71 protein-coding genes and 1 pseudogene (1 of these 72 only partly in view) are annotated in these 109,845 nt (G+C 63.2%); 21 read left to right on the top strand and 51 right to left on the bottom strand.

Features of this window, described 5'->3' with window-relative positions:
* Nucleotides 1-77 precede the first annotated feature (77 nt).
* Genes JQ558_RS03580 through JQ558_RS03565 form a run of 4 tightly spaced genes read right to left on the bottom strand, consistent with a single transcriptional unit; the run spans nucleotide 78 to nucleotide 3,514 of the window.
* Nucleotides 78-1,259, bottom strand: a complete 1,182-nt coding sequence (locus JQ558_RS03580; RefSeq protein ID WP_212276319.1) for an acyl-CoA dehydrogenase family protein — start codon at nucleotides 1,257-1,259, stop codon at nucleotides 78-80.
* On the bottom strand, nucleotides 1,256-2,131 hold the full coding sequence (locus tag JQ558_RS03575; RefSeq protein WP_212292857.1) for a CoA ester lyase: 876 nt from the start codon (nucleotides 2,129-2,131) through the stop codon (nucleotides 1,256-1,258). Before JQ558_RS03575 ends, JQ558_RS03580 begins: the two co-directional genes overlap by 4 nt.
* Nucleotides 2,128-2,604 (bottom strand): MaoC family dehydratase, encoded by a 477-nt coding sequence (locus JQ558_RS03570; protein WP_409363394.1) that lies wholly within the window; start codon nucleotides 2,602-2,604, stop codon nucleotides 2,128-2,130. Before JQ558_RS03570 ends, JQ558_RS03575 begins: the two co-directional genes overlap by 4 nt.
* A 40-nt stretch (nucleotides 2,605-2,644) precedes the next feature.
* Entirely contained in the window at nucleotides 2,645-3,514 is an 870-nt protein-coding gene (locus JQ558_RS03565) for an SDR family oxidoreductase (protein ID WP_212208291.1), read from the bottom strand.
* Nucleotides 3,515-3,727: 213 nt separating this feature from the next.
* Here JQ558_RS03565 and JQ558_RS03560 point away from each other — a divergent pair, with 213 nt between their 5' ends.
* Nucleotides 3,728-4,531: an enoyl-CoA hydratase/isomerase family protein gene (locus JQ558_RS03560; protein ID WP_212292856.1), complete on the top strand. Its 804-nt coding sequence runs from the start codon at nucleotides 3,728-3,730 to the stop codon at nucleotides 4,529-4,531.
* Between the two features lie 2 nt (nucleotides 4,532-4,533).
* Here the strand turns inward: JQ558_RS03560 and JQ558_RS03555 are convergent, their stop codons facing one another.
* The gene (locus JQ558_RS03555) at nucleotides 4,534-5,334 is read right to left on the bottom strand and encodes an enoyl-CoA hydratase/isomerase family protein (RefSeq protein WP_212292855.1); all 801 of its coding nucleotides are present in this window, start codon (nucleotides 5,332-5,334) and stop codon (nucleotides 4,534-4,536) included.
* A gap of 70 nt (nucleotides 5,335-5,404) precedes the next feature.
* Nucleotides 5,405-6,286, bottom strand: a complete 882-nt coding sequence (locus JQ558_RS03550; protein ID WP_212268836.1) for an SDR family oxidoreductase — start codon at nucleotides 6,284-6,286, stop codon at nucleotides 5,405-5,407.
* Nucleotides 6,287-6,588: 302 nt separating this feature from the next.
* Here JQ558_RS03550 and JQ558_RS03545 point away from each other — a divergent pair, with 302 nt between their 5' ends.
* Complete coding sequence (locus JQ558_RS03545; protein WP_212292854.1) at nucleotides 6,589-7,107, top strand: MarR family winged helix-turn-helix transcriptional regulator; 519 nt, start codon at nucleotides 6,589-6,591, stop codon at nucleotides 7,105-7,107.
* 60 nt (nucleotides 7,108-7,167) lie between these two features.
* Here JQ558_RS03545 and JQ558_RS03540 read toward each other — a convergent pair whose 3' ends face one another.
* The 3 genes from JQ558_RS03540 to JQ558_RS03530 all read right to left on the bottom strand — a co-directional run bounded on the left by JQ558_RS03540 (nucleotide 7,168) and on the right by JQ558_RS03530 (nucleotide 9,105).
* Nucleotides 7,168-7,836, bottom strand: coding sequence for an SDR family NAD(P)-dependent oxidoreductase (locus JQ558_RS03540; protein WP_212292853.1), 669 nt, complete (start codon nucleotides 7,834-7,836; stop codon nucleotides 7,168-7,170).
* Nucleotides 7,724-8,029 (bottom strand): SDR family NAD(P)-dependent oxidoreductase, encoded by a 306-nt coding sequence (locus tag JQ558_RS38290; protein WP_212292852.1) that lies wholly within the window; start codon nucleotides 8,027-8,029, stop codon nucleotides 7,724-7,726. The genes JQ558_RS03540 and JQ558_RS38290 overlap by 113 nt, the downstream gene beginning before the upstream one ends.
* Before the next feature lie 104 nt (nucleotides 8,030-8,133).
* Nucleotides 8,134-9,105, bottom strand: coding sequence for a tripartite tricarboxylate transporter substrate binding protein (locus JQ558_RS03530; RefSeq protein ID WP_212292851.1), 972 nt, complete (start codon nucleotides 9,103-9,105; stop codon nucleotides 8,134-8,136).
* A 181-nt stretch (nucleotides 9,106-9,286) separates the two neighbouring features.
* On the opposite strand from JQ558_RS03530, the gene JQ558_RS03525 reads away from it, so the two are divergent.
* Entirely contained in the window at nucleotides 9,287-10,297 is a 1,011-nt protein-coding gene (locus JQ558_RS03525) for an NADP-dependent oxidoreductase (RefSeq protein ID WP_212292850.1), read from the top strand.
* Between the two features lie 737 nt (nucleotides 10,298-11,034).
* Here the strand turns inward: JQ558_RS03525 and JQ558_RS03520 are convergent.
* The 8 genes from JQ558_RS03520 to JQ558_RS03485 all read right to left on the bottom strand — a co-directional run bounded on the left by JQ558_RS03520 (nucleotide 11,035) and on the right by JQ558_RS03485 (nucleotide 18,670).
* On the bottom strand, nucleotides 11,035-11,241 hold the full coding sequence (locus tag JQ558_RS03520) for a hypothetical protein (RefSeq protein ID WP_212292849.1): 207 nt from the start codon (nucleotides 11,239-11,241) through the stop codon (nucleotides 11,035-11,037).
* Nucleotides 11,242-11,280: 39 nt separating this feature from the next.
* Entirely contained in the window at nucleotides 11,281-12,234 is a 954-nt protein-coding gene (locus JQ558_RS03515; RefSeq protein ID WP_210337138.1) for a sugar-binding transcriptional regulator, read from the bottom strand.
* The gene (locus tag JQ558_RS03510) at nucleotides 12,231-13,037 is read right to left on the bottom strand and encodes an inositol monophosphatase (protein WP_212292848.1); all 807 of its coding nucleotides are present in this window, start codon (nucleotides 13,035-13,037) and stop codon (nucleotides 12,231-12,233) included. Before JQ558_RS03510 ends, JQ558_RS03515 begins: the two co-directional genes overlap by 4 nt.
* Complete coding sequence (locus JQ558_RS03505; protein ID WP_212292847.1) at nucleotides 13,037-14,578, bottom strand: alkaline phosphatase; 1,542 nt, start codon at nucleotides 14,576-14,578, stop codon at nucleotides 13,037-13,039. Before JQ558_RS03505 ends, JQ558_RS03510 begins: the two co-directional genes overlap by 1 nt.
* On the bottom strand, nucleotides 14,575-15,336 hold the full coding sequence (locus JQ558_RS03500; protein WP_212276329.1) for a glycerophosphodiester phosphodiesterase family protein: 762 nt from the start codon (nucleotides 15,334-15,336) through the stop codon (nucleotides 14,575-14,577). The genes JQ558_RS03505 and JQ558_RS03500 overlap by 4 nt, the downstream gene beginning before the upstream one ends.
* A 10-nt stretch (nucleotides 15,337-15,346) precedes the next feature.
* Nucleotides 15,347-16,267 (bottom strand): ABC transporter permease subunit, encoded by a 921-nt coding sequence (locus tag JQ558_RS03495; RefSeq protein WP_212276330.1) that lies wholly within the window; start codon nucleotides 16,265-16,267, stop codon nucleotides 15,347-15,349.
* A 4-nt stretch (nucleotides 16,268-16,271) separates the two neighbouring features.
* Nucleotides 16,272-17,222: an ABC transporter permease subunit gene (locus JQ558_RS03490; protein WP_312014912.1), complete on the bottom strand. Its 951-nt coding sequence runs from the start codon at nucleotides 17,220-17,222 to the stop codon at nucleotides 16,272-16,274.
* A 119-nt stretch (nucleotides 17,223-17,341) separates the two neighbouring features.
* Nucleotides 17,342-18,670 (bottom strand): extracellular solute-binding protein, encoded by a 1,329-nt coding sequence (locus tag JQ558_RS03485; RefSeq protein ID WP_212208420.1) that lies wholly within the window; start codon nucleotides 18,668-18,670, stop codon nucleotides 17,342-17,344.
* 263 nt (nucleotides 18,671-18,933) lie between these two features.
* Here JQ558_RS03485 and JQ558_RS03480 point away from each other — a divergent pair, with 263 nt between their 5' ends.
* From JQ558_RS03480 to JQ558_RS03465, 4 genes are all read left to right on the top strand, one after another.
* On the top strand, nucleotides 18,934-20,490 hold the full coding sequence (locus JQ558_RS03480; protein ID WP_212292846.1) for an aldehyde dehydrogenase family protein: 1,557 nt from the start codon (nucleotides 18,934-18,936) through the stop codon (nucleotides 20,488-20,490).
* Between the two features lie 282 nt (nucleotides 20,491-20,772).
* Nucleotides 20,773-21,795: a zinc-binding dehydrogenase gene (locus JQ558_RS03475; RefSeq protein WP_212292845.1), complete on the top strand. Its 1,023-nt coding sequence runs from the start codon at nucleotides 20,773-20,775 to the stop codon at nucleotides 21,793-21,795.
* A gap of 80 nt (nucleotides 21,796-21,875) precedes the next feature.
* On the top strand, nucleotides 21,876-22,853 hold the full coding sequence (locus JQ558_RS03470) for a sugar-binding transcriptional regulator (RefSeq protein ID WP_312014951.1): 978 nt from the start codon (nucleotides 21,876-21,878) through the stop codon (nucleotides 22,851-22,853).
* Nucleotides 22,850-24,451 (top strand): FGGY-family carbohydrate kinase, encoded by a 1,602-nt coding sequence (locus JQ558_RS03465; RefSeq protein ID WP_212292844.1) that lies wholly within the window; start codon nucleotides 22,850-22,852, stop codon nucleotides 24,449-24,451. The genes JQ558_RS03470 and JQ558_RS03465 overlap by 4 nt, the downstream gene beginning before the upstream one ends.
* An 18-nt stretch (nucleotides 24,452-24,469) precedes the next feature.
* Here the strand turns inward: JQ558_RS03465 and JQ558_RS03460 are convergent, their stop codons facing one another.
* From JQ558_RS03460 to JQ558_RS03450, 3 genes and pseudogenes are all read right to left on the bottom strand, one after another.
* Complete coding sequence (locus tag JQ558_RS03460) at nucleotides 24,470-25,324, bottom strand: amidohydrolase (RefSeq protein WP_249119005.1); 855 nt, start codon at nucleotides 25,322-25,324, stop codon at nucleotides 24,470-24,472.
* Nucleotides 25,324-26,360 (bottom strand): annotated as a pseudogene (locus tag JQ558_RS03455) (aldo/keto reductase). The gene JQ558_RS03460 and the pseudogene JQ558_RS03455 overlap by 1 nt, the downstream one beginning before the upstream one ends.
* A 185-nt stretch (nucleotides 26,361-26,545) precedes the next feature.
* Nucleotides 26,546-27,283, bottom strand: a complete 738-nt coding sequence (locus JQ558_RS03450; protein ID WP_249128566.1) for a helix-turn-helix domain-containing protein — start codon at nucleotides 27,281-27,283, stop codon at nucleotides 26,546-26,548.
* A gap of 289 nt (nucleotides 27,284-27,572) precedes the next feature.
* Between JQ558_RS03450 and JQ558_RS03445 the strand changes: the two genes are divergently transcribed.
* The 7 genes from JQ558_RS03445 (at nucleotide 27,573) to JQ558_RS03415 (ending at nucleotide 36,414) form a co-directional block, all read left to right on the top strand.
* Nucleotides 27,573-29,150, top strand: a complete 1,578-nt coding sequence (locus tag JQ558_RS03445; RefSeq protein ID WP_212292843.1) for an ABC transporter substrate-binding protein — start codon at nucleotides 27,573-27,575, stop codon at nucleotides 29,148-29,150.
* Nucleotides 29,147-30,148 carry an ABC transporter permease gene (locus JQ558_RS03440; RefSeq protein WP_409410483.1) on the top strand — a complete coding sequence of 334 codons (1,002 nt, stop codon included), beginning with the start codon at nucleotides 29,147-29,149 and terminating at the stop codon, nucleotides 30,146-30,148. Before JQ558_RS03445 ends, JQ558_RS03440 begins: the two co-directional genes overlap by 4 nt.
* Nucleotides 30,148-30,981 (top strand): ABC transporter permease, encoded by an 834-nt coding sequence (locus JQ558_RS03435; RefSeq protein WP_212276336.1) that lies wholly within the window; start codon nucleotides 30,148-30,150, stop codon nucleotides 30,979-30,981. Before JQ558_RS03440 ends, JQ558_RS03435 begins: the two co-directional genes overlap by 1 nt.
* Nucleotides 30,978-32,648 carry an ABC transporter ATP-binding protein gene (locus JQ558_RS03430; RefSeq protein ID WP_212292842.1) on the top strand — a complete coding sequence of 557 codons (1,671 nt, stop codon included), beginning with the start codon at nucleotides 30,978-30,980 and terminating at the stop codon, nucleotides 32,646-32,648. The genes JQ558_RS03435 and JQ558_RS03430 overlap by 4 nt, the downstream gene beginning before the upstream one ends.
* 61 nt (nucleotides 32,649-32,709) lie before the next feature.
* Nucleotides 32,710-34,011, top strand: a complete 1,302-nt coding sequence (locus tag JQ558_RS03425; protein ID WP_212208269.1) for an ArgE/DapE family deacylase — start codon at nucleotides 32,710-32,712, stop codon at nucleotides 34,009-34,011.
* Between the two features lie 29 nt (nucleotides 34,012-34,040).
* Complete coding sequence (locus JQ558_RS03420) at nucleotides 34,041-34,676, top strand: pyridoxamine 5'-phosphate oxidase family protein (protein WP_212208268.1); 636 nt, start codon at nucleotides 34,041-34,043, stop codon at nucleotides 34,674-34,676.
* A 232-nt stretch (nucleotides 34,677-34,908) separates the two neighbouring features.
* Nucleotides 34,909-36,414, top strand: a complete 1,506-nt coding sequence (locus tag JQ558_RS03415) for an ATP-binding protein (RefSeq protein ID WP_212292841.1) — start codon at nucleotides 34,909-34,911, stop codon at nucleotides 36,412-36,414.
* 48 nt (nucleotides 36,415-36,462) lie between these two features.
* Here the strand turns inward: JQ558_RS03415 and JQ558_RS03410 are convergent, their stop codons facing one another.
* Nucleotides 36,463-37,653 (bottom strand): CaiB/BaiF CoA-transferase family protein, encoded by a 1,191-nt coding sequence (locus JQ558_RS03410; RefSeq protein WP_212292840.1) that lies wholly within the window; start codon nucleotides 37,651-37,653, stop codon nucleotides 36,463-36,465.
* A gap of 117 nt (nucleotides 37,654-37,770) precedes the next feature.
* On the opposite strand from JQ558_RS03410, the gene JQ558_RS03405 reads away from it, so the two are divergent.
* Nucleotides 37,771-38,592 (top strand): 4'-phosphopantetheinyl transferase superfamily protein, encoded by an 822-nt coding sequence (locus JQ558_RS03405; protein ID WP_212292839.1) that lies wholly within the window; start codon nucleotides 37,771-37,773, stop codon nucleotides 38,590-38,592.
* Here JQ558_RS03405 and JQ558_RS03400 read toward each other — a convergent pair.
* The 3 genes from JQ558_RS03400 to JQ558_RS03390 all read right to left on the bottom strand — a co-directional run bounded on the left by JQ558_RS03400 (nucleotide 38,589) and on the right by JQ558_RS03390 (nucleotide 42,892).
* Nucleotides 38,589-39,959: a lysine N(6)-hydroxylase/L-ornithine N(5)-oxygenase family protein gene (locus JQ558_RS03400; protein WP_312014950.1), complete on the bottom strand. Its 1,371-nt coding sequence runs from the start codon at nucleotides 39,957-39,959 to the stop codon at nucleotides 38,589-38,591. The genes JQ558_RS03405 and JQ558_RS03400 overlap by 4 nt on opposite strands.
* Nucleotides 39,910-40,968 (bottom strand): GNAT family N-acetyltransferase, encoded by a 1,059-nt coding sequence (locus JQ558_RS03395; RefSeq protein WP_212292838.1) that lies wholly within the window; start codon nucleotides 40,966-40,968, stop codon nucleotides 39,910-39,912. Before JQ558_RS03395 ends, JQ558_RS03400 begins: the two co-directional genes overlap by 50 nt.
* Nucleotides 40,969-41,191: 223 nt before the next feature.
* Nucleotides 41,192-42,892, bottom strand: a complete 1,701-nt coding sequence (locus tag JQ558_RS03390; protein WP_409410488.1) for a cyclic peptide export ABC transporter — start codon at nucleotides 42,890-42,892, stop codon at nucleotides 41,192-41,194.
* Between the two features lie 307 nt (nucleotides 42,893-43,199).
* Between JQ558_RS03390 and JQ558_RS03385 the strand changes: the two genes are divergently transcribed.
* Nucleotides 43,200-44,261: a siderophore-interacting protein gene (locus tag JQ558_RS03385; protein WP_212292836.1), complete on the top strand. Its 1,062-nt coding sequence runs from the start codon at nucleotides 43,200-43,202 to the stop codon at nucleotides 44,259-44,261.
* Nucleotides 44,262-44,335: 74 nt separating this feature from the next.
* Nucleotides 44,336-45,160, top strand: a complete 825-nt coding sequence (locus JQ558_RS03380) for an ATP-binding cassette domain-containing protein (protein WP_212292835.1) — start codon at nucleotides 44,336-44,338, stop codon at nucleotides 45,158-45,160.
* A 32-nt stretch (nucleotides 45,161-45,192) separates the two neighbouring features.
* On the opposite strand, the gene fhuB is transcribed toward JQ558_RS03380, so the two are convergent.
* From fhuB to JQ558_RS03325, 11 genes are all read right to left on the bottom strand, one after another.
* On the bottom strand, nucleotides 45,193-47,199 hold the full coding sequence (fhuB, locus tag JQ558_RS03375; protein ID WP_212292834.1) for a Fe(3+)-hydroxamate ABC transporter permease FhuB: 2,007 nt from the start codon (nucleotides 47,197-47,199) through the stop codon (nucleotides 45,193-45,195).
* The gene (locus JQ558_RS03370; RefSeq protein WP_212292833.1) at nucleotides 47,186-48,196 is read right to left on the bottom strand and encodes an ABC transporter substrate-binding protein; all 1,011 of its coding nucleotides are present in this window, start codon (nucleotides 48,194-48,196) and stop codon (nucleotides 47,186-47,188) included. Before JQ558_RS03370 ends, fhuB begins: the two co-directional genes overlap by 14 nt.
* The gene (locus JQ558_RS03365; RefSeq protein WP_212292832.1) at nucleotides 48,180-49,187 is read right to left on the bottom strand and encodes an alpha/beta hydrolase; all 1,008 of its coding nucleotides are present in this window, start codon (nucleotides 49,185-49,187) and stop codon (nucleotides 48,180-48,182) included. Before JQ558_RS03365 ends, JQ558_RS03370 begins: the two co-directional genes overlap by 17 nt.
* A gap of 8 nt (nucleotides 49,188-49,195) precedes the next feature.
* Complete coding sequence (locus tag JQ558_RS03360) at nucleotides 49,196-65,623, bottom strand: non-ribosomal peptide synthase/polyketide synthase (protein WP_212292831.1); 16,428 nt, start codon at nucleotides 65,621-65,623, stop codon at nucleotides 49,196-49,198.
* Nucleotides 65,616-72,182 carry a non-ribosomal peptide synthetase gene (locus tag JQ558_RS03355; RefSeq protein ID WP_212292830.1) on the bottom strand — a complete coding sequence of 2,189 codons (6,567 nt, stop codon included), beginning with the start codon at nucleotides 72,180-72,182 and terminating at the stop codon, nucleotides 65,616-65,618. Before JQ558_RS03355 ends, JQ558_RS03360 begins: the two co-directional genes overlap by 8 nt.
* Before the next feature lie 2 nt (nucleotides 72,183-72,184).
* Nucleotides 72,185-81,955 (bottom strand): non-ribosomal peptide synthetase, encoded by a 9,771-nt coding sequence (locus JQ558_RS03350; protein ID WP_212292829.1) that lies wholly within the window; start codon nucleotides 81,953-81,955, stop codon nucleotides 72,185-72,187.
* A 51-nt stretch (nucleotides 81,956-82,006) separates the two neighbouring features.
* Nucleotides 82,007-82,975 (bottom strand): TauD/TfdA family dioxygenase, encoded by a 969-nt coding sequence (locus tag JQ558_RS03345; protein ID WP_212292828.1) that lies wholly within the window; start codon nucleotides 82,973-82,975, stop codon nucleotides 82,007-82,009.
* A complete protein-coding gene (locus tag JQ558_RS03340; protein ID WP_212292827.1) occupies nucleotides 82,944-83,699 on the bottom strand; it encodes a thioesterase II family protein in 756 nt (251 codons plus the stop codon). The genes JQ558_RS03345 and JQ558_RS03340 overlap by 32 nt, the downstream gene beginning before the upstream one ends.
* A 21-nt stretch (nucleotides 83,700-83,720) precedes the next feature.
* On the bottom strand, nucleotides 83,721-83,951 hold the full coding sequence (locus JQ558_RS03335) for an MbtH family protein (RefSeq protein ID WP_212292826.1): 231 nt from the start codon (nucleotides 83,949-83,951) through the stop codon (nucleotides 83,721-83,723).
* Between the two features lie 375 nt (nucleotides 83,952-84,326).
* Complete coding sequence (locus JQ558_RS03330; protein ID WP_212292825.1) at nucleotides 84,327-86,726, bottom strand: TonB-dependent siderophore receptor; 2,400 nt, start codon at nucleotides 86,724-86,726, stop codon at nucleotides 84,327-84,329.
* A gap of 241 nt (nucleotides 86,727-86,967) precedes the next feature.
* The gene (locus tag JQ558_RS03325) at nucleotides 86,968-88,116 is read right to left on the bottom strand and encodes an amidohydrolase (RefSeq protein ID WP_212292900.1); all 1,149 of its coding nucleotides are present in this window, start codon (nucleotides 88,114-88,116) and stop codon (nucleotides 86,968-86,970) included.
* A gap of 417 nt (nucleotides 88,117-88,533) precedes the next feature.
* Between JQ558_RS03325 and JQ558_RS03320 the strand changes: the two genes are divergently transcribed.
* Nucleotides 88,534-88,893, top strand: coding sequence for a hypothetical protein (locus JQ558_RS03320; RefSeq protein WP_212292824.1), 360 nt, complete (start codon nucleotides 88,534-88,536; stop codon nucleotides 88,891-88,893).
* A 26-nt stretch (nucleotides 88,894-88,919) separates the two neighbouring features.
* Here JQ558_RS03320 and JQ558_RS03315 read toward each other — a convergent pair whose 3' ends face one another.
* The 3 genes from JQ558_RS03315 to hydA all read right to left on the bottom strand — a co-directional run bounded on the left by JQ558_RS03315 (nucleotide 88,920) and on the right by hydA (nucleotide 91,680).
* The gene (locus JQ558_RS03315; protein WP_212292823.1) at nucleotides 88,920-89,219 is read right to left on the bottom strand and encodes a hypothetical protein; all 300 of its coding nucleotides are present in this window, start codon (nucleotides 89,217-89,219) and stop codon (nucleotides 88,920-88,922) included.
* A gap of 136 nt (nucleotides 89,220-89,355) precedes the next feature.
* Nucleotides 89,356-89,544 carry a hypothetical protein gene (locus JQ558_RS37080; protein ID WP_249142292.1) on the bottom strand — a complete coding sequence of 63 codons (189 nt, stop codon included), beginning with the start codon at nucleotides 89,542-89,544 and terminating at the stop codon, nucleotides 89,356-89,358.
* A gap of 666 nt (nucleotides 89,545-90,210) precedes the next feature.
* Entirely contained in the window at nucleotides 90,211-91,680 is a 1,470-nt protein-coding gene (gene hydA, locus JQ558_RS03305) for a dihydropyrimidinase (protein WP_212292821.1), read from the bottom strand.
* A gap of 207 nt (nucleotides 91,681-91,887) precedes the next feature.
* Here hydA and JQ558_RS03300 point away from each other — a divergent pair, with 207 nt between their 5' ends.
* A complete protein-coding gene (locus tag JQ558_RS03300) occupies nucleotides 91,888-92,550 on the top strand; it encodes an aspartate/glutamate racemase family protein (protein WP_212205885.1) in 663 nt (220 codons plus the stop codon).
* Nucleotides 92,551-92,606: 56 nt separating this feature from the next.
* On the opposite strand, the gene JQ558_RS03295 is transcribed toward JQ558_RS03300, so the two are convergent.
* Together JQ558_RS03295 and JQ558_RS03290 are read right to left on the bottom strand one after the other, a co-directional pair.
* Nucleotides 92,607-93,539, bottom strand: a complete 933-nt coding sequence (locus JQ558_RS03295; protein WP_212292820.1) for an N-carbamoyl-D-amino-acid hydrolase — start codon at nucleotides 93,537-93,539, stop codon at nucleotides 92,607-92,609.
* Between the two features lie 237 nt (nucleotides 93,540-93,776).
* Entirely contained in the window at nucleotides 93,777-95,702 is a 1,926-nt protein-coding gene (locus JQ558_RS03290; protein WP_212292819.1) for an FAD-binding monooxygenase, read from the bottom strand.
* A gap of 125 nt (nucleotides 95,703-95,827) precedes the next feature.
* Between JQ558_RS03290 and JQ558_RS03285 the strand changes: the two genes are divergently transcribed.
* A complete protein-coding gene (locus JQ558_RS03285; protein ID WP_212276042.1) occupies nucleotides 95,828-96,310 on the top strand; it encodes a MarR family winged helix-turn-helix transcriptional regulator in 483 nt (160 codons plus the stop codon).
* A 267-nt stretch (nucleotides 96,311-96,577) separates the two neighbouring features.
* Here the strand turns inward: JQ558_RS03285 and JQ558_RS03280 are convergent, their stop codons facing one another.
* From JQ558_RS03280 to JQ558_RS03235, 10 genes are all read right to left on the bottom strand, one after another.
* Nucleotides 96,578-97,744 (bottom strand): M20 family metallopeptidase, encoded by a 1,167-nt coding sequence (locus JQ558_RS03280; RefSeq protein ID WP_249142291.1) that lies wholly within the window; start codon nucleotides 97,742-97,744, stop codon nucleotides 96,578-96,580.
* A gap of 28 nt (nucleotides 97,745-97,772) precedes the next feature.
* Nucleotides 97,773-99,356 (bottom strand): GMC family oxidoreductase, encoded by a 1,584-nt coding sequence (locus tag JQ558_RS03275; protein WP_212292818.1) that lies wholly within the window; start codon nucleotides 99,354-99,356, stop codon nucleotides 97,773-97,775.
* Nucleotides 99,357-99,448: 92 nt separating this feature from the next.
* The gene (gene mmsB, locus JQ558_RS03270) at nucleotides 99,449-100,639 is read right to left on the bottom strand and encodes a multiple monosaccharide ABC transporter permease (RefSeq protein ID WP_212205846.1); all 1,191 of its coding nucleotides are present in this window, start codon (nucleotides 100,637-100,639) and stop codon (nucleotides 99,449-99,451) included.
* On the bottom strand, nucleotides 100,636-102,225 hold the full coding sequence (gene mmsA, locus JQ558_RS03265; RefSeq protein ID WP_212276040.1) for a multiple monosaccharide ABC transporter ATP-binding protein: 1,590 nt from the start codon (nucleotides 102,223-102,225) through the stop codon (nucleotides 100,636-100,638). The genes mmsB and mmsA overlap by 4 nt, the downstream gene beginning before the upstream one ends.
* Nucleotides 102,226-102,329: 104 nt before the next feature.
* Complete coding sequence (gene chvE / locus JQ558_RS03260) at nucleotides 102,330-103,394, bottom strand: multiple monosaccharide ABC transporter substrate-binding protein (RefSeq protein ID WP_212276039.1); 1,065 nt, start codon at nucleotides 103,392-103,394, stop codon at nucleotides 102,330-102,332.
* Between the two features lie 183 nt (nucleotides 103,395-103,577).
* A complete protein-coding gene (locus JQ558_RS03255; protein WP_212292817.1) occupies nucleotides 103,578-104,465 on the bottom strand; it encodes an SMP-30/gluconolactonase/LRE family protein in 888 nt (295 codons plus the stop codon).
* Nucleotides 104,466-104,475: 10 nt separating this feature from the next.
* Complete coding sequence (locus tag JQ558_RS03250) at nucleotides 104,476-105,582, bottom strand: aldose epimerase family protein (RefSeq protein WP_312014949.1); 1,107 nt, start codon at nucleotides 105,580-105,582, stop codon at nucleotides 104,476-104,478.
* 1 nt (nucleotide 105,583) lies between these two features.
* The gene (locus tag JQ558_RS03245) at nucleotides 105,584-106,513 is read right to left on the bottom strand and encodes a Gfo/Idh/MocA family protein (protein ID WP_212292815.1); all 930 of its coding nucleotides are present in this window, start codon (nucleotides 106,511-106,513) and stop codon (nucleotides 105,584-105,586) included.
* 39 nt (nucleotides 106,514-106,552) lie between these two features.
* Complete coding sequence (locus tag JQ558_RS03240) at nucleotides 106,553-107,491, bottom strand: dihydrodipicolinate synthase family protein (RefSeq protein ID WP_409410482.1); 939 nt, start codon at nucleotides 107,489-107,491, stop codon at nucleotides 106,553-106,555.
* Between the two features lie 14 nt (nucleotides 107,492-107,505).
* Nucleotides 107,506-108,228 (bottom strand): FadR/GntR family transcriptional regulator, encoded by a 723-nt coding sequence (locus JQ558_RS03235; RefSeq protein ID WP_212292813.1) that lies wholly within the window; start codon nucleotides 108,226-108,228, stop codon nucleotides 107,506-107,508.
* A 480-nt stretch (nucleotides 108,229-108,708) separates the two neighbouring features.
* Here JQ558_RS03235 and JQ558_RS03230 point away from each other — a divergent pair, with 480 nt between their 5' ends.
* Complete coding sequence (locus JQ558_RS03230; RefSeq protein ID WP_212276035.1) at nucleotides 108,709-109,665, top strand: tripartite tricarboxylate transporter substrate binding protein; 957 nt, start codon at nucleotides 108,709-108,711, stop codon at nucleotides 109,663-109,665.
* A 15-nt stretch (nucleotides 109,666-109,680) separates the two neighbouring features.
* Here JQ558_RS03230 and hutU read toward each other — a convergent pair whose 3' ends face one another.
* A protein-coding gene (gene hutU, locus JQ558_RS03225; protein WP_212292812.1) for a urocanate hydratase crosses the window boundary here: on the bottom strand, nucleotides 109,681-109,845 show its 3' portion. Its footprint extends 1,506 nt past the window's final position; the window shows 165 of its 1,671 coding nt (coding positions 1,507-1,671); its start codon lies off the right edge, out of view; the stop codon is at nucleotides 109,681-109,683.

Below are 109,845 nucleotides of genomic sequence, written 5' to 3'. Positions count from 1 at the left end.
CCGTCCAGCCAGCATGGTGAATCAGAAACCTACTGATTTGGGAATCCCAAATCGATTCAACCTAACTCCATCCCGCTCTAATAACTCTTCGGCAGCTCCAGCACTTTTTCGGCAATAAAGCTGAGGATCAACTGCTCGGTGATCGGTGCCAGCCGCGTGATCGAGACTTCGCGGAACAGCCGCTCGACGTGATACTCCTTGGCGTATCCAAAGCCGCCATGGGTCATGATCGCCTGCCACGCCGCGTCGTGGCCGGCGCGGGCGCCGAGGAACTTGGCGGCGTTGGCTTCGGCGCCACAGGGTTTGTCGTGATCGTAGAGCCAGGCGGCGCGCATCGCCATCTGCCAGGCTGACTCCAGATACATCCAGTTCTCCGCGAGCGGATGCTGGATGCCCTGGTTCTGGCCGATCGGCCGGTCGAACACCACACGCTCGCGCGCGTATTTTGCTGCCCGGCGCAGCGCGTCCTGGCCGATCCCGATCGCTTCGACCGCAATGAGGATGCGCTCGGGGTTGAGGCTGTGCAGGATGTATGAAAAGCCCTTGCCCTCTTCGCCGATCCGGTCGGCTTCCGGAATGAACAGCCCGTCGATAAAGATGGCGTTGGAATCGACAGACTTGCGGCCCATCTTGGGAATGCGATGAACGTCGATCTTGGACCGGTCGAGATCGGTGTAGAAGATCGTGATGCCGTCGGTCGGGCGCTTGCAATCCTCGTATTTGGTGGTCCGGGTCAGCAGCATGATCTTGTTGGCGACCTGCGCGGTCGAGGTCCAGACCTTCTGGCCATGCACGAGATAGCCGCCGGGGACCTTCTGCGCAAAAGTCTTGATCCGGGTCGTGTTCAGCCCGGCATCCGGCTCGGTAAAGCCGAAGCAGCACTGATCTTCGCCGGCGACCAGCCGCGGAACCCAGCGCGCCTTCTGCTCCGGCGTACCCTTCACGACGATCGGATGCGGTCCGAACAGATTGATATGCACCGCCGAGGTCGCGGACATGCCGCCGCCATGGCTGGCAACTTCATGCATCATGATCGCGGCCTCGGTCACCCCGAGGCCGGAGCCGCCATATTCTTCCGGCATGGTGATGCCGAGCCAGCCGGCGTCGGCCATCGCGCGATGAAATTCCAACGGGAACTTGCCGTCGTCATCGCGCGCCAGCCAGTAGTCGTCGCCAAAGCGCGCGACGACTGCGCGCACGCCTTCGCGAATGGCCGCCTGATCGTCTCCCGGCTCGAACTCGTTGGCCAATGCACTCATGTGACGTCCTCCCCGGCCGAGGCGAGCGCGCGTTTTGCCGCGATCAGATGCGGCATGTCATACATCTTGCCGTCGATGCCGAGCGTTCCCGCATCGGGCTGCGCCGCGAACGCCGCCACCACGCGGCGCGCATGCGCCAGGTCGGCCTCCGACGGCGTGAAGCATTCGTTGATCGTCGCGACCTGAGCGGGGTGAATGGCGATCTTGCCGACAAAGCCGTCGCGGCGCGCGATCCGGCAGCTTTCCGCCAGTCCCTTCTCATCCCTAAAATCCCCATACAGCGTGTCCAGTGCCATGGCACCCGCAGCCCCCGCGGCGAACAGACACTGCGCCCGCGCGACCTGATACGGGAACGTCCAGCTTCCGTCGGCTTCCTTGTTCGAGAGTGCGCCGAGCGCCGCGCCGAGATCTTCGGCGCCCCACGTCATGGCGACGAGGCGCCGGTTTGGCGTTGCATAACCCGCAAAGCCGATCATGGCGGCCGGCGTCTCGGTTGCGACCACCAGCAGCTTGACGTGACCCGGCGTGACGCCGGTGGCGACCTCCAGCACGTCGACGTAATTCGAAATCAGTTCGATGTCCTGCATGCCGTTGACCTTGGGGATCAGGACGCCGTCGAGGCCGGGTCGGACAATCGCCGCGACGTCGTCAAGCGTCAGGCCGCTGCCGAGCGGGTTGATGCGCACCAGGAACACCCAGTCGCGCGCCGGACCGCCCAGCAGATTTTTCACCATCTCACGCGCCAACGCCTTGCGCGGCGGCGCCACGGCATCTTCAAGATCAAGGATCAGCGCGTCGGCGCCGATGCCGGATGCCTTGGCGAATTTGTGTTCGCTGTCGCCAGGCACAAACAGAAGGGAGCGCAATCTCATGCGGGGCGCCTCATCATCAGACCTATGCGGCGGCAATAGGCGACTTCCTCATTGTGCTGATTGAAGCCGCGATGCTCGAACGTCACGATACCCTGGGTCGGGCGGGACTTGCTCTCGCGCACCGCCAGGATCTTCGTTTCCGCCCTGATCGTATCACCGGCAAAGACCGGGCGCGGAAATTTCGTGTCTTCCATCCCGAGATTTCCGACCGTCGTGCCCAGCGTGGTGTCCTGCACCGACAGACCGATAACCAGGCCGAGGGTGAAGATCGAATTCATCAGCGGTTTGCCGAATTCGGTCGATTTGGCGTATTCGTGATCGATGTGCACCGCTGCCGGATTATAGGTCAGCGACGAGAACAGGATGTTGTCCATGTCGGTGACCGTCCGCCGGATTTCATGGACGAAAGTTTGTCCGACCGAAAACTGCTCGAAATAGAGTCCCGCCATCTGGTTTCCTCGCCTTTCTTGTATTCGTACATACGCGTACGAAATATTCGCTGCCCGACGGGAGTCAGGGCGCTTTCTTCAACGCCTCCGGAAGCCTGGAGCGATGAAAGCCTTCAAAGGGCGCGCTACGACTATGCGGCTCGAGCCTCCACGTCGTTCGCGCATTCGGCGTCCCCCCGTCCACCCGGATGCAGGAACCGGTGACGTAGGCTGCAGCCGGCGACAACAGATACACGATCGCCGCCGAGATTTCGGCCTCGGTGCCGAACCGCTGCAGCGGCACACCGGCGGTGAAGTCATGCAGCTTCTTCTGCATTTCGGGCGTGTAGGTATCGAACCCGCTTGACACGATACCACCGGGGGCGACCGCGTTGACGCGCACGCCCGAGGAAGACCATTCGCACGCCGCGGTTTCGGTCAGCGTCAGCATGCCGCCGCGCGCAGCTCCCGAGTGCGCGAATTCGGGCCAGCCATGCCAGATGTCGGCGATGATGTTGACGATGGCCCCGCCATTGGCCTCCATCCAGCGATTGTAGACCTCGCGCATGAAAATGAACCCGCCGGTCAAATTGCTGCGCACCACCGCCTCAAAACCCTTGGTCGAGATGGTTTTCATTGGCGCGCGGTATTGACCGCCGGCGTTGTTGACGAGCCCGTCGATGCGGCCGTAAGTGCCGAGCACGGCGTCGATCGCCGCGATTACCATCGTCTCGTCGCGGATATCGCAAACCTGGGTGAGAACCCGTCCGCCGTCGTCCTCGATCTCCGACCTCACCTCCGCCAGCTTTTCGGCGGTGCGACCGAGGATCGCGACATTGGCGCCGAGGGCCACCAGTTCGTGCGCGGTGCAACGACCGATCCCGCTGCCACCGCCGGTGACGATGATCGTCTTGCCCTTGAACAGATCCGGCCTGAAGACCGATTGATACGGCATCGTGCTCTCCGAAGGGATGGGCGCGATCGGCAGTTGACCGCCCCGCGCAACAAAAATTAGTACACTATATTATGATATGGTGTATTCTGTTTCGCAAGCGCTTTGCTGAGCGCCTCGACAGGTCGAAGACGACTTGGAACAATCGGCCGCTTATGGCCATCCACACCGCACCGTGACATCCTGCTGTCCTGGCGCGAATGGGAAACGCACGACATGGACAAATTCACCACCATTACCGTCGAGCAACGTGACACCATCGAGATTCTTTCCCTCAATCGGCCGGATGCCCTCAATGCGGTGACACCCGTGATGGCCGACGAGCTGATCGCATACTTTTCGGGGCTCCACGATCGCCTGAGCACGCGCATCGTCATCTTCCGGGGCAATGGGCGGGCGTTTTGCGCCGGGGCCGAGCTCGGGTCCGATGCGTTCGCAGCGCCCGGCGCGGGACGTCCGCAGCGGCAGCTCGACATGCAGCAGCGTTACTCGCGGATCATCCGCCTGATGCGGAGCTGCCCGCAGCCGATCGTGGCACTTGTTCAGGGCGCGGCATGCGGCGCCGGGTTTTCCTTGCTGCTGGCCTCCGATGTCAGATTTGCGACGCCGGCGGCGCGGATGAACGCCGCCTACATACGCGTCGGCGTCGGCGGCTGCGACATGGGGTCCGGCTATCTGTTGCCGCGGCTGGTCGGTCTTTCGGTGGCGTCGGAACTGTTGCTGACCGGACGGTTTCTGGGTGCGGACCGGGCCAAGGCCGTGGGCCTCGTCAGCGACGTTGTTGACGACGACAAATTGCTCAAGACCGGCCTTGCCTTCGCCGCCGAAATGGCCCGCGCCTCGCCGATGGGTTTGCGTCTGACCAAGCAAACGCTGAACGCGCTGATTGACGCGCCCGGCATCGATGCCGCATTGATGATCGAAGACCGTCAGCAGGTGATGCTGCTCGAAACCAGCGATCACCAGGAGGCTGTCGCGGCATTTCGCGAGAAGCGCGACCCGACCTACCGGGATCAATAGAACTACCGTCCCGCAAATGTCGGTTTGCGCTTCTCCCTGAAGGCTTTTACGCCCTCCTGGGCGTCCGCCGTTCGCGAGATCGCGGCCAGCGTTTGCGCCTCGTCTTCCAACTGGCTTTCAATGGAACGGTTGAGCGTCTGCAGGAACAGGCGCTTGATCCCGCCATAGGCTTCGGTGGGGCCGGAAGCCAGTTCGCGCGCGATCTTCTCGGCCTCGGCAACGACCGCATCGTCATTCACGACATAGTCGACCAGTCCAGCCGAAAGCGCGGCGTCGGCGTCCATCGTTTCCGCCAGCAGGAAGAACCGCCGGGCACGGGCGACCCCGATGCGCCGCGTCACGGTTGTCGTCGAGCCGCTGTCCGGCGTGAAGCCGATCTTGGCGAATGCGGATGAAATACGCGCCGATTTGCCGATCACCACCAGATCGCCTGCGGCCATCAGCGAAACACTGCCGCCCGCGACATTGCCTTGCACCGCTACCACCACCGGTGCACGCATGCGGACCATCCGCACGATGGCCGCATGCAAATCCGCCGTCCACGACTTGATGGTCACGGGCAGCGCGGCGCCACGGGAGGCGAGCGCTGCGAGATCGCCGCCGACACTGAACAGCCTTCCGCGCGCGGAAATCAGCACCGATCGTACATCGTCACGCTCGCTCAATTCTGCCATGCAAAGGCCGAACTGGCAGCAGAAGTCGCCGTCGATCGGGTTGCCGCGTTCGGGCTGATTGAGAACGATATGCGCGAGGCCACCGTCGATCGTGCATTCGAAGCTGGTGGTAGCGTTTGCCAGACCCATTGCGTCTCTCCCGGTCGTTCGGACTTGTTGGAAATGCGTTCGAGGCCGGCTCTTCGCCACCGGCCTGGTGTCAGGCTGACCGGCCTTCCTTTTCCTTGCGCGTCGAAGCCTGAATGGCCTCGCGCGCCCGCTGCCAATCGTCAGGCGAAAGTTTTGAAAGCCCGGCAAACGTGCTTGGCGCCGCCAGATGATGCCCGCCGTCAATGCTGATGGTGTCGCCGGTGATGTAGCTGCAGCCATCCGACATCAGGAAGATCATGAGATTGCGCAGCTCATCCATCTTGCCGAACCGCCGCAGCGGAACTTCATCCGCCTGGGTCGCCCCCACGCCGGTCTCCGCCAGCGGATTGAGCTTGTCCCAGGCATTTTCGGTCGGAAACGGCCCGGGCGCCACCGCGTTGACGCGGATGCCCTTCGGTCCCCATTCGACCGCAAGCGACATCGTCATCGCATGGACGGCGGCCTTGGCCATCGCGGCCGGCACCACATAGGCCGATCCGGTCCAGACCCAGGTGACGAGATTGCTGATGATCACGCCGGGAAGGCCTGCTGCGATCCAGCGCCTTCCGCAGCCCTGCGCCGCGTAGAACGAACCGTCCATGATGGTCGACCTGATCGCCTCGTAGCCGCGAGGCGACAACGTCTCGGTCGGCGCCAGGAAATTGGCGCCGGCGTTGTTCACGAGGCCCGTGAGAGGTCCGGTGGCCCAGATTTCCGCCATCATCTTTTCAATGCTGTCGGGATCGCGAACGTTGGCGACCAGCGCCTCGGCCTGCCCGCCCGATCGCGCGCGGATTTCGCCAGCCGCCTGCTCGAGAATTTCCGGCCGGCGGCCGCAGATGAAGACATGCGCGCCGTGCGCGGCGAAGCCTAAGGAAATCTCCTTGCCGAGTCCCGTGCCGCCGCCGGTCACGAGGATGCGCTTGCCCTTGAGGACGTCACGGCTGAACATGAACGGCAAATCCCGCTATTCGAAGCTTACATGACAGCCGAGTCAGGCCGCCAAGTCAAATTAATACACTAATGTACTTCATCTGTAAATCGCGATCGTCCCGGCTCAAAGATCTCCCCGGGAGCTCGATCCGGCTCAACTCCCAGCAAATAGAGCCGATTCCTGGGGATAAGCCCCGCCGGGAATCGCCACGGCCGGGTTCGCCGCGGTGCGTTCCTTTTAAAATACGCTTGTGTATGATATCAGTTGAATCGCCAGGATCGACACGCATCGGTATCAGGCTTCTGACGAGGAAAAACGACATGGTCGACCGGCCCGACTGGGATCTCCGACTAGGCTACCTCATCCACGACGTTTCCCGGCTGCGCCGGATGATGTTCGATCGCGCCCTTGCGCCGCTCGGCATCACGCGGTCGCAATGGTGGGTGCTCGCCTTCATCTCGCGCAAAGACGGGCTGCCGCAGACGCAGCTCGCCAATGAGCTCGACGTCGGCAAGGTCGGCGTGGGAGCTCTGATCGACCGTCTGGAGTCTTCCGGCTTCGTGCTTCGGCAGGCGGACCCGGTCGACCGCCGCGTCAAGCGCGTCTTTGTCACCAAGCAGGCGCGCGGCTTCCTGGAAAAACTTCGCAAGGAGACCGACAAGTTCAATGCCCAGCTGACCCAGGGGATTGACCGCAAGGCACTGGAAGCGGCGTCGGACGCGTTGCTGGCGATGAAGCACAATCTGCTGGCGATGTCCGATGGAAACGCCCTGCCGAGCGAAAGCGAAGAGGACGTCGGCAAGAAGACTAAACCGCGAAAGAGCAGGAAAGCGGCGTAGCCGCTCATCTTCCCTGCTTGCCGGGCGGACCGCGTCGATCGTTGGCGATGCGGTGGCGCTCTATGACACGATGTCTCGCCCCCAAATATCGGCATTGGGGCGAGCCTGCTTGATCAACTCGGCAATTTTTGCGCCCAGCTCGTTGGGATCCTCGACCGGCTCTATCCCCGGCCCCGCGTGCCAGCCTTCCGCAATTTTGAGAATGCCATCGCCCGCTTCGAACACGCGGCCTGTCACATCGCCGGATTCCTCGCTGGCCAGCCAGACGACGATCGGCGCGACCCAGCGCGGATTGCGCCGCTTGATCTCTTCCTCGGTGCGCTCCCTCAATCCCTCCGTCATCCGGGTCTGCGCGCGCGGCGCAATGGCGTTGACGGTTATTCCGTATTGCCGGAGTTCGGTCGCGCTGATGATGGTGAAGGCGGCGATGCCCGCCTTTGCCGCGCCGTAATTGCTCTGACCGACATTGCCGAACAGGCCCGACGCAGAAGACGTATTGATCAGGCGCGCGCTCACCGGGGAACCGCGCCGCTTGGCCTCCTGCCGCCAATATTGCGCCGCATGGTGCGAGGGCGCGAATGTCCCCTTCAAGTGCACCTTGATGACGCTGTCCCATTCATGCTCCGTCATGTTGACCATCATGCGGTCCCGCAGAATACCGGCATTGTTGATCAGGACGTCGAGGCGCCCAAAAGTCCCGACCGCCTCGTCGATCAGCGATCGCTTCACCACCGGCGTTCCTGATCGCTTCGACAACCGACTGCGCCGGCGTCAGGTCGGCGCCCTCGCCGGCCGCGGTGGCGCCGAGATCGTTGACGACGACCTTCGCGCCCTGCTCGGCCAGCATCAGCGCGTATTCGCGCCCGAGGCCGCGGCCCGCACCCGTCACGATCGCAACACGTCCCGCACACAGATTTCCCATTTTCAACATTCCTGGATCGTTTCGTTTCACTGACACATACACTCAGGGGAACTCGCCATCGCCGCAGCGCCATTCGCGCATTTCGACGAACACCAGAGCGTCGCTCATTTCTTCTCGATCTTCGCGGTCGCGACGATCTCGGCCCAGCGCCTTGTATCCACTTCCTGAAAGGCCGCGAGCTCCTGCGGCGTCGAGGGAAATGGCGCAGCACCGATCGTGGTCAGGTACTTTTTCGCCTCAGCGCTGTTGACGAAGCCGGTGACCAGAGCGTTGAGCCTTGCGATGATTTCGGTGGGCGTCTTTGCCCGGACGAAGACGCCGACCCAGGCCGTCAATTCGTAACCCGGCAATCCGCTTTCCGCGATGGTGGGTAGCTCCGGCATCGTCTCCAGACGCTTCGCGCTGGTCACGGCCAGCGCCCGCAGCTTGCCGTCCTGTACCAGCCCTTGCGCGCTCGCGGGATCAGCGAAGACACAATCGATCTGCCCGCCCATCACGTCGGTCAAAGCCTGCGGCATGCCGCGATACGGCACGTGCTGCATTTCGATGGCCTGACGATATCTGAATAGTTCGGCCGCGCCCCTGCTCGATGTATTGCCGCTGCCAAAGGACAAGGGCTTCTCGCGTTGCTTCGCCAGAGCGACGAACTCGGCAACGGTCCTGGCCGGAAAATCAGCCTTTACCGTCAGCATCATCGGTATCGTCATGATACCGGCGACCGGCGCGAAGTCCGTTTTGGGATCGTAAGGCAATGAATGGAACAGGCTGATGTTCGCCGCCTGCGTCGAATTCGTCGTGACGAATGCCGTATAGCCGTCGGGCTCCGCTTTCAGGACCGCGAGCGCGGCAAGATTGCCGTCGGCGCCCGGCTTGTTCTCGACCACAACGGTGGCGTTGGTCGTTGCACGAATGCTTTCCGCCAAATGGCGCGTTACGCTGTCGGTCGCGCTGCCGGGCGGGAACGGAACGATCAGGGTGATACGCTGCGAGGGATAGGGTTCCGCAGCAGCCGCCGGGAAGCAAGCGGCCAGGAGAAGTACGACGGCAGCGACAGCCCGCGTTAAATTGGCCCTCAAGCTGATCTCTCCCCTGTTGGCGTACGGGCGGCATCGCCTTCCGGATCGACCTCGACATAAAGGCCTTGTCCGATATAGTACACATACGTACTATCTTTGCGGACTAATGCAAGAGGATCGGTGGGACCAATCCGCTCGTCGCGTTCGCGCACCGCATACCCTCCAACAGGAACCGTTGGCCATGAAGAACAATCGCAATCGTCAGGTCATCCTGAAATCCCGGCCGACCGATATTCCTCAGGCCGATAATTTCGAAATCATCGAGTCCGATGTTCCCGATCTGCGGGACGGTCAAATCCTGGTGCAGAACCTTTATCTTTCGGTCGAACCTGCCATGCGCGGCTGGGTCAGCAATGTCGCCAATTATTCGGAGCCGGTGCGCATCGGCGAAGTGATGCGCTCATTCGCCGCCGGCGAGGTGCTGCAATCGACACATCCCGACTTCAAACCGGGCGACAGGGTGATGGGCATGTTCGGATGGCAGGAATTCGCCGTCGTCGGACCTGCCGCGATCACGCGAAAGATCGGGGAAGACGGACTGCCGCTTTCGCTCTCGCTCGGCGTCACCGGTCTCAACGGCATCACTGCCTATTTCGGGCTGCTGGACGTTGGCCAGCCGCGCCCCGGCGACACCGTCGTAGTGTCGACCGCGGCCGGCGCGGTGGGGTCGGCGGTCGGGCAGATCGCGAAACTCTCGGGCTGCCGGACGGTCGGGATTGCCGGCGGGCCGGCGAAGGTCGCCCAATGCCGCGAGCTGTTCGGCTACGACGCGGCGATCGATTACAAGAGCGACAATCTGGAGACCGCGCTTGCCGCGGCCTGCCCAGGGGGTGTCGACCTCTATTTCGACAACACCGGCGGCGCTATCAGCGACATTGTCCTACGCCATCTCGCCGTCGGCGCCCGTGTGGTGATCTGCGGTACCGCGTCGGTGTCAAGCTGGAATCCCTGGCCCAACGGTCCGCGCGCCGAGCGTCATTTGCTGGTCAAACGTGCCCGCATGCAGGGATTCGTCATCTTCGACTACGCGTCCCGGTTCGAAGAGGCCGTCACCCGTCTGGCCCAGTGGATCCGCGATGGACGATTGCGCTATTCCGAAGACATCCTGAACGGCATCGAACACGCGCCGGGAGCGATCGCCGGTCTTTATCGCGGCGAGAATACCGGCAAGCGGCTGATCAGGATTTGCTGACGGCGGGTAACAGGCTTCATAGGCGTAACTCCGAAGAAGGCATTTCGCGAGCTGCCTCGCCCTACGCGCAAGCGCAATCTTGCGCGCCGCCTGCGATAAATCAACCCGACGGGCAAATCACTTCTGATATACGGAAATCGTGTCAAGCCCTGAAATCAAAAATATTTCTGTTTACCAGTAACTAAAATCAGGAGCATACATCTGCCCATCCCGTCCCACTCAGAGGGCGTCGGCCGTCGTCACGGACGTTGGACGGGTTGCGGTGGACGCCGATGTTGCGGAGACGTAACGCGACAGAGGCGTACGGCGAAGACGCGTGGTCCTGGCGCCCGTTGCCGGCGTCAAGTTCCTGAGAGGCCAAAAGCTGATCAGGGGCGACGGAGTCAATCGAGAACTCGTCTCCGGGGAGAGCGCGTTATACGCTGTAAAGCCATTGCGCAGGGAATGTCGGATGTTCTCCGCTGCCCTGTATGCTCGTGTGCAGCCTACTTAGCACAATCCGCACACGAGACCGCGGGTGCAGCGCGCATCCGGCATTCCCTGCGCCCTCTATTTGCAGAGGGCGGGAAGGTTCTGGCAAAGCTCGGGCACAATGCGTCGCGAGAATGCGAAGTTACGTTCTGAATGATTGCGCATCTACAATCACCGCCGTCGTCCCGGGCTTGAGCTCAGATGCGCAATTGCGCATCTGAGCTCAAGGCCGGGACGACGTGAGGGATAGTCACGCCATCACCCCCTCACCGCTCCCTGCCCGCCAAGGCCTGCATGATCGGCGAGAGCAGATATTGGATGACCCGCCGTTGGCCGGTCTTGATCTCGGCCTGCACCGAGAGCCCGGGGCCGAGCGCCTGCTTGCGGTCGCGGACGCGGTTGAGGACATGGGCCTCGACCTCGATCTCGGCGCCGTCGGGGACGATGATCATCAGGGCCTGCGCCGGCTGCATGACACCGCCGATGGTGGTGACGGCGAGCTGCTGTACCGTTCAGCCCATCCGCCGCTTGCCGATCAGCTTGAGCGCGCCGGCGGCGGCCTTCTCATCCGTCACCAGCACCTTGCCGATCCGCCCCTGCAGCGCCGCCGCGATGACCGGCACCTTGTTGGTGCCGCCCGCGATCAGCATCACGGTCGGCGCCCGCGCCAGCTTCTCGATCGGCAAGGCGATGGCGCGCGAATTGATGCCGTGGTTGATCTGCCGGCCGGACTGCTCGAGATATTGGCCGAGCACGTCACCGACCGCGCCGGCGGCGCGCAGATCCTCGATGCCGACATCGGGCGGCAGCCCGTGCCGAACCAGGAGCGAACGCGGCGAGAGGTCGCCCATGCTGAGCAGCGCAAGATCAATCCGTTCGACGCGGTCCAACACCTCCGCATAGACCTCCTGCGCCATGAAGGTGTCGCGCGAGCGCCGGCTGCTGGCATAGATCGGGGCCGCCAGATAGCTGCACTTGGCGTGCAGCCGGCGCGCCAACTCGCCTGCGATCTCGAAAGTATTGAGTTCGAGCCCGCGCGAGAGCCCGCCCATCATCGAGACGATCCACAGATCCGGATACTCCGCAGGCGTCACATGGCGGATGGTTTCGCGCAAGGTCGCCCCCCAGCCGATGCCGATGGTGCGTGGCTTCTTCTCTTCCAGGAATTTCGACAAATAGGCTCCCGCGGCCATTCCGATCAGGCTTGCCACCAGTTCGGGATTTTCCGGACTCGGGATCACCACCGCGTCGTCGAGCCCGCATTGCTGCCGCAACTGATGTTCGAGTTCGGTGCAGCTTGCGAAGGCCGAGTTCAGCCGGATACTCACGATGCCGCTGTGCCGCGCCTCCGAAAGCATGCGGTTGACGCGTGCCCGCGTCAATCCGAGCCGCTCGCCGATCTCGGCCTGGGTCAAGTTCTCCATGTAATAGAGCCAGGCGACCCGCAGGATGGTCTGGTCACTCAAAGCGCAACCTCCTCGAGCAACCGCAAAAGCTCGTCATGGATGTGACCATTTGAAGCGATCTTTTGCAGATCGTCAAACTGCGAAGCCTCGCCCGCAATCGTGGTCACGCATCCGCCCGCTGCGCGCACCAGCGGCATCGCGGCGGCGTGCGAGACGAGATCGGCCTTGATCGACACGAAGGCGTCGAGTCGGCCGGCCGCGATCCATGTCATCTCGAGCGCGCCCGAGACCACGATGCGGACGCCGCGAACTGCCGAGCCGAGCCGCTCGATGATGGCAGCGGCCGTCCGCACCTCGTCGGGTTGATAATGCGATGTCAGGATCACCGATACCACCGCATCGGAAAGCGACCGCGTGCTCGACACCCGCACGGGTTCATCGTTCACGGTGGCAAGCGCGCCCTGCGCGTAGCGGGCGCAGACATCGGCCAGCGGCGATTCAACCAGGCCGACCAGCGCCTCACCTTCATCATGGTAAGCTGCGCTGACCGAATACCACGGCAGCCCGGAGGCGTAGTTCACGGTGCCGTCCAGCGGATCGACGATCCAGCGCGGTCCGCTTGTGTTGCCGCTAAAACCCCGCTCCTCCGACAGGATCGCCGCGCCTGGTGTCAGCGTCCTCAGTCCATCGATCACGATCCTTTCCGCGGCAAGGTCGGCGTCGGTGACGATGTCACGTAGTTCCTTGCGTGCGGTCGCAAGCGGTGCGCGCTGCATCGCGACCAGCGTCGCGGCCGCCTCGGCCACCACCGGCTCGGCGCCGCGCATCAGCGCCATCAGATCTGTCCTGGCGGATATCGGCATCAGGCCGCCTTCACGCCGGGCGCACCATCCTCGACCACGAAGGTCGCGAGCCGGCGCACACTGCTGTTCACATCCTTGACGTCGTCGAGCGCCTCGAAACCGACCGTGCAGGATCGCGCATCGAGCTCGACGGTCGCATAGCCACGCTTGTCGCCCCGCGCATAGGTCAGACCCGGATTGTCGGCGAGCGCCCTGGCCACACTGCTTCCGCTCGGCCCCTCGGAAGAGATCGAGGTGCCGACGAATTCGGTCGCGATGGTCGCTTCATGCGGCTGCGAATAATCGCGCTTGAGGTCGGCTGCAAAGTAAGCGTGGCGATCGCCGCCGATGACGACCGGGTTGCGCAATTTGTGCGACACGATCGAATCGAGCAGCCGGCGGCGGGCATTGGGGTAGCCATCCCAACCATCCATCCAGAAGCGGTTGCCGTCGTCCGCCTTGCGTTTGCTTTCGGCCATCAGAGTCTGCTGCGCCACGACAATCCAGCGCCCGCGGCTGTCGCGCAATCGTGCGTCGAGCCACCGTTCCTGCGGCCGCCCGAGCATGGAGCGTTCCTCCTCGGTTCGCTCCGGACAGTCCGGCACCGTGGTCGGGCGCCCTCCCTTCACGCAGGCGGGCGCGGAGCGATACTGCCGGTCGTCGAGCAGCATGATGTCCAGCATGTCGCCGAAACGATAATGCTCGTAGATGGTGGCATTCGGTCCAAGCGGGCGGGCGGATGGCGGCAACGGCATATGCTCGTAATAGGCCTGATAGGCAGCGGTGCGCATCTTCAGGAACTGCTCCGGATCGTGCGTCGTGTAGGAGCGGTCATTGGCGTAATCATCCGCCACCTCATGGTCGTCCCAGATCGACAGCCACGCAAACGCGGCGTGCGCCGCCTGCAGGTCGGCGTCGGATTTGTACAGCGCGTAGCGATTGCGGAACTCGGCAAGCGTGGTTGGAATCCCGACGCCGTGCTGACGGACGTGACGCGAGCCCCAGGACTTTTCGTAGATGTAATCGCCGAGATGCACGACCAGATCGAGATCGCGCGCCGCCATGTCGCGATACGCGGCGAAATAGCCCTGCTCATATTGCTGGCAGGAGGCAAAGGCGAAGCGAAAGCGGATGTTGCCGACGGCCGGCGCGGTGCGGGTACGCCCGACCGGGCTCACCGCCGCACCGGCGCGAAACCGGTACCAGTAGACGCGGCCCGGCCGCAGGCCTGTTGCCTCGGCATGCACCGAATGCGCGAGCTCCGCCGTCGCCTGCACGACGCCCTTCGCGGCGACGCGCGCAAATCCTTCATCCTCCGCGACCTGCCACTCGACGTCGACCGGCGCAGGCGGCATGCCGCCCTCTTCGAGCGGTCGGGGCGCAAGCCGTGTCCACAGAATGATGCGGTCCTCGCGCGGGCAGCCGGAGGCTACGCCGAGCGTATATGGGTCCGCGTTGAACGCCACCGGCGCACCGCGCACGATCCCGAATGGCGCGGCCATCGCGGCACTGGCCAATGAGCCTGCCAGGAATCGCCGGCGCGGGATCGTGATGCCGCTCATGACGGCACAGATGCCGACGTCAGGTCGCGCCTGATCTTCACGGCGAGATCGGGCCGGTCGGTGGTGATCTGCCGCACCGGCTGGGCGAGCCAGTGGGCGATATCCTGCGGCTCGTTCGTCACCCAGGCACCGAGCCGTTCGCGACCGAAGACTTTCAGTGCCAGCGGCAGTGTCAGCGTCAGCAGCGACTTCTCGACCGCAACGATGCAATCGGGTATCGCGGCGAGACGGTCGAACGCCGGCGAGATGCCGCCCATCATTTCCGCCGACCTGCGGTCCAGCGAGGCCAGCACCCGCGCCTGCGGCGACAGCCTCCGCAACGTCGCGAGCACGTCAGGGACAAAGCAGGTGAGCACCGCGCGCCGCTCCAGCCCGCGCCGCTTGACCGCCTCGATGAGGCGCCCTTCGATTCCCGGATAGGGATTGCCGAAGGCGTCGGTCTTGATTTCGATGTGAAGCTCGAGCGGTAAATCGCTGTACACGTCGAGCACGGCATCGAGCGTTGGGATGCATTCATCGCCGGCCTCGCGCAGACGGATGGCGGTCAATTGTTTCAGCGTCCGAACGCCGACCGGCCCGGTGTCGTGCGCGGTGCGATCGAGCAGCGAATCGTGGATGACGACCAGCGAACCATCGACGCTTTGATGAATATCGAACTCGACCGCGTCAACGCCTAGTCCGCGCAGATTGCGAAAGCCGAGCAGGCTGTTCTCCGGCCAAAGGTCGCGGGCGCCGCGGTGTCCGGCGATAAAAACCATGATGGGTCCCCTATTTACTGCTGTCAACGAGCCCTTTGAGGAACCAGCGCTGCAACAGCAAGATCACCAGCGTCGGCGGCAGCATCGCGAGCAGCGCGCCGCTCATGGCGATGTTCCAGGCCGGCTCGCTGTCGGCGCGCGGGATCAGATTCTTCAGCGCGATCACGGCGGTCGCCATGTCCTTGTCGGTGGTGAACAGCAGCGGCCACAGATACTGGTTCCAGCCGAACAAGAACAGGATGATCGCGAGCGCGACGATGTTCGAGACCGACAGCGGCAGCAGGATGCTCCAGAAGAATCGCAGCGGCGACGCGCCATCGAGCCTTGCCGCCTCACACAACTCATCCGGCACGGTGAGGAAGAACTGTCGGAACAGGAAGGTCGCAGTGGCGGATGCGATCAATGGCAGGATCAGCCCCGGATAGGTGTTGACCATGTTCCATTCCAGCGCGATCGTCACGTCGTGGCCGCTGATCCACTTCCAGAGATCGGCAACATGCAGCATATCGGCGAGCCACTGCAGGGGCAGCGCGGCGTTGGCCACCGCCTCGAACGTCGGCACGATCCGCACCTCGATCGGCAGCATCAGCGACATGAAGATCAACCAGAACGCCAGCATGCGGTAACGGAAGCGGAAATAGGTGATGGCGAAGGCGGAGAGCAACGATACCACGATCTTTCCGGCAGTGATTCCGAGCGCCACCACAATGGAATTGAGAAAGCTGCGGCTGAAGTCGGCCTTGACCCAGGCCGTCTGCAGATTGGCAAGAAACTGGTCGCCCGGCAGCCACGGCAGCGGCACCTTCTGCACCTCGGCGATCGTCAGCGAGCCCGCGACGAACGCGAAGTAGAGCGGCACGCACACCAACATCGCGCCGGCGATCAGGATCGCGTGGCAGATCATATCGAGGATGGGTGCGCGCTCCACCATGTGGTCAGACCCCGTAATTGACCTTGTGGTCGAAATAGCGGAATTGCAGCAGCGTGCAAACCAGCGCGAAGGTCATCAACAGCACCGACTGCGCCGCCGAGGAGCCGAGGTCGAGGTTGATGAAACCATCGACGAAGACCTTGTAGACCAGGATGTTGGTCGCGCCGGCCGGCCCGCCATGGGTGACGGCATCGATGATCGCGAAGGTTTCGAAGAAGCCGTAGATAAAATTCATCACGGCGAGAAAGAAGATGGTCGGCCCGAGCATCGGCAGCGCGATGAGAAAGAACCGCCGGATCGGCCCGGCACCGTCGACGGCGGCGGCTTCCATCAGCGAGACCGGCACCGCCAACAGGCCGACCACCAGGAAGATGTAGTCGTAGCAGATGTGCTTCCATGACGCCGCCATGATCACGAGCCACAGCGCGTCGTTCGGGTTGCGATTGGGATCCCAGGAGATCCCGAGCGCGTGCAACATGTGTGCGAGCGGCCCAACGACCGGATTGAAAAGGAACGCCCACAGGATGCCGGCGATCGCGGGCGCGATCGCATAGGGCAGCAGGATGAGAGTCCGGTAGACCGATCGCGCGCGCACCACCCGGTCGGTGGCGAATGCCAGCACGACGGCAATCGCCAGCGTAATGACGTTCTGCGCCACCGTGAACCAGACCGTCGTCACGAGCGATTGGCGATACTCGCCGTTGGCAAACAGCGCCTTGAAGTTGTCGAACCAAACGAAATGGACGGTGGTGCCGAACGGATCGCTCAACAATACGGACTGCGTGAGCGCCCGCAGCGACGGGATGAAGAAGAAGAACACCAGGATCAACACCTGCGGCAGCAGCAATAGCGTCGGCAGGCCGACGCCGCGGCCGAAATTCGCTCGCTTCAGTCCGGGCTCCCGATCAGGCTGGCCACGCTTGGGCGTCCGCGCCTTACTGGCCCGTTCCGTCACAGCCCTACGCCCGGCGGCAGTTTCGCCGGGCGACTTGTGCTGCGATCTGGCCAGGCCGGAAGGCGAGTCTGCCGGGGCCTCCGGCCAGATCGACGAAGGTGCGATCGGCGCGCTTGCCTTCATTTCGCCTCGGGGGACCACTCGGTGCCTTTTCCGGCGTTGAGCTTCTCGAACTGGCGCAGGATCTCATTGCCGCGCTTGACGGCATCATCCATCGCCTGTTGCGGCTGCTTCTGGCCGGTGAACACCGCTTCCACCTCGCTGCGCTGCGCCAGCATTGTCTGCACGAAATTGCCAAAGCGGAAGCCGCGCGAATTGTCATTGGGCGTGCCGCGCGAGAGTTGCAGCACCGCAATCTCGCGTGTCGGATGGTCCTTGTAATAGCCGCGCTCGCGCGCCATCGCATAGGCTTTGTTGGTCGCCGGGACATATCCGGTCACGCCATGCCACCACACCTGCGTCTCCGCCTGGGCAACGAAATCGAGGAAGGCGGCGACCGCGTCGTAGCGTTCCGGCGTGTGCCCCTTCATCACCCAGATGGCACCACCGCCAATGGTGCTGTTGAGCGGAGGATTGATATCGCTCTCGTGCGGCAGGAAGGTGGCGCTCCAGTTGATCTTGGCGTTGCGTTCGATATTGCCGTGCGACGCGGTCGAGTTGACGAAGGTCGAGCAGCGTCCGGAGGTGAACAACTGTTCCGGGCTAAAGCCCTGACCGGCGATCTGCATGACGCCATCATCGAGCCATTTTTTCAGGCGCGCGACTTGCGAGACCACCTTGGTCTTGTTGTAGACGAATTCGGTGCCAAGTCCGTCGAAGCCGTTGGCGAGCGTACCGTAGGGCTGGTTGTTGATGGCGCTGTAGTTTTCCAGCAGGCTCCAGAAGAAGTCGCCCGGCAGCACCGTGCCACATTCACTGACGCCCTTGGCCTTGATGGCGTAGAGTTGTTTCTCCAACTCCTGCCAGGTTGCGGCCGGCTTGTCGAAGCCGGCTTTCTGGAAGTGGTCCTTGTTGTACCAGAAGATCGGCGTCGAGGAGTTGAAGGGCATCGCCGACATCCGCCCCTTGTAGCTCCAGAAGCTCGCCACCGGCTTGACGAAGTCGGAGAAGTCGACCTTGTAGCCCTTCTGGTCCAGAAGTTCCTGCACCGGCACCACGGCGCCCGACAGCAGCATGGTCATGTAGCCGCGTTCGGCGATCTGCACCATTTCCGGCGGCCGCTTGGCACGATAGGCCGCGATCACTCCATTGGTCACTTCGTCGTAATTGCCCTTGGCGACCGCCACGACGGTGTATTTATCCTGCGATGCGTTGAACTTCTCGACCAGCTCGTTGAGCCGTTCGCCCAGTACGCCGCTCATGGCGTGCCACCATTGCACCTCGACACGCGCCGCCTGAGCGGGCGCGGCCAACGCCAAAACCCCGAACAATGCCGCAATGAATGCCATCTTCTTCACGGGTGATCCTCCCTCAGCGGTCCAGCGAGCCGGCGCTTCAAACCCGGCTTCGATCATTTGTATTTCTACAATGACATATGTGTCGCTTTGATGAAAGGGGGCCCGATACACGGATTTTGTTGCGGGGAGCACGCGTGCTCAGGCCCGGCTGGTCAGTGTATGGTGGTGTATGGCGCAATCGACCGGGAGCGCGGCGCCAATCGCCGACAGCCGCCCTCTCTGAAATCAACGCGAGCCCTCGGAAAGAGCCCCTCATGTCAGATAAAAAATCCGCTCATGCCAAAGACCTCTCGCTCAAGGCCGAGGTCGACGCGCTTCTGATTGAACTCGGTGTCGAACCTGTCAGCTATACCGGTGGCACGCTGGTCGCGAGAACCCCGATCAGCGGTGAAACCGTGGCGCATGTCAGGGAGGTCGACGCCGCCGGCGCGACCGCGGCGATCGAAAAAGCCCATGCGGCTTTCCTGCAATGGCGTCTGGTCCCTGCTCCCAAGCGCGGTGAACTGGTGCGGCTGCTCGGCGAAGAGTTGCGCGCCAGCAAGCGTGCGCTTGGCCGGCTGGTTTCCATCGAGGCGGGCAAGATCGAGTCCGAAGGTCTCGGCGAAGTGCAGGAGATGATCGACATTTGCGACTATGCCGTGGGGCTTTCCCGGCAGCTCTACGGCTTGACGATCGCGACCGAGCGCCACGAGCACCGGATGGCAGAGGCCTGGCATCCACTCGGTGTCACCGGCATCATCTCCACATTCAATTTTCCGGTCGCGGTCTGGTCATGGAATGCAGCGCTGGCGCTGGTCTGCGGCAACAGCATCGTCTGGAAGCCGTCGGAAAAGACGCCCCTCACCGCCTTGGCGACCGACGCGCTGTTCGCCCGCGCCCTGAAGCGCTTCAAGGCCGATGGCGGCGCAGCGCCCGACGGGTTGGCTGCCGTGCTGGTCGGAGGGCGCGAGATCGGCGAGGCCCTCGTCAACAACACCAGGGTTCCCTTGGTCTCGGCAACCGGTTCGACCGCGATGGGACGCGCCGTCGCGCCGAAGCTCGCGCAGCGCTTCGCCCGCGCCATTCTGGAGCTCGGCGGCAACAATGCGGCGGTAGTCACGCCGACCGCCGATCTCGACCTGACGCTGCGCGGCGTCGCCTTCGCGGCCATGGGCACGGCCGGTCAGCGCTGCACCACGCTGCGCCGCCTGTTCGTTCACGAGAGCGTCTATGACAGCTTCGTGCCGCGCCTCAAGAAGGTCTATCAGTCCGTTTCCGTCGGCAATCCCCTCACCGGCAATCTGGTCGGCCCTCTGATCGACGGCCTCGCCTATGAATCGATGCAGCGCGCCCTCGGCGAGGCCAAGGCCGCCGGTGCTGCCATCGTCGGCGGCGACCGCGTCGCCGTGGCAGGCGCCGACGCGGCTTTCTATGTCCGGCCGGCGCTGGTCGAGATCGGTGGACAGACCGGAACGGTCGAGCGCGAGACTTTTGCGCCGATCCTCTATGTCATCAAATACAGCGACTTCGATGCGGTGATCGAATTGCACAATGCCGTTCCGCAGGGGCTGTCGTCTTCGATCTTCACCAACGATCTGCGCGAGGCCGAAGCCTTCTTGTGCGCGCGCGGCTCCGATTGCGGAATCGCCAACGTGAACATCGGCCCCTCGGGCGCCGAGATCGGCGGTGCATTCGGCGGCGAGAAGGAAACCGGCGGCGGACGTGAGTCCGGGTCGGATGCCTGGAAGGCCTACATGCGCCGCGCCACCAACACGATCAACTATGGCCGCACGCTGCCGCTCGCCCAGGGCGTCAAGTTCGACGTGGATTGAATGGAATCGTCATGAACGCGCCGCTTCCGACATCATCGCATTTCCGCCCGGCCTCCCGGCTTTCGTCGATCGGGGTGTCGGAGATCCTGAAGATTTACCGGCCTCGCCACCGATCTGAAGCGCCAGGGGGTGTCATCATCCTCGGGACCGGAGAGCCCGGCCTCGAGCGATTAACAGATGTTTTTTGTATTTCTCATATGTTGCATCATATGAAATACGAATGTATTAGAGCACGATAGGAATGTCCCACGAGGGAACGGGTACAAGCCGGGTGCAGGGTTTATGAGCCGAGCTCTCTTCATCGACGGGGCCAACAAAGCACGGGTCGCGCAGTTCAATCTGCGCGAGGGGCGCGAGGACGAAGTCTTGATGGATGTCGCCTCGGTCGGCGTCTGCGGCAGCGATCTGCACTATTTCAAGGACGGCGGTATCGGCAGCGCGCTTATCAACGAACCCTTTGTCCCCGGGCATGAGTTCGGCGGCTATCTCTGTCAGGACGTCGAGGAACTCGGACTTACGCGCGGCCAGCTCGTTGCCGTCGATCCGAACAAGGCATGCGGTCGGTGCGACTGGTGCCATGAGGGCCATCCCAACCTCTGCCCTAACGTTGAGTTCATTGGAGCTCCTCCCTTCGACGGCGCGATGACGGAGCGCATCTGGGCACCAAGGTCGCAGCTCGTCGCGTTGCCGAATGGCTTCGACGCGCTGGACGCCGTCATGCTCGAGCCGCTCGGCGTCGCCATCCACGCCGTCGGGCTCGCCAAGCCGCGCATGCTCGAACGCGTGGCCGTGCTGGGCTGTGGCCCGATCGGCCTGCTCATTGTCCAGGTGTTGAAAGCTGCCGGCGCCGGGGAAGTCCTCGCCTGCGATCCGCTGCCGCATCGCCGCGCAATGGCCGAAAGGATCGGCGCCGATCGCGTCGGTGAAAGCGCCGCCGACATTGCCGAATGGTCCAAGGGCGGCTGCCCCCTTGTGCTGGAAGCGACGAATTCGCCGTTCGGCTTCCGCGACGCCGTAACCGCGGCGCGCATCGGCGGGCGGATCGTGCTGGTCGGCATTCCCGACGGCGACATTTACACCTTGCCGGCCGCGGACGCGCGCCGCCGCGGCCTCAATATCAAGTTCGCGCGGCGGATGGGCGACGTCTATCCGCGCGCGATTGAGTTCCTCGCAGCGGGGAAGATCGACGTACGCTCGATCGTCACTCACCGCGTCGCGCTGGAGGAAGCGCCCGGCATATTCACGGCACTTGCCGAGAATGCGCCCGGCTACATCAAGGTCCTCGTCGATCTGAAAGGGAGTTGAACCGACGCCGGAATGACACCTGGCCGCCACTAGCAAATGGGAGGATCACGATGAAGCCGGTGTATGCGTGAGGTGAAATTGTGAGCGACACACCCGACAGCGAAACGACGACAATGCGTATCAACGCCGAGGACCTGGCCGAAGCGCAAGTCCAGGCTCGAGCGTGCTGGTATTATTATGTCGGCGCGATGACGCAGCAGGAGATTGCCGATCGGCTCGGGTTGACGCGGCTCAAGGTCAACAAGCTGCTCGGGCAGGCACGGCAGGACGGGCTCGTCAGCGTCGAGATCAAGCTGCCGCTCGCCAACTGCGTTGCGCTGGAAGAGAAGCTGAAGGCGCGCTTCGCGCTCGACGATGTTTCGGTTGTTCCCAGCCTGCCCGATCCCGATGCGCTGCAACAGGTGATCGGCGAAGCGGCGAGCACGATGCTTCATCCCCTGCTGAAGGATGGCATCGGCCTCGGCGTCGGCTGGGGTCGCACGCTCAGAGCCGCCGCGCGCACGCTCAAGCAGCGACGATTCGCCCGCAGCTGGGTGACTTCCCTGATGGGCGGCATGACGCGCGGCGCCGGCACCAACACGTTCGAGGTCGCGACCGAGTTTGCGCGCCTGATCGGCGCCGAATGCTACTACGTCGCGGCACCGATCTATTGCCCGTCGGTCGAGAGCCGTTCCACACTCCTGACGCACTACGGACTTGCGGACGTGATGCGCCGGGCTCGCGAAGGCCAGATCGCGCTGGTATCCTGCGGCGACTTGACACCACGTTCGCTGCTCGCGGCGACCCATATTGTGAATGAAGCGCTGGACGGACTGCGCAAGGCGGGCGCGGTCGGCGACCTGCTCGGAACGTATCTGGACGAATACGGCCGCCCGGTCGACCACCCTCTCAATTCCCGAGTCATGGCGCTGAGCCCGCAGGAGCTGAAGGCGTATCCGATCTCCATCCTGGCCTCGGGCGGGTTACCCAAGGCGCCGGTGATCCGCGGCATTCTGAACGCGCGCTATGTACGCTGTCTCGTCACAGACGAGTCTGCGGCAGAGGCGCTGCTGCAATGAGCCTGCTGCTCGCCATCGATGTCGGTACGATGTCGGCGCGCGCCGGGCTGTTCGACGCGTCGGGCCGGCTGGTGTCCGCGCGCAGTCATCCGTTCGAACTGCTGCGGCCCGCGGAAAACCACGCTGTCTATCGGATGGACGAAATCTGGGCGGCGGTATGTGCCGCCATCCGCGCCGCCATTGCCGATACGCCGGGTGCGGCAGCAGCGATCGCGGGCGTCGCCGTCGACGCAACATCCTCCATTTATTTCGAGGCGAACGGCGGAGCGCCGCTGCAAGGTGATGCGGACGTGGTCTGCTGGATGGACCATCGCGGCGAACGCGAGGCAGAGGAGATTGGCGCATCCGGCGACCACTATCTGGATCATGTCGGCGGCACGGTCTCGCCGGAGATGTATCTGCCCAAGATCCTCTGGGTAAAGCGGCACACGCCGGAGGCGTGGGCGCGCGTCACCGCCGTGCGCGACCTCACGGACGAAGTCGCTCGCCGGATGACCGGCATCGATCGGCACTCCGTCTGCGGGCTTGCCTGCAAGTTTCCCTATTTGCCCGCCGACCCTGATCCGTGGCGCCGCGACCTGCTCGCTACGCTTGGTCTCTCCGATCTGCTGCGGCGCGGCAAGCTCGCCGAACCGCCGGGCCTAGTCGGCCAGGTGCACGGAACGGTCTCCGCGGATGCGGCGAAGGCGCTCGGCATCGCGCCGGGTGCGCCGGTCGCGATCGGATTGATCGACGCGGAAGCAGGCGCTCTCGGCGTCGCGGGCCACGGATTTCGCGACAAGATGAACCGCACGCTGGCGCTGATCGGCGGCACCTCGAGCTGCTACATGTGCTGGGCCGAGGATAAGCGGTACATCTCCGGAGTCTGGGGTCCTTTCAAGGACGCGGTATTTCCCGGCTACTGGATGCACGAGGCCGGGATGAGCATTTCGGGCGCGGCGCTCGACGCCGTGCTGGATCAGCATCCCGCCAGCCCCGGCAAGGCGTCGGCGGCCCAGCACGCGGAAACCGCGTGCGATATTCTCGCGCTGCTCGATCTCGAAGGCCCCGCCTTCGGCGCGCGGCGGCATATCGTCCCCGACTGGCTCGGCAACCGCGCGCCCCATGGCGACGGTGCGGTGCGCGCGCTCGTCAGCGGCCTTGGCCTTGAGACGAGCCCACGCTCCTTCCTCGAACATTACTACGCGACGGCCCGCGCGCTCGCGCTGCAAAGCCGTCATATCCTTGAGCATCTCAACACGCGTGGTTATGCGATCGACCGCGCCTGTCTCTCCGGCGGGCACACTAGGAATCCGCTGATGGTGCGCCTTTATCGTGATGCGCTTGGCGCCGACCTCGTCATCTCCCACTCGCCCGAACCGGTGCTACTCGGCACCGCGATGGTCGCCGCCGTCGCGGCCGGGCTTTACCCGGATCTGTTTGCGGCGCTCGACGCGATGGCGCCGGAGCAGACGGTCCACCGGGCCGACCCGATATGGGCGGCGGCGAACGATGCCGCCTATTCGACCTATCTCAAGCTGTTCGCCGTCCGCAACGAAATCGAGGCGGAAGGTCGGCGACCGGCCAGCCGCCCCTCCTCGTCCGCTGGCGCATTCTGAACGCGAAGTCTTTTCTCGTCAGCAATTGACTTCAACATTCCGTCCCCGGCTTGCGAGGTAGATGCGAGCCGCATTACCGCCGAAGATAGCCGCCTTTTCATCCGGTGACAGACCGGCGAGCAGGGTTTCGGCGGCGGCAATCCATTTTTCATAGCCGCCCGCCAGATTGACCACCGGCCAGTCGCTTCCCCAAAGCAGGCGATGTGGTCCGAAACACGCAACGACATGATCCACCGCTTTCCGCAGATCCGCAACTTGCCAATCCGGTAAGGCCTCTGTCACCAATCCCGATAGCTTGCAGACGATGTTGGGGCGTTCGGCAAGCAGCGCGACGTCGCGATACCAATCTGCTGTCTCGCCGGTCGCAAGCCGGGGCTTGGCGCAATGGTCAAGCACGAACTGCAGATCGGGATGATCATCGACCAGGCTCAGCAGTCGCGGCAAATGGCGCGGCAGCACCAGCGCGTCGAACACCAGGTTGTTTCGGGCCATCACTGCCAATAGCCGCGCCAAGCCAGGGCGGAGCAGCCAATCGTCATCGGGCATGTCCTGCACCATCGGCCGCAGTCCAACCAGGAGGCTGTGCACGGCGAGTGCATCAATGCGCGCCCCGCCGTCGGCTACATCGAAGTCCGTCCAGCCGACCACACCCCGCACCACCTGTGCCTTCGCCGCGATGTCGAGCAGAAACATGGTCTCCGCCTCGGTCGGTGCAGCCTGCACCAGGATCGTCCCCCTGATGTTCGCGGCAGCGAGGTGTGGCGCCAGATCCGAAAGGGAAAAGTCGCGGTGGATCGGCGCGAGCGCGGGAGTGAGCCAGCCATAATCGCCACGTGCGAGAGTCCACAGATGATGATGCGCATCGATCCGCATCAGCCGGCTATCGGCAGCGGAACGGGCGCTTCCGCAGCCAGCAGGCGCTCGGCCTTCAGATCGGCCCAAAGCGCCGCCGGCACGTCGCAGGACAGCGCGGCTACGTTGCGTTCGACCTCTTGCGGACTCTGGCCCCCAGCACAACGCTCGCCACCGCCGGATGGCCCAGGGCAAAATGCAACGCCGCGGTTGGCAGGGCAACGCCATGCGCATCACAGATGCTTTCGATCCGAGCCACCCTTGCCAGGATCTCAGGTGGCGCATCCCGATAATCGTATTTGGCACCGCTCACCGCGCCGGTTGCCAGAATACCTGAATTGAATACGCCGCCGAGTAACACGCCGATTCCCTGTTGTTGCGCAAGCGGCAGAAACTCCGCCAGCGCCGGTTGCTCCAGCAGGGAATAGCGCCCCGCGAGCAGCATGGTATCGAATGATCCGGCTTGCGCGAAACGCACGCACATCTCGGCCTCGTTTACGCCGATCCCGATGCCCGCAACAACGCCCTCTCCGCGAAGCCGGTCCAGCGCCACGTACGCGCCAGCCATCGCTTCGCGAAACCGCTCCTCGATCGCGTCGGGGCCATGAGTCCAAATGTCGACGTCGTGGATCAGCAACAGGTCCAGCCGGTCGACCCCTAGCCGCAATAGCGACTGTTCCACCGAACGCATCGTGCCGTCATAGGAATAATCAACCACCGCCCGGTGCGGCAACCCTCCTGCAAAACCGGCACGGTCGCCTCGACCGCGAAACGGATCCGTCCAGCGACCGACTTTGGTGCAAACGACGATGTCCTGGCGCGGCACGCGCCTGATGGCGGCGCCGCAACGATGTTCGGCAAGGCCGTTGCCATAGAGCGGAGAAGTGTCGAGGAGATTAATGCCCAGTTCGAATGCACGTTTCACCGTATCAATGGCCGTGCCGTCATCCAGTTGCACATAGAGATCACCAAGCGGCGCGGTTCCGAATCCCACAACCGAAACCTGAAGCCGCATCCCACCAAGAGCACGACGCGGCACCGCAAATACTGGTTTCATATTGACCGGCTCTTTTCGGCCCATCGCCCAGTCGCGGGGATGCGCCTTTACCTTGCTTGCCATTGGACATGTCCGCTGGCTGTGAACCTGGCGATATTGCCAGCCGCGGCCGCCCGTTCAATGGGACCACCTTGGCTGGCGTCTGGAAACATTCAAACTGCGCAACGCGGCCGGATCCTGCCCAGCTATCTCAACACGATCTCCTGGTCGGCCCACCGCAAGTAGCTGCGCGGCGCAGCACCAAGTTCGCGCCTGAACATCGCCGTGAAGGCGCTCGGGCTGTCGTAGCCGACATCGAGTGCGACGTTGGTTACGGATTCGCCGGCGCCAAGGCGCGCGAGCGCTTCCAGCAACCGGACGCGCTGGCGCCAGGCCGCAAAGCTCTGGCCGGTCTCACGACGGAACATCCGCGTCAGCGTACGCCGGCTGAGGCCGCTGCGGTCGGCCCAATCGTCGAGGGTGAGGTCGGAACTGGTATCGGCGAGCACAGCTTCGCAGATCCGGGCGAGACGCGGATCCAGCGGGATCGGCACGTGCAGCAACACTTCCGGCATCCGGCCGATCTCGCCTAGCAGGAGATCAACCAGCTGCCCGTCGCGCCCGTCCTCGTCGTAATCCACCGGCATGCGGACAGCTTCATCCATCAGCGCCTCGAGCAGCGGCGAGACGCGGATCAGGCGGCACGTCGCCGGGTAGCTCGGCACCTGATCCGGCTCGACATAGATGGTCTGGGCCTCGATATCGCCCCAGGCGCGCGATTGATGCACGATTCCTGCGGGAATCCACAGGCCATGCCCCGGCGGGATGACGAAATTGCCGCGTTCCGTCATCATCGAGGTGACGCCGATGGTCTGGAGGATGAACTGCCCTCGCCGGTGCGCGTGACGCGTGCTGGTGCTCTCGGACGGATACGTCGCTGCCATAGAGACGACCGGCCGCTTCTGCGTCTGCAGGTGACCGGCATAGTTCGCTGCGGCTATCGGTCCGCATCGCTTGTGGCATGGGCGCTCAAGGCTGTCGCCGCCGGTCGGTGCTGTGCCGACTCTTACATTTATGTTCATCTGGGCTCTTGATGTGAGATGCCTGCTCTCCCCACAGCCATGCATCTTCCGGGCCAGATGGCCCGATCGCGACGATCGCTGTCCCATGCCGTGTAGCACAGAATGCGGCGCTCCGTCACGATGGCGCAATCCGCAACGAAGGGGTTGGTCCATGAACAGGCGCGAATTCACTGCTGCAATGCTGGCCGCCAGCGCGGCCATCCCGCTCGGCATCACCAGAGCGGCTGGTCAGCCAAAGGGCGGCACGCTCAACACGATCATCCAACCCGAACCGCCGATCCTCGTCACGGCGTTCAACCAGCAACAGCCGACGCTGACGCTGGGCGGCAAGATCTACGAGAGCCTGCTGAAATACGGCGCCGATTTGAAGCCGTTGCCGGGTATGGCGCAATCGTGGGAGGTCTCGCCTGATGGCCTCACCTATACGTTCAAGCTGTTCCCGGGCATCACTTTTCACGACGGCAAGCCGATGACATCGGAGGACGTGGTCTTCAGCTGCATGAAGGTGCTGACGGAGACCCATCCCCGCGCGCGGCAGAATTTCGCGCGCGTCGCGTCCGCCGAGGCGCCTGATCCGCTGACTGTCGTATTCAAGCTGAAGCAGCCTTTCGCGCCTTTCCTCGGCTGCTTCGACTGCACCTCGGCCCCAATTGTGCCGAAGCACATCTACGAGGGAACCGAGTTCCGCAAGAACCCGATGAACGACAAGGCGATCGGCACCGGCCCCTTCAAGCTGAAGGAATGGGTGCGCGGCTCGCACGTCCATCTCGTTCGGCACGATGGCTACTACCGCAAGGACCAACCCTATCTCGACGAAATCATCTACCGCATCATCCCGGACAGCGCCTCGCGGGCGCTGGCGCTCGAGAATGGCACGGTCCAACTCGTGCAATGGTCCGACGTCGAGTTCTTTGACGTGCAGCGCTTCAAGTCGCAGAAGAACCTCGAATACACCACCAAGGGCTACGAGTATTTCGCTCCGCACCAGTGGCTCGAGATGAACAATCGCGTCGCGCCGATGAACGACAAGCGGTTCCGGCAGGCGGTGATGCACCTGATCGACCGCGACGCGATGAACAAGCGCGTCTATTTCGGCAACGCCAAGGTCGCAACCGGTCCGATCTCGTCGAAAACCAAATTCTACGACCCCAAGGTAAAGCGCTACGATTTCTCGGTCGAAAAGGCCATTGCGCTGCTCGACGAGATGGGCCTGAAGCCCGGCGCCAACGGCAAGCGGGCCGAGATCAAATACCTCGTGCCGCCCTATGGCGAGGTCTATCAGCGCGCCGGCGAGTTCTTCCGCCAGAGCTTCTCCAAGGCCGGCATCGATCTCGTTCTGGTCGGCACCGACATGGCGGGCTGGGCCGACAAGGTCGGCAACTGGGATTACGAGATGACCCAGAATCTGCTCTATCAGCTCGGCGATCCCGCACTCGGCGTCGCCCGCACCTACATCTCCTCAAACATCAAGAAGGGCATCCTGTTCTCGAACACCCAAGGCTATTCAAACCCCGAGGTCGACAGGTTGTTTGAGGAAGCCGCCGTCGCGCTCGACGAGGCCAAGCGGCAGGAGCTCTATTCCAAGGTGCAGCAGATCCTGGTCGAGGAAGTGCCCGTCGCCTGGACCCTGGAGCTCGAATACCCGATCATCTACGACAAGGCTTTCAAGGAAATCGTGACGACCGGGATCGGCTCCCACGAGACCTTCGGCTCGGTCTACAAATCGTGACCGGCACCAGGAGCGCCGCAAGAATTGGACTCTTGGTCGCCGCCTGGATTGTGCGGCTGGTCGCCATCATTCTGGTGATCGCGACCTTCAACTTCGTGCTGGTCCGCGCAGCACCGGGCGATCCGGCCATGGTCATGGCCGGGCAATCGGGCGCGGCCGACCCCAAGATCCTCGACGATCTGCGCAAGGAGTATGGGCTGGACAAGCCCTATCTCGTGCAGCTCGGCACACATCTCGCGCGCGTGCTCACTTTGGATCTCGGATATTCCTATCGCCAGCGGCGGCCGGTCCTTGATCTCGTCCTCGAGCGCCTGCCGGCAACGCTGCTGCTGACGCTCACCGCCTTCTGCCTCGCGCTCCTGATCGGCACGACGCTCGGCGCGCTCGCGGGTCTGGTCGCCGGAAGCATTGCGGACACGGTTTTTACCGTGCTCTCGCTGTTGCTCTACGCCACGCCGGTGTTCTGGCTCGGGCTGATGCTGGTGCTCGTCTTCTCGGTGACGCTCGGCTGGCTGCCGCCGTTCGGCTATGAGACGATCAACGCGAAGCACACGGCGATCGAGCGCATCTTTGACATCATGAAGCACATGATCATGCCTGTCATTTCACTCGCCGCGATCTATCTGGCGATCTACGCCCGTCTGATGCGCTCCTCGATCATCGAGGTCTCGCACCAGGATTTCATCAAGACGGCGCGGGCCAAGGGCTTGGCCCGCCCGCGCATCGTCGTCAGCCATATGCTGCGCAACGCGCTGGTGCCGGTCGTGACGGTTGCGGGCATGCAGGCCGGCGCGCTCGTCGGCGGCGCGGTCGTGATCGAGACCGTGTTCGCCTGGCCCGGCCTTGGCCGGCTCACCTTCGAGGCCGTGCTGCAGCGTGACTATCCGGTGCTGCTCGGCATCTTCCTGATCCTGTCCGTCATCGTGATTGCTCTCAACCTCGTGACCGACCTGATCTACCGCCTGATCGATCCGCGCATGACGACGGAAGCCGCCTGATGGATGCGGTCAAGGCTTTCGTGCGGCATCCGAGCGGAATGGCGGGGTTCGTCCTGCTCATCATCGTCCTGATCGTCGCGATCACGGCGCCTGTCGTATTCCCGGTCTCGCCGTGGGAGATGAGCGGCACGCCCTTCACGCCGCCCGGCGAGGACGGGATGTGGCTCGGCGGCGATACGCTTGGCCGCGACGTCGCGGCGGGCGTGGCGCACGGAGCGCGGGTCTCGCTGCTGATCGGCATCGCATCCGCGCTGGCCGCCATGACGATCGGCGTCATGATCGGCGCTATCTCAGGTTATTTCGGCGGAAAAGTCGATCTCGTGCTGATGCGGGTGACGGAGTTGTTCCAGACGGTCCCGGCGTTCATTTTGGCGATCCTGCTGGTTGCGACCTTCAGCCCTTCGCTGCTCACCATCATCCTCACCATCGGCGCGGTGAGCTGGCCGCCGCTCGCGCGGCTGACGCGCGCCGAATTCCTGCGCCTGCGCGGGCGCGAATTTGTCGAGGCCGCATTATGCCAGGGCGAGAGCACGGCCCGCATCGTGCTCGGACACATCCTGCCGAACGCGATCTCGCCGATCCTCGTCGTCGTCTCGCTGACGGTCGCGACTGCGATCCTGCTGGAGAGCGCACTCTCCTTCATGGGGCTCGGCGACCCGAACCTGATGTCCTGGGGTTTCATGATCGGCGCCGGGCGCACCGTCATCCGGCAGGCCTGGTGGATGAGCGTCTTTCCTGGGCTCGCGATCCTGATCACCGTGCTTGCCATCAACCTGTTCGGCGAGGGCCTGTCCGACGTACTCAATCCGCGCGTCTCGAGGCGCCGCGCATGACAAACCCAAGCGTGCAGGACAAGGCATCCGTGCTCTCGGTCGAGAAGCTCTCGATTGCATTGCCCGAAGGCGGCGACCGGCCGTTCGCGGTCGAGGACGTGTCGTTTGCGATCGGGCGCAACGAGGTGGTCTGCCTGGTTGGCGAATCCGGTTCCGGCAAATCGATGATCGCGCATGCGATCCTCTCGCTGCTGCCGAAAGGCGTCGATATCGTGTCCGGCGCCGTGAAGGTGGTCGGGCAGGATACCGCCGCCCTCGATCGCCGTGCCCTGCGCCGGCTGCGCGGTGGCAAAGCCGCCATGATCTTCCAGGAGCCCTTGTCGTCGCTTAATCCGCTGAAGCGCGTCGGCGAACAGATCGAGGAGACGATCCTCACGCACCAGCAACCGGTGCCGCCGGCAGCCGCGATCAAGGCCAGGGTGCAGGAGTTGCTGACCCAGGTCGGCCTGCCCAACCCGTCGCTGCTTGCCAACAGCTATCCGTTCGAACTCTCAGGAGGCCAGCGCCAGCGCGTCATGATCGCGATGGCCACCGCGAACCAGCCTGAGCTACTGATCGCAGACGAGCCGACGACCGCACTCGATGTCACCACCCAGCGCCAGATCCTCCGCCTGATCGACGATCTCAGGCGCGAGCGCGGCATGGGCGTGCTGCTCATCACCCATGATTTCGGCGTGGTGGCCGACGTCGCCGATCGCGTCGTCGTGCTGCGCCACGGCAAGGTGGTCGAGCACGGCTCGGTCGAGCAAGTGTTGCGCAATCCGCGCGATCCCTACACCCGCGAACTGATCGACGCAGTACCGAAGGCGCATGTGAAGAGCCGCGAGAGCGCTTCGCACGCCACACCGCTGCTCGACGTCGTGGAGCTGCGCAAGACGTTTCGCGTTAAACGCGGCTGGCTGCAGCCGCCGCGGGAAGTGGTCGCGGCCGACGGCATCTCGCTCACGTTGCACCAAGGCGAGACGCTGGCTGTTGTCGGCGAGTCCGGCTCCGGCAAGTCGACCCTCGGCCGCATGATCATGCGGTTGACGGAGCCCGATTCCGGCGCCATCCGGCTCGGCGACCAGGACCTGCGGCTGCTCCGCGGCGAGGCGTTGCGCCAGGCGCGCCGCGGCCTTCAGATCATCTTCCAGGATCCCTTCTCCAGCCTCGATCCGCGCCAGAAGGTCGGCGACGCTGTCGCGCGCGGCCCGATGGCCTATGGCACCGCACGCGACGAGGCGATGGCGCAGGCCCGGCAATTGCTCGCGCGCGTCGGGTTGACGCCCTCGGCCGCCGATCGCTATCCGCACGAATTCTCGGGCGGCCAGCGCCAGCGCATCTGCATCGCGCGCGCCCTCGCGCTGAGGCCGAAGGTGCTGATCGCCGACGAGGCCGTATCCGCGCTTGACGTTTCGGTTCAGGCGCAGGTGCTGGCGCTGCTCGCCGAACTGCGGCGCGAAATGCAGCTGGCGATGATCTTCATCACGCATGATCTGCGCATCGCAGCCGAGATCGCCGATCGCGTGATCGTTCTCCAACATGGCCGCATCGTCGAGGAAGGGCCGACCGCCGCCGTGTTCACCAACCCACGCGAGGCCTATACGCGCGACCTGCTCGACGCGATCCCGGGGCGCCGCTTCTTCGACCAGCCGAATTTCGCGCGACAACGCGAGGCGCTCGCATGATGGACAGTGCTATCCTTAGACACACTGCCGATCTGTTGTGAAACCCTGCAAGGACTGACCCGTGTCGCAAAGCAACGTCATTCCCCTTCCCGCCGGCGTCCGCGAGCGCATTGAAGCCGCGGTCGAGGCCGCCTTCGAGGCGCAGATCGCAACCACGATCGCCTTTTCGGCGATACCGAGCACGCGCGGCCAGGAGGGGCCGTGCCAGGACATGATCGCGCGTCTGCTGCGCCAGCGCGGCTACGAGGTCGACGACTGGATCATCAACCAGGACGATCTGAAAGCGCTGCCCGGCTACGGACCGGTCGAGACCGATTTCTCGCGCGCCCGTACCGTCGTCGGAACCTATCGGCCCGCCGAAGAATCCGGGCGCTCGCTGATCCTGCAGGGTCATTGCGACGTCGTGCCGACCGGCCCGCTCGACATGTGGAAACGTCCGCCCTTCCGGCCCGTCGTCGAGGATGGCTGGCTTTATGGCCGCGGCGCCGGCGACATGAAGTCCGGCACCATCGCTGCGCTCTACGCGCTCGATGCATTGCGAGCTGCGGGACTGGCGCCGAAGGGCCGCATCCATCTGCAGTCGGTGATCGAGGAGGAAAGCACCGGGCTCGGCGCGCTCTCCACGCTCCAGCGCGGCTATCGCGCCGATGCCTGCCTGATCCCCGAACCCACCGACGGCAAGCTGATGCGCGCCCAGGTCGGCGTGATCTGGTTCCGCCTCAAGGTTCGCGGATTGCCGGTCCACGTTTCGCACGCCGGCACCGGCTCGAATGCCATCAAGGCCGCCTACCATTTGATCCAGGCCCTCGAAGGACTGGAGGCCGAGTGGAACGAGCGCGCCAAGAGCCATCGCTTTTTCGGCAAGATCAACCATCCGCTGAATTTCAATCCCGGCATCATCAAGGGTGGTGACTGGGCCTCGAGCGTGCCGGCCTGGTGCGACGTCGATTGCCGTATCGGCATCCTGCCCGGCTGGACGATCGCCGATTGCCAGGCCGAGATCGTCGCCTGCGTCGCGAAGGCCGCCAAGACCCATCCGTTCCTGGCCGACAACGCGCCGGAGGTCGTATGGTCCGGCTTTCTGTCGCCGGGCTACGAGGTGACCGGCGCGCAGGACAGCGAGGCGGTGCTCGCTGCTGCGTATGAGGCCGTGTTCGGCGGCCCACTCGAGGATGCCAGCTTCACCGGCCTCACCGACACACGCTTCTACGGGCTCGACTACGATGTCCCCGCATTCTGCTTCGGCGCCAGGATGGAAAACGCGCACGGTTTCGACGAGCGGGTAGAACTCGAATCCGTGAAGAAGGTCACTAAGACGCTGGCGCTGTTCATCGCGGGTTGGTGCGGTGTCGAGGTTGCGTAAAAACGCAACAAGACAGGAGGAGGTCTGCCATGGAGAGCAACGGCGCGGGCGGCAAGCCCCTGGTCCGAACGCCAGAAGATCTGCGTGCGCATTTCGGGCAGCTGAGCCCGCTCGCCGAGAAGAAGGTCCTGTACCATCTCGACAAGTTCTGTCGCGACTTCATCGCGCTCTCCCCGTTCCTGGTCCTCGCATCGAGCGATGGCAAGGGCAACGCCGACGCGAGCCCGCGCGGTGACGCGCCGGGCTTCGTCGCGGTGCTCGACGACAAATCGCTGCTGATCCCGGACCGCCGCGGCAACAACCGGGTCGACACGTTCGGCAACATCCTGGCCTCGCCAGGCATCGGCCTGATTTTCCTGGTGCCCGGCATCAATGAAACGCTGCGCATCAACGGCAAGGCGGAGATTACCCAGGATCCGGCCCTGCTGACGCCGCTGGCGGTGCAAAACGTCGTACCGATCATCGGGCTCAAGGTTCATGTCGACGAATGCTATTTCCATTGCGGCAAGGCGCTGATGCGCTCGAAATTGTGGGACCCCAAGGCCCAGGTCGAACGCCACAGTTTCCCGACGCTGGGCCGCATCATCGCCGAGCAGACGGCGGCCATATCGGTTGAAGTGGCCGAGCAGACCATGGAAGAAGGCTACCGGACGAGGCTCTATTGATGAATTAGCTGTCCGACCCGGGGCGGCTCTGCCAGCAATATTGGGTTTCGCGTTGTCCAGAGCGACATCGAATCGCCTGGACCATGATGACGGTCATCACTTTTTCCAAAAATAGGCGACCATGCGAGCGTTCGACCAGCCGTGGAGAACGTGAGTAACCGTCCAATGGGCGCTCGACTGGCTGCGGTCGGGTTGTTAAGCCCGCCTCCGCAGGGAGACTTTGAGTCGAGACATGACCGTTGCGATCGAGATGGGCCACACAACGGCAGGCGCCCCGGCTAACCTGGACCTTGAGGAACTGCTGGCGACGCGCCTGCTGGTGCAGGGCAATTCGGGCTCCGGCAAATCCCATCTGCTGCGCCGGCTGCTGGAACAGAGTGCCCCCTGGGTGCAGCAGACCATCATCGACCCCGAAGGCGACTTTGTTGCGCTTGCCGACCGTTTCGGCCACCTCCTGATCGATGCTGAGGACCATACCGAGCGGGGCCTGCAGGTCGCCGGCGAGCGAGCGCGCATACATCGCGTCTCCACGGTGCTCAATCTCGAGGGGCTCGACGCCGAGAACCAGATGCGGCGCGCCGCCGCCTTCCTCGGCGGGCTTTTCGAGGCCGCCCGCGACCACTGGTATCCGATGCTGGTGGTGGTGGATGAGGCACAGCTGTTCGCGCCGGCCGTCGCCGGCGAGGTTTCGGACGAAGCGCGCAAACTCTCGCTCGGCGCCATGACGAACCTGATGTGCCGCGGCCGCAAACGCGGGCTTGCGGGAATCATCGCCACCCAGCGACTGGCAAAACTCGCCAAGAACGTCGCGGCCGAGGCGTCCAATTTCCTCATGGGGCGAACGTTTCTGGATATCGACATGGCGCGCGCCGCCGACCTGCTGGGCATGGAACGGCGACAGGCAGAGGCCTTCCGGGATCTGGAGCGCGGCCAATTCATCGCGCTGGGGCCGGCCCTGTCCCGCCGTCCGCTGGGGCTGCGCATTGGTCCGACGGATACAAAGCCGCGCAACGCGACCCCGCGCCTGATGCCTCTGCCGGAATCGACGTCGGACGCACACGCCATCATCCTGGCAGCACCGCCGCCCGAGCATAATCGGCCCCAGCGCCGGTCGCCACCCGACCTCCTCGGCCAGCTCATGGCGGCGAAGTCGGCGGCGCTGGAGATCCGTCCCGAATCGTTGGAGCAGCCGCTTAGCGCCGAGGCACTGGCGGAGCGGAATGAGCGCGTGGACCGCATTCTGCGCGCCGTCATGGCCGAACCCGACGCTGGGTTCCGTGCCATCGGCGTCCTCTATCAGGAGTTCGTTGTCCGCTGCCGAATAGAGGGCCTCGGTTCGGCTGTGCCGGACCTGGGTGACTTCCGTCGCATGCTGACGCGCGCCCGCGCCGGGCTCGGCTCCGATATGGCTGACGATGACGGCTGGCAGGATGTCTCGGTCCGCGCCTCCCTTCTGCCGGAGGATATGCAGGGCGTCTTCATGATGATCGCCCGCGCCGCGAAGGAAGGTTGGCCCTGCCCGGGCGATGCAGCGATTGCCCGCGCCTATGGCTCACATTCGTTGCGCCGTGCGCGGCGTCTGCTGACCTACATCGAGGAGCAGGGCCTCATCGTTTGCCAGCTCGATGGTGCAGGTCGGCGGATTGTAACGCTCGTCGAACTGGCCTGGGCGACGGCACCGGGCGACCCCAATGCCGAGGAACTGCCGGCGGAGCAAGGCTGCAGCCCGGCGCTATGATTTGACGCTCAAGCGCGCACTTAGAAGATACCAAGCCGTGGCGATCTCTTAAATCACACCGGCGATCCGTAAATCTTCGATCTCTGCGCTGCTTAATTCGAGCAGACCTTTGTAGATATCCTCGTTTTGGGCACCCAGCCCTGCGCCAAGCCAGCGGATCTCGCCGGGCGTTTCCGACAGCCGTGGTACGACGCCCGGAACCGCGATCTCGCCGGCTCGCGACTCCGTCATTTGGATGTTACCCCGAGCGCGGTATTGGGGGTCTTCGAAAATATCCGCGATGCTGAAGATCAGACTGGCCGGCACGCCTCCCCTCGAACAAAGCGCAAGGACGCTATCGAGGTCGAGTGAGGCGACCCATTCGGCGACGATGCGGTTGACCTCGTCACGGGCCGCCAGCCGCAGCGTCTGCGGACCATATCGTTCCGCCGAGGCCAGTTCCGGTTGCCCCATCGCTTCCGCCAGCCGCGCGAACATCTGGTCACTGGTGCAGGCGATCGCGATCCATTTGCCGTCCCTGGTCTGGTAGTGGCTGTGCGGGCAGACATTGACCGCGTCCGCGCCCATTCGCTCGCGCACATAGCCGAACTTCTGATAGGCAGGCGCAATCTCGTCGAGCACGCGAAACATCGATTCGTACAGTGCGAGATCAACGCATTGCCCCTCGCCGGTCGTTTTACGGGCTTGCAGCGCGACCAGTGCGCCGATGGCGCCGTACATGCCCGACATGTAATCGGCCAGCGAGGTCGAACCTGGAACAACGGGAATACCGCCGGGCTGACCGGCAAGGTAGGTCAGGCCGGAAAACGCGTGCGCGATGCGGGCAAAGCCCGGCTGCGTCCGCATCGGTCCATCCTGCCCATAGGCCGAGATGCGCACCAGGATCGCACCGGGATTGATCTTCTTGAGCTCCTCATAGCCGAGCCCCCATTTTTCCAACGTGCCGGGCCGAAAATTCTCGACGATGATGTCGCATTTCGCGGCGAGGCGCTTCAGCAGCTCCCGCCCGCGCTCGGTCCCGAGATCCAGCGTCACGCATTTTTTGTTGCGGGCTTCGGATAGCCAAACCAGCGTATCGCCGCATTCGGTATTGGTTCCAAGACGCCGAAGCGAGTCGCCGGTCTTTGGCGGCTCGATCTTGATAACCTCCGCGCCGAATTCACCGAGAATGGTGGCGCAATGCGGCCCCGCGATGAACGTGCCGAGGTCGAGGACCCGGATCCCTTCAAGTGCTCTCACGGCTTTCCCCCGACGCTGGCTGCCCGGTCGAGCAGTTTCCTCGCCAACCTTCGGAGAAGGGATAATTTTGATTTCTCGACAGCTTACATTACTCTTCAAAATTTCTCCAAATGGCCGATGGACATGGCGCTATCCGACGACGCTGGAAAGGACAAACTCGCAATATCGCTAACGTCGGCCAATGCACGAGATACCGTCGCCTGGTCTATCGCAACCAAACGCAGAATTCCGCAAGAAGAACTGTGTTTGCGATGGCTGACCAGTCCGGGCATCTCAGGCCTGACCGAGCAGTTAAGACCGGAGGACGTCGCCTTCTGGCTCGCGGCAGTACATCCCCCTCATGACCAATGCACCGATGGATTGGGCACACTCAGCTTCGAGCAAGCTGCCGCGGTGCTCGACGGCGAGGAAGCCAGCCGCATGGTGCGCTTCGTGCACATTGAGGATCGAAACAGCTATCTCGCCGCACATGCCGGCGTCCGCCTTTTGCTGGGGAGCATTGTCGGGCAGGCCGCCGACGCCTTGCGGTTTCGACCGTCCGAGCACGGCAAGCCGATGCTCGTCAATGACGCGCCGAACATCGACTTCAGCCTCAGTCACGCAAGAGGTGTGATCGCTGTCGCTGCTGCGCGTTCGCCGGTCGGTGTCGATGTCGAGCCCTTGCGAGAAATTCCCGATCTGGATTCCGTGAGTGAAATCGTCCTGGCTCGCGAAGAGCGTGAGGTCCTGTGGAGCACCCCTGCCGCATTGCGGTCCCAGCTGTTTCTTCGCTACTGGACCCTCAAGGAGGCCATACTTAAGGCAGCCGCGCTTGGATTCATCATTCCACCGCACTCGGTGATCATCGACGCAGGCCCATCACCCGCCGTTCTTTCGCTGCCAGCAGCGCTCGGGCCTGTCTCGCAATGGCGGCTGATAGCTCCCGTCGCCGAAGGTTAAGCTATGAGCTCGCGGCGCGAGATCGTCAAAAGCAGCGACTCGGCGATTTCCTGCGAACGGCTGGCCAGGACGGAGAGCAACGTGTCGCTCAGGCCGTGAGAGGCCTCGGAATACCCCTGGAGATGGATTTGCGGCCGAAACGCCGGGCTCGTGGCGAGCCTGTAATTGCGGTCGACAACGTCGTCCTGGATATAGCGCCGTATCGGCTCCAGAAACGCGTGTGGCGTTTCCCTGTCATAGCCGGTCGCGAGGATAACGGCATCGTAGCAGGAGCGACGGTCCCGACCGTCGAATTTATCGACCGTTCGGATTTCAATGCCTTCAACGGCCGCCAGCACTTTGGTGATCTCGCTGCGCGGATACAATTCGATGCCCGTCGTGCCGCTGACGCGTTGCTGGTAGAGCAATCGATACAGCTGATCGAGCAGATCGGAATCGACCACGGCATAGTTGGTATTTCGAAAATTGCGAACGATCGCATCTCGGCGCTCGTCCGGCTGGGCATAGATAAAATCCGTGTAATCCGGATTGAAGATCTCGTTGACGAACGGGCTGCTGTCGGACGGCTTCAACGCATGGCCGCGAAAGATCAGGTCAATGTTCGCGTGCGGAAAACGGTTTCGAAGATCGACCGTCACCTCGACCGCGCTCTGCCCTCCACCGATTACGGCCACGCATGCCGCCTTGCCGCCGAGGCCGGCGGACTCGACCGTATCAAGGTAGCGGCTTGAGTGAAATAATCTGGAATCATCGGCGATTTTCGCGAAGACCTGCGGGATATTGGGCTTACCTCCCGCCGCCACGACCAGGTTCTTCGCAAGCCGCACCGTTTCACCGCCGGCGAAGTTGCGTGAATAGACCCGCAATGATGTCACCGACTGCCCCGCAGTTACGGGTTCGATGGCAACGACGGCTTCGCCGTAAGCCGCTTGTGATTTGAACTGCGCTGCCACCCACCGCAGGTAATCGTTGAATTCCACCCTGCTCGGATAGAACGTCCGGCAGTTGATGAAATCCTGCAAGCGGCCGTGCTTGTGCAGATAGTTCACAAAGGTGAATGGACTGGTCGGATCACGCAAAGAAACCAGATCCTTGAGAAACGATATCTGCATATCGCTGCCCGGCAAAAGCATGCCGCCATGCCAGGTAAATTGGCGCTGCCTCTCGACAAAAAGAGGAGCGCATTTCAGGCGTGATCTTCTGGCGCACTCGTCCAGCGCGATCGCAAGCGCGAGATTGGACGGACCGAATCCGACGCCAATGACGTCGTGCTCGATGGCAAGCTGGTGAGACATAAAGCTGCGCTCCGTTCGCGCGTTAGGCTGTGGGTGCCGGACCGGCCGTAGCCGGTAGCCACAGCCGGTCACCAAAGAAGCGCTCGCGCAGCAGCATGACCAGGGAGGCCCGCTTGTGCGGAAAATCGAAATTCTTGATCTTCGCAAATCCCGAGAGTTCGAGGTTGCGGAGTTGCTGCGAATGCGCCGCCGCCGGCTCGCCGACGATCCGCTGCGTTCGGCAATCATCCAGAAACATGTAGTGCATCAGCGAGGGCAGCCACGCACTGATGTAGCGGCGTCCACGATATGCGTCCTCTCCGACGACAACGTGCCATCCGCGATCGTAATCGTCGGCATCGTAAAACGGCGCGATACGGTTTTCCTTGGCCCAATAGACCTCGAAATAGCCGAACGGAGCGTCCCCGAAGCAGCCGATCAGCGGCAGCATGTGCGGATCGGCCAGAATAGTGGACAGATACTTGCGATGCTTTTCGAGATCGCCCGCTTCGTCCCAGAAGGCGTCGACGCGAGGGTCGTTCATCCAGCGGTGCAGCAAATGAAGATCATCATTCAGATCCGCAACACGGAACGAGATGACCTCGGCGAGCCAGGGAATGAAGCGGGCATACACCATCCCCACCGGTTTTTGCGGACGTCGCGGATGCCGTTTGCCGTCCGTCATGACGTGCAGTTGCGGCATTGGCGGCCGCTCGGCATCGACCAGCCAGTTGTCACGACGCTGCATGACCAAATCCGGAAGCAGCACGAGGTTGCTTCCGGTCACGACAGCGAGGCCATGGTCCAGCAATTCGCGCGCAATCGGTTCCGGGACCGAATCCAGAAAAATCCGGTCGAGGCCCGGACGCCATCCGAACATTGCCTCTGCCGCCGCTGAAACCGCCCGCACCGCAAGTCGCGGATCGTCGGGAGCATCGAGCATCTTCAGATGATCCAGCTGCTCATCGAGACGCAGACGCATCATCGTGGCGCCACCAGCGACGACCTGCAGGTCCGCACCGTCTTGAAGGACTGTCGCGGCGGCGCGTGGCCCGACCGGAAACGCATGAGGATCTTTCGCGGAGCTCGACGCTTTGTTCATCCGGCACTCGTATTGACGTGATTGCTTTAAACAAGACGCGATCTTCGCTCACGCACGCGATGTAAATCACTCCCGTGCGGGATGACAAGGAATGCCAACGCACCCAGTTTAGATTCCTTACAAAACCAATGAATGACCCGGCCGGGACGTGGCATGCCTTGTTCAAGGCCAGCGCCGGTGGCGCCGAACTTAGATTCAAATTTTCCGAGAGAATAAAATAGGTCTAAAGAGGCGCACCGGTTGGAACGGATGACGGCTCCATGACGTTATGCGCCCTCGCCTCGCCAGCGACAATCTTGCCATGCCGGAGCCGCACAAGGTGGTCCGCCGCGCCAAAATAGCGGTCGTCATGAGAGATCACGATGATCGTCTTGCCCAGGCGCTTCAGGTCGGGCAGCAATTCGGTGTAGAAGATATGCCGGAACGCCGGATCCTGATCCGCCGCCCACTCATCGAACACCAGGACTGGCCGCTCCTCGAGCCAGGCATTCATCAGAGCTAGCCGCTTGCGCTGGCCGGTGGACAGATCCGTCGTCGTGAATACGCCATTTTCAACCGAAACCTTGTGGGCGACCTCCAATCGCTCAAGGTACCGTTCCGCGATATCGGGCACCATTCCCGCTCCCTGCAGAAGATCTTCAAACAGGTAGTAGTCGGAAAAGATTGTCGTGAAGAGCTGCCGATAGTCATCGCGGGTTTCCGTTACGACCGACACGCCATCGCGAAGCACCGCGCCGCTCTGCGGAGCATAAAGGCCCAGCAGCAGCTTGATGAGCGTGGTCTTTCCGCTGCCATTTTCGCCGACAATGAAAACGATCTCCCCCTGGCGGATATGCAGGTCAATCGGCCCAAGCACGAAGGGATTGCTGCCGGGCACGGTGCGGAAGGCGTACGACACCCCGCGGAGTTCGATCGATTTGATCCTGGCCGATGCCTCCGGCGCGGTCGAAGGCGCAGCCAGCAAATCCTGTTCAGGCGTTGAGAACTGTTCCGAGAGCTCGGCGATGCGGCGCATCGCTACCTGTGCGCGGCCGAGTGCGGGCAGAATGCCTATCACCTGGTCGATAGGACCTCGCATATAGAGCAGCACCAGCACAAAGCCGCTGGAGACCGAGGCCGGACTGTCCGGCCAAAGGAATGGCCGCAGGGTCAGCGCTACGCCGATCACCACGAAGAACAGCATCGTACCGAAGGCACGTGCGGTGACGAAAAGATTGATCGACTTGATCTGTACCGCGCTGATCTGGTCGACGGTACGCTGTAGCTTGTCGACGTACACGCGCTGCCGGCGTATGCGGTTCAGGCGCAATTCCTTCGCGCCCTCCGCGATCGCCCGGTAGTGCTTCTGCAACTCATCTTCCGAGTCGCGGGCGGCATTGAAGCCCCGAACCCCTCGCGTTCGCGCAAAGGCATGCGCCAGCGAACCCAGGATGATGACCAATCCCGTGATCAGAAACAGCGGCCACGACAATACCGCCAGGTAGACCATGCAGCCGAAAGTGATGACGACAGACACGAAGAAGGACGAAAAGAAGAACGCGAAATCGCTGATCGTGTCGACGTCCTGGGTGAGAACCGGGATCAGGCGATGGGTGCGGTAAACCTCGAGTTGGTCGATCGGGGCCGCCAGAATCTTGCCCGCAAGCGACTTCCGAAGCTCGGCAATGATCCGCTGTCCGACATAATTGGCGCTTATATCGGAACCGATCGAGCCGATCAGGATCAGCGAGCACAGGCCGGCGAAGGCAAAAAGCAGCGTCGCGACATCGCTCTGCGACGCATAGAGACCGCGATTGACGACCGCAAGCAACCCCGCGACGCTGGCGCCGCCGACAATACCGAGGACGACTCCGCCGAGCACGATCGGCCAATACGGCCGCAGGAGATGCAGTGTCTGCGCGGTCAGGCCGCTTGGTGGGATCATCATGAGTGCCGCGCTGGATTAATGCTGGAGCGAACCTACACGGCCCGTGGTGGCACGGACAGCCGTGCCCGAGTGATGCGAATACATGATGGCAGCACCGCTATTCCAGTGCTTATTTTCCGGCCTTTTTCGATTGATTCTAATTTGTCATCGGTCACTCATTTAATAAAATGCGCGGGTAGTACTCCCTTTGCATCGCAGCCGAAGAGCGCGTAGGACATAGATCCGGCCGCCGTATCGGACCGCGATACCCGGAAAATCGAGCGCTCGCAGGCCAGCATCGGGCAGGCCCGACTGGAGAATGACTTTGGATTCGCTTGTCTCCGAAACCCGCATCCAGCTTGCCGATGCCGCCGGTCTCGCTGCCCGAATGATCGATCATTTGGCCGAGCATGACATCGCTTTCGAGGATAAGGGCGGCCTGATGGTGGCAAAACTGCCGTTTGGAACCAGCTCGCTCGCCGTCGAGGCCGAGGCACTGAGGATTCGCGTCGAGGCCAATGACAAGGGTCACCTCGAAATGCTGCGTTCGGTCGTAGCATCCCACCTCATCGAGTTCGCAGGCGATGAGGCACCGACGATCGTCTGGTCCGGCCATGAATCCGATGGCGGCACGTTGGCCAATTTCCGCGAGGTACGGCTCAAGTCGGCGATCGATCTCACGCCCCGCATGCGCCGGCTAACGTTCACCGGGGACGACATCGCACGTTTCCGTGACGACGATGACCTCCACGTCCGGCTGTATTTTCCACCGGAAGGCCTCGCCAAGCCTGAATGGCCGTGGCCTGCCGCGGACGGACGTATCATGTGGCCCGAACCGGACCGCAGGCCTCTCACCCGCTACTACACGATCCGTCGCATCGATCTGCAGACCCGCGAGATCGACATCGATTTTGTGGTTCACGACCATGCCGGACCTGGCTCCGCATTCGGGCTCAATGCGCAAGCCGGCGCCATTTGCGGCATGGCCGGTCCTCTCGGGCGAGGTATTCGTCCGGCGCGCTGGTTTATGCTGGCGGGCGACGAAACCGCCCTGCCCGCCATCGCGCGCATTCTCGAAACGCTGCCGGAGACGGCAATGGGTGAGGTCTTCATCGAAGTCGCCGACCAGTTTGAGGAGGTTCCGCTGATCGCGCCAGCCGGCATGTCGGTCCGCTGGCTGCATCGCGGCGACCGTCCGGCCGGGACAACGCAATTGCTGGTCGATGCCGTCAAGGCCCTGCGATGGTCCGATCATCGCGAGGTCTTTGCATGGGTCGCCTGCGAAGCGCAGGCGCTGAAAGCGCTGCGAAACCACTTACGCGATGAGCGAAAGCTTTCCCGCGAGCAGCACCTTGCGGTCGCGTATTGGAGCCTGCGTCAGCCATGACGTCCCGGCGTCCGATACGTGGACCGGCCGGGCTGCGTTCTCCTTGCATCACATAGTTTCCACCGGGCGCTTCCATGCACGCAGTTCTGCCAACCGAAACCGCCCCGGCGACGCGCGACGCGGCCATGCCCTTGTTCGAACTGGACCAGGTCAGCTTCGCGGTGGCGGGCCGCGCATTGCTCGAACCGCTGACTCTGACCCTTCCCGCCCGCAGTGTCGTCGGCCTGATCGGACACAATGGCTCCGGCAAATCGACCTTGCTGAAGACGCTGGCGCGGCAGCAGCCAAATTCCTCCGGTACGATCCGCTTTGAAGGGCGTCCATTGCGGGAATGGAGCGATCGCGAATACGCGCGAAAGGTAGCGTACCTGCCCCAGCAGACCCCGCCTGCCGCCGGCATGCTGGTCAAGGAGCTGGTCGCGCTGGGCCGTTATCCCTGGCATGGCGCGCTCGGCCGATTTGGCGAGACCGACCGCAACAAGGTCGCGGAAGCCATGGCGCTCACCCACATCGAGGCGTTTGCGGACCGGCTCGTCGACACACTGTCAGGCGGCGAGCGCCAGCGGGTCTGGATCGCCATGCTGGTGGCGCAGGACGCCGAGTGCCTGCTGCTCGACGAGCCGATTTCAGCGCTCGACATAGCCCATCAGATCGAGGTTCTGTCGCTGGTGCAGAAGCTTGCCCGCGAGCGCAACCTCGGAATTGTCGTCGTTCTCCACGACGTCAACATGGCGGCCCGCTTCTGCGACGAGATCATCGCGCTGCATTCCGGCAAGTTGATAACCCGGGGCACGCCTGACAAGATCATGACGCCGGCCGAACTCGAAACCATCTACGGCATCCCCATGGGGGTGATGCCGTCTCCGGATCAAAGCCACCTCATCAGCTTCGCGCGATGAAGGCCAGATCATCCGCCTTTCCACGCAGCAGATCACGCGCGCCGCGGGCGCAATAGCCACACCAGATAAGGACCAGCGAGCATCATCGCGAAGATGCCGGCCGGCATCTGGAACGGGAATATCACCATCCGCCCTGCCCAGTCCGCGAACACCATCAGGGTGGCGCCAATCAGCGCAGCCAGCGCCACCTGATGCAGCGCGCGTTGCGCCCCCATCATCCGCGCCATATGCGGCGCGATGAAGCCGACCAGGCTTAGGAGCCCGACCATCAGGGTTGCGGTCGCGGCCAACAGCGCGGTCAGCAGCATGATGATGATTCGGCTCCGCGCCATGGATACGCCCACCGAACGCGAGGCCGCCTGACCGAGCGGCAGGATATCGAGCCAGCGCGACAACATCGGCACCATCGCCAGCAGGATGATCGCGGCGACGGCCAGTATCGCAGCCTCGGTCGGACCGATCTGATAGAGCGATCCCGCCAGCAACGACAGAAGCATGCCGATGCGGGGGTCGCCGGTCGCAAGCACCATGGCCATGATCGCGCCGAACGCCGCGCTCATGGCGACGCCGGCCAGCAGCACACGCTCCGGACTGAATTCGGACCGCCGGCTGAACAGCAGAACCAGCCCGAGCACGATGAAGGCGCCGATCGCGGCGGCTGCAATCTGCTCCACCCGCGTGTGAGAGGGCAACGCGTACAGCAGCACGAGCACACCCATCGCAGCGCCATAGCTGATCCCCATCACCTCTGGCGCCGCCATCGGATTTCCGGTCATGCGTTGCAACAGCGTGCCAGCTACCGCCAGCGTGGCCCCCGCAGCCAAGGCCGACACCACACGTGGCCAGCGCCACGGCAGAAATTCCTGGATGCCGGCAAGGCCGCTCCAGCTCCAGCCCTCTGAACCGACCCCGACGGCAAGCGCGATCCAGACCACGAGCAACAGCAAGGCCAGACCGAACAGGATCACCCGCCACGGATGTTCAAGCCGTGGTGGAACGGAGGGCGTCAGATTCCCGACCGGCGCGGTGGCCCGAAGCCGCGGCAGCAACAACAGCAACATCGGCGCGCCGATCAGGGCCGTGGCGGCGCCGGCCGGCATTTCGCGATAGCCGGGCGGGATCAACAGCACGAGTTCATCGGTCAGCCACAACAGCAGCGCGCCGCAAAGCGGCGCCCAGATCAGCCGGTCGCGAAAACGGCGCGCGCCCGACAGCATGACGATGGCCGGCGCGGACAGGCCCACAAACCCCATCACGCCGACCACGCTGACAACCGAGGCGCTGAGCGCGATCGCGATGCCCAGCGCGCAGACCCGCGCGCCGGTCAAGCCGAGGCCGAGATTGCGCGCGGTCTCGTCATCGAAGCCAAGCAAGGTCAGCGGGCGCACCATCGCCGCGATCATGGCGAAGGAAATGATGAAACGCGGCGCCAAGAACAGGACGTTGTTCCAGTCCTGCTGATTGAGGAAACCCGCGCCCCAGATGAACAGGCCGATTAAATATTCGTGGTTGAGCAATATCAGGGCCTGGGTCGTCACCGCGCAATAATAAGCAACGATCAGCCCGGCAAGCACCAGCACGACCGGTGATAGCGCACGGCGCCAGGTGAGACCGAACACGCACAGAAACGCAGCGAACCCGCCCAGCAACGCAATCCATTCGCGGCCGAAGGTGAGCAGCGACGGCGCCCACAGGGTTGTCACGGACAGCGCGAGATAGGCTCCGTTCAGGACACCGAGGGTGCTCGGTTCGGCCAGCGGATTGCGCAGCACCTGCTGACACACCGTTCCTGCCAGACCCAGCGCTGCGCCAGCCAGCAGCGCCACCGCTATGCGCGGAAACACGGTATAATGCACCAGCATCTGCTGCGGATCGTTGATTTCGGGACGCCACAGCACCGGCAACCAAGCGCCCGCCGGCAGAAACCCCGATAGATGCCGCCATGTCAGCGCAGCCGCTGCCGCAAACAGCAATCCGATCAGCACCGCCGGATGCATCGCGATCCCGGAGCGGGCGGGCAGCGCCTCAACCTTGCTCATTTTTTTCCTGCGGCAGACGTTCGGCGAGAAGGCGGGCGAAGCGCTCAGCTGCCGGCACGCCGCCATAGAAAAATTGATTTCCCAGCACCGTCAACCGACCCGACCGGAGGAACGGCAGGGTTCGCAACACCGGACTCGACGTGAGCAGAGCTTCGATATCTGCGACCCGTGAACTCATCAGGATGAGCCGCGCGTCCGGAACCGCCGCGAGCACCTCAAGGCCGACGCTGGTATGTCCCCACGGACCGCTCTGCCCGGTCCAAGCGTTCTTCAATCCGAACTGGTTCAGCACCTCCTGATAGAGGCTGTTCGGACCGAACACGAGCGCACGGTTGCGCGCGATCTCGCTCACGAGATACAGCGGTTTTCCGCCGCGATCGCGAAGCTGCTCACGATACGCAGTCATCGCCGCATCGAAACGCGCCAGATAGGCTTCGCATGCGGCCTGCATGCCGACCCGCTGTGCGAGCTCCATCGTTGAACTGCGCGCTATTTCCAGAGGATGCCGGCCGGGCTTGAAAATCGTGAAGATCTCGACCGGTGCGATCAGCTTAAGCCGGGGTATTGCGGCAGTGATACTGGGATCGATGATGATGATGTCAGGCGCGAAACTCTGCAGCAGTTCGAGATTTGGCTCCGAGCGCAGGCCGATTTCCTGAACGCTGGACGGGACAGCCGGCTCGACGACGAGCCTGCCGTAGCGCTCGATCTCCGGAACCACCAATGGCACGACCCCAAGCGCGAGCAGCGTCTGTGCACAGGCCCAACCGAGCGCCGCAACGCGTTGCGCGGCCTGTGATGTGGCGGCTTGCGTTGCGCAAAGCGGCCAGTTGCCGAGCAGCACGCCCGTGGCAAGGCTCGCGCCGGCGGTGAGGACGGCGCGGCGTGACGGCCGGCGATCGGGGACATCTACAAACTTTTTGCTCATGGAAATTGGCTCAAAGAGCTCTTGCGGCCAAGGCCCAGGGGACAGAAGACCATTATGACATACCTTCAACCGTCATGTCCGTCCAAGCCCTGCCGCTGGGGGCACGAAACGCGTTTGCCAAGGCCTGCCCGATCGCAGCCTGCGCCTGCAAGGCATCGGCGACGACATTCCCCATCCGCAGAAATTCATGGATCATGCCCGGATAGATCTGGAGATCGACGGCAACGCCAGCGGCGCGAAGCCGTGCCGCATAGTCGCGCCCCTCATCGACCAGCGGATCATACTCGGCAAGCACGAAAAGCGCCGGCGCCAGCCCAGAGAGATCATGCGCGGCCAGCGGCGCAAAGCGCCAATCGTCGCGGTCGGAATCGTCACGGAGATATTGCCGGAAGAACCAATCGACGGTGTCCCGGTCGAGCAGAAAGCCCGAGCCGTACCGGTTATAGGAATCCGAGGTCTGCCGTGCGCTCAGGCCTGGGTAGGCGAGAACCTGCAGAACGGGCTGCGGCAAACTTGGCTCGCCCTTGGCTGCGATTGCAAGTGCTGCGGCAAGCGTTCCACCGGCGCTATCGCCGCCAACAGCAACGCGGCCCGCGTCCAGCCCGGCCGCATCCCCCTCGCGACCGAGCCAGGCCAGCGCATCGACCGCATCCTCGAACGCCGTCGGGAATTTATGCTCCGGGGCAAGCCGATAACCAATCGACAGCACCGCCGCACCGCTAGCGACGGCGAGGCCGCGGCACAAGGGTTGGTGCGAATCGAGACTTCCGACGACAAAGCCGCCGCCGTGCATGTAAAGCAGAACGGCCGTGGGATTTTTCGCGTCCGGCTCCCGCGGGGCGTAGAGCCGCGCGGCGATGGCATCCCCATCGCGCGTCGGCAGGGAGAGCTGGCGTTCGAACGCCAGCGCCGGAGGGTCGACGTCGAGCAACGGCGAAGAAGCGTCGAAATCCGCGCGTGCCTGTATGGCGGTCAGTTGCGGAAACGGAACGCGTGCACCGCTTTCGGTCCCAAGCTGGACCATCTCGAGGAGCGCTGCGATATCGGGATCAAGGCTCATGCGATCGTTCACTCCGCCGGTTCCGGCACCTGGTCCTGCGACGTTGTCGATGTCGCCTCCGGAGCCAGCAGCGCGCAGATCTCATCGAGAAAATCGGCATCCCTGAGGATCGTAAAATGGTCGTCCCCAACAATGCCGCGGTCAACGGCGTTCGGAAGCTGCGCCTCCAGCCGATCACGCTGCGTAAGACGGCCTGACGTCCACCAGCACAATGGCGCGGCCGCGAGACGGCGCGGCGGCGCGGCGTTTTGGGTCAGGGTTTTCAGATGCCGCCCGACAGCGAAGGCGCTGGACAGGTCGTCGACGCCGAGCAGTGTGTCGTCCGGCAATGGTCCCTGCAGCGCTTCCAGTACCTGTGCGGCCAGACGCCGGACGTTTTCGGACGTCTCCGGCATGCCGGCGCGTTTCGCCGCTTCCACATGCGGACGGATGCGGCCCGATGCAGCGTTCGGAACAACGGCCGACAGTAATCCCGCGAGATCATCGGCCCAGTGGTCAACGGTATCCTGCCGATCCGATCCGCCGTGTGTCCGCAGCACGAAGCTGTCGACCAAGGCAAGACGAACCACACGCTCACCGCCTCGTTCGAGTTCGGCCGCAACGAGCGTGACGAGAAGTCCTCCCAGCGACCAACCGATCAGGCTGTACGGACCGCGGGGCTGCACCTGCCTGATCTCGCGCGCATAATCCGCCGCCATCGCCTCGAGCGACCAGTCGCTCCACGAACTGTCGACAAGCATCCGCGATTGCAGCCCGATCACCTGCCGGCGTCCCTGGAGGCGCCGCGCCAGCGGTCCATAATCGAAGACGGTACCGAAACCGCCATGCACGCAGAACACCGGCTGCGTTCCAGAAACCGCAACGTTCAGTGGCAGCAACGCCGACGGCGCCGCTGCAGCGGCGGCACTGGTATCAGCCAGCAGCGCATGGATCGTCGGTTTTTGCAGGAGATCGCGAAGCTTGATCTCGATGCCAAAACTCTTGTCCTGACGGAGCCGGGCAACGACCTTGAGACTAAGGATCGAGTTGCCGCCAAGTTCGAAGAAATTGTCGGTGACGCCGACTTGCGGCAGCTTGAGTATATCGGCCCACAGACGGGCCATCGCGGTTTCCACCGCCCCCTGCGGGGCAACGAAGCTTCGCGCCGCGGTGTCGGGCGCCGGCAGCGCGCGCCGGTCGATCTTTCCGCTCGACATGACCGGCAGGCGGTCCAGCACCATGATCCGTGCCGGCACCATGTAGACCGGCAATGTCCGCCTCAGGAATTCGGTCAATCTGTCGACCAGCGCTTCGGCAGGCGCTCCCGACGCGTCCTTTGCCGCCTTCGGCGCGACATAGGCAACGAGCTGGCTTCCGGCAGCGCCCGGCAGCGCCACCACCGCCGCCTGCTCGATCTCCTCGTGACGAAGAAGCGAGGTCTGGATCTCGCCAAGCTCGATCCGGAAGCCGTTGATCTTGACCTGGTCGTCGCTGCGGCCGAGATACTCGATGGTGCCGTCCTCACACCATCGCGCCAGGTCGCCGGTGCGATACAGCCGGGCGCCGGGCGCGGCTGCGAACGGGTCGGGCACGAAACGCTCGGCCGTCATGCCCGCTTTTCCGTGATAGCCGCGCGCCAGCCCAAACCCTCCAAGATAGAGTTCACCGGCGACGCCGGCGGGAATGATATCGAGTGAGCTATCGAGAATGTAGGCGCTGCGATCACCGACCGGCAGACCGATCGGCGCGTAGGGCGTATCGCATTCGGCGTCGCCATCAACCTTCCAGACCAGCGGCGTGACCACGGTTTCGGTCGGACCGTAACCGTTGATCAGGATGCGCGGTTTCAGGACGCGCTTGACCTTGTCGAAACCCGCCTTCGGCATCGCCTCGCCGCCGAAGGAATACAGTTTGACCGGCGGCGGATTGCCTTCCTGCTCGACCCATTCCGCGACCTGCTGAAGATAGGCGGGCGGCAGGCCGATATGGCTGACACGATGCGCATGCAACGCTTCGACCGTTTGCTCCGGCGTCCACAATTCCGCGTCACGCATCAGGAGCCGCGCGCCGTGCGACAGCACCGTCAACCAGCGCTCATGCGCGCCGTCGAAAGCCAGCGACAGGAAATGCAATTCGCACGAGTCCTCGTCGATCTCGTAGAGGCTTCCCGTGACGTGACAGTGCATCGCGAGCGGCCCGTGGGCAACCGCCACACCTTTTGGTGTTCCGGTCGAACCGGAGGTGTAGATCAGATAAGCGAGGTTTTCGGAGCTCAAATCCGGTTGCGGCGCATGGTCCGGACCCGCACCGAAATCGAATGTGGAAAGAGAAATCCTTTCGACATCGTCCAGGTCCTCTTCGAGCTGCCCCGTCAGCAGGAACGAAATCCCGGCATCGCGCATGACAAACCTGCGGCGCTCGGGCGGGAGCTCCGGATCGAGCGGAACGTACGCGCCGCCCGCCTTGAGGACGGCGAGCAGCGCGACCATCGTGGCTTCGGTTCGTTCGACCACGACGCCGACGCGCTGCTCGGGCTTGAGGCCACGGTTGATCAGGTGATGGGCAAGCCGATTGGCTTTGGCATCGAGCGCGCCGAACGAGAGCACCTTATCGCCGATCGTGAGAGCCGTCCGCTCCGGATTCCGCTTCGCATGTGCGCTGATCGCCTCATGCACCAGCGGCAATGCGATGGCGGGCACCGCATGGCGGTTGCAGTTGTCGGCCAAACCGGCATCGACCGTCGTGACCGGATCGATGCCGCCAAGCAACACGGACGCGTCCCGCGTCAACGCCGCCAGCAGATGCTCGAACTGCAGCTTGATCTGCTCAGCCTGCGCTGCCGTAAAATGGCTCGGCATATAGGTGTATTCGACCTGAAGCGTTTCCTCGACGAGCACCGACAGGTCCATCGGATAGTTCGTCACGTCGACATTCTTCAGGCCACCGAACTGCAGCGAGCCATCCCCCTTCTGCAGCATGCCGCGTTCAATCGGATAGTTCTCGAATACGATGATGCTGTCGAACATCGACTGACCGGCGCGGCCGGCCCAGCTCTGAATGTCATAGAGCGGCGTGTGCTCGAAATCCCTGATCGCGAGGTTACGATCCTGAAGCGCCCGCAACCATTCTCCGACCGTGCTTGCGTGCGACGGCGATTCGATCACGGGCAACGTGTTGATGAAGAGACCGAGCATCTGCTGCGATCCATCGAGGCCGGCCGGGCGACCGGCGACGGTGACGCCGAAAGTCACGGTCTGCTGACCCGTATAACGCTGCAGCAACAAGGCCCACACACCCTGGACAATGGTATTGAGCGTGATCCGCTCACGGCGAGCAAACGCCTTCAACTGCGCGGTCGCCGTCGCGCCGAGCCGCGTGTAACAGCGCGCGTGGCCGGAAGCCGGATGACGGCGAGAACCGAAGGCATCGGCGAGTTGCGTCGGCTCGTCAAAGGACTTGAGTTGTTCGCGCCAGAAGCCTTCGGCCGCTTGCGCGTCCTGCGCCACCAGCCACGCGATATAGTCGCGGTAATGCGTCGGGTTCGCCGCGGGCGACCCGCCGTAATAGCGCTCCAGCACCTCGCCGACAAAGCGCGCCGAGCTCCAGCCGTCCATCAGGATGTGATGATAGGTCCAGATCAAGCGATAGAAGTCGTCCTCGAGGCGCAGCAGCCGGACCCTTTGCAGGGGCGGCGCCGAGAGGTCAAATTCGGCAGCACGCTCGCCGGCCAGAGCCGCCGCAATGCGTTCGTCGGTAACGATTTGCCCGCGCCAGTCTTCCTGTTCGAACGGCGCGGCGGCGTCGCGATAGACGGCTTGCAGGGGCGATCCGGATAGCTCGCGCCACAGGAATCCGGTCCGAAGCATCGGATGACGCGCGGTCACCTCGCGCCATGCAGACCGGAAGCGTTCGGAGTCGAGCCCACGGATTTCAACACTGACCTGATTGACGTAAACGCCACTGCCGGCGTCGCGCAGGCTGTGGAACAGCATGCCCTGCTGCATCGGCGACAACGGGTAGATGTCCTCGATCCGGCTCCAGTCGAGACCGAGCTTTTCGAGCTGTTCGCTGGTCAGGCCCGAGAGTGAGTCCCGCACCGGCGCCGGCGCTTCCATTGGTGGCCGGACTTGCCGGGAGACCGCTGCAAGCGTTTCGATCGTTTGATGCTGAAAGCAGTCCCGCGGCTCAATCAAGACGCCTTCGCGGCGTGCGCGGCTGACCATTTGCAGGGCAATGATCGAGTCCCCGCCGAGCTCAAAGAAGTTGTCTGTCACACCGATGTTGGGTTGGCGCAGCAGATCGGCCCAGATCGCGGCCAGCGTCGCCTCGGTTGGCGTGCGCGGCGCCACATGCTCGGCAGTGGCGAGCTGATCCGGCGCCGGCAGCGCCTTGCGGTCGATCTTGCCGTTCGGCGTCAGCGGCAATCGATCCAGTACCACAATCCGCGCCGGGACCATGTAATCCGGCAGCACCGATGACAGCGCGGTCTTGAGCGTCGATCCGTCCAGCGACGCCCCGCCGCTGACATAGCCTACGAGCTGGCGACCCGCGCCAGCCTCACGCGCCGCCACCACGGCTGAGCGCACGGCGGCCTGCTCCATCAGCCGCGCCTCGATCTCGCCGAGCTCGACCCGGAAACCGCGGATTTTTACCTGGTGATCGGAGCGGCCGATATATTCAATCACGCCGTCGGCGCGCCACCGCGCCACGTCGCCGGTGCGGTACAGCCGTGCACCGGGTGGGCCGAACGGATCGGGAATAAAACGTTCCGCCGTCAGCGCGCCGCGCTGCCAGTAGCCCCGCGCAAGGCCCTCGCCGCCGATATAGAGTTCGCCGGCAACCCCGACCGGCGCAAGGTAGAGATCGTTGTCCAGGATGTGCAGCGTGGTGTTGCCGATCGGACCGCCCAGCATCGGGCGGTCGTCTTGCGCGTCGAGGCGATGGCGAGCCGACCACACCGTGGTTTCGGTCGGGCCGTACAGGTTCCAGAGCTCGCCGGCCTGCGCCACCAGCCGCCGCGAAAGGTCCGGCGGCAGCGCCTCGCCGCCGCACAGCACGCGGCAGCTTTGCGGAAGCTGTGGCCCATCGTGATCGTGCAGCATCCGCCAGGTCGACGGCGTCGCCTGGATCATCGTCACGCCTTGCGCGACCACCATCGTCTTGAGCTGGCCCGGATCATGCGCGGCGGCGCGATCCGCCAGCACCACGCGCGCCCCCAGCGTGAGCGGCAGCCATAGTTCCAGCACCGCTATGTCGAACGACAGCGAGGTCAGGCCGAGCACGCGGTCCTGCGGCGTCATTCCCGGCTGTTCCGCCATCGTCGCCAGAAAGTTCGTCACCGCATCGTGGCGGACCATCACGCCCTTGGGCAGGCCGGTCGAGCCTGAGGTGTAGATCACATAGGCCAGGCTCTCAGGGTGGACAGCGATATCGAGATTGCCGGCATCAGCGCCCTCACCACCAGCCGCCTCGTCGAGCAGCCACGACTCGGCGCCGGTCTCCTTGAGCACCGGCGCAAACTGCTCCAGCAACGACATCTGCGTCAGCACCAGTCCCGCGCCGCTGTCGCCCAGCATGTGCGAAAGCCGCTCCGGCGGGTAATCCGGATCGAGCGGCAGATACGTCCCGCCGGCCTTCAGCACCGCCAGCAGCGCCACCATCATCGCGACGCCGCGCTCCAGCGCCAGGCCGACCACCACGTCCGTGCCGACACCGTAATCCCGCAACCCCCGCGCCAGCCTGTTGGCCCGCTGGTTCAGCTCGCCATAGCTAAGCTCCGCATCGCCAAACACCAGCGCGATCGCATCCGAGGACCGGCGAACCTGCTCTTCGAACTGCGCGACAATTCCCTCGCGCGGCTCGTCGCGATGGGTATTGTTCATGCGCTGGAGAAGCACCTCGTCCGCCGGATGGTTCGCTGCGATCATGCCGACCGGCCGATCCGCGTCGGCGCTCATCACTTCCAGCGACCGCACGAAGGCGGCCTGCAGCCGCGCCACCTGCGCCTTGTCAAAATGCTTCCGCTGATAGTTGAGCACCAGCCGCAGCCGGTCATCGAGACCGACGCTCGCGAACAGCGGATAGTTGCTGGTCTCAGTGATCCTTGTCTCGCCGACACGGACGCGCTGGTTCTTCTCCTTCAGCGCGCTGTCGACCGGATAATTCTCGAACACCAGGATGCTGTCGAACAGCGACCGTCCGGGACGTCCCGCCAGCCGCTGGATTTCATAGAGCGGCGTCCAGCCGAATTCGCGCATGGTCAGATTGCGATCCTGCAGCTCACGCAACCATGCGCCGACTTTCTGCTGCGGAGCGACGCTGTCGACGACCGGCAAGGTGTTGATGAACAGGCCCACCATGTCCTCGGAGCCTGCCAGTTCCGACGGCCGGCCCGACACGGTGACGCCGAAGCAGACCGTGCCCTGCCCGGTATGCTGGCGCAGCAATTGCGCCCATGCCGCCTGCACCAAAGTGTTCAGCGTCACGCGCTCGCGCGCCGCGAATTGCTGCAGCCGCCCGGTCAGCGCGAGGTCCATTTCCAGCGCCAGCGCACCGTGACCCGTTGCTTCTCCGCTCGACCGCTCCGCCGAGCCATCCGAGAGGAAGCCCGCCTCGCCCCGCTCCGCCATCGCCGTGCGCCAGAAGATGGCTGCGGCGTCACGATCCCTGCTCTGCAGCCAGCCGATGTAATCCCGATAGCGGCGCTGCAAGGCAGGCAACCGGCCGTCGCCGCTATACTTCAACACTTCGGCGATCAGTCGCGCCGAACTCCATCCGTCGAGCAGGATGTGATGATGGGTCCAGATCAGCCAGTGACGGTCTTCGCCAAGACGGATCAGCCGGACCCGCTGCAACGGCGGCCGCGACAGGTCAAAGCCTTCGAGGCGTTCCTGGCACGAGACGTCCGTCAGGGCTGCATCCAGTGCGGATGGCTCCAGCACCGCAAGGCGCGCGCGCCAATCCTCCTCGATGAACGGCACCTCGGCGTGGCGATAGACCACCTGTTGCGCCGAACCCAACAGGTCACGCCAGACAAACCCGGTGCGCAGCACCGCATGGCGGTCGCTGACCGCCTGCCAGGCCAGACGAAGCTTGCCGGCATCAAGGCCGTGTATCTCGGCAGCGACCTGGTTGACATAAAGCCCGCTCTCGCCGTCGTGCATCGCATGGAACAGCATGCCCTGCTGCATCGGCGACAACGGATAGACATCCTCGATCTGGCGCCAGTCGAGCTCGAGCTGGTCGAGATCGGTCTGGCTGAGCCCGGACAACGCCACATCGGACGGCGTGATTCCGCAAACACCACTCGAGCAGTGATCGACCAGTTCCCGCAGCGCCGCGTTATACAACACGGCCAGCCGTTCGACCGTCTCGCGCCGATAGCGCTTGCTGCCGAAGCCGAATGACAGCCGCAACTGGCCCTCGCGCACCGTGCCGTTGACGCTGAGCCAGCGCCGCAGAGGGCTCGATGCACTCCGCGAGGAGCCCGCGCTTTCCGGCGCCATGGCGAACGCCTCTCCGGCGCCGCCGTCGATCTGGCCAAGATAATTGAACGTGATCTTCGGCTCGATCGCTCTCGACAGGGCCATGCGTTGCTCTTCCGAGCCGAGATAGCGCAACACGCCGTAGCCCAGCCCGCGGCCGGGAATGGCGCGAAGTTCTTCTTTCACGGTCTTGATCAACGACGACGGATCCTGCGAGCCGCCGGCCAGATGCACAGGAAACGCGGTCGTAAACCAGCCGACCGTGCGCGAGATATCGATATCGCCGAACAAATCCTCGCGGCCGTGACCTTCCAGCTCCACCAGGACATCGTCCTGACCGCTCCATCGCCAAACGGCGCGCGCAAGACCCGCGAGGAGAAGGTCGTTTACTTGCGTGCGATAGGCGGAAGGCGCGTCCGTCAGCAGGCGTTGCGTCAGTTCAGCCTCGAACGACAGCGAGATTTCATCGGCGTCGGCGATGGTGTCGACACCGCCATGATCGTCGTCGCACGGAAAATCCGTAACTCCGCTGCGCTCCACCCAATAGGGCAGTTCTGCCGCGAGCTCGGACGACGCTGCGTAAGCATCGAGCCTGGCGCCCCACAGCGAATAGGCCTGGCTCTTCGGCGGAAGCGCAACCGCGTTGCCTTGCGTCAACTGGCTGTACGCCGCCGCGACGTCTTCCAGCAGCACCCGCCACGACACGCCGTCGACCACGAGATGATGAATCGCGATCAGCAAACGTTGGCTGCCGTCGGCAACATCGATCCCGACCGCACGCAGCAGCGGACCATTGGCCAGCGACAGGCTCGCCTGCGCCGACGATGCAAGAGCCGTGACGACTTCGCCATCAACAGCACTTCGGACCCACAACAACTCAGCCATGTCAGGCGCAGCGCGGTGCTCCGCGCGCCACACGCCGTCCCTCGCTTCGAAGCGAAGCCGCAACGCGTCGTGATGGGCCAGCACGGCCGCTATCGCGCGTCCCATGACCTGCCAATCAACCCGGTCTTTTGGCCGTAACAGCACCGCCTGGTTCCAGTGATCGCGTTCTCCAACATCCTCTGCAAAGAACCGCATCTGGATCGGCAGCAATGGATGTGCGCCGACAATCAACCCTTGCTCGGCCCGCGTCTCGCTCAGTTGCTCGGCACGTGCCGCATACGCCAGGGCTTCCAGCGTCTGATGCTGGAACACATCGCGCGGTTCGATCAGGTAACCGGTGCGTCGGGCGCGGCTCACCATCTGCAGCGAGATGATCGAATCGCCGCCGAGTTCGAAGAAATTGTCGGATAGGCCCACAACAGGCCGGCCGAGCAGCTCGGCCCAGATCGCCGCGAGCGCCATTTCCGCCTGGGTACGCGGCGCCTGGTGCTCCGAGCCGGTGCCGATCGTATCCGGTTCCGGGAGCGCACGGCGGTCGACCTTGCCGTTCGGCGCCAGCGGCAGCCGATCCAGCGTCAGGATTCGCGATGGCACCATGTAGTCAGGCAACACGGACGACAGCGCCGCGCGCAAAACCGTCCCGTCAAGTTCGTCCGCCCCGCAAGCGTAGCCGAAGAGCTGACGCCCCAGTCCCACCTCGCGCGCAACCACCACCGCGGAACGTACGCCGGGCTGCTCCAGCAGCCGCGCTTCGATTTCTCCAAGCTCGATGCGGAAGCCGCGGATCTTGATCTGGTGGTCGGATCGCCCGACATACTCGACGGCACCGTCCGGGCGCCAGCGCGCCAGATCCCCTGTCCGGTACAGCCGCTCGCCGGGACCGCCGAACGGATCCGGGATGAATCGCTCCGCCGTCAACCCCTGGCGCTGCCAATAGCCGCGCGCCAGCCCGACGCCGCCGATGAACAACTCGCCCGTCACCCCGGCCGAAACCAGATTCAGCCCGGCGTCAAGGATGCGAATGGCCGTGCCCGGAATCGGTCGTCCGATCGGCACGCGTGCAGAGCCATCGTCACTGCAATTCCAGAACGTCGCGTTGATCAGGGCCTCGGTCGGACCATAGCGGTTGTCGAAGCGAACCCTGGGGAAGGCCGCGAGCACGCGCGCCTTCAACTCCGCCGACAAGGCTTCACCGCCGGAAAACAGCCGCTTGAGTGTCACGCAGCGTTGCACCTCCGGCTCTGCGATAAAATGCTCGAGCATCGGCGGTACGAAATGCAGCGTGGTTACATCGTGGGCAACCACTGCGTTGATGAGAAGCCGCGGTTCGCGATGCGCACCCGGCGCGGCGATCGCAAGGCGAGCGCCAACGGTGAGCGGCCACAAGATTTCCCACACCGAGACGTCGAAGCTGAACGGCGTTTTCTGCAGCAGGGTTTCGTTGGCAACGAGGCGATACTCCGCCTGCATCCAGCCGAGCCGTGCGGCCAGCGCGCCATGCGAGCAGGCAACGCCCTTTGGCATGCCCGTCGATCCCGACGTGTACATCACATAGGCGAGACCGGCTGGATCAAGCGCAATGTCGAGATTGCCCTGCTCCGCTGCCCCGGCCTTATTCTCGGCGTCGATCGTCCATGCCTCCGCGGTCGCCTCGGCAATCACGGGCGCGAGGCGTTCAAGCAGCCGGCTTTGAGTCAGCACCAGCCTGGCGCCACTGTCCCGCAGCATATGCACCAGCCGGTCAACCGGATAATCCGGGTCGAGCGGCAGATAGGCTGCACCCGCCTTCAGCGCCGCGAGAACGCCGACGATCAGCTCGACGCTGCGCTCCAGCGCGACACCGACCAGTTGGTCGCGACCGATACCGCGGTCCCGCAATTGTCGCGCCAGACGATTGGCGCGAGCGTTCAACTCGCCATAGCTGACCAGTTGATCGCCGAACATCAATGCGATCGAGGACGGCAAAGCAGCCGCGCACGCCTCGATCCGGCTGACGATCCCGCCGCCAAAATCCAGACTCTTGTCCAGCTCGATTGCGCCTTCACCCCAGGCCAGCACTTGCCGGGCCTCATCGACATCGAGCCCGGTGAGTTCGCCAAGCGGTGCGGCGGCAACCGTCACGATCTGCGCGAGCAGGCGCGACAAACAGGCTTGCAAATATCTTATCTGGCCTTGGTCGAACCGGCCGCGGTCATACCGGAAACCGAGATTGATGCCGTCGGTCTTGGCGAATACCGCGACCGTAAGCGCGTAATTGGTGATCGAGACCTGCTCGACCCGACCGAAGCGGGAGCCGCTTTCATTCTCGCCGCGCAGGGCCTCATCGATCGGATAGTTCTCGAACACCAGGATGCTGTCGAACAGCGGCCGGCCGGATCGTCCCGCCAGACGCTGAATCTCGTAGAGCGGCATCCAGCCATGGTCGCGCAAGTCAATGTTGCGCTCCTGCAGGTCGCGAAGCCAAGAACCGATTTCGGCTTGCGGATGTGCCTGATCGACCACCGGCAGAGTGTTGATGAACAGGCCGACCATGTCTTCGGACCCGGCGATCTCCGCAGGCCTGCCCGACACGGTCGCTCCGAAACACACAACGCGCTGCCCGGTATGACGCCGCAACAGATGCGCCCAGGCGCCCTGCAGGAGCGTGTTCAGCGTCACGCGCTCGCGCCTGGCAAACGCCTGCAATCCTGCAGTCAGATCAGCGGTGAGAAGCAGATCCAGCGAACCGTGGCCGGATGCGCCTGTGCTCGAAGGCCCCCCCAGCACATCCGCCAGGAAGGTCGGCTCGTCCAGCTCGGCCAAGGCGGTACGCCAGAACGCCGCCGACGCGTCACGATTTTGCCTTTGCAGCCAGCCGATATAGTCGCGATACCGTCCGCGCACCGCAGGCAATCGGCTGCCGCGTTCGTGCTGCAGTATCTCGGCCACCAGCCGCGCCGAGCTCCAGCCGTCGAGCAGAATGTGGTGATGCGTCCAAATCAGCCAGTGGCGGTCTTCCCCTAGTCTGATCAGCCGCACCCGCTGCAGGGGCGCATGCGATAGATCGAAACCCTTGATACGCTCGGTTTGCGACGCCTGTGCCAGCGCGGCCTCGAGTTCGCTGTGGTTCATGCTGGACGCCTGCTCGCGCCAGTCTTCTTCGACGAACGGCAACGTCACATGACGATACACCATCTGCTGCGCCGCGCCCGACAGTTCGCGCCAGGCGAAGCCGGTCCGCAGCACCACATGCCGGGCGCTTACTTCCTGCCAGGCCGCTCGCAACCTACCGGAATCGATGCCGCGGATTTCCAGGCCGACCTGGTTGACATAGTTTCCGCTTTCGCCATCGCGCAACGCATGGAACAGCATGCCCTGCTGCATCGGCGACAGCGGATAGATGTCCTCGATCTCTCGGCAATCGATCGTCGCACTGAGAATGTCGAGATCAACCTGGCTCAATCCCGAGAGTTCAACGTCAGATGGTGTGATTCCGCGGGCACCGCCGGTGCAATGGTCCACCAGCTCACGCAAGGCTGCCGCATACTGCTCTGCGAGGCGTTCCACCGTCGCGCGCTGGTAGCGCTTGCGACCGAAACTGAACGACAGCCGCAACAGGCCATCCCGCACCTGGCCGTTGATGCTGAGCCAGCGGCCGAGAGGCGCGCTCGCACTACGTGCGGCGCCGGCGCTCTCGGGCGCAACCTTGAACGACGCTCCCTCACCCAGGCTCGCATCGAACTGGCCGAGGTAATTGAAAACGATACGCGGCTCGGGGATTGCGGAAAGCGCGTGGCGCTGCGCTTCGGTGCCGAGATAGCGCAGAATGCCGTAGCCCAGCCCGCGCACGGGGATCGCCCGCAGCTCTTCCTTAACGGCCTTGATCAGCGCAGCGTCGTCGTCCGAACCTCTAGGCAGGCGAACAGGGAACGCCGTGGTGAACCAGCCCACCGTGCGTGAAATCTCCGTACCCGGAAAGATGTCTTCCCGGCCATGGCCTTCGAGTTCGACAAGAACATCGTCAATCCCGCTCCAGCACGATACCGCGCGCGCCAACGCCGCCAGCAGCAGATCGTTGACCTGGGTGCGGTAGGCCGACGGCGCCTCCTTGAGTAGCCGCGTCGTCAGGCCCGCGTCGAATGTCAGCGAGATTTCCTCGCCCTCGGCAACCCGATCGACGTCGCCGTGATCGTTGTCGCAGGGCAGATCGGCGTTGGGCTTGCGTTCGATCCAATACGGCAGCTCGGCAGCCAGCTCGGCGCTGTCTGCATGTGCTTTCAAGCGTGCGGCCCAGGACAAATAGGATTGGCTCTTTGGCGCCAATGCAACCGAGGCCGCGCCCTGTGCCATCTGGCCGTAAACTGATGCGACGTCTTCCAGCAGGACCCGCCACGACACGCCATCGATGACGAGATGATGCACCGATATCAGCAGCCGCTGGCTGCCGTCGGCAAGGTCCATTCCGACCACGCGCAACAGCGGTCCTTGCAATGACAGGCTCGCCTGAGCCGCTGACGCCAGCGCCGTCACCTCGGCCGCATCGCGTATGCCGCTCCGAATCCAGAACAGTTCCGAGGCCGCGGGTGCGGCGCCATAAGTCGCCTGCCAGACATCGTCGAGCTGTTCGAAGCGAAGGCGCAGCGCATCGTGATGGGCCACGATAGCGGCGACCGTGCGCTCCACGACCGCCCAATCCAGCCGCGACTGCGGCATCAGCAATACGGCCTGGTTCCAGTGATGACGTTCGCCGGCATCCTCGCCGAAGAACCGAGCTTGAATAGGCAACAGCGGTTGCTCGCTGCCCGCCAGATCCTTCTCGGGTTCGGTGGCCGGCATGGTCTGTTCCGTGCGCGCCGCCAACGCCAGTTCCTGCAATGTCTGGTGCCGGAAAACATCACGCGGCTCGATCAGCAGGCCGGCCTGCCGGGCGCGACCTACCATCTGCAGCGAGATGATCGAATCGCCGCCAAGTTCGAAGAAGTTGTCGTCGACGCCAATCAGGGGCTGGCCAAGGAGCTCCGCCCAGATCGCGGCAAGCGTCGTCTCCGTCGCGGTGCGCGGCGCGACGTGTGCGGCGGCGGCGTGCATTTCGGGGGCCGGCAAGGCCTCACGATCCACCTTGCCATGCGTGGTGAGCGGCAGACTTTCAAGTCTGATGATGCGAGCCGGCACCATGTAGTCCGGCAGCCCGTCCAAGAGTGCGCTGCGGATTGTCGTCTCGTCGGACGCGCCTTCACCACAGACATAACCGACCAGTTGCTGGCTTGCGCCGGCGTCGCGGGCAACAACGACGGCCGATTGCACGCCGGGCTGACGCATCAGCCACGCCTCGATTTCGCCGAGCTCAATCCGGAAACCGCGGATCTTGACCTGATGATCGGAGCGACCGAGATATTCGATCACGCCATCCGCGCGCCACCGCGCCAGATCGCCGGTGCGGTACAGCCGCATGCCCGGCGCGCCAAACGGATCGGGGATGAACCGCTCCGCCGTCAGCGCGCCGCGCCGCCAGTAGCCCCGCGCCAACCCTTCGCCGCCGATGAACAGTTCGCCGGTCACGCCGACCGGTACAATGTTCAGATCGGCATCGAGGACATAGGCCGACCGTCGGCCGACCGGGCGACCGATAGGCGCATAATTGCCCTCAATCTGTTCGCTGGCATCGACCTTCCAGACCAGCGGCGTTACGACGGTTTCCGTCGGGCCGTAACCATTGATCAACGTCCTCGGCTTGAGCGCGCGCTTGACCTTGTCGAAGCCAGCTTTCGGCATCGCCTCGCCGCCGAAGGAATAGAGCGAGACCGGCGGTGGATCGCCGCGCCACTCAGCAAATTCGGCGAGCTGCTGCAGGTAAGCCGGTGGAAAGCCGGCGTTGGTGACGCGCTGCGTGCGCATGACGTCGAGCGTCTGCTCGGCTGACCATAGATTCTCGTCTCGCATCACCAGCGTGGCGCCGCAGGTCAGCGCGGTCCAGAGCCGTTCATGCGCACCGTCGAACGTGAAGGACAGGAAATGCAGTTCGCGGGAATGCCGGTCCATATCGTAGAGCCCGGCGGTCACCTCGCAATGCATCGCGAACGGCCCATGCTCGACCGCGACACCTTTCGGCATTCCGGTCGAACCCGACGTGTAGATCACATAGGCGAGGCTTTGCGCTGCCACGGCGATCGCGGGATCGCGCTCCGGCTCCTGGTCAAGATCAGCAGCATCGAGCGGAATAACTTCGACCCCGGACCGTTGCGGGATAAGCGCGTCGCCCGCCACATCGGTCAGCACAAAACGCACGCCGGCGTCGCGCATGGTGGCGAGCTGCCGCTTGACCGGGTGGTCGGGATCGAGCGGCAGATAGGCGGCGCCCGTCTTCAGCACGGCCAGCAGCGCCACGACGAGAGATGGCGAACGCTGCGATGACAGGCCGACCAGGTCGGAACTGACGACACCCAAACGGATCAGGCGATGCGCAAGGCGGTTGGCGCGACGGTTGAGCTCGTCATACGGGATGACGTCGTCGCCAAAGACAAGCGCTGGCGCATCAGGTGTTTGCGCGGCGAAGCGGGCCACCGTCTGATGCACCGGTGTGAACGGGGGCGCCGAACCGGCATCTGCTCCGTTCCAACTCCTGATTTGAGTCAGCTCCTGCTCGCAAAGCAGCGCGATGCTGGCGATGCACTGAGAAGGTTTCTGAGCCATCGTCTCGAGGAGCGTGGTCCAATGCGCCGCAAGGCGTTCGATCGTCGCCGCTTCGAACAGAGCCGTCGCATAGGTGAAGATCGCCCGTATCTCCCCTGACGGCCCCTCCTCGCTATCGAGCGCCAGATCGAACTTGACGGTGTCGACATGGGGCTCGGTTTTCTCGATCTGCAGGCCGGTCAAGCCGAGCAAATTGTCCGATGCCCGGCGACGCTGGTGATTGTAGAGCACCTGGAACAGAGGATTTTGGCTCAGGCTGCGCTTCGGCTGCAGCACCTCCAACAGCCGTTCGAACGGAAGATCCTGGTTCTCCTGGGCTTCGATCGTGGCTGCATGGACGGTTGCGATGAAGTCGGCGATCGTCGCGCGTCCGTCGAGCTGCGTGCGCAGCACCTGGGTGTTGACGAACAGCCCAATCATCCCGCGCGTCTCGTCCCGGTGGCGATTGGCGACCGGCACGCCAACGCTGATGTCGGTTTGTCCAGTGTAACGATAGAGCAGCAGCTTGAAGCTCGCCAGCAGGACGGCGAACAGCGTCGTCTTTTGCGTACGCGCCAAAGCACGCAGGGCATCGGCGAGCGCCGGATCAAGCTCCATGCGAATTGCTGCCCCGGCGAGGTCGGGCTCCGCCGGCCGCGCCCGATCGTTGGGGAGCTGCAACACCGCAGGATGCTCGAGACGCGTCGTCCAGTAGTCGATCTGCCGGTCGCCGTCGACCGCGCTCATCCAGAGTCGTTGCCATTCGGCATAGTCGATATATTCAACATCGAGCTCCGGCAGCGCCGGCGCCCCGCCTCGCGCAACGGCCGCATACAGCTGCCAGAACTCCTCGACCAGCACCGCCATTGACCAGCCATCGGCGACGATATGGTGCAGGCTGACCACGACAAACCTGTCGTCTTTTTCCAGCGTCAGCACTGCGACCCGCATGAGCGGGCCGGCCTCGAGATCGAAGGGTCGTGCGGCTTCCTCGCGCGCCAGCAGGCGAGCCTGCTGTTCGCGATCATGGCCATCCAGCTTGGCGTGCCTGATCTCGACCGGCTGCGGATCGAGCAGGATCTGCTCGGCTTCCCTGCCCTCTTGCCGAAACACCGTGCGCAGCGCGCTGTGCCTGATAACCAGCCTGTCGAACGCCTGTTGCACCGCATGCACATCGAGTCTACCGCGCACCCGTACGGTCGCCGAGATATTGTAGGCGGGGCTGTCCGGATCCATTCGCCACAGGAACCAGAGACGCGATTGCGCGAAGGAAAGCGGCGCGCGCGTCCGTTGCTGGCGCGCAATCGGCAGCATGGCGAGGTTAACGCCCTTGGCCGCCAGTTGCGTCAGGAACGCACGCTGCTTGTTCGCATCCAGGCGCATCAATCGCCGTGAGATGTCGGCAAGCTGCTGCTTCTGCGTGGTGGCGGGATCACTCATCGGAAAATTCGACTTCCTTCAACATGTCGAGCATCGCGGCGATGTCATCGCCGCGCTTGTCGACCTGAATCTCCGGGGCGAGGCCAGCCGCCATCGTCTCAACGGTCGTCATTTCAAACAGGCGGTTCAGCGGCAGGTCATGGCCGAGTTCGCGCTTGATGCGGCTGATGAGCTGGACGGCGGTGAGAGAATCCCCGCCGAGCTCGAAGAAGTTGTCGGTCACGCCGATATTGGGCTGGCGCAGCAGATCGGCCCAGATCGCAGCCAGCGCCGCCTCGGTTGGCGTGCGCGGCGCGACATGCTCGGCAGTGGCAAGCTGATCCGGCGCCGGCAGCACCTTGCGGTCGATCTTGCCGTTCGGCGTCAGCGGCAGCCGGTCTAAGACCATGATGCGCGCGGGGACCATGTAGTCCGGCAGCACCGATGACAGCGCGGTCTTGAGCGCTGAGCCATCCAGCGACGCCTCGCCGCTGACATAGGCCACCAACTGGCGGCCAGCGCCGACCTCGCACGCCACCACAATGGCTGCGCGCACTGCGGCCTGTTCCATCAGCCGTGCCTCGATCTCGCCGAGCTCGATCCGGAAGCCGCGGATCTTCACCTGGTGATCCGAGCGGCCGATATATTCGATCACACCGTCGGATCGCCACCGCGCCACATCGCCGGTGCGGTACAGCCGTGCACCGGCAGCGCCAAACGGATCGGGAATAAAACGTTCCGCCGTCAGCGCGCCACGCCGCCAATAGCCGCGCGCCAGTCCTTCGCCGCCGATATAGAGTTCACCGGCAACCCCGACCGGCGCAAGGTTGAGATCGTTGTCCAGGATGTGCAGCGTGGTCTTGCCGATCGGACCGCCCAGCATCGGGCGGTCGTCCTGCGCGTCGAGGCGATGGCGGGCTGACCACACGGTGGTCTCGGTCGGGCCGTACAGGTTCCAGAGCTCGCCGGCCTGCGCCACCAGCCGCCGCGAAAGGTCCGGCGGCAGCGCCTCGCCGCCGCACAGCACCCGGCAGCTTTGCGGAAGCGGTGGCCCGTCGTGATCGAGCAGCATCCGCCAGGTCGACGGCGTCGCCTGAATCATCGTCACGCCTTGGGCTGTCACCAGCGCCTTCAGTTGACCCGGATCATGCGCGGCGGCGCGATCCGCCAGCACGACGCGGGCGCCCAGCGTGAGCGGCAACCACAATTCCAGCACCGCAATGTCGAACGACAGCGAGGTCAGGCCGAGCACGCGGTCCTGCGGCGTCATCCCCGGCTGTTCCGCCATCGTCGCCAGAAAGTTCGTCACTGCGTCGTGGCGGACCATCACGCCCTTGGGCAGGCCGGTCGAACCCGACGTGTAGATCACATAGGCCAGACTCTCGGGGTGGATGGCGACGTCGAGATTACCAGCGCCATGATCCCCGCCTCTATCCGCCTCATCGAGCAGCCACGCTTCGGCGCCGGTCTCCTTCAGCACCGGGGCAAACTGCTCCAGCAGCGACGTCTGCGTCAGCACCAGTCCTGCGCCGCTGTCGCGCAGCATGTGGAAAAGCCGCTCCGCCGGATAATCCGGATCGAGCGGCAGATACGTCCCGCCGGCCTTCAGCACCGCCAGCAACGCCACCATCATCGCGACGCCGCGCTCCAGCGCCAGACCGACCACGACGTCCGTCCCGACGCCGTAATCCCGCAAGCCTCGAGCCAGTCTGTTGGCTCGCTTGTTCAGCTCGCCATAGTTCAGCGCCGCATCGCCAAACACCAGCGCGATCGAATCCGGGGACCGGCGCACCTGCTCTTCGAACTGGGCGTGAAGGCAACGGTCTCGCGGATACCCGGCGTCCGCCCGATTCCACGTATCGAGCAGGAGTTCGCGCTCCTCAGGCGGCAAAATGTCGAGTTGCCGGACGGGAAACTGCGGCCGTCGCTCCAGATTATCGGCCAGTTGCTCGAGCGCATGCTGCATCAACGCACAGACGCGTTCGGGCGACAGCGGATGGATTACTTGCGCCGTCAGACCCAGTGCCTGACCGTAATCCTCGACGGACAGCATCAAGGGATAGTTGGTGCGCTCTTCGCCGCCGAGCCACTCGATTCCGTCCACGCCCACGGCGGACTCACCCACGCATGAGTCGGCCGGCATGGCGTTATGGCGGTAGTTCAGGATCGAACTGAACAAGGGGGCCGGCGCCGCAACCTTGCTGCACCTTTGGGCAAGCGCCAGCGAGGCATGCTCATGCGCCATCAGTTCGGTGAGCCGGGCGTGCGCACGGCGAACGCTGTCTTCGACCGCGGTGCCATCGAGGTCGAGCCGCAGCGGCAATGTGTTGATGAATAATCCCATGGTGCGATCACCACCGGCGCCGGCATGCATGCGGCCAAACAACACCGTGCCGAACACGACGCGCTCGCGTCCGCTGCTCCGCGCCACCACCTGGCCCCAGGCGAGATGGCAGAGACTGGCTAGACTCACGCCCAGACGCCGCGCCTGAACCCGCAGCCGTCCGTTGAGCGATTGCGACAGCGTTCGCCGGGCTTCCGACACGCCACGGCCGTCGCCGTGCACCCTGTCCAAACCAAACGGCGTGGTCGGTTCATCGACATCCGACAGCATGCCGCGGAAAAAGCGCTCATGCCCGGCCGTAGCTTCCGCTCCCCGCGTCTGAGCCACGAGATTTCGGAACGGATACGGAGCCGGCAACTCATGACCACGCCCGGCCAATATCTGCCGAACTTCATCATGCATCACTTCCAGCGTGGAATGATCGCCGATCAGGTGATGCAGCAGCACCAGCAGCAGCCAGCGATCCTTGCCGGGATCGCGGGCCACCGCAAAGCGCAACAGCGGCGCCTGACCAAGATCGATCCTGTTACGTCGCGGATCAAAGCGCCTCGCAAGCTGTTCGTACGCCGGGCTTTGGGAGTCCAGTTCGACCTCGGTGATAATCAAGGGTGCCTGTCGCCATACCACTTGCGCCGGCGTGGACAAGCCTTCCCATGCAATGGAGGTGCGGAGAATGTCGTGACGATCGATCACCTGCCGAACGGCCGCAAGATAGCGATCGAGTAAATCGCGGCTTGCAAACGCCATCTGCCCGACCAGCAGATAAGGGTCGCCCTCCGCTGCCAGCAGATGGTGAAACAGTATGCCGTCCTGCAGCGGCGATAATCCGTAGATGTCCTGAATGTTGGCAACGCCACCGGGAACGTTCGCCGCGATGCGGTCGATGTCCGATTGCTCCAACGCGATCAGCGGCAACATGTCGGACGTGATCGCCGTCGCCTGCATCGGGATGACGTTGGCCGGCACGTCGGCCACGCCCCCGCCATCGAGGCTCGCGGCGAAATCAGCCAGCACCGGCCTGGCAAACAGCGTACGCACGTCCGCGCTGAGCGAATGCCGCCGCAATCGCTCCAGCATGCGGACTGCGAGCAGCGAGTGACCGCCGAGTTCAAAGAAATGATCGTTGCGCCCAATGCGCTCGACGCCAAGCAGTTCGGTCCAGGCCTTCGCAACGATTTCTTCGCGTTCGCCTAGCGGCGCTTCATAGTCGCGGCGCACGAAGGCATCGTCCTCGGGCGACGGCAGCGCCTTTCGATCGACCTTGCCGTTCGGCGTGAGCGGCAACGCGTCTAGGCGCACGAAAGCCGACGGCACCATATATTCCGGCAGGCAGGCACGGAGGTGCCCGCGCAATGCAGCCGCAAACTCGCCGCTGTCGTCAACCCGTGATGCCGGCACCACATAGGCGACCAGCCGCTGGTCGCCGCCATGATCGTGGCGCGCCAGCACCACCGCATCAGCAACACCGGGGTGCCCGTTCAGCCGGAACTCGATCTCGCCTAATTCAATGCGGAAGCCGCGGATCTTGACCTGATGGTCATTGCGGCCGAGGAACTCGATATTGCCATCCGGCAAATAGCGCCCGAGATCGCCGGTGCGATACATCCGCGCCTCTGCGTCACCGCTGAAGGGATCGAATACGAAGCGTTCCGCCGTCAGATCGGCGCGATTGAGATACCCGCGCGCGACCCCTGCTCCGCTGACATAGATCTCGCCGATCGCCCCGAGCGGAACCGGCGCGCCGAATCCATCCAGCAGGTAAATCCGCGTGTTGGGAAGCGGGCGACCGATCGGGATGACGCCGCCTTCGAAGTCCATCGGCCGCAGCCAGGTTGTGGCGCAGACGGTTGTCTCCGTGGGACCGTAGCCGTTGAAAGCGGCCACGCCCGAAGGAACGCCCTTGATCAGCTCGGCCCTGGTTAGTTCACCGGCGAGGACAAGCACCCGAAGTGATGCCAGACGATCAAGGTCCGTGCGCCCCTGCAGCAAGGCGGGCGGCAGGGTTGCGTGTGTAATGCCGTTGTGTGCCAGATAGTCCAGCAGTTCCGCCGCGTTGCGATGCTCTCGCGGGCCGAGCAGAAACAATTCGGCCCCGGAGCACAGGGCCATGACGACTTCCCAGGTGCTGGCGTCAAAGCTGAAGGAAGCGAACTGAACGACGCGGCTGCGCGCGGAAACTTCAAACAGCCCCCGTTGGGCCAGCGCCAGGTTCACCGCGCCGCGATGCTCGACCATCACGCCTTTGGGCGTGCCGGTAGAACCCGACGTATAGATAATGTAGGCGAGGTGACGCGATGTCAGGCCCACGACCTCCGGATTTGACTTCGCCAACCCGGCAATAACAGGCGCGGCGGCTTCCAGATCAACGATCTCGCACGCCGTATTCGCGAGCGCCGCGCGCCCGGCGTCGTCGCAAATCAATAATTTTGGCTTTGCGTCATCGACGATCTGCCGCAGCCGTTCGGCGGGATAGGCGGGATCGAGCGGCAGATAGGCGCCGCCTGCCTTAAGTACGGCCAGCAGGCTGACGACCATCGCGATGCCGCGTTCCAGGCAGATTGCGATCGGCTGGGCCGGACCCGCGCCCCGCTCGATCAGATAGTGCGCGAGCTGGTTGGCCCTTGCATCCAGTCCGCTGTAACTCAGGCGAATATCCTCATGTGCCAGCGCAATGGCATCGGGTGCCTTCCAGACCTGCTCTGCGAACAATTCGTGGATGCAATGTTCGGACGGGTACGGCGTAGCGGTCTGGTTCCAGGACTCCAGCACGAGTTCGCGCTCTTCGGCACCCATCACATCGATTCGGCCAACGACCTGACCCGCATCGGCGACCATGGCTCGCAGCATGGCAAGCAGATAGTCTCGATGACGCTCGACGGTTGCCTCGTCAAACAGTGCCGTCGCGTAGTTCAGGGCCCCGACGATGCGACCGCCGGCCTCACTCAGGTTGAGTTCAAGATCGAACTTGATCTCGCTCAGAGCAGTATCCGTGATCTCGGCTTTCAGGCCCGGCAGTTCGAACTTTGCCGATTCGTTATTCTGCCAGGCGAACACGACCTGAAACACCGGGGCATGATCCAGACGCCGCGGCGGCTGAATGATTTCGACGAGTTGCTCGAACGGCAAATCCTGATGGTCCTGGGCCGCCAGCGCCGCACCGCGCACGCGGCTCAGTAGCTCCGCCACGTCAGGTTCGCCCGACAGATCGACGCGAAGCGCCAGCATGTTGACGAAGAAGCCGATCAGACCCTCGATTTCACGCCGGTTGCGGTTGGCAGTCGGCGTTCCGATCACGACATCGTTCTGACCTGACAGCCTCGACAGCACGGCCGCCCATGCCGCCAGCACCGTCATGAATGCGGTCGTGCGATGAGACTGGCTTAGCCGTTTGATGCCATGCGCAAGCGCGGCGTCGATCTCGATCGGCAAGGACGCGCCGGCGACAGACTTGTTCGGTTGCCGTGGCCGATCGGTCGGTAGCTCGAGCAATGCCGGAGCGCACGCCAGCGCCTGCCGCCAGTGAGCGACCTGCCGCTGCAATCGCTCACCCGTCAGCCACTGTCGTTGCCAGGCGGCATAGTCCGGATACTGAATCGGCAGCGCCGGCAGTGGGTCGCTTTCGCCGGCCGTGAAAGCCCGATACAAGGCGCCCAGCTCGCGCACGAGCACAGCAATGGACCAGCCGTCGGAAACGATATGGTGCTGGGTTAGCAGGAACAGATATTCGCTCTCCGCGGTCCGGATGAGGCGACCGCGGATCAACGGCCCCTGGGTGAGATCGAAGGGCGTATCCGTCTCGTCGCGGCTCAGCCGCACAAGCACCTGCTCGCGCGCCGGATCGGCCCGTAAATCATGTACGAGCAAAGGCACGCCCTGGCCGGCAGGCAGCAGCTCGACGCTGGGCTGTCCGTCGACAACGCGAAAAATGCTTCGCAGGGATTCGTGACGCGCAAACAGCTGGTCCAGACTGCGACGCCAGGCGATGACGTCGAGATCGCCCACAAGGCGCAACGCGCCGCGAATGTGATAGTTGGTGCTGCTGCCCTCGAGCTGCGCCAGCAGCCAAAGCCGCTGTTGCGCAAAGGACAATGCCAAAGGCCCGTCGCGTGGCACCGCCGGTATCGCGACGGGTTCGCCCCTGTTGGCGTTCCGGCTCCGGTCCTTGGCCAACGCCAGGAGTTTTCTCAACCCTTCTGCATCCAGCTCCCGCAAATCGGGTTTCAATGAATCCGCCATTGTCACAGTCCCGATGCGATCAGATCGTGAAGTTCTTTTGCATCGAACTCGCGTTCGATCAGCCTGATCGAAACGATCCGGGCGAACTGGGCGAGTTCCGGATGAACGAACAGATCCGAAATCTGGATCGACACGCCGAGATCCTGCGACACCCGGCTGAGCAGCCGCACCGCAAGCAATGAGTGTCCGCCGAGCTCGAAGAAATGGTCATTGCGTCCAATCCGCTCGACGCCCAGCAACTCGCTCCAGATCTTCGCCAGCGCGATCTCGATTTCGTCCTCGGGCGCCGCATAGCGGCGCGCCGCTACGTCCTCGTCTGGCGGCGGCAGTGCTCGCCGATCGATCTTGCCATTCGGGGTCAGCGGCAGTTGCTCGAGCACCACGATTACCGCGGGAACCATGTAGTCGGGCAGCATGGCGGACAACGCCTGGCGCAGCGCCTGGCCGTCCAACGCCCGCTCGCCGCTGGCGTAGGCGATCAGCTGACGTCCCGCCCTCGTCTCGCGTGTCACCACGACGGCGGCGCTTACGCCGCGCTGCTCCAGCAAGCGCGATTCGATCTCCCCCAATTCGATCCGGAAACCGCGAATCTTCACTTGATGGTCCGCGCGCCCGACATATTCGATCACGCCGTCAGCCCGCCACCGCGCCAGATCACCGGTCCGGTAGAGACGCCCGCCGTCGCCGCCGAACGGATCCGGAATAAACCGTTCCGCCGTCAGTGCGCCGCGTTTCAGATACCCCCGCGCCAGCCCCACACCACCGATGAACAACTCGCCCGTTACGCCGGCTGCGACCATGTTGAGTTCAGCGTCGAGAATGTAGGCGGACCGGAGACCAACGGGCCGTCCGATTGGCGCGTATTGACCCGGCGTCAACGCAGCCTCGTCGACAGTCCATGCCGTCGGCGCGATCACGGTCTCGGTCGGACCATAGGCGTTGATCAGAAGACCGACATTGACGGCCCGACGAAACGTTTTGATTCCCGTATCCGACCAGGCCTCGCCGCCCACGATGCAGACTCTCAGCGAAAGGCGTCGGCCGCTATGCCGCAACGCTTCACTCAACTGGTCGGCATAGGCCGGAGGCAGGAAGAGTACCGTGACCGAATGACGCTCGATTTCGCCGACCAGGTCGTCGATCAGCAGACCTGGCCTGGACGGCAGGACGAGCGACCCGCCTGTCATCAGCGGCACCAGCCACCTTTCGTGGGCAATGTCGAAATTGATTGAAGCCGACTGGAATTCCCGGTCGCCGGCGTTCATGCCGTACAGCCGGCCGATCGCCTCGCAATGCATGGCGAGCGGCCCGTGCGAGACCGCTACTCCCTTCGGTGTTCCCGTCGAGCCCGAGGTGTAGATCACATAGGCCAGGCTGTCCGGATGGATTTCGACATCGAGGTTGCTCGCATCGTCACCGGCGCGCCACTGCTGCGGCTCGTCCAGACGCAAGGCCTCGACCCCGGTGTCGCGGAGCACTGGCGCAAGACGCTTGAGCGGCGCACTTTCCGTCAATACCAACTTGGTCGCACTGTCACGCAGCATGTGGGCGAGGCGATCGTCCGGATAGTCCGGATCGAGCGGAAGATAGGCGCCGCCGGCCTTCAAGACAGCCAGCAGCGCGACCATCATGTCCGGGCTGCGGGCCAGCGCCAGGCCGACCAGGCGATCCGGACCGATGCCCCACCGGCGAAGCCGTCGCGCCAGCCGGTTCGCGCGGGCGTTCAACTCACCATAGCTGACGGACGTCTCGCCCCACGCCAGCGCAACCGACGAAGGCGCCTGCGCGGCCCGCGCCTCGATCTGCGCGACGACGTCGATATGGGACGGCCGCGATGCCGCCAAGTTCGCGACGCCGCTCCAGTCCAGCAGCCGCCTTGCTTCATCGTTGTCGGGCAATCCGATATCACCCACCGGCCGCCCGGCATCGGCCACAACCTGCTCCAGCAATCCGTATAAGCCGTCTCGTAGACGCTGGATGCCGGCGCCGTCGAAACGGGCCCGGTCGTAGTTGAGCTCCAGATTGAGCGCATCCGCTCCGGCGAACACGGCAACCGCCAGCGCATAGTTCGTGGGCGTGACGTGCTCCACGCGTCCGAGACGAGGACCGTCCTCGCCGGTCTTCCGCAACGCCTCGTCGATCGGATAGTTTTCGAACACCAGGATGCTGTCGAACAGGGTCTGCCCGGCATGACCGGCCAGTCGCTGGATCTCGTATAGCGGCGTCCAGCCATGCTCGCGCAAGACCAGGTTCTGCTCCTGCAACTGACGCAGCCAATCGCCGACGCTGGCTTCCGGGCTTGGTGCGTCGACGATCGGCAGCGTGTTGATGAACAGGCCGACCATCTCCTCGGAGCCTGCCAGTTCCGCCGGACGGCCCGATACGGTCACCCCGAACGAGATTGCGCCTTGCCGCGAATGCCGCCGCAACAGTTGCGCCCACGCACCCTGAAGGAGCGTGTTGAGCGTCACCCGTTCCCGCTTCGCAAATGACTTCAGCCGTTCGGTCAGCTCGGCGCTTACCGCGAGCGCGATGCTGGCATGACCTGCGGCCTCCGGCACCATGCCGTTCGATGGCAGTGCATTCGCCAGCAAGGTCGGCGTATCAAGCTTTCCCAGCGCACCACGCCAGAACCTGGCTGCCGCTGCATGATCCCTGCCCTGCAGCCACGAGATGTAGTCGCGATAGTTGCCCTGCACCGTCCGCAGCGCGCCGCCGCTCATGTGCTGCAGCACCTCCGCAACCAGTCTCGCCGAGCTCCAGCCGTCGATAAAGATGTGATGATGGGTCCAGATCAGCCAGTGCCTGGCGTCATCGAGCCGGATCAAACGCACCCGCTGCAGCGGGGGGCGGGAGATATCAAAACCGCTTTCGCGCTCCCGGCGTGACGCGTCGGCCAGCGCGATTTCGAGCCGGCCGCTGCGCTCCAGCGCCACCGCCCGATCGCGCCAATCCTCCTCGACAAAGGGCACCGCCACTTGATGGTGCACGACTTGTTGCGCCGCGCCCGACAGCTGCTCCCAAACGAAGCCCGTGCGCAGCGCCGCGTGGCGGTCACTCACCGCCTGCCACGCCGCTTTGAGTTTGCCGGCATCGAAGCCAAACACTTCGATCCCGACCTGGTTTACATAGACATCGTCAACACCATCCCGGAGTGCGTGGAACAGCATGCCCTGCTGCATCGGCGAAAGCGGATAGATGTCCTCGACGCCGCGCAGGTCCAGCGTCGTGCCCAGCCGGTCGAGATCGGCTTGATTCAGGCCGGACAACGCAACGTCGGATGGCGTGAGAGCGGACGCGCCGCTGCAGCAATGCATCACCAGTTCGCGCAGGGCGGTCTCGTACATGTGCGCCAGCCGCTCGACCGTCTCCCGCCGATAGCGTTTGCGTCCATATCCAAAAGATAGAAGCAGACGTCCCTCACGCACCTGCCCCGTGACGTTCAGCCAGCCCCTGAGACGAGCAGCATCACTTCGTGATGCACCTGAACTCTCCGGTGCAAAGTCGAAGAGCGAGGACGCTCCCACGCTGCCATCAAACCGGCCGAGATAGTTGAACACGATCTGCGGTTCCGCCAGCCGGCCCAGAGCGTGGCGTTGCTCCTCGGAACCGAGATAGCGCAACACGCCGTAGCCAATTCCACGGATCGGGATGGCGCGAAGGTCTTCCTTGACCGATTTGATCAGTGAGGCGTCGTCGCTCGATCCACAATTGAACCGCACAGGGAAAGCTGTCGTGAACCAGCCCATCGTGCGGGAAACATCGGCTCCGGGAAATACATCCTCACGGCCATGACCCTCGAGTTCGATCGTCAAATCTTCGGGCCCGCCCCAGCGCGAGACGGCGCGCACCAAGCTCGCCAGCAACAGATCGTTGACCTGCGTCCGATAGGCGGATGGCGCTTCCTGCAGCAGCCTCGACGTCAATTCCGTATCGAGGACCAACGACACCTCTTCCCCGTCCCCGACGAGATCCGGACCACCATGATCGTTGTCGCATGGCAGAATTGTATCCGCTCCGCGCGCGAGCCAGAACGGCAGTTCGTCTGCTAGCGCCGGGGCGGCCGCATAGGCGTGTAGCCGTGCTCCCCACGACGCATAGGATTCGCTCTTCAGCGGCAGCGAAACGGTGTCTGCGCCCTGCTTTAGCTGGCCGTAAGCTGCGGCCAGGTCTTCCAGCAGCACCCGCCACGACACGCCGTCAACTGCCAGATGATGAATCGCGATCAGCACTCGTTGACTGCCGTCGGCGAGATCCATGGCTGCCGCGCGCAACAAGGGACCGGATGACAGCGATAGACTCGCCTGCACGGCGGACGCAATCGCCGTGACCTGCGCGGCGTCGCCGACATCCGTGCGAACCCACACCAATTCTGACGGCGCCGGCGCTGCGCCATATTCTGCCTGCCACGCGCGGTCTACCTGCTCGAAGCGTAAGCGCAACGCATCGTGGTGATCCACGACCGCAACGAGCGCACGTCGCAGCAACTCCCAGTCCAGCTGCGACTGCGGGACCAGCAGCACGGCCTGGTTCCAGTGATTCCGGTTGCCGGCGTCCTCATCGAAGAAGCGGGTCTGGATCGGCAGCAAGCAGTGCCCGCCGATTACGCGGTCGCTCTCGGCGATGGTCTCCGCCTTCGACTTCTCACTCCTTGCGACAGGCACCGCTGTGATCGTCGCTACCGTCGCCAGGCGTGCGATGGTTTGCTGTCCAAAGACCTGCTTCGGCGTCAGGCGAATGCCGCGCTTGCGCAGCCGCGCGATGATTTGCAGGCTGAGAATCGAATCGCCGCCGAGTTCAAAGAAATTGTCGTTACGGCCAATCTGTTCCCGGCCGAGCACCTCGCGCCAGATCGCAGCGATCGCCTCTTCGGTCTCTCCCTCGGGCGCTGCGTAGTTGGCGACGACCTTGTCTTGATCCGGCTCCGGCAGCGCCTTGCGGTCCACCTTGCCGTTTGGCGTGAGCGGCAGGCGGTCGACGAGCACGACGCGCGACGGCACCATGTATTCCGGCACGACGGCGGCCAACTGCTGCTTGATCGCGTCCACCGTCGGCGCCATGCCGGATCGGGCAACGCAGTATGCGACGAGTTCCTGCCGATCGGCGTCTCCGCCGATGGCGCAGGCGATCACCACCGCGTCATCGATCTCTTGCAACGCCTTGACCGCGCGCGCCACCTCGTCAAGCTCGATGCGGTAGCCACGCAACTTGATCTGATCGTCGCCACGGCCGAGGAACACCAACCGCCCCGACTGATCGCAACGAACCCGATCCCCCGTCCTGTAGAGCCGCTCTCCGGCCGGTCCGAACGGATTCGGCACGAAGCGTTCGGCGGTCAGGCCTGGCTGGCCACGATAGCCGCGCGCCAGCCCAGCACCTCCGAGATAGAGTTCACTGGCGACGCCGATCGGCACCTCGTTCAGCGCGTCGTCCAGCACATGTGCGCACAGATTGGCGAGCGGCAAGCCAATCGGAACCGGACCTGCCTCACCCGCAGGCTCCCATTCATGCGTAACCGCACCGACCGTCGTTTCCGTCGGACCATAGTGATTGAGAATCCGGCATTGCGGCCGCAATTGACGGATTGCGCTCAGCAGCGCTGCGTCGCAGGCCTCACCGCCGAGAATGAGGACATCGCGGGGCAAGAGATCGGCCGACCGTGACGCCTGCAACAGGCCGCGCAGATGGCTGGGCACGATCTTGAGGATGCCGACTTTGCCATCCCGCATCGCTTTCGCAAACAAATCCGCATCGAGGATGGCTTCCGGAGCCAATAGATTCAGCGTCGCCCCGGAGGCAAGCGCACCGAACAGCACGGTGTGACCGAGATCGGCCGCGACGGTAGAAACCATCGCCATGCTTGCACTCGGCGACGGCTGCACGCGTTGCAGCAGGGCCCGGACATAATTGGCCAGCGCACCGTGCGAAACCGCCACCCCTTTGGGAGTCCCTGTCGAACCGGACGTGTAAATCACATACGCGGTCTGCGCCGGATGGATCGCACGATCCGGAAGCGCGCTCGGCAACTCTTCAGAGCTCGCCTCGGCGTCCGCCTCGAGCACGAGGCAATCGAGCGTAAGCGCCACGGCCCGCTTCTCACCAGCCGCCAACACGATCTCGATCCCGCCATCCGCCAGGATGCCTCGTACCCGTTCCACCGGCCATTTCGGATCAAGCGGCACATAGGCTCCGCCGGCCTTCAGCACGCCGAGCAGCGCCGCCACGAAGGCCGGCGAGCGCTCGATCCAGAGCCCAACCGGCGTTTCCCGTGCCACACCCCTGGCAGCGAGGGTGCGGGCGATGTGATCCGACTTTCGCTCAAGGGCGACGAAGGTCAAAGTCTCGTCGCCGCACTGGATCGCAACCGCGGTTTGTCGATCGACTGTCGATACGCGATAAAGGCTTACCACATCGGTGAATCGAAACGCAGCAGTCTGGCTCGGCACCACCTGCCGGTTCGCACCATCGATCACGAAGTCCGATACAAGGCGTTCCGCATCTTCTGCGATCTGACGGAGCAGCGAGCCGAACTGTGCCGCCAGCCGCGAGATCGTCGCAGCGTCGAAGAGATCGGTGGCGTAGTTGAAGGTCGCCTTCATACCATTGGCACCATCGACGATATCAAGCGCGACATCGAAATGCGAACCCGCGAGGTCCAGGATGTCGATCTCGGCAGCAAGTCCTTCGACGCCGTCAAATCCACTCGGCGCCTTCATATAGTTGAACTTCGCCTGGAACAGCGGGTTGTGACCGCCGCTGCGCTCGGGCCGCAGGCCGTTGACCAGCGCCTCGAACGGAAGATCCTGATGGGACAGCGCTTCGATCACCGCTTCCTTGACCTGCCGGAGCAGATCCGGGAACGTCGCTCCATCGACGATCTCGGCACGCAGCACCAGCGTATTGACGAAACAACCGATCAAACGTTCGAGTTGTGCGTGGCGGCGTCCCGCGACGGGCACGCCGACGCGCAGATCGCTCTGGCCCGTATAGCGGAACAGCAGCGCCTGATACGCCGCGAGCAGCAGCATGAAGACGCTCGCGCGATGTTTTCCCGCGATCTCGCGGAGCCGGGAGGCCAGCGCGCCGTCGATCGCAAGGCCGATCGTATCTCCGCCATGGCTTTGCGCCGCCAGCCGCGGCCGGTCATGGGGCAGGCCGAGCACCGGGTGCGTGTCACCCAGCTTTGAGCGCCAATAAGCCAGCTGCCGGTCCGCCTCAGCTCCCGCAAGCCAATCGCGTTGCCAGCCTGCGAAATCCGTATACTGAATCATCGGCACTGGCGGTGGACCGACGTCCTTCCGGATGAAGCTGCGATAAAGTCCAGCCAACTCCTGGAGCATCACGTCGAGCGACCAGCCATCGACGACAATATGATGGGCAAGCAGCAACAACTCGTGCGCGTCGTCTGCGAGCTGCAACAGAGCCGCCCGCAACAGCGGTCCATTGACGAGATCGAACGGTTTGGCGAGTTCGGATCGACCGATCCCCGCGGCATGTTCGGCGCGGTCGCCCGCGGGATATGAACGGAGATCCTCGTGCCGGATGCCAACACTCAGGGACTCGTGAACTACCTGTCTTGCGCGGCCTTCCTGCGCGACGAACGTGGTGCGCAAGACCTCATGGCGCTGGACGATTTCCGCGATCGCCCGCGACAAGGCGGCATGGTCGAGCTTTCCTTTCAAACGGACCGTGCTAGCAACCGTGTAGGCCGTTCCGCCCGGGTCCATATTCCAGAGAAACCACAGCCGTTCCTGGGCATGGGACAAGATCCTGCGGCTTGCCGGCGCCGCCCGCTGGATCGGAGGGAGAGCTCGCCCCGCGCCTTCACCCACCAGAGTATCGATCCGCTCTGCGAAGGCTGCGAGCGTCGGCGCGTCGAAGAAGCTGCGCAATTCCAGCTCTACGCCGAAACGTTCGCGGATCGCGGCGGCGATCTGTCCGGCCGTGATCGAGTTTCCGCCCAATACGAAGAAATCGTCTTCCCGGTGGACCGCCTGCAGGCCGAGCGCGTCGCGCCAGATCGACGCTAGGGCACGCTCGGTATCGCCCGCCGGCGCCGTCAATATGGTGCCATCGCGACGACGCCCTCTTTCGAAGACCATGAAACTGTCGAGCGTGTTGTCGGCCCAACGCGCGCTGCAGGCCGAACGCTGCAGCTTCCCGCTGGTCGTCAGTGGCATCCCCTGCGGATTCAACAGGATGATGACAGCCGGATATTCCTGAGCCTGTCGAAGCACAGCCTCGCCGATGGCCTGAGCAAGAGCCTCGGGATCGCTGCGCTTGAGAACGACACGGCTGAACTCGGCCGCGACACCAATGCTTTCCCGTCCGTCGATCTCGACCGCAAAAGCAGCCACCCGGCCGCTGCGAACCAATTCGACGTCGGCCTCCACCGCCTGCTCGACGTCCGTCGGATAGACGTTCTGACCGCGAACGATCAGGAGATCCTTGAGGCGGCCGGTGACGACCAGCGTGCCGTCTCGAATGAAGCCGAGATCTCCGGTGCGCAGCCAGCGCGTGCCATCCCGCTCGACGAATGCCTTGGACGTGGCTTCCGGATTATTCCAGTATCCGAGCGCTATGCTGGGACCGGCGACCCAGATCTCGCCGGCCTCGTCAGTCTCTGTGACCGCCGATCCATCCGTGCGCATGATGCACGTGACGTGATCACCAACCGTTTGACCGCAGGCTACGAGATCGGTGCCTTCATCGGCGGTCGCAATGCGACCTGCCGCGAGTGCCTCTGTATCGAGCGTATAGCTGACGGCTTTGGTCGCTCGGTTGCCTGCCGTCACCAGCAGCGTCGCCTCAGCAAGACCGTAGCAGGCGGTCAGCGCCCGTTGATTGAAACCGGCACGCTCAAATCGTTCACCGAATCTCTGAAGCGTGGTCTTGCGGACAAACTCGGAGCCGGAGAACGCGAATCTCCAACGGCCCAGGTCGAGCCGTCCGATCGTTTCATCGGAAACGCGGTCGGCACACAACGCGTAGGCGAAATCGGGCCCACCGCTGATCGTTCCACCGTGACGATGGATAGCCTCAAGCCAGCGTCGCGGCCGCTCGAGAAAATTGCGCGGCGACATCAAGACAGCTGTAAAGCCGGTGAACAGTGGATTCAGCAATCCACCGATCAGCCCCATGTCGTGATAGAAAGGCAGCCAGCTGACGAATACGTCGTCAAGCGTTCCTGCTACGACGGCCTGGATGGCCTTCTCGTTAGCCGTCAAATTGGCGTGCGAAACGCAAACCCCCTTCGGTTGCGACGTCGATCCCGACGTGTATTGCAGGAACGCGACAGCATCCGCTGCGGGCTTTGTCTCTCGCCATTCCGCAGCGAACTCCGTCGAAATCGCATTGACCTCGATAATCCGGACATTGGTCGGATCGGCGAGCGCCGCTTCCACGACATCACGCAGATTTGTTTCCGTCAGAATGAAGCGCGGCGTCGCGTCGCCCAGAATCCCGTTGAGGCGACCCGCATAACGATCGGCAGCACCCTCAGGCGGATACGCCGGAACCGCGATCGCACCCGCATACAGACAGGCATAGAATGCCACGGCATAGTCGAGCCCGCTGGGCAGGAGGATGACTGCCCGCTCGCCCGCGCAGCCCAATTGTTGCAATCGGGACGCGACGGCGCGAATCCTTGTATCGAGGGCGGCGAAAGTCAATTCGCCGGCGACATCATCCCCTTCGAGAAAGCGCAACGCCACCCGATCCGGACGCAACGCCGCGTGGCCGCGTAGACGTTCGACGAGATTGTCTTGATACATTGTCTCGAAATCCAGTCCGGAAATCCTCGCCTCGCGGGCAGCAAGGGACGATCAGCTCTGCCGATGCGCTTCGGCCATGGCGACGATCACCTTGCGCGGCCCCTTGAACGGCGCGCGCGCATGGGCGGTGAGCATGTTGTCGAGCATGACGACATCGCCGGCCTGCCAGGGGAAGCTGATCTTGTGCGCCTCCAGCACGTTGCGCACGGTGGTCAGCGTCTCGTCGTCGATTGGCGTCCCGTCGCCGTAGAACACGTTGCGCGGCAGCTCGACCTCGTCGCCGACGACGTCGAGCAAGCTCTCACGCACCTCCGGCTCGAGATTCGAGACGTGAAACAAATGCGCCTGATTGAACCAGACCCAGTCGCCCGTTACGGGGTGACGCGCCGTGCCCTGGCAGATCTGACGCGTCCGCAGCTCGCCGTCTTGCTTCCATTCACAGTCGATGTCATGGCGGGCGCAATAGGCCTCAACCTCCGACCTGGACTCGGTGCCGAACACCTGCTGCCAGTCGACATCGAGCCCGTTGCCGTAGTTGCGGACATACATCACGCCCTTTTCGGCGAAACGCTCCCGAATGGCCGACGGCATGGCGCGATGGATCGCGCGGCTGTCGGCGATCGGCGTCTCTCCGCCCTCTTGTGCCGGCTGCATGCAATAGAACCAGATCTTCATCGGCCAATCCCTTGTATAGGCCTGCTCGTTATGCAGCGGAATATGCTGGTGCGGCGGGTATTCGGTGGACGTGTAGACGCCGGAAGTGACCTGCGAGCGCGGCGTCGATCCGAACTCGTAGCTGAGCAGCGGGTGGCCGAAATCGGCCGCGAAAGCCCGAAACGCGTCCGGGCCATCGAGGGAGAAGTCACGAAAGACGATGCCGCCGCAATCGGTCAAATGCCGGTCGACGGTATCGCGCAGCATCGGAAGCGCCGCGCCGAGCGGCTGCCCGGCCTTGTCGGCCTTCAGCAACAACGGAAGGCTCTTGCCCTCAACGAGTGGCTGGACTGAGAATGCGCTCATGATCCTTGCTCCAATGCGAACCAATCGACCGTCCCGATTGCCGGGCCAGGGCCGATCCGATCAGGTCAAGCAGTTCGGCTTGCTGCGTGTGAATGAAGAAGTGATGTCCCGGCAGCATGTCGAGCGCGAATTCGGCCGAGGTCTCCTGCTGCCAGGCTTCCAGCGATGGGCGGCTGGTCTCGTCGTCGACGCCGCCGAAGATGTGGACGGGACACGGCAAAGGACGCCGTGGCCGATAAGTATAGGCGCCACACATCAGGAAATCGGCGCGCAGCACCGGTAACGCCGATCGCATCAGTTCGGAGTTCGCCAGTGCTTCATCGGGCGTACCCTGAAGATTGCGCATCTCCCTCAGCAGCGCTTCGTCACTCAGCGGCAGGCGCCACTTGCTGCCGTCCCGAAGGGCCGGCGCCTCCGTGCCCGATCCGAAGAAAATGGCCGGCGCCGGTGCGCCGCGATCGAGCAGACTGTGGGTGACCTCAAACCCAATCAACGCGCCGAGGCTGTGCCCGAACAACGCATAAGGACCATCAAGCCGGGCATGGATCTCCGCGGCCAGTTGCGAGGCGAGTACGCGGGGATCCGTCGCCAATGGCTCGTCCATGCGCGCGCCGCGTCCGGGCCACTCGACCGGCCGGACGTCGATCCACGCCGGCAGCAGCCTGCGCCACCGTGCATAGAACATGGCGCTGCCGCCGGAGTAAGGCAGACAAAAAAGCCGCATCAGAAGACGGGCTCCGTTTTGCTAAGCCGACTTCGGCGCGGGAGCCGCTTCGTCCATGAATTTGCGCAGCGTCAGGGGACGCATGTCGGTCCACACCTGCTCGATGTGATCGAGGCATTCCTTCTTGGTGCCGGTCTTGCCCACCGCCGTCCAACCGTTTGGAATATCCTTGAACGTCGGCCAGATCGAATATTGCTCTTCGTGATTGATGACGACGGTGAAGGTGACGTCGTCTCTGTCAAAAACCATCATGGCCGGCACCTTTCAGAAAAACGAAGCAACGGCGTCTGACTAGGTCAGAAGCAAATGATGGTCAAAGCAATATCGGCGACGCAGTTTTTAATAGCTCCAAAGTGGAGCGTTGGCGAAAGATACAACCTCCGCGCAGCGATGGAGCGCTCGTGGCAACTGACTGATTTGCAAAGTGATCCGTATTTTGTCGAATTCTAATCGTCCAACCTGGAACATTCTTCGCTCTTGATAAAAGCGCACCAACTCCGGACTTTTTTTCATCACATTGTCATCAACTCTGCCGAATGCGAATGGCGCAACATCCGAACAGGAAAATGCCGCCGCGGATGGGGTCCGCGACGGCACTTGTTGTCGGCGATGAGAGCGGCGCAGCGTTCAGAAGTTGAACGTCGTCGACACCAGGTAGGTGCGCGGCGCCGCAAGGGTAATGACGCCGCTGTAGGCCGACGCCCAATAAGCCTTGTTGAAGACGTTCTCGACGTTGGCGCGGATCACGATCGGCTTGCCGTTCCACGGAGAAGTCAGGGTATAACGCGCTCCGAGATCAACCCTCGTCCATTCAGGGATGGACAGGGTGTTGGTCACGTTAGCGTACTGCGAGGCGGTATAGATCACCCTGCCCGTGAGCGTCAGGTCGCGCAACGGCGTATCCCACTCCGCACCGATGTTGGCGGTGAAGCCGGGAACGCCGACCGCCTTCCTGCCGTCGGTATTCACTCCGGCCACGGTGGGCGTGGCAACCTGTCTGCCGTCGATCAACGCCACGCCACCAAGTATCCGGAACTCGGGGGTTATTTCGCCGAACACATTGAGTTCGGTGCCGCGATTGCGCTGTCTGCCGTTAGGTAGCTGGAACTGGCCCCCCGCAAGAGTGACCGCAATGATGCTCGCCTGCTCGATCTCGAACATACTCAGGGTCGTGGTCAAGCGGCCCGTATCGAACTTCACACCAGCCTCGGCCTGAGTGGTCTTGCTGGGCGCGAACACGGTGCCCACGTTGACGAACTGGCCACCAACGACAGTCGGTGTCTGGAGTCCTTCGATGTGGTTTGCGTAAAGCGAGATATTCTCGACCGGCTTGACCACGAGGGCATAGGCCGGGGTCCACACGCTTTCAGACTGGAACGGCCGGTTCGGATTGGCCGGCGTAGCAAATACGTTGTTGACCTCGCTCCCTGCGGTCTGGCGACGGACACCGACGGTCAGCTGGACGCGATTGTTCCAAGTCGACATCGTATCGGATACGCCAAAGCTCGACAGATTCACGCGGGTGACCTGACTGGCGGACAATGTCGTGAAGTTGGGCTTCGGAATATTGGTCGGCTCGGTGTAGAGGTTCCAGAAAATAATGTCGGTCAGGGGATTAGCCGAACGCGTCCGGACCTTCTGGTCATAAGTTCGGTCGTTTTCCGAGTAGTTAAAGTTCAAGGCATGTCTGATGGGACCCGTATCCACCGTCGCACGAACGCCAGCCTCGCCCGCGAGCGTCTCGAACCTTTCCGCGCCGGTAAACGGTCGCGACCACAAGCCTCCCGCCTGCAACGTTCCCGGAGGAATCGTTACGGCACCCGGCGCGATATTGGAGAGGTTGGGCGAAGGATAGGCATAGTTGATGTTGCTGTCGTGATAACCAAAAGCCGCATAGGCGGTTAAGTTGTCGGCAAGATCCACCTCGCTCCTTACGGTCGAGAAAAAGTCCGTGGGCGCGTAATAGGCCCACGGAACCTGGAAATTGAACCCCGGCTTCGGCGGCGGAGGAATGAACTGCGTCGCGGCTGCGGCCGTGGTGCCCGGAAGAGTAAAGAAGCGCAACGGCGGATTCAGATTGTCGGCCTGATAGCCGACATCGACTTCCACGCGCGCGTTCGCGCCCCGATAATCAAGACCCAGGACAGCGTTGCCGAATTCGTCGGTCTGCCGGTTGAAGGGCGTGCCGCCGTTCGAATAAGTGCTGTTCAGCCGGACGCCCCACTCCTTGTGCTCGCCGTAACGCCGGCTGACGTCGGTGATTTGTCCGAACTGCGACCGGGAAACATAGCCCGCCGTCAGCCGCGTAATGTCGATGTCCGGAGCATGTTTGGTGATCAGATTGACGGTACCGCCGACGGCGCCGCCGCTCGTTGCACCGGTGCCGCCAACCGTCATGCCATTGAGCAAGGCGCTCGGACCCTTCAGGACCTCGACGCGCTCGACGAAATTCGCACCCGTGGAATAGTATGGTGCGATTCCGGCCAGGCCGTTCAAGCTGTAATCGCCGCTGTCGTAGTAGAAGCCACGGATAAATAGACCGTCGGAGCCGCCACCTGCCGGCTGTATCACTCTGACCGATGGATCGTTCGCCAGCACGTCGCGAATCGTGCGTGCCTGCTGATTTGCAATCAATTCCGCGGTGTAGCTGGTCTGGTTGAACGGCGTATTCATCACGCCGCGGTTGCCGAGAAGGCCGAGGCTTCCGCCCGTCGCCACCTGCCCGCCCGCATAGGGGGCTGGAGGTGCACCGAGAGCTCCGGTTGAAGGTGTCAGATACGGAACCGGTTCGACGCGGCGAGGCGCCGGCGCGGCGACGCGGCGTTGCACGCGCGACGTGGACGGTTGCGTTCTCCGTGCCGCGGGCCGCGCTCGCTGCTGCTGAGTCGGGGCATCCACCGTGACAGGCGGCAAGCTCTGCGCGAACGCTTTCTGACCACTGGCAAAATCGAGAGAAAGAGCAAGATAACTTACCGCGCCCAACGAAACAGCGCGCACAACATTTCTGGCCGCAATCTTATACGTCATACTTCCACCCCAAAGCCCATAAGCAGGTCCCTGAGGCCGTTCTATCTTCGCGAGTGGAAACAGCGAGTAGAAGCTATCTAAGGTAATGCTACGTGCGCACAACGGATTGCATCAGTGGCGATCAAGCAACACCGAATATTTTCGAGTCGTTCTAAACAATCGCACTGAGATTTTTTAACCGTTCTAAATTTGCAAGCTGCGCGCGAAGTCGAATGAAACAGTCGGACGTCGTCTCATCATCTCATCCCAACAAATTACGTAACGCACGGATGAAGACCCGCGAGCCGATTTCAATCAACTCGTCCGGAAAATCATAGTCCGGCTGATGCAGGCCGGGATGCCGCGTGCCCGCCCCCAGGAAAAACATCGCGGCCTTTGACCGGTAGTTGAAACGTCCAAAATCCTCCGACCCCCGCATCGGCAGCCCCTGCCCGGAATATTGCACGCCTTCTGCATCCAGCGCATTCCGGAGATGGACGACGGCCTCCGCGTCATTGATGCAATGATTGAACACGTCGCGATAGGTAATCTCCGCCTTCAGTCCTTCGCTTGCCGCCACGCTCTGGACCAGGCTTCCGGCCTGCGCGCGAAGGGCGTCCATTTTCGAATCGGTCAGCGTCCTGAGTGTCGCCCAGACCTCGGCTTGACCGGGCGAGATGCCGAACGCCGGTTCGCCCAACCTCGCATGGGTGACCGTCACCATTGAGAAATCTTCGTCGAGCGCCCCGCCCCGACCGAGCGCACCGATCTCGCCCAATAGTCTGGCGATTGCGGCTTGCGGTGAAACACCGAGTTCGGGGCTCGACGCATGCGAGGTTCGCCCGGACAGTTTGATCTGCATACCGCGAGAAGCGCAGTTGACCAGCCCTTCGGCGATCGAGACTTGCCCGAGGGGAAGTCCCGGCAAATTGTGCAACGAGAACACAAAATCGGGCTGCACCTGCTCAAATTTCTCGTCGGCGAGGACGGCAGCGGCGCCAGACCCGTCCTCTTCCGCCGGTTGGAACAGCAGTACGGCCCGCCCTCGTTGCGGGCGTTGACGGCCCAAGCCGCGCGCCACCGCCGCCAAAATAGTCATGTGGCCGTCGTGACCGCAAAGATGCGCTTTTCCCGGGACCGACGACCGATACGGCAGGGCCGAGATCTCCTGAATCGGCAATCCATCCAGCTCGGCGCGAAGCATGATCGTCGGGCCAGGCGCATCTCCCTGGTAGATCCCGAGCAGGCCGTGCCCGCCAAGTCGCGTGACGACCTTGTCGGCGCCAGTTGCATGGAGAAGCGCCTGCACTGCTTGCGCGGTCTTCTCTTCCTGCCCTGACAATTCAGGCTTGCTGTGGAGCTCGTGCCGCCACGCAATCAGTTCCGTCAATTCCCGCTCAGCCAAAAACATGTTCATGCTCATCACGTTCAGCTCAATAAGCCCCGGTTTCGGGCGTTTATCATGACATCACATACCACCAGGAACGAGTAGCCAGGACAGGAACCCGATCGTTGCCACTCACATCAGGACGATCGCATCTGACGATGCCGATCTTGAATCGATCAAAATTTTGCATCGAACCAAGGTTAGAACAATTTGAAACTACCTTCGAAAATGGCCCGACCTCCTCGCTAGCCTTGCTTAAAAAGCCAGTCATTGGAGCAACAAGCCGAACGTCCTGTCACCGTTAGAAATGTTCCAAACCTCTCCTGCAACGCACACGCATGAATGAGCCGCGAGATTTGACGCAACCGCGCTTTTTTGCGAGCAGACCTAGAAGCGATCCAATTCAGCCTGCCCGTGATGTCGAAGGTGAGTCTGTCTCATATGGCCAAGACAAAGAGCACGACCATTAAACCTGAATCAGTTTTGCCGGATCGGATCATCCAGTTGACGGAAAATGCGCCGTACGCGCCTTTGGTGGTACGACACACGGTCGATCGCGCTGCTTTCCTGCCGGAAATACTATCGTTGCACACAAAGCAGGAGCTTTCGGAAATACCCGGGCTTGGGAAGGCGTCGATCGCAACGATCGAGGTCTGGCTGGCCGAGCATGGGCGCAGGTTGCGAATGCCCGGCGAAAGCCTCGATGCCGTCATTTGCCATTTTGGCGCCCGACGCAAGCATACCGGCGCGCACAGGCTTGGGGCACGCCTTCGATCCGGCCTCGTCGATCACCGACCGTGACAAGGTCGGCCGGCGTCGCGCATGAATCATGCACGTCCGGCGGCCTCCATGACGCGCAAGTCACTGGACGGGACAGTCTGTGCTGCCAGCGCCGCCTGCAACGCCTCGACATCCGCACGCAGATTGGGTTTCCAGCCGCAGGTGCATCCGCCGTCACAACGATGCTGATCGGCGACTTCCTTGTAGACGGCACCAAGAGCGGACGCAGCGAGAATCATTACCGTCATGGGCGGCAGCTGGGTGGTGCGAAGGACATCGCAGAAGGCGATCATGATGGACCGATGCATCTCGACGCTGGCAGATTCGCTATCCGTGTCAGATTGCATGACTGCTCGCATCCTCTTTCCTCGTTTGCGCCGTGGCGGGCAGCCGCGCAGGCCACAATGTGCTCAGAGAAACTCACCCTGCGCGACCGACGTCGGCGCCGGACAATCGATACGCCCTCATGTGATCGCCATCAAGCTATCGCCTGCGTTTCAAAATTTGAATGGCTCGAAACTCCGGACACAACCCGTGCAGGAATAATTCGACCGCTATATCCGCGAATTCCTGTGGACCGCCCTTGGGATCGTACCAGGTGTAAGTGTAGTTGATGATGCCAAACAGGATCATCGTGTAGATTTTCCTGGTGCGGGCCGATTTGGGCTTCAAGGACATTTTCCGGAGAAGGGGTGGAGGACATGAATCCGCGATCTCGCGGCCTGAGTGCCCGAGCTTTGCCAGAAATTCCGTGCCCCCAAATGCCAAATGAGAGGGCGCAGGGAAGACCGGGTGCGCGCTGCACCCGCGGTCCCGTGTGCGGTTAGCACAAGAAATGCTGCACACGAGCATACAGGGCAGCGGAGAACACCCGGCCTTCCCTGCGCAATGGCTTTACGGCTTATGCCGTGATCTCCCCGGAGACGAGTTCTTGGTTGACTCCGTCGCTGCCGTTCCCGCTTGCGCTTCTCCGACAGCTTGACGCCTGCAACGGGCGCCAGGACCACACGGTTTTGCCGTACGCTTAGTCCGCGCCGTCGTCTCAGCGTAAACAAGCGTCCACCGCAACCCGCCCAACGTCCGTGACGACGGCCGACGCCCTTCTGAGTAGGACGGGATGGCGGGAATGTGCCGGTGATTTGGGTCGATGGAAAGAGAAATATTTTTGATTTACAGAAATTTTGGACTTGACATGGTTTCCGTAAATCAGAAGTGATTTGCCCGTCGGGTTGATTTGCCGCACTCCGCCGTCATTGCGCATCGAAAAGGAGGACCTACGGAATGGAACGCCAAGCGGTGAGACCGAGGTCATGGCTGATCAGAATGGTCGCGGACAGATCACAAGAGCCTCGCCCCGAAATTCTGCTCCGGGTCCATATCCGATACCAGCCGGCCGGTCGGTTTAGCCGCCTCTCCTCCCGTGCGTGCGAGGAAACGCCCTGAGCCCGCTTCGACCGAACGTTTGCCGTCCGACACGATGACGCGCCCGCGCGATAGCACCGTCACCGGCCAGCCGCGCAGCTTGCGGCCGGCGAAGGGCGTATAGCCCGTGAGGTCATGCATCATTTCATCGCTCAGCGTCACCTCCCGAGCCGGGTCCCAGATCGCGATATCCGCATCGGCGCCAACCGCAATCGAGCCTTTGCGCGGATGCAGATTGTAGATCTTTGCGGGCGCCGTCGCGGTCAGTTCGACGAACTTTTCGATTCCGAGGCGCCCCCTGGAAACCATGGCGTCGAACAGCAGCGGCAGCCGGACTTCAAGGCCCGGCAGACCGTTCGCCACCTGCTTGAAATTCGGATTGGGGCCGGCCCGCAATTTGCCGGTTTCGTCGAACCGGTACGGCGCGTGATCGGACGAAATGGTCTGGAGATCGCCGAGCGCCAACGCCTGCCACAGTGCTTCCTGGTCGGCGGCGCGGCGCGGCGGCGGGCTGCACATCCATTTGGCGCCCTCCACGCCGGGCTTGTCGAGATCATCGGCTGTGAGAAACAGATATTGCGGGCAGGTTTCCGCGAACACCTTCAGCCCCTGCCCGCGCGCATCGCGGATGACCTTGGCGCCTTCCGCCGTCGAGACGTGGAAGATCATGATCGGTTGGTCGATCAACGCAGCCATGCCAATCAACCGCGTGAACGCCTCCGCTTCGGAAACGCGGGCATGGCTGATAGCGTGATATTTCGGATGGGTATAACCGCGCGCGAGCAGCCGCTTCACCATCCAGGAAATGATCCCGTGGTTCTCGGCATGGGCGCAGAGCATCGCACCGCCGTCACGCGCCGCCAGCAGAATGTCGAGCAGCGGCTCGTCATCGATCTTCAGGCGATCATAGGTCATGAAGATCTTGATCGAGCCATGGCCCTGCTTGATCAATGCCGGCAGGTCCGTCTCCAGCGTTTCCTTTGTCGGATCGGCGATGATCATGTGAAAGGCGTAGTCGATCACCGCGCCCTTTCTAGCCAGCGCGTGATAGTCCTCCAGCACCTGCGGCAGTTTCATGCCGACGTGCTGGGCCGCGAACGAGATCACACTCGTGGTGCCGCCGAAGGCGGCCGAGACCGTCGCGCTCTCGAATGTATCGGCGTTCATGATGCCCGCGGCTGAAAGCTGTTCGATATGGGCGTGGCTGTCGACACCGCCGGGCAGCACCAGCTTGCCGCTCGCATCGATCTCGCGTCGCCCGGCCGGCAGCCCGCGGCCGACCGCGACGATCGTCTCGCCGGAAATGGCGACGTCGGCCTCGAACACGTCGCTGACGGTCGCGACGCGTCCGCCGCGAATAAGGAGGTCGTAGGCGGGCTCGGTCATGGCAAACTCTCCAGCAATTAAGTCCTTCAAATCCTAGGCCTTGCGCTCACCCCATAAAAGCATGGATCGTACCGTTACGCTGCCTTGCGCTTTCGCAGCAGACGGTAGACCATGCATCGCTGGATGGCATGGTCATTGCTTCCATTGTCATCCTGTTGCGCGCCGATCTCGCGGTATCAACGGACGCGTCACCCGCAGGAAAATACCATGTCCCGGCCCCGCATTCTCGTCATCAATCCCAATTCCAACCAGCTCGTGACACAAGGCCTGGAGCAAGCCTTGAAGCCACTCGACTTTGAAGGCGGACCGGAGATCGTCTGCGAGACCCTGGCCGAGGGCCCCTACGGGATCGAGAGCCAGGCCGACGTCGATAGCGTGGCGATGCCGCTGCGCCGTCTTGTCGAAGGCGACAACAGTTCGGCCGCCTTTGTCATTGCCTGCTACAGCGATCCGGGCCTGCATGTCTGCCGCGAAGCGACGGACCGGCCCGTTTTCGGCATCGCCGAATGCGGCGTGCTCACGGCGCTTGCGCGCGCCGAAACCTTCGGCGTCATTGCGATCGCACCGCGCTCGATTCGCCGCCACGTCCGCTACCTCAGGCAGATGGGATTGATGGATCGCCTGACGCGGGAGCGTCCGCTCAACATGAGCGTGGCGGAGACGGCGTCGGGCGAAGGAACGCTCGCGAAGATGATCGAGGTCGGGCGCGCGCTCAAGGACGAGGACGGATCCGGCGCCATCGTGATGGGCTGTGCCGGCATGGCGCGTCACCGAAGGCCGCTGGAACAAGCGCTCGGGATTCCCGTGATCGATCCGACGCAGGCGGCTGTGACCATGGCATTGGGTACGGTGCAGTTCTCGCATCACTGAGTTTAGTTCGACAGCTCACCGTTACGTGCAAGCCACCGCGCGGAGATGCCCGACATCTAGTTTTCCGGCGGCGGCACCGCGCCGGTGCGGCTGGTGATCAGGCCATAATGCTCAATGCGGCGGTGGTTGGTGAAGTTGAAGATGGTCTTCTTGCCGAAATCGGTGGCATCGAGGTCGCAAGGATACACCAGCAATTCATCTTCTTCGGTTTTCGCCTCGAGGACGATCTCTCCGTCCGGGTTGACGATCAGGCTGCCGCCGATCAAGGGGTGGCCATCCTCGACGCCGGCCTTGGCGACGCATACGACCCAGGTAGAGTTCTGGTAGGCACCAGCCTGTGCGGACAGCCTGTTGTGGAAGAGCCGCTTCTCGGGCCCCTCCTCGCGCTTCTCGGCATTGACCGAGGGTGTGTTGTAGCCGATCAGCACCATCTCGACGCCCTGCAGACCCATCACGCGGTAGGTTTCCGGCCAGCGCCGGTCGTTGCAGACAGCCATGCCGAAGATTCCGCCGAGCGCACGCCAGACGTTGAAACCGAGATCGCCGGGCTCGAAGTAGCGCTTCTCCAGATGCTGGAACGCGCGCTTCGTGTCGAACTCCGAATGACCGGGCAGATGGACCTTGCGGTATTTGCCGACAATTGTTCCGGACTTGTCGGTGAGGATGCAGGTGTTGAAATGATGCCCATCCGGCGTCAGTTCGGCGTAGCCAAAATTCATTGCGATCTTGTGGTGGGCCGCCCGTTCAAACAAGGGCTTTGTCGCCGCGTTCGGCATCTCGCGTTCGAACCAGGTGTCGATCTCAGCCTGGACCTCCATGTACCAGCGTGGAAAGAACGTGGTGAGGGCAAGCTCCGGATAGACGATCAGATCGGCGCCCCTCGCCTTGGCTTCATCCATCAGCGCGATCATGCGTTTGACGACGGTTTCGCGGCTGTCGGCTTTCTGGATCGGACCCAACTGGGCGGCGGCAACAGTGATGACGCGCATGGATACCTTTCTGAGCGCTTCCATTTAAGGCGGCGCTTGCATGAACATGAAGCAGCCTGTGAAGCTCGGAGTCCTATCCGGCTCAATCGAGCCATCAGTTAAAGTTTTGGTTCACACGAAGTCAATTCTGGAGACAGTCCTCGTGATGCACGTCAGTTCTGCGTTTCTGCTCGCCGCCCCCGCGACGCGCGCCAGCGCATGGTCGAGCGTGCCGTCACGGATCGGCGCCGGCTGCGTTCAGGCCGGTCGGGTCATGAAGCCGTCGAAGAATGTCGTGAGCGGCCCGTAGCTATCGAGCGGCAGAACGTGCGCCACGTACTGGTCTGGCCGTACGACCACCATGCATCCCTGTTCGCGATCGATGCCGCGCATCGTGAAGATGTCGTTGCCGCCTGTCAGGTCGGCGCAGAACATTTTTTCGTAGTCGCGAAGTCCATATCGTCCCTTCCCTGGCAGCAGGAAGGACGGCATCGCCTCGATGGCGAGCGCATGATGATCCTGCTGGAAAACCGCGCGAACATCGATCACCGAGTCGAGGTCCTCACCATCAGGGGTGAATTTCCGCACAGGAGAGTCCTGCGCCTCCGCAAGGAAGTCGCACAGGGCCCGGATGCCGGAGTTGGACGCGGCGGGATCCTCCGCGCCGGCAAAGGCAAAAATGCGCCAGCGTCCGTCCGCCCTGACCGTGTGGCCGAGGTGAACCGGCTTGGCGTCGGCCAGGCGGATGACCGGCGCGGAATGAAAGCGCATGCCGATCGTCAGCCCCTCGGCCAGATGCTGATGGGTTGGCTCGCCGGTCAGGATCGAGGGCCGGTAACGAGCCGCGGTTCCCGCGGTGTAGCGCCCGTGCCTCACGAAATAGCTCTGCGTCTCGGCCGGATCGAACCCCTTGCTCGACGCGAGCAAGGCGGCCCATTCGCGGTCGAAGTCGATCAGTTCCTTGGCGATCGCCTGGCGTTCGGCCGAATAGCTGTGCAGGAGGCTGGGTGCGCAGCGTTGCCGCAAGACCGAGGCCAGCTTCCATCCGAGATTGAAGCCGTCCTGCATCGACACGTTCATGCCCTGGCCCGCTTTCGGGCTGTGGGTGTGGCAGGCGTCGCCGGCGATGAACACACGCGGCAGACGTTTTGCGACGTCTGCTTCCGGCACGTCATCGAACTTGTCGCACAGGCGCTGGCCGATCTCATAGACCGACCACCACGGAATCTCCTTCACGTCGAGCGAATAGGGATTGAAAATGCGCCGCGCCGCCGCGATCAGATCATCGGCCGTGATATTGCGGCTGGAAACCCGCTCCCCGGCATCGAGCTTGTCGAGTTCGATATACAGCCTGAAAAGATAGCCGCCTTCCCGCGGGATGATGATGATGCTGCCGTGGCTGGCGGACTGTATCAATGACTTGAAGCGGACATCGGGAAAGTCGGTGACGGCCAGCACGTCCATGACGCCCCAGGCATGGTTGGCGGAGTCGCCGCGCAGCGTACGCCCGATGCTCGCGCGCACCGTGCTGCGGGCGCCGTCGCAGCCCACCACGTAGCGCGCCTTGATGGTCTCAATCTGTCCTTTGTGCGCTGGATCGACCCGCTCCAGCCTGGCGGTCACCAGATGTGGACCGGCATCGTCGCCGGAGGTGACCGCAGGGTCGACCTGAAGATCGAGCAGGCGCCGCGCATAATATGGCTCAAGCCGCGACGGCGATTTGCGCATGACATCAAGGTAGAAATCATGCACCCGCGCCTGGTTCAGGACGACATGCGGAAACTCCGACAGCCCGTCTTCGGTGTCCTGCACCCGTCCGCTACGGACGATGTTGTCGGGCTGCGCGGGGTCGGGTTTCCAAAAGGTCGTCTCGTTGATCCAGCAGGCCTCCTTCAGCACACGCTCGCTGAAGCCGTAGGCTTCGAACATCTCCATCGTGCGGCAGGCAACGCCATCGGCCTGTCCGCGGAGCAAAGGGCCCGGCTTCTGTTCGACGATGCAGGTCTTGATGTCGGGAAAGGCGGACAGTTGAGCCGCCAGCGTCAGCCCGGCCGGACCGCAGCCGACGATGAGGATGTCGACCTCCGCCGGAATGGCGCCGGCTGATCCTGACGCAACAACCCGCTGTGCCGGATCTTGAATCTCGGGGTCGCCGGGTTCGAATCCGTTCAGATGAAATTGCACGAAACCCTCCCCGCGCCTGATGCGACTTCCAAGCCGCTAGCTTTAGCTTGCTGGGGCTCCAAAAAGCCGTTGCCGAATTTAATCAGTATGCTTATTATCAGTATACGCGTCAAGGGAGGGTTTGGGTGACCGAGAACGACGACAAGCCGGGGCACCTGGCGCGCCGGTTCCAGCAGATTGCGGTGGCGGTCTTCCATGCCGCGGTCGAGGAAGCCGGCTATGACCTCACCCCCGTTCAATACGCGGCGCTCACCACGATCGGGACGCAGCCCGGAATCGACCAGGCGACGCTTGCCGGGTTGATCGCCTATGACCGGACGACCATCACCGGCGTTGTCGATCGGCTGGTGCAGAAAGGTTTGCTGGTTCGGCAGGCCAGCCGCACCGACAGGCGCGCCCACGCGTTGCAGATCACCGATGAAGGACATCGGACCCTCGACGGGATAGAGCCGGCCGTCGAGGCGGCGCAGCGGATCATGTTGGCTGGCCTCTCCAATGCCGAGGCCGCGACACTCATGCGACTCTTGCGCAAGGCCATCGCCGCCGGCAACGAATTAAGCCGCGCACCGCAGCAAACGGCTTTGACAGACACCGCCAGAAAGAAATAGCTTTCGTTCGTCAGGCAGCGACGCCAGGAAGCCTACAGCCCTCCTGCTCGGCGCGCATGCTGACAAACTTTAAGGCGGTCGTTTCCTGCCGACAGCCAACTCAGATCGCATCGCCTGCTGTCTTTTTAGCCTACTGCGCAATCTGTAATCGCTGGCGCACAAATCTTTCACGCCCTCACGGTCGGAGTGAGCGCCCGCGACGTCGTCGATGAAGCTCAGCTCCGCAATGCCGCTCGCGGTAGCCATTGCGGTCGCAGATCAGGCAGATTAATCGACGCCAGTTCTGAAGATCGCCAGCGCGAGCGCCTGGGCGCGGGGGACAATGCTGTCGAGCTCGAGATACTCCTGCGCGGTATGGGCATTGCCGCCAACCGGGCCTACTCCGCAAATCGTCGGGGTGCCGACGCTCGCAGTGAAGCCGGAATCGGCGCAACCGCCGGCGAATTCGCCTGCGACGTTGGGTAGGCCTGCATCCTTCGCCGCCGCGCGGTAGCCATCAAACAGGATTTTCGACGTCTCACTCTGCACCACCGGCAGGAATTCGCCGTTGATGTGCAGCTTCGCCGTCGTGCCCGGCACCGTCGACGTGGCGATAATGGCCTCGATCGCCGCCAGTGTGGAGGCGCGATCGGCGGGATCGATGTAGCGCATGTCGATCTGACCCTCGGCATACGGCGCAGTGGTGTTGACCGACTGGCCACCGGCGACCAACCCGACATTGAGGGTGATGCCTTTTGCAAGGTCGGTCAAAGCGTGGATCTGAACGATCTTGTGCGCGAGCTCGCCGATCGCGCTGATGCCTTCCGCAAAATTGCCGCCGGAATGCGCGGCCTTGCCTGCTATCTCGAAGCGCATGAACACGCCGCCCTTGCGGCTGGTGACCACGTTGCCGGTCGGCCGGCCGGGCTCGGAATTATACACCGCCCGCGCGGCACGGCCTTCCCGCTCGATCACCGGTCGGGACGACGGTGAGGTGATTTCCTCGTCAGCGGTAAGCAGCAGCTTGATCGGGCACGGCGCGCCGCCGAATTTGTGGAATGCCGCGGCGACAAAGGCGTTGATCACCAGACCGGCCTTCATGTCGGCAACCCCGGGCCCATAGGCCCTGCCGTCCTCGATGGTGAACGGCCGGCGCGCCACCTCGCCCTTGGGAAACACCGTGTCACGATGCCCCATCAGCAAGACAGGCTTTTCGTTGCTGCCCGGCTTCGTCACCAGCGCATGGACGGCATCGCCGAACACGTCATGAGGTTCGCGCCACGCGTCGATACCGTGTGTCGCAAAATGCTGCTCGAATCGTGCGCCCACCGCATCGACGCCCGCCTTGTCGTAGGAGCCGGAATCGATATTCACGACGTCGCGCAACAGATCGATCATGGATTGCTTTTGCGACGCGATCCATTCGGTGATCTGCGTTTCGGTACTGGCGGGCATGGTATTTCCTTTAAGCATATCCAAGTTCTTACAGCATCAACGCGGCAGCGCTGTTCGACACTCTCGTATTCCGCATCATCATGCGCGCAATCGCCTCGCCAATCACCACCGTGGTGAAATGGGTATTGGCGCGGCAATCGGACGGCATGATCGAGGCGTCCGCCACGCGCAGCGCGGCGATGCCCTTCACGGTGCCATCCGGATTCACCACGCCATTGGCATCGTTGAAGCCAGCCATGCGGCAAGAACCGGCGGCATGCTGGATGTCGCCGGTGTCGCGGCGGAGCAGCGCTTGGAGTTCCCCGTTCGGCAGCGCCGCGGCCTGCGGCAGCGTCAGATCGGTGTCGATCAGGCGTATCCATTCGGCGATGTCAGCCAGCGCCGGCTGGGTGGTAAGCACGGCCAGCCGCTTCACGGCATCGACCATGCGCAGCAGGTCGCGGTCATCGGCGAGCATGTTTTCCTCGACGATCGGGTCGATCGAAGCATCAGTCGAAGCCAGCCTCAAATTGCCGCGCGAATAGGCGTTGAACAGCCCCGCACCGATGGCGCCGGGGTTGCCGATGCCGCGATGGTTGAAGGCGATCAGGATCATGTCGCGCTTGCCGCCATCCGCAAGCCCGGATGAATAGGTCACGCAGCAATTGGTATGACGCGTATCCGGGTCTGTCGGCCGAACTTCCTCGCGCAGCTTGATGGTGGCGCGAAACAGCGGATGGTCGAAGAAATGCTTGCCGACCGGCAGGTCGCGCTCGACCGCGATGCCCATCGCCTTCAGCTCGTCGGCCGGGCCGATGCCCGAACGCAGCAGGATCGCCGGGCTGTGGATGGCGCCGGCGCACAGCACGATCTCGCGTGCGTTGATTTCCAAACTGCCCTGCCCTTCGATGTGAACCAGCACACCGATTGCCTGGCCGTCCCTGATCAGGAGCCGATCGACCAGCGCATGCCCGCGGATTTCCAGATTGGCGCGGCCGCGCGCCGGCTCCAGATAGGCTTCATTGGTGGTGATGCGGCGGCTGTCGCGGCTGTTGATCGGATAGCAGGCGACGCCCTCGCCATCCGGTCCGTTGAGATCGGCACACCACGGATATCCCGATGCCAGCGCGGCGTCGCGGAGTCCACGATCGATCGCCCCCCACTTCTCCGGCGGCGCGCGATAGACCGGCAACGGTCCGCCGCGGCCATGGCCTGCGCGGTCGCCGAACTCGAAATCATCCTCGATGACCGAGAACAGCGGCATGACCTCTTTTGCGGACCAGCCGGTGCAGCCACCGGCCGCCCATTCGTCGAACGCGTCAGCCACACCGCGGATGGCGATCTGGCCGTTCATCATCGAACTGCCGCCGAGTCCCTTACCGCGCCAATAGAAGCGTGCCTCCTGCCCCGCCACCCGGCGCGTCAGCAGATTAGGCCACTGCCATTTCTCCTGATATTCGCGCTGGTGAATGATCGGAATTGGGTTCGGCGTCCGGACTTCCCAGGGCGCCTCATCGGCACGCCAGTCGAGGCCCGCTTCCAGCAGCAGCACGCGCCTGGCAGGATCCTCGGAGAGCCGGGCGGCAACCGCGGCACCGGCAGAACCGCCGCCGACTACAATGACGTCATACATGGCGTTACTTCTCGATGTTCCAGAAAATCGCAATCGCGGAGGGTACAAACCGCAGACTGACACGATAGCGGCGCTAAGCGAACTGTGCCACCTCAGCGTCGCTGGTTATAGACGTCAAGACATACCGCGCCCAGCAACACGAGGCCCTTGATCACCTGCTGGTAGTCGATCCCGATGCCGAGGATCGACATGCCATTGTTCATCACCCCCATGATCAGCGCGCCGATCACGGCGCCGGCGACCCGCCCGACGCCGCCATAGGCCGAGGCCCCGCCGATGAAGCATGCGGCGATCACGTCGAGCTCGAAGCCGACCCCGGCCTTTGGTGTCGCGGTGTTGAGCCTTGCTGCGAACACCAGGCCGGCGAGCGCGGCCAGCACACCCATGTTGACGAAGGTGAGGAAGGTCAGCCGTTCGGTCTTGATGCCGGAAAGCTTGGCCGCCTTTTCATTGCCGCCGACGGCATAGATCTGCCGGCCAATGGTGGTTCGCGCGGTGACGAAACCATAGAGCGCGATCAGCGCGATCATGATCACCAGTACGTTGGGGAGACCACGATGCGAAGCGATCAGATAGGTAAAATACATCACCACGCCGAACAGGACTGCGTTCTTGAGCGCAAAGAAAGCGGTGGGCTCGACCTCGACACCATGGCTGGCCCGGCGGGCGCGCGTCGTGACGCTGACGTATACCAGGCCAAGCGCCAGCACGGCGCCGATCAATAGCGAGGTCGGGTTGAGCGAGCCGGCGCCGGGGAACAGTTCAGGAATGAACCCGGAGGAAAGTTTCTGGAACGTCGGTGAAAACGGGCCGACCGATTGACCTTGCAACACCGCCAGCGCCAGCCCCTTGAACACCAGCATGCCGGCCAGCGTGACGATAAAGGACGGAATCTTGAAATAGGCTACCCAGTAACCCTGTGCCGCGCCGATCAGTCCACCGAGCGCGAGGCAGATGATCGCGGCTGGAATGAAATGCATACCGTAACGTACCATCAGCACCGCGGCGATCGCGCCGATGAAACCCGCGACCGATCCGACCGACAGATCGATGTGCCCGGTGACGATGACCAAGAGCATGCCGAGCGCCATGATCACGATATAGCTGTTCTGCAGCACCAGATTGGTGAGGTTGAGCGGGCGCAGCAGCGTGCCGTCGGTAACGACCTCGAAGAACAGCATGATTGCGAACAGCGACAACAACATGCCGTATTCGCGCAAATTGGCCTTGAGAAAGCCCGCATGCTTGCGCGCCTCGGGAAGCATCACGGTGTTATCGCTCATGGATGCGCCTCTCCCAATAGCTTCTCTTCCAGTTTTCGTTCCAGGTCTCTGTCGACCAGTTGTTCGCCCTTGCGCACGATGACGCGCATGATTTTTTCCTGCGTCGCCTCGGCGTGATCGAACTCGCCGACAAAGGCCCCACCGTTCATGACGCAGATGCGGTCACAGATCCCGAGCAATTCCGGCATTTCCGACGAGATCACGATGACGGCCTTGCCGGCATCGGCCAGCTCGTTGATGATGCAATAGATCTCATACTTGGCGCCGATGTCGATACCGCGGGTCGGCTCGTCCAGGATCAGGATTTCCGGATCGGTGAACAGCCATTTCGACAGCACCACCTTTTGCTGGTTGCCGCCGGACAGGTTGCCGGACGTCTGATAGACATCGGAACAGCGGATGCGCATGCGGTTACGATAATCGCTCGCCACCTGCAACTCCTTGATGTCGTCGATGACGCGGCCGGCTGCGACGCTATCGAGATTGGCAAGCGTGATGTTCTTGCGCACGTCTTCAGCGAGCAGCAGGCCGAGCTGCTTGCGATCCTCGGTGACGTAGGCGAGGCCAGCGTCGATGGCGCGGCTCACGGTCGAGAGGTCGATCTCGCGACCATGCAGCAAGGCGCGACCCGTGATGTTGCGGCCCCAGGAACGGCCGAACAGGCTCATGGCGAATTCGGTGCGCCCCGCGCCCATCAAACCGGCGATACCGACGATCTCGCCGCGGCGAACCTGGAAGTCCACATTCTTGATGACCTGCCGATCGGCATGCTGGGGATGATAGACCGACCAGTTCTCGACCTTGAACACCACCTCGCCTATCGCAGGCTCCCGCTTCGGGAAACGATGCTCCAGATCCCGGTCCACCATCTTGCGGATGATACGATCTTCCTCGACCGCACCTAGCTCACAATCCAGCGTATCGACAGTACGGCCATCGCGCAGCACCGTGATGCGGTCGGCGACGCGGGCCACCTCGTTGAGCTTGTGCGAGATCAGGACCGCGGACATGCCATGGGAGCGAAACTCGAGCAGAAGGTCGAGCAGCGCCGCGCTGTCGCTTTCGTTGAGGCTGGCGGTCGGCTCGTCGAGAATCAGAAGGCGCACTTCCTTGGACAGCGCCTTTGCAATCTCCACCAGTTGCTGCTTGCCGACGCCGATATCGGTGACCAGCGTATCCGGCGCCTCATTGAGCCCCACTTTCGCCAGCAGCTGCTGCGACCGTCGGTAGACCGCGTCGCGATCGATCATGCCGAAGCGCGACGGCGGATTGGCAATGAAGATATTCTCCGCGATCGAGAGCAGCGGGATCAGCGCCAGCTCCTGATGAATGATGATGATGCCGAGCGCCTCGGAATCGTTGATGTCGCGGAAGTGGCGCTCCTGGCCGTCATAGATGATGCTGCCGTCATAGCTGCCATCGGGATAGACGCCGCTCAGCACCTTCATCAAGGTCGATTTGCCGGCGCCGTTCTCGCCCACCAGCGCGTGGATCTCGCCCTGCCTCACGGTGAAATTGACGTCGTCGAGCGCTTTGACGCCGGCGAAGGCTTTGCCGATACCGCGCATTTCAAGCAATGTGGCCATTCAAATTCCCTGGAACCGGCAGGAAGGCAGGGATGGCCGCGGCGTATGCCACGAAGACGCGCTTCGCGCTTTTGCCACGGCCATCCGCTTTGTCACAACTCGTCTTAGTTGATTTGCGCCTTCTTGTAATAACCGCCGTCGATCAGGACTTTCTCCCAATTGGTCTTGTCGACGACGACAGGCTTGAGCAAATAGGACGGCACGACCTTGACACCATTCTTGTAGGTGGTGGTGTCGTTGACCGTTACGGTCTTGCCGCTCAACGCCGCGTCCACCATGTCGGCGGTGACCTTGGCAAGGTCGCGGGTATCCTTGAAGATCGTGGAGTATTGCTCGCCGCGCAGCATCGATTTGATGGAAGGCACTTCGGCGTCCTGACCGCTCACGATCGGCATCGGCATATTGCCGCTGCCGTAGCCGACGCCCTTGAGCGACGACAGGATGCCGATCGAAAGGCCGTCATAGGGCGAAAGCACCGCGTCGACCCGTTTGGTGGTGTAGAACGCGCTGAGCAGATTATCCATCCGGGCCTGCGCCGTGGCGCCGTCCCAGCGCAGCGTCGAGACCTTGTCCATTCCCATCTGCTTGCTCACGACCACGAGCTTGCCGCTGTCGATATAGGGCTGCAGCACCGACATCGCGCCGTTGTAGAAGAAGTAGGCGTTGTTGTCGTCGGGTGAGCCGCCGAACAGCTCGATGTTGAACGGGCCCTTGCCTTCCTTCAGCTTCAGCCCCTGCTCGATCGACTGCGCCTGCTGCACGCCGACCTGAAAATTGTCGAACGTCGCATAATAGTCGACGTTGGGGGTGTCGCGGATCAGCCGGTCATAGGCGATTACGGTAATGCCCTTGTCCTTGGCCTGCTTGAGCACGTCGGACAGGGTGGTGCCGTCGATCGAAGCAATCACCAGTACCTTGGCGCCCTTGGTCACCATGTTCTCGATCTGAGAGAGCTGGTTCGGAATATCGTCTTCGGCGTATTGCAGGTCGGTGTTGTAACCGCGCTCCTTCAGCACCTTGACGATATTGTTGCCGTCATCGATCCAGCGCGCCGAAGCCTTGGTGGGCATGGCGATGCCTACAGTGGGCTTGGTTTGCGCGAGCGCGGGTTCCGCAAGGGCGACCGCGCCGAGCAAGACGGCCGATAGAGCAGATTTGAGTAGTTTCATGTTTCACTCCCAGGTGTTGAGCGTTAATCGCCGCGTTATCAGCGGTTTGCTTTTGGCGCCGGTAACGTATCGGCGCATCATTGGGGAACGTCGGGTCGGCGGAGACGTGAACGGATGATCGGTCACACCTTGTGGTTCCGCAAGTACATGCAGCGCTCATGCGCCGTATTGTGAAGCGACCCATCATGTGTGACCGAGCCTGATGCGAGGTTCCGGCCGCCCCCGTGCGCCGACGTCGAGAACGAAGGTTTGGCCGTGGTGCGGGTCGGCAGCCCTCGCATGCTCGTCCATGCCCTCCCAGGCCGTGGTGACCAGCAGCGAAGCGAAATTCCGGCCGACAAAGACCGGGCAACTCGGCTGCTTCGCCGGAATCCTGATGGTGCGGACCCGATCGCCCTCCGGGGTATAGACATCGATGCAGGATCCGCCCCAGCGCGCATTCCAGATCAACCCCTCGGCGTCGACCACGGCGCCATCCAGGCCGCCTATCCCGCCACTGTTATCATAGAGTGTCTCGGGGTCTCCGATCGGCACCGCATTCGCCGGGTCGACGGCGACGCGGTAAAGGACGCCCTCGCTGCTATCGGTGAAATAGGCCGTGGCGCCGTCGGGCGAAAAGCAGATTGCGTTCGGGATGCTAATGTCGCCATAGAGCCGAAGCAGCTCGCCGCGGTAAAAGCGATATATCGCGCCGGCTCCCTTTTCCGCGTTGCGGCCCATGGTCCCGATCCAGAGCGCGCCGCAGGGATGCACGCGCCCGTCGTTGGAGCGGGTTGCCGCATTGTCCGCTTCGAGCGGCATATGAAGCGTGAGGCGGCCATCCGCGATATCGCGGACATAGAGCCCATTCTCGGTCGCAAGCAATTGGCGCTGGTCGTCGATGAACGCCAGCACGCTCGCCATCAACGGAAGCGCGTGCGAAGTGACCGCGCCGGATGCAAGGTCGGCCTGAAACAATTGGCGCTCGATGATATCGAACCACCATGCGGTGTCGGTCGCCGCATCATAGGCGCAGCCCTCGCCGAGATGGCAATGCCAATCGCTCAGGATGCTGGTGCCGACTTCTTCCACGCGAGCTCCCTTATTCCCCTGCAACCTTACTCACCGAGAATCGATACAGCGATGTGTGACGATAGGTCTGCCCGGGATCGAGCCGCGCCGATGGAAAGTCGGGACGGTTTGGCGTGTCGGGATAGACCTGTGGTTCCAGGCAGAGCGCGTCGTACTGTCGGTGAACGCGGCCATACTTGCCGGTCACGGACCCGTCGAGAAAATTGCCGGAATAGAACTGGACGCCCGGCTGGTTGGTCCAGAGTTCGAGAACCCGGCCCGACTTCGGGTCTTCCACGCGGGCGGCAAAGCGCGGCTCCGTGGTCGCGCCCCCGGGCAGACAGAAATTGTGGTCGTAGCCTTGCCGGATCAGAACCTGTTCGGTCGCATCGCGCAGGCGGGCGCCGACCGGACAGGATTTCCGAAAATCAAACGGCGTTGCATCGACCTTGCCGGGCGGGCCCAACGGAATGCCGGCGGCGCTGATCGGCAGATATGTGTCCGCCGCGATCGTCAGATGATGATCGAGCACGCCGCCACCGGACTCGACGCCGGCCAGATTGAAAAAGCTGTGGTTGGTCAGATTGACGATGGTCGGCTTGTCGGTCACCCCTGAGAATTCGAGCGCGAGTTCGCTGCCACCGGAAATGCGATAGGTGATCTCGGTTTTCAGCGTCCCGGGATAGCCCTCCTCGCTATCAGGACTGACATAGGACAGCGTGACGAACGGAGACGGGTCTTCACCCATCGCCGTGATGGTCCATGGTTTGCGATCGAAGCCTTGCAGCCCACCATGCAGCGCGTTGGCTCCGTCATTGGTGGGCAGTTGAAAGCGTTCGCCATCCAGCTCGAAGGTGCCGCCCGCGATCCGGTTGGCATAGCGCCCGACCGTGGCGCCGAGGAAACGCCGAACCGCGAGATAGCCTGCAAGATCATCGCGGCCAAGGACCACATCGGCGAGGCGCCCGGCCCGGTCAGGTACGAAGATGGACTGCAGCGCCGCACCATAGGTGATGAGGCGCACCTCGAAACCATCCGCACCGCGCAGCCGCACCATTTCGATCGCGGTGCCGTCCGGAAGATGCCCGAATATCTCGCGAACAATCTTCGCTGTCTGTGATTGGCCTGCCTGCGTCACGTCATACCTCGATGAATGGTTCGACGTCGCGGCGCCGGCCGAGCATGAAGGCATCGGCGACATGGACCAGCGGCGACAGATCGACATCGGACGCACTGCTTGCGATCAGTTCGACGAAGCGCCGATAGATGCCGCGATACTCCGCCTGCTGCTCGTCAACCAGGATATGGCCATCATGCGAGAGATGGCTGCCGCCGGAAGCGAGCGTCAACCACCCGGCGTCCGTCTCGACCCGGATATCCCAGATCTGCGGACCGGTCTGGCGCCAGTCGAATTCCGCCCGGATCGGAATCCCCGTCTCGTCCGAAAAGACGAGATCGGCCGCAATCGGCGCCGCGCGATTGCGCGGGAAGGACAACTCGGCTTCCGTCAGAAAGAACGGCCGCGGCAGGATGCGGGTCAGGATCGAAAGCGCGTTGATGCCGGGATCGAATACGCCAAGCCCGCCCGGCTCCCAGATCCAAGCCTGGCCGGGATGCCATACCCTGACATCCTCCTTCCATTCGACGACCACCGACTTGATCTGTCGAGCGCTGAGAAAATTTCTTGCGGGTTCGACGGCCGGCGCAAAACGCGAATGCCAGGTTGCAAACAGCGTTCGTCCGGTTTGCCTAGCCGCAGCGACCAGAGGATCGAGTTCACTGACGGTGGCGCCCGGCGGCTTCTCGAGCAGCACGTGCTTGCCAGCCTTCAGCGCGGCCGCCGCCTGCGCATGGCGCATCTGGGGCGGCGTGCACAGCGCAACGGCATCGATGTCGGGCCTGGCACCCAGCAGTTCGTCAAGCGTCGCAAAATGCATGATCCCTTCGATCGAAGCGTTGCGGCTGGCGATCGCCGCAAGTTCGATGCCGTCGGTGCCTGATATCGCAGGGATATGCTGATCCCTGGCGATCTTGCCGAGGCCGACGATGGCAATGCGAATGGTGGTCACGTCAGTTCTTCCCGACGTTTGAGGAACGATGTCTGCGGCTCACTTGCCCCAGCGCAGCACCAGCGGACTCAGCCGGTTCGCGATTTCCATCAGGCCCGCCCGCACGGCCGGATGCAGCGGTTGAAGCGGAAGACGAACGGTCTCGTGCCTGATGACGCCGCCTTCCTTCATCAGCGCCTTGCAGGCGATCAGGCCGCACTGGCGGTTTTCATAGTTGATCAGCGGCAGCCAGCGTTCATAGGCCGCAACCGCCTCGGCGCGGCGGCCGGCGAAATACGGATCGGTGATTTGGCGAATGCCGTCGGGATAACCGCCGCCGGTCATGGCGCCGGTCGCGCCGGCATCAAGGTCGGCCATCAGCGTGATCGCTTCCTCGCCGTCCCACGGACCTTCGATCGCCGCGCCGCCGAGCGCGATCAACTCGCGCAGCTTGGCGGCAGCCTGGGGCGTCTCGATCTTGAAATAGGCGATGTTCGCGAGTTCGCGCGCCATGCGGGCGAGAAAAGCCGCTGACAGGGCCGTGCCGGCGACCGGCGCATCCTGGATCATGATCGGAATCGAGATCGCATCCGAAACGGTGCGGAAAAACTCGTAGATGGCGTTTTCCCCGACCCGGATGGTCGCGCCATGATAGGGCGGCATCACCATCACCATCGCGGCGCCGGCCTGCTGGGCTCGCCGCGAACGTTCAGCACAGATGTGCGAAGCAAAATGCGTGGTCGTGACGATGACGGGGACGCGTCCCGCGACGTGGTTCAATACGGCGTCGAGCACCGTGTCGCGCTCGGCGTCGGTCAACACGAACTGCTCGGAGAAGTTGGCGAGGATGCACAGTCCCTGCGAGCCGGCATCGATCATGCAATCGACGGCACGTTTCTGTCCATCGAGATCGAGCCGGCCGTCGCCGTCAAACACCGTCGGCACGACTGGAAACACGCCCTTATAGGGCCGCTCGACGGTGGAAGCTGCCATGACCATTCTCCGCTTTCGCCTTAACCAGCCGCGCCGTGGCGGCGCAGGCCGTTGAAGATAACTTCCTTCATCGCCGCAGAGGCCGCCTCGGCATTCCGCTCGGCGATTGCGTCGACAATTCGTTCGTGGGCTGCGATGGTGAGTTCGCGCTCGCGCTCCTCGGTCGGCGCGCTCAGCCGAAACGACGCGCGCAATGCCGCCTCGATCACGGCGCCGATCGATCGCATGAACGGGTTGGCCGAACTGGTCGCGATGTCGAGGTGCAGCCGAAGATCGGCATCGGCGAATTCAATTGAATCAGAAGCAAAGCTGCGCATTTTTGCGATGCTGTCGCGCAGTTGAGCGACCGCATCATCCGCCCGTCGCCCGGCGGCAAGGGCTGCGGCATGCGGCTCGACGGCGAGGCGGATGTCGGCCAGATCGCGAAGAAACCGCTTGTCGATCCCGGCTTCGAGGTGCCAGCCGAGCACGTCGGAATCGAACATGTTCCAGGCCGAACGTTCCCTGACCCGCGTGCCGACGCCCGCCTTGGCGTTAAGCAATCCCTTGGCGGACAACGTCTTGACGCTTTCACGCAATACGGTGCGCGAGACGTCGAACATGGCAGTCAGCTCCGCATCGCGCGGCAGACTGGCGCCTTCCGGATAGCGGCCGACAATGATGTCGATCCCGATCGTCCGGGTCACTTCCACCTGGCTGAAATGACCGCGGCCCGGCGCGATCACAACCCGGTCGGACCTCATGACAGGTCTCGCGGAGTCATGGCTGGTTTCGCTCCCTAATCGTTGCGGACCGTCGCGCCTCTTCGGGCGAGATCAAGCTGTCGCGATGTCCCCCATGCCACAACCGCCGGGCCCTGTATAGCATATTATCATATTAGTATGACTTTCTTTGATCCCTGCTTCCCTGCTTTGTATCCGCAAGACCTCCGGTCCCTGTCACGGCCTTTGCGTAAAGGTACGCGGTTGGCGCCACACCATGTCAACAGTTTCCACATCGTGGGCAAAAAACTGAAAACTGTAGACACTGTAGCGATGAACCGGTATGAACGGCGACCTGCGGGCAACCGCATCGTCGGTCGAAAAAAGCGTCTCGAGCGCTGCGCCGGACACCTGGCGCCACCGATGTCTTCAGCCAAAACACTGTGCGCCGTTGCATTTTTCACGGCCAAACCGGCTTTCATCACTCCGAGGGAATCGACAGTGGACATTTGGAGCAGATCCATGCGCCGTACCGTGCTTGCGTTCGCAACGCTTCTTGCCGTGTGCGGCGTCGCAACGGCAGAAACATACCCCTCCCGTCGGATCACCGTGATCGTGCCGTTCGGCGCGGGCAGCGGCACGGACGGCGTGGCCCGGATTGTCACCCAACGGCTCGCCGAAATGCTCAAGACGACCATCGTGGTGGAAAACCGCGCCGGCGCGAGCGGCGCAATCGGTGCGGTCGCGACCGCGCGCTCCGCACCGGACGGCTACACACTGATGTTCGGCGGATCATCCACGCATGCCGCCAACCCCAGTCTGCTCAAATCCATCCAGTATTCCCCCAAGGACGACTTTGCGCCCGTCTCCCGTGTCGGCCTGTTCCCCTATATCCTCGTCGTCAATCCCGGGATCGAAGCCAAAAGCGTCGGCGAGTTGATCGCGCTTGCAAAGCAGAAGCCCGGCACGATGTCGTTTGCCTATTCGAACGCGCTGGGCCAGCTTGCCGGTGAAATGTTCAAACGGCGCGCCGGTATCGATGTCCAGGCCGTGCCGTACAAGAGCAGTCCGGAGGCCATTACCGACGTCATTGCCGGTCGCGTTTCCCTGATGTTCAACGATGTGACTTCTACCCTGCCGCTGGCGCGATCGGGCCAGCTTCGCGCGCTCGTGACCATCACCAAGGACCGGACCAAGCTGCTCTCCGAACTGCCGACCGTACAGGAGCAGGGAGTTGATTTAGGAAATCTCTCCGCGTGGACCGGCGTGTTCGCCCCCAAGGGGACCCCGCCGGAGGTGGTTGAACAGCTGTCGGGGGCGCTCCGAGAAATCCTGGACGAACCCGCGGTCCGCCAGCGCCTCGCCGAAATCGGCTTCGAAGCGCAGTGGCTCTCGCCGAAACAATTCGCCGAGCACGTGGCTGCCGACATCGAGCGTTGGGCAACGCTGACCAAAGAAGCCGGCATCGTACCTCAGTGACGCCGACGATTCCGGTTATGAGGGTAAGCCAGGCAGATCGAGACCGTTGGTCCTTGCACACTCGATCGCGGTCTCATAGCCCGCATCCGCATGGCGCATGACCCCCGTCGCCGGATCATTCCAAAGCACCCGCTCGAGGCGGCGCGCGGCTTCCGGCGTTCCGTCTGCGACGATCACCAT

It is taken from the genome of Bradyrhizobium sp. AUGA SZCCT0160 (assembly GCF_018130105.1).
In the GTDB taxonomy this organism is placed as follows: domain Bacteria; phylum Pseudomonadota; class Alphaproteobacteria; order Rhizobiales; family Xanthobacteraceae; genus Bradyrhizobium.
Note: the sequence above shows the minus strand (reverse complement) of the source record. Positions and strands in the feature narration are given on the sequence as shown.

Bases quoted from the DNA above. Each gene is read 5' to 3' on its own strand.
- JQ558_RS03580 (WP_212276319.1), bottom strand. From the start codon at position 1,259: ATGAGTGCATTGGCCAACGAGTTCGAGCCGGGAGACGATCAGGCGGCC.
- JQ558_RS03575 (WP_212292857.1), bottom strand. From the start codon at position 2,131: ATGAGATTGCGCTCCCTTCTGTTTGTGCCTGGCGACAGCGAACACAAA.
- JQ558_RS03565 (WP_212208291.1), bottom strand. From the start codon at position 3,514: ATGCCGTATCAATCGGTCTTCAGGCCGGATCTGTTCAAGGGCAAGACG.
- JQ558_RS03560 (WP_212292856.1), top strand. From the start codon at position 3,728: ATGGACAAATTCACCACCATTACCGTCGAGCAACGTGACACCATCGAG.
- JQ558_RS03555 (WP_212292855.1), bottom strand. From the start codon at position 5,334: ATGGGTCTGGCAAACGCTACCACCAGCTTCGAATGCACGATCGACGGT.
- JQ558_RS03550 (WP_212268836.1), bottom strand. From the start codon at position 6,286: ATGTTCAGCCGTGACGTCCTCAAGGGCAAGCGCATCCTCGTGACCGGC.
- JQ558_RS03545 (WP_212292854.1), top strand. From the start codon at position 6,589: ATGGTCGACCGGCCCGACTGGGATCTCCGACTAGGCTACCTCATCCAC.
- JQ558_RS38290 (WP_212292852.1), bottom strand. From the start codon at position 8,029: ATGGGAAATCTGTGTGCGGGACGTGTTGCGATCGTGACGGGTGCGGGC.
- JQ558_RS03525 (WP_212292850.1), top strand. From the start codon at position 9,287: ATGAAGAACAATCGCAATCGTCAGGTCATCCTGAAATCCCGGCCGACC.
- JQ558_RS03520 (WP_212292849.1), bottom strand. From the start codon at position 11,241: ATGCAGCCGGCGCAGGCCCTGATGATCATCGTCCCCGACGGCGCCGAG.
- JQ558_RS03510 (WP_212292848.1), bottom strand. From the start codon at position 13,037: ATGCCGATATCCGCCAGGACAGATCTGATGGCGCTGATGCGCGGCGCC.
- JQ558_RS03505 (WP_212292847.1), bottom strand. From the start codon at position 14,578: ATGAGCGGCATCACGATCCCGCGCCGGCGATTCCTGGCAGGCTCATTG.
- JQ558_RS03500 (WP_212276329.1), bottom strand. From the start codon at position 15,336: ATGGTTTTTATCGCCGGACACCGCGGCGCCCGCGACCTTTGGCCGGAG.
- JQ558_RS03495 (WP_212276330.1), bottom strand. From the start codon at position 16,267: ATGGTGGAGCGCGCACCCATCCTCGATATGATCTGCCACGCGATCCTG.
- JQ558_RS03485 (WP_212208420.1), bottom strand. From the start codon at position 18,670: ATGGCATTCATTGCGGCATTGTTCGGGGTTTTGGCGTTGGCCGCGCCC.
- JQ558_RS03480 (WP_212292846.1), top strand. From the start codon at position 18,934: ATGTCAGATAAAAAATCCGCTCATGCCAAAGACCTCTCGCTCAAGGCC.
- JQ558_RS03475 (WP_212292845.1), top strand. From the start codon at position 20,773: ATGAGCCGAGCTCTCTTCATCGACGGGGCCAACAAAGCACGGGTCGCG.
- JQ558_RS03465 (WP_212292844.1), top strand. From the start codon at position 22,850: ATGAGCCTGCTGCTCGCCATCGATGTCGGTACGATGTCGGCGCGCGCC.
- JQ558_RS03460 (WP_249119005.1), bottom strand. From the start codon at position 25,324: ATGCGGATCGATGCGCATCATCATCTGTGGACTCTCGCACGTGGCGAT.
- JQ558_RS03450 (WP_249128566.1), bottom strand. From the start codon at position 27,283: ATGGCAGCGACGTATCCGTCCGAGAGCACCAGCACGCGTCACGCGCAC.
- JQ558_RS03445 (WP_212292843.1), top strand. From the start codon at position 27,573: ATGAACAGGCGCGAATTCACTGCTGCAATGCTGGCCGCCAGCGCGGCC.
- JQ558_RS03435 (WP_212276336.1), top strand. From the start codon at position 30,148: ATGGATGCGGTCAAGGCTTTCGTGCGGCATCCGAGCGGAATGGCGGGG.
- JQ558_RS03430 (WP_212292842.1), top strand. From the start codon at position 30,978: ATGACAAACCCAAGCGTGCAGGACAAGGCATCCGTGCTCTCGGTCGAG.
- JQ558_RS03420 (WP_212208268.1), top strand. From the start codon at position 34,041: ATGGAGAGCAACGGCGCGGGCGGCAAGCCCCTGGTCCGAACGCCAGAA.
- JQ558_RS03415 (WP_212292841.1), top strand. From the start codon at position 34,909: ATGACCGTTGCGATCGAGATGGGCCACACAACGGCAGGCGCCCCGGCT.
- JQ558_RS03405 (WP_212292839.1), top strand. From the start codon at position 37,771: ATGGACATGGCGCTATCCGACGACGCTGGAAAGGACAAACTCGCAATA.
- JQ558_RS03395 (WP_212292838.1), bottom strand. From the start codon at position 40,968: ATGAACAAAGCGTCGAGCTCCGCGAAAGATCCTCATGCGTTTCCGGTC.
- JQ558_RS03390 (WP_409410488.1), bottom strand. From the start codon at position 42,892: ATGATCCCACCAAGCGGCCTGACCGCGCAGACACTGCATCTCCTGCGG.
- JQ558_RS03380 (WP_212292835.1), top strand. From the start codon at position 44,336: ATGCACGCAGTTCTGCCAACCGAAACCGCCCCGGCGACGCGCGACGCG.
- fhuB (WP_212292834.1), bottom strand. From the start codon at position 47,199: ATGAGCAAGGTTGAGGCGCTGCCCGCCCGCTCCGGGATCGCGATGCAT.
- JQ558_RS03365 (WP_212292832.1), bottom strand. From the start codon at position 49,187: ATGAGCCTTGATCCCGATATCGCAGCGCTCCTCGAGATGGTCCAGCTT.
- JQ558_RS03360 (WP_212292831.1), bottom strand. From the start codon at position 65,623: ATGAGTGATCCCGCCACCACGCAGAAGCAGCAGCTTGCCGACATCTCA.
- JQ558_RS03355 (WP_212292830.1), bottom strand. From the start codon at position 72,182: ATGGCGGATTCATTGAAACCCGATTTGCGGGAGCTGGATGCAGAAGGG.
- JQ558_RS03350 (WP_212292829.1), bottom strand. From the start codon at position 81,955: ATGTATCAAGACAATCTCGTCGAACGTCTACGCGGCCACGCGGCGTTG.
- JQ558_RS03345 (WP_212292828.1), bottom strand. From the start codon at position 82,975: ATGAGCGCATTCTCAGTCCAGCCACTCGTTGAGGGCAAGAGCCTTCCG.
- JQ558_RS03340 (WP_212292827.1), bottom strand. From the start codon at position 83,699: ATGCGGCTTTTTTGTCTGCCTTACTCCGGCGGCAGCGCCATGTTCTAT.
- JQ558_RS03335 (WP_212292826.1), bottom strand. From the start codon at position 83,951: ATGATGGTTTTTGACAGAGACGACGTCACCTTCACCGTCGTCATCAAT.
- JQ558_RS03330 (WP_212292825.1), bottom strand. From the start codon at position 86,726: ATGACGTATAAGATTGCGGCCAGAAATGTTGTGCGCGCTGTTTCGTTG.
- JQ558_RS03325 (WP_212292900.1), bottom strand. From the start codon at position 88,116: ATGTTTTTGGCTGAGCGGGAATTGACGGAACTGATTGCGTGGCGGCAC.
- JQ558_RS03320 (WP_212292824.1), top strand. From the start codon at position 88,534: ATGGCCAAGACAAAGAGCACGACCATTAAACCTGAATCAGTTTTGCCG.
- JQ558_RS03315 (WP_212292823.1), bottom strand. From the start codon at position 89,219: ATGCAATCTGACACGGATAGCGAATCTGCCAGCGTCGAGATGCATCGG.
- hydA (WP_212292821.1), bottom strand. From the start codon at position 91,680: ATGACCGAGCCCGCCTACGACCTCCTTATTCGCGGCGGACGCGTCGCG.
- JQ558_RS03300 (WP_212205885.1), top strand. From the start codon at position 91,888: ATGTCCCGGCCCCGCATTCTCGTCATCAATCCCAATTCCAACCAGCTC.
- JQ558_RS03295 (WP_212292820.1), bottom strand. From the start codon at position 93,539: ATGCGCGTCATCACTGTTGCCGCCGCCCAGTTGGGTCCGATCCAGAAA.
- JQ558_RS03280 (WP_249142291.1), bottom strand. From the start codon at position 97,744: ATGCCCGCCAGTACCGAAACGCAGATCACCGAATGGATCGCGTCGCAA.
- JQ558_RS03275 (WP_212292818.1), bottom strand. From the start codon at position 99,356: ATGTATGACGTCATTGTAGTCGGCGGCGGTTCTGCCGGTGCCGCGGTT.
- mmsB (WP_212205846.1), bottom strand. From the start codon at position 100,639: ATGAGCGATAACACCGTGATGCTTCCCGAGGCGCGCAAGCATGCGGGC.
- mmsA (WP_212276040.1), bottom strand. From the start codon at position 102,225: ATGGCCACATTGCTTGAAATGCGCGGTATCGGCAAAGCCTTCGCCGGC.
- chvE (WP_212276039.1), bottom strand. From the start codon at position 103,394: ATGAAACTACTCAAATCTGCTCTATCGGCCGTCTTGCTCGGCGCGGTC.
- JQ558_RS03240 (WP_409410482.1), bottom strand. From the start codon at position 107,491: ATGGTCATGGCAGCTTCCACCGTCGAGCGGCCCTATAAGGGCGTGTTT.
- JQ558_RS03235 (WP_212292813.1), bottom strand. From the start codon at position 108,228: ATGAGGTCCGACCGGGTTGTGATCGCGCCGGGCCGCGGTCATTTCAGC.
- JQ558_RS03230 (WP_212276035.1), top strand. From the start codon at position 108,709: ATGCGCCGTACCGTGCTTGCGTTCGCAACGCTTCTTGCCGTGTGCGGC.